Origin of the sequence: Streptacidiphilus alkalitolerans (genome assembly GCF_042511045.1) — a bacterium.
GTDB classification, from domain to species: domain Bacteria; phylum Actinomycetota; class Actinomycetes; order Streptomycetales; family Streptomycetaceae; genus Streptacidiphilus; species Streptacidiphilus alkalitolerans.
On record NZ_JBHEZX010000005.1, the window covers coordinates 449,825 to 557,619 of the forward strand.

The following is a 107,795-nucleotide window of genomic DNA, read 5'->3' on the forward strand; positions in this document are numbered from 1 at the left end:
GGTGGCGAACGAGGACGGCGTCCGGGTGGTCTACGTCCAGGGCGGTGCCAAGCACTCGGCCCCGATGTACAGCAGGACCCAGGCCCGCGAGTGGGTCTCACGGCACGTCGCCCGACCGACGGCGGTGGCAGCGTGAAGAGCTACCGGATCATCAGCGCCGAGCGCCTGCAGAGGGTCCTGGCGGGGAGCGGGCGGAACGTTGCCCTGAACCTGCAACTGGTCCGGGAGAAGCGGGACCTGGCGGCCAAGTTGCGCCTGGCGGAGCGGGAGAACGCGGCGCTGCTGCTGGAGAACCAGGCGCTGCACGACCAGCGGAAGGTGCCGCCGACACCGGGGGCGCCCGGGTCGGCGCGGATCCTCCAGCTGGAGCAGGCGCTGCACCAGGCGAAGGAGCACGCGCGGCTCTTGGACGAGCGGGTGCAGCAGCTGACGACGGCTAGTGAGGCGGCGCTGCGCGACCGGCGCTCGGTCCCGGCGGCGCCGGTGCCACGGTCGGCGCGGATCGCGCAGCTGGAGCAGGAGCTTCACCGAGCGAAGGAGCACGCCCGGCTCCTGGACGAGCGCGTGCAGCAGCTGACGGAGGCCAGTGTGGCGACGGACCGGCAGTTGCTGGCCGCGTCGCAGGCCGCGGCCGGTCTGGCGGTGGCCTCGTGATGCCGCTGCTGGCACGGCGCGAGTCCACCGCCCGGCACCGCCGGCCGAAGACGTCCGAGAACTGGGACCGGCTGGCCGAGGACCTCGACAGCGCCGACCACGAGAACCAGCTGCTGCAGCAGGCCGCGGCCGAGGCCTTGGCCGCGGTCCAGGCCGCGCGGGACGAGCTGGCGTACGAGCTGTGGATCCGGGACCTGCAGGACCACCTGATCGGCCGCCTGGTCCAGCAGCGCGACCACGCCCGCTCCCAAGCCCAGTCCCTCTACACCGAGTTGGGCAAGTCGATGGAGTCCAACGGGCGGTGCGTGGAGGTCATCGTCGGCCTGCGGCAGCAGCTGTCCGGCGTCCGCCCGCCCGCACCGCCGGCCCCGGCGCCGGTGGTCGGGGACGTCAGCGTCCTGCAGCCGGCCGAGGCCGGCGCCGACTGTGATCGGGAGGGCTGATGCGCATCGCGTACGTTCCGAAGAAGTTCAGCGGGCCCAGCCTGGACATGATCGCCATGGCGGAGGAGATCTGCCGCGACTACGCGGTGCAGGGCTTCGACCTGACCCTGAGGCAGCTGTACTACCAGTTCGTTGCCCGCGGCCACCTGGCCAACAAGCAGTCCGAGTACAAGCGCCTGGGCTCCGTGGTCAACGACGCCCGCCTGGCCGGACTGATCGACTGGGACCACATCGTCGACCGGACGCGGAACCTGCGCGGCCTGTCGCACTGGGACAACCCTGAGTCGATCATCCGGTCGGTGGCCTACGGCTACCGCACGGAGCTGTGGGCCAACCAGCCGCACCGGGTCGAGGTCTGGGTGGAGAAGGACGCGCTGGTCGGCGTCATCTCCCGCGTGGCCAGCCGCCATGACGTGGACTACTTCTCCTGCCGCGGGTACACCTCGCAGTCCGAACTGTGGAGTGCTGCAAGACGGTTGAGCCGGTACGAGCGCGAGGGGCAGAAGCCCGTCGTGATCCACCTCGGCGACCACGACCCGTCCGGCGTGGACATGACCCGGGACATCCAGGAGCGGCTGGAGCTGTTCGGCGCGCACGTCGACGTGCGGCGCATCGCGCTGAACATGGACCAGGTCGAGCAGTACAACCCGCCGCCGAACCCGGCCAAGCTCACCGACTCCCGCGCGACCGGCTACATCGACCTCTACGGCCGCAGCAGCTGGGAACTGGACGCGCTGGAACCGACGATGCTCGACCGGCTCATCGACGCCGATATCGCCCGCTGGCGCGACGACACGCAGTGGGAGGCGGACCGCACCGCCATGGAGGTCGAGCGCGAGTTGCTCGAAGCCGTCTCCTCCCGCTGGCACGAAGTCCGCGCCCTGGTCTCGACCCCGCCGTCCGCCTGACCCACTACCGGACCGCCGGGCGGCGCCTACTCCCGCCGCCCGGCCCACCGACAGGAACACGAGCATGGACACCAATCCCCGCACGGGGCCCGACCCTGATCCGCTGGCCTGGGTCCTGGAGGCCGCGCCGAGGGTGCAGCGCCTGGCCCAGATCCGCCGCGTCGCCTCCACCGTCAGCCCCGAGGCGATGCCGGACTGCATCCCCGCGATGCTCCGGGACCTGGTCGACGAGTACGACCAGCTCACCCACGCCCACCGCGTCCAGCGCGCCGAGGTGATCAGCGAGGTCTCCGAGATCCTGCGCCGCGTCGGCCTGCCCGCCGCCGCCGACCTCCTCGACGCCCAGGTCCTCCTCGAATGGGTCACCGGCCCCGACCAGCCACCGCTGCGCCCTTCGGTCCACGCCCAACTCCTGCGCGCCCTGGCCCGGTTCGCCAAGGGCGCCGGCCTGGTGTTGCGGACCGAGGACGGCGGCGCCGTCACGAGCCTGACCGCCACCGCGCCCGGCGCCGACTCGGCCGAGGCCACCGAGGCCCTGGAAGGCATGGTCACCGCGGCTCGCACCGCCCAGGCGTAGAACTCCCGCCTCACCCCAAGACCCGAAAGAGGAAGACATGACATCCCCCAGTCCCAGTCCCAGTGCCGCACCGCGCACGGCGGACCTCGACACCATCACCACCGCGCTCGAGGAACTGTGCCAGCCGCTCGATGCCGCCGGCACCATCGTGCACTTCGCCGCGGCCGTGGGCCGCGGGGACGACCGCTGCACCTGGCACGGCACCGTCGCCCAGCTCGCCGAGCACGTCACCGGCGTCCTGCACCGTGCTCCCGGCCACGACACCGTCATCGATGACACGACCGTGCCCCGCAACCCCCTCCTCGACGGTGGCCAACTCCTGGACGCCTACCTCGACCTGCAGGGCCAGCCCTGGTACCCGCCCCGCGCCGGTGACCAGATCACCGTCCACTACGAGGCCACCGACCACCTGGCCGCGTTCGGCGAGACCTACGCCCTGGACCGCCTGCAGCCCTCTCATCCGCAGGTGAGCCGCGAGACCTTCGCACTTCGCCTGGTCCACCACACCGCTGCCCAGCATTTCGAGGCTGGCCTGTTCGCACCCGGGCCCACGACGGAGACCCTGACCGAGATCTGGGCCGAGGCCGGCGCGGACCGGATCACGGTCCTGCGCGACGGCGTCGTGGTCCACAACGGCCCTGCCACGAAGGCGGTCTGACATGCCCAAGCCCCTCTGCCCGCGCGATGCGTGGATCGTCCGGCTCCGTACCGAGGCCTTGGCCGTCGGCACCCCGGCCGCCGCGAAGGTCGCCACGGTCGGCCTCTGGATCGCCACCTACGCCAGCGACGCTGGCCAGAAGGCTTTCCCTGGCACCCAGGCCCTGGCCGTGCTGACCGGCTACACCCCGCAGACCGTCCACCGCGCCACGAAGGTCCTGGAAGCCATCGGGCTGCTCGGCAGGCACCTTCGCATGAACGCGTCGCCCCTCTACAGCCTGCTGCTGCCCGAGGCGCCCTCGGACTGGGACCGGCACATGGAGCGGTTCACCGACGTCACCCAGCGACGGGTGGACCCCGCCAGGAAGAGCGCGTGACCCATGGGCGCCTTACCACGGGCGCCGCCCGCGCGGCCTGCCGAACCGCCCCTTCCGAACCAGGAGAAGAGACCGCGTGACCGACATCCCAGACCCAGAGCCGCGCGAGCACTCCGTGCGCAGCGTGTGGACTCTGCGGCTGCGCCACGAGGTGCTGCGCGTGGGAGGCCGGGACATGGCCCGGGTGGGCCACATCGGGATCTGGCTCGCCAGCTTCGCCGACACCGACGGCGGCCGGTGCTTCCCGGGCATCCAGACCCTGGCAGAGCTGGCCGGCTGCTCGCAGGACTCCGCCCGCGACCTCATCAAGGTCCTCGTCAGTGCCGGGATGCTCTCGAAGAGGCGCCGTCCCAACCAGAGCACGGTGTACCAGCTGCTACTGGCGGAGGAGCGGCCCGACTGGGCCGTGCACCTGACCCACTACACCGACACTCCCAAGCGCCAGCGCGCCCAGAAGCGGAAGGCCGCGCTGACTGAGGAACTCGCCCAGGAGACCCGGAACCCGCCACGTGGCGGGTTCCGGAACCCGCCACACGCGGTACATCCGGAACCCGCCACAGCGGGGGGTTCCGGAGGGTCCGGAACCCCCCCGGAACCCGCCACAAAACCCCTCCGGAACCCGCCACAGGACGGGTTCCGGAACCCGCCACAGGCGGGGGGTACAGATACATACCTACCTACGGTAGGTACACCCCCAGCCGACACAACCCGTCTTGGCCCTGGACCTCAGCCACCGGACGCGCGTGCGCGCGAATCGCCGCTGCACCTGGTCGACCAGCCGGCGGGCCACGCCCCGGCGCCGTCCGGGTCGGTGCAGCCGCCGCTGCTGATGTCCGCGCCGACCGAGCCGCCCGCCGCGCTGCCCGAGCCGGACATCCCGGACAAGTACGCGCCGCCGGCCTGCGGCGAGTGCGGGCAGCTCCTGGTCGTCTACGGCTCCGGGCGCACGGTCCACCCGCTGCCCTGCGAGCCCCGTCACCACGATACCGGCTGACCGAAGGGAGCCACCGATGCGCTACCAGCCACCGCCGCCGGCGTCGTTCAGCCCGTACGGGCTGGGTGTCTGCCGGGACTGCCGCCGCACGATCCGCTGGGCCACGACCGAGGCCGACCGGAGGATCCCCCTGGACCCCGAGCCGGACGAGACGGGGAACGTCGTCGCGGGCCTGGGCGGCGGCCCCGGCTGGTGGGCCCGCATCCCGACTCCCGAACGCCCCCAGAGCGCCGGGGAACGCCGGTTCATGCCCCACGCCGCCACCTGCCCCGCCCAAAGGCCCCCACGGGTCCCACAGGCCCCACCAGCGCCCGCGCAGGACCCACCACCGACGCACCAGGAGCAGCTCCTGCCGCTGGACCTCCCCGATCCCGTACCGGCCACCCCCGCTGCCCTGGCCCACATCCGGCGAACCAGACAGGAACACCGATGATCAACTCCCGCGAGTGACCGGCCTGCTGGCCCTCGGCGTGGCCGCCTCCGCCCTGGCCGCCTGGGCGATCGTCCGCCTGCTGGGCCCGCACGTGCCGCCTCACGACGATCCCGGCCTCACCGACGCCGAACGCCGACACCTCGACGCCCACTGGCCCGAAGTCTTCGACGCCTACCACGAGTTCCCGAAGGACGACTGATGCAGCTCACCCACTCCACCCCGACCCCGCCCAGGGGCGGCGACACGATCGCCTGCACCGCGGCGACCGCCTGCCCCCACTCCGTCAACAGCCACGACCCCCGCGCCGCACTGATCACGGCCAACCACCTGCACACCGAGCACGGCATCCCGCTGCCCAAGCGCCGCCGCGGCGGTACCCGGTGACGCCGCTGACCGCGCTGCTCGTCAGCCTCGCCACCGGGACCGCCCTGACCGTCCTCGACCGTTACCTGCGCCGGGCCCGCCGCGCCCACGCCCTGGCCGCGCTCTCCGGCTACGGGAAGCCCGCACCCGGCGGCGCCCCGGCGCCCCCGCAGGCCCTGTACGTCCTGGACCTCTCCGGCCACGAACTCGACCAGCTCCTCGACGCCGTGAACCGCGCCGACGACGACCCCGACCCGAACGCCTGGTGAGCACCCGCCAGCAACGCCGAACAGGAGGACCACGAGCATGACCACCCCACCGCCGCGCGGCGCGACCGCCGCCCGCGCCGCCCTGCGCGACCGCCTGGCCGCCCGCCTACGCCACGACCTGAAGACCCGCACCGAGCCGGTCCCAGGCCCCGCCGGGGGGATGGGCCTGACCGAGTACGACCTCGCCGACACCGTCCTGGACGACCTGAAGGCCGAACTGGCCGAACTCGACCAGCTGCGCGCCACCGTTAGCACCGAGCAGATGCCCCCGCGCCCGAACCGCTCCGGGGGCAACGCCCGCCGGCTCGTGTACCTGGCGCTCATGGCCGGCGGCGACCACAGCCCCGACCGCTCCGAGCGCGCCACCGACCTGATCGAGGAGCTCCTGGCCGACGAGGGCGCCGCCCTCCGCGCCCACTACGACCGCGCCGCGTCCGCGCTGTCCGAGCTCCTCCTGGTCGCCGAGTGCTGGGACGTCGAGTGCCCGAGGACCCTGGGAACGCCGTCGGTGGTCCACATCATCCGACGCATCGTCGGCACCGCCCTCGGCCTGCCGCCCGCCCTCCTCAAGTCCCGGGCCTCGCAGCCCGCACCGGTCCTGGACCGGGAGGACCTCGCCCGCCGCTGCCGCGCCGAAGAACTCGCCTTCCGGACCGCCGCACGGCCCCCGCTGACCGGCATCGTCAACCTCGGGAGCATCTCGTGACCCCCATGGGCTGGTCCGTCAGCAACCGTGACTGGCCGAGCACTCCGCCCCGCGTCAGCGCCGCCGAGACGAAGGCCGGCCTGGCTGCGTTGGACTCGCTGATCGATCCGCCTGCGACCGAACAGGGCACGAGCGTGCCGAAGAGCGCTGCGGCCCGGCTTCGGGGCATCCTCCTCGCCCGCGGCATGACCGCCGGCGCCGTCGACCAGCTGCTGCACGACGTCGCGGCCGAGCAGCTGCCTGCGGGCCTGCGCGAGCAGGTCGGTGCTGTCGACGCCGAGCGCCGCGCCATGCCGCCCGAGCAGCGCCAGCGCTACGAGGCCGCCGATGCGCCCCTGCTGCGGCTGGAGCTCGCATTCTGCAGCCGCTACCTGGAACAGGCACGTGCCACGATCACCTGGCTCAGGGAGTCCCACAACGACGCGCTCGACCTGATCATCCGGCTCTGCGACCAGCGCGACGGCACCGCCGAGCCGGAACGCTGCTGCATGTGCGGCTCGGCCGACGTCCGGTACCGCAACTACCGGGAGCAGCCGTTCTGCTGGCCGTGCGCCGACGGCACCTCGCCGCAAGGCCAAGCCGCCGTCGCAGCCTCGCTCGCCGAACCGAACCCCGTGGCCCACGCAGCCGACCAGCCCCAGCCGGCCGCCGCCGGCGGCCGAACCGGGGAGATCTACACCGGGCCCGGCTCCGTCGGCGACGTGCTGGCCCGCGCGTTCCGCGCCACCTGGAAGCGAGGCCGCTGATGCCCGACTCGCTGCCCTGGATCGAGGTGTTGCGCCGCCGCAACGGCCTACCACCCGCGCTCGCCACCATCGCCCGCGGCGTCACCGCCGCGCTGAGCACCACCCAGGACGACTACGCGCTCAGCCCGCAGTCGCCCGAGTCGCGCTGCGGCCTGTTCGACCTGCCCACCAGCATGTGCCACCACTGCAAGGAGATCGCGTTGAGCAACACGGTGCTCGCCCAGGCCGCCTACGACGCCTACAGCGCCAGCCGCGCCCACAAGAGCTTCGACGGCGACCAACTGCCCGCCTGGGCGCAGCTTTCCCCCGAGATCCAGGACGGATGGCTCGCCGCCGTGGCCGCCGTCGCCGCGCCGGCGGACCAGGCCGTGCGCGGTGTCCAGCAGTGGATGGCCCTGGATCTGCACACCGCCCTCGGCCACGCTGCCGACCAGGCCCCCGACGTCACCAACCCGGGCCACCCGACGTGGAACGACTGGTGGACCCGGCTCCTGGCCGACGTCCGCACCCAGGCCCCCCGGACCGACCGGCTCCTGGCCGACCCCGAGCGCCCGGGCAGGCGCCCGCTGAACATCCAGGCGCTGGAGGGCATCTACGCCGAACTCACCGCCGAACGCACCCACAGCACGCCCGGCACCTACGCGGCGCGGCTCGACACCCCGGTGGCCCGGTTCCACGAGGCCCGCATCAAGGCCATGGTCGACAGGCTCGAAGGCCTGCCCGAGAACGCCGGCTGGCTGGACGCCTTCATGCAGCACCAGTTCCTGACCCCGGACCAGACCGACCCCGCCCGGATCCGCACCGGACTCCTCCAGGCCGCGGTCGCCGCCGTTGCCTGGATCGAGGTCATCGACCTCCTCACGGCCCGCAACCGCGAGCAGGACGCCCGGTCAGCGTCGGAGGCCGACCGTGCCTGAGCCGACGGAGGAGCAACTCCTGCACCTGGTCGACCGCGCCGAGAACGGAACCCTCCTCGCGGCCGAGGCCCTGCTGCTGCGCAACAGCATCCGCCGCTACGCCGCCACCGAGCGCGCAGTCCTGTCGGTCTTCAACGCCTCCATGGCCGTCGTCACTTCGGCCGCCCGTGCGTTCCAGCAGCTTGGCCTGCTGCCCGAGCAGCCGGCCACCGACGGGGACCAACTGCTCGCCGCCTCCGAGGTGCTGGGCCAGGCGCAGCGTCCCTTGAACACCCCGGGCGCCCTGTTCGCGGAGGTCGCCGCCGGGTGCGAGCGCCAACTCAGCAAGTGGGGCGGGCAGCACCGGCAGGACGGCACGAACCCGCTGAACCGCGACTACGCGAACCACTGCCGGGCCACCACCGCCCGCGCCGCGGCCGAGCACCGGGCGACCTGGTCGCACGTCTTCGTCGAGCACGTCGCCGCCGCCCTGGCCGAGACCAGCTGGCCGCTGCTGCGGGCCAAACTCGTCAAGGCCATGGCCGTGGGCGCGGCCTGGATCACCGAAGGCGACCAGCGCCCCGACGCCACCGGCGTTCCCGCCGGCGGGTGGGAGTCGGTGCCCTACGCCGTCGCCGGGCAGCAGCCGACCGCGCTGCAGCTGGCCGCGGTGCGGGCGGCCGGCCTGCCCGCGCACAACGTGCCCGACACCGCGGTGACAACCGCGATGGTCAACGCGGCCATCGACCACCTGGTCATCGTCCGGTCTTGGGAGCAGGCGAACCAGCAGTCCGGGAGCCCCTCATGACGAAGCCCAGCCCCAAGGCGCTGCGCGAGCTGATCGAGAACACGCCCTCGGCCTGGACGCTCTGGCGCAAGCCCGCACCCGCCGCCCCGCCCATCCCGCCGCCGCCGCGGGCGGTGGCGCCCGTGTACGAGGCGTGCGGGTCGACGGAGGCGCTGGCGGACGGCACCCCGGTGTCGTGCCGCAAGCCTGGCGGGCACCTCAGCCCCTGGCACGCGCAGGGGGACGACCGCTGGCGCACGATCTACGCCAACCGGCGCGCGGCGGCCGACCGCCCCCGCACCCCGGCCGGCGACGAGCTCGGCCAGCGCAGGAACCAGGTCCAGATCCTGCGCGCGGCCCTGCAGCAGATCAACCGCAACGGATCCGGCCGGACCTGCGAGTGCGCCGACACCGCCCGTGACGCCCTCGCCCGCGCTGACGCCCACCCGCTGGCCTCCGGGGGCGGACATGGCTGAGTCCGCTGAGCGGCAGGTGCGGGGGATCCTCGCCGCGACCCGCACCCGGGTCCAGATCGACGCCCTGATGGACCAGCTGCGCGCCGAGTTCCACGCCGAAGCCGAGCCGATCCCTTACCAACTCGCCGACCCTGCTGATCTCGCAGGCCGCCCTGAGTTCTTCGAGCAGGTCCACACCCTGGAGAACCGTTCATGAGCCACCCCCAGTACGGCGTTCCGCGCCTGACCGGTGTCCTGGTCGAGGTCGCGACCGAGCGCAGCCGCCAGGACCTCAAGTGGGGCCGGCAGAACCACCCCGACGGCACCGGGTCCGTCAACCAGCAGGAGGCCGCGGTGCAGGCACGGACCTGGTGCAAGAGCGCGTTCGGTGCCGGGTACGGCACCTGGTCCGACGTCCTGGCCGAGGAGGTCGCCGAGGCCAACGCCGAGAGCGACCCCGAGCGCCTGCGGGCCGAGCTCGTCCAGGTCGCCGCCGTGGCGGTCGCGTGGATCGAGGCCATCGACCGCCGCGACCCGCCCGAGAACCCGGGCCGCGGCGAGCAGTTGGCCCGCGCCGCTGCGGCCGGGCCGGTCTCGCCGATGTTCCGCGAACTCGCCGCCGCCTCACCGCTGCCCGCACCAGCCGCCGTCCCAACTCCGTTGCCCGCGGCAACGGTTGCCACCGGGCCGGCGCCACGGGTGCTCTGCGGGGACACCGCCGACAAGGGCGGCTCGCAGGTGGTGTGCGCGAAGACTGCCGGCCACCCGAGCCCTTGGCACCGCTCCCTGCAGGGCGACAGCTGGCGGCGGCACCTGGTCTTCAGCACCCTGCGGCGACCCGGCCGCACCTGACCCGCCCCTCGCACACCGCACCGCTGGAGACCGTGATGATTCCCCTGCCCGCCGCGACCCGCCTGCGCTACCAGCTCATGGCCCTCCCGGGCCTGGCCGCCACGGCCTACGAGGACCTGGCCCCCTCCAGCCACCGCGGCACCGGGATGCCCACCGGCACCCGTACGCCGCCCCTGCCCGTCCGCGAAGACATCCTGTCCCTCCTCGGCCCCGGCGACTACCTCACCCAGCCGGACCCGAACGGCGACCAGACCGGCGACATCCCCATCCCGGCCATGCTGTCCAACTGGTGCCAGATCATCTGGGGCTACCCCTGCACCGGGATCTCCACAGCCGTCGAGATCCTGCTGCGCCACCACACCCGGGCCTGCGCCGCGGACTACGCCGCCGACTACGCCCGCGACATCAGCACCGCCCACCAGCGCCTGGAAGCCCTGGCCCGCACCTACGCCCCGCCGCTGTCGGTGCGCTGCCCCCGCTGCACCCAGCTCACCCTCGCCGTCGACCCCGGCCGCGGCTACCTGTGCTGCGACCCCGACTGCCACACCCGCCTTAACCCCGACCAGTACGACCACCTCGCCGAAGAGCAGATCAACAAGGAAACCGCCCACAGGGAGGCCGCCGCCGGCGGCAGTCCACCGCGGTGACGATCGCCGCCCTTCGGGCCCTGCTCGCCGAAGAGCAACCCCACGTCATCCGCTGGCCATCCCCGCGCTACACCGGCCCCCTTCCCGAAAGGACCCCCGTGCCCATCCCCGCACGTCCACCGGCCGCCGCGCCCGCGACCACCATCACCGCCAGAGACCCGGCCGTACCGCCCGGGCCCCCGCTCACCGTCAAGGCGCTCATCGCCTGGGGCGAGGCCCATAGCGAGGCCGCATTGCGCCGGCACGCCGAGCAGGCCCGCGCCCACCTGGACGCCCTGCGCGAGGGCCACCGCGCCTTCGCCGAGATCGAGCGCATCGCCGCCCAGGAGCGCGTTCTTGAGGACCAGCTCGCGCAGCTGCGCGAACGCAAAGCCGCCCTGCGGCCCGGGGCAACGCGCGCCCCGTCCTACGACACGGCCGTCATCCGGGCCTGGGCCCGCGAAAACAACGTCCCCTGCCCGCCCACCGGCCGGGTCCCCCAGGCCGTGGTCGACAGCTGGCGCGAACACACCGCCGGCCACCAACTTCTCGGCAACCAGAACACCCAGTAGCAGACGAAGGAGCAACACCCATGGAAATCACCTACGCCCGTGCCGTGGCCGTCGCCAGCACCAAGTGGGAGGCCAGCCGCGAACGAGGCGACGCCGAGTGGACCGCCCTGAGCGACGACCACCGCCAGACCATCACCGCCCAGGCCCTGGACTGGCTCAACGCGGCCCAGGAGAACGGCTTGATCGCTTCGTCCGAAGCCGTCGAGGACGCAGCCGAGCCCGCGCTTGCGGGTAACGCCCACCTGGTGGACCTGGACGACCCGAACATCCTGGTCTACCTCATCTCCAGCCGCGGCGACGGCACCGCCAGCCTGGTCCGGGCCGGCAACCCCGGGCTCGACCTCGAGGGCGCCGCCTACACCCTGCGCACCATCGCTGAGACCTGGCAGCCCGGCCAGGAGCAGCACATCGCGATGACCCGCCGCTGGGTCGCGGTGAACCGCCGCCTGGACGAGGTACGGGCGGTCCTGGCCGCCGTCGTGGACGGGCGGTTGGACGTCCCGGCCCTCGACCTGTGCGAGACGGTCACCGGGATCCTCACCCAGGTCGACCAGAGCCCGGCTGCGGACCTGGCGCTCTACCACGCCGAGTTCGAATCGCTGCCGCTGGGCCTTTACACCACCCGCGAGCAGGCCCGGGCCCACTGCCAGCGCGACGCGGAGTCGATGAACGACATGGCGGCGGCCGGCCTGTTCTGGTCCAGGGACGGCGACGACGACCAGAAGGAGGAGCTTCACCGCACCACCCCGGTGGGCCACTCCCTCGGCACCGGCTTCCGGGTCAGGACCGTCACTGCCCACGGCCGCTTCGACCCGAACGCGGAGGGCTGACCCGTGCTGAACCCCGACCTCGCCCAGCAGATCCTCGACCGCGTCACCGCCGACCCCGCCGCCTACGACCCCGCGATGAGCGGCTTCGTCAGCTCCCTGGGATACGCGGTCTGGCCCGAGGACACCGTCACGGGCGACGAGATCACCATGGGCACCGCCGCCTGGGCCTGCTACCTGGCCGGATGGCACCTCACGATCGACAGCATGGGCGACTTCTACGCCTTCCCGGAGCACGGCAGCGACGACCACCGGGACCTGGACGACCTGGCCGCCGACCTCCTCGGCCTCGACGGCCCGGAACTACTGGAGGAGACGGACCGCGATGCGGCCCTGGCCGGCCTGCGCGCCCTCACCGCCAGCCCGGGTAGCGAGCCCGCCAACAAGGACCTCAGCATGCTGGGCAGCGTGTCCTCAGGCGTCCTGGGCCTCGGCGCCCTCGCAGCCCTGGGCGGCAACTCCCAGGCCGTCATCCAGGCCCGGGCCGCAGCCCAACAGGCTGAAATCGAGGCTGCCGCCGCCCGAGGGCCGGCCGTGGCCGCCCACGATGACAGCCACGCCGTCATCGGCTTCGACGGCGCCTTCGACAACCCCCGCTTCCAGGTCGTGCAGATGACATTCACCGCGGACAATACCCGCTTCGTCCAGGCCATCCGTCAAATCACGGACGCGCTGCAGGCCGCCTCCATCGGGCTGCTGGGGATCCTGCGCCCCTTCCAGGAGTCCGCCGCGGCCTTCCTCGCCTACTACGCCCGCCAGGCCGCACCGAGGCCGAAGCGCACGTACCGGCGCATCGTCCGCACATCCCACCCGCCGCGCCGGCGCGAGCCCCGCGCGGCACCGTCGGCCCTGAACGCCGCCTACACCCGCCGCTACAACCACCGGAAGGGGCGCCGGACATGAGCCGTGACCCCAGCTACGTCCTCGGCCGGCTCTTCGGCCGCATCCCCAGGCCAACCTCGGCCAGGGAGCGCCTGATCGAGGAGATGACCGCAGCCGAGGGCGGCTTCATCTGGACCCGCGAGGAAGCCACCGAACTCGTTGACGCCGCCCTGGTCGACGCCATCCTCGCCGCGACCCTCAACGCTGGCCTGACGTGCGATGCCGGCGCGGCCATCGGGCTCCTCAACCCGATCGGCCCGTGCATCCTCCGCGCCGGCCACGACGGGCCGGTCCACGTCGCGGCCAACGGCGCGAAGTGGTGGCCGACCATCCCCGCACAGAACTGACCCAGGAGACACCGTGCCCAGTGCATCCGCAGCCGACCGACTCAGGGCATTCCGCGCCATGGAGAAGCGCGCCGACACCGCCGATAAGACCGCCGCGCGCCTGACCGCCGAACTGGCTGCGCTCACCGCGAGCAGCGAACGGCAGATCGCCAACCTCCGCGCCGAGGTTGACCGGCTCTCCGCGCTGCTGTTGGGCGAGGACCGCAGCAGCCGGGGCAAGCCGTCAACCCCCGAGATCGCCGCGGCGTTCGCCCGCGGCAAGGAGAACTGATCATGAAGGTCTGCGACAACACGTCCGTCGGTGTGATCATCACCAACGCGGCCGGGGACTACCTGATGTTCGACCGTGCGACGTTCCCGCCCGGGACCGCCCCTGCGGCCGGGCACGTCGACACCCACGGCACCTTCGAGGACGCCGCCCGGGCCGAGGTCGAGGAGGAACTGGGCCTGCACGTCGAGTCCCTGACGGTGGTGGCGGGCGGCTGGCGGAACAACCGCTGCCGGCGCCTGCCCGGCCCGCGCGGCACCGGCCACCGGTGGAAGGTCTACACCGCCACCACCAGCGGGGACCTGAACCCGAGCACCCGTGAGACGCGGAACGTCCGCTGGATCGCCGCCGCCGACCTGCAGGACCTGGCCGACCGGACCGCCGCCTACGCCCGCGGCGACCTGGCCGTCCAGGACTTCACCGCGAACCCCGGCCTCGAACCGGTCTGGGCCCTGTGGCTGCACTCCCTCCACGCCATCACCATCGACCACGCAGACCGCCCCTACCTGGCCCTCGCCACCAGCCAGATGCCTGGGCCCGAACACGACGGCGGCGCCAGGTGACCGACGCCCTGGCCCACCTGCTCGCCGCCCACTCCCGCGCGCACGCCCTGGCGCGGGCGGCGACGTCGGGCCCATGGCAGGCCCGGCATTCAGCGGACGGCAGGCACAGCGTCCTGGGAGGCAGCCATCCTCTACCGGGCACCGAGTCCGACAACCGGATCATCCACCGCGACGGCGGATACAAGCCGGACTGGCCCACGCAGGTCGTCAACGCCGGCGGACGCCGACCACATCGCCCTGCACGGCCCGGACACCGTCCTGCGCCGCGTGGCTGCAGAACGCGGGCTCCTGACCGCGCACCTCGACGACGGCTGGGGCAACTGCACCAGCTGCGCCACGGCCGAAGAGGCGGAGTTCGGCGAGCGCCTGGTCCAGGTCCACGTCCCCTCGCCGCACCCCTGCGCCGTCGTCACCGCGCTGGCCAGGGCCTGGGGCTGGGAGGGACCGCGGTGACGACTCCACGCTGGGGCCACAAGCCCCCACCGGTCCAGCGGGCTGACGAGTACTGGGGGAGGACGCCGCCGGCGCCGTCCGAGCGGATGGCGTACTGGGTGCGGCGGTGGCGGTCGGGCGAGTGGGAGCCCAACCGCTGGCTGCTGCGCGAGTGCTCCGACTGCCGCGCCGGGATGCTAGGCGTCTGGATCTGGGAGGCCCGCTTCGCCTTGGCGCCCCTGGTCCAGATCCGCGCTGGAGTTCCCGCCGATGAGGCCGCCGCGCTGGCAGCCCGGTACAGCGACACCGGCCCCGGCCCGTACTGGGCGCTCCTCGAGGAGCGCTCCCGCACCAGCCACGGCGAATCCGGCCAGGATCAGGGCCGGCAGCAGGACTTCGTCGGCAGCCTCGCCACCGCCATGGCCGAAGGCGCCCAGGCCGGTCCGACTGTCGAGGAGCTGCGGGCTGGACTGCTGCAGCTCGACAGGGACGCCCACCACACCTACACCCAGCTCATTCGGGGGGCTGATGCCCCCTGCGCCGACATCGGGGCCGACCGGTGGTGCCCGTGCGGCCATCCGCTCGACCACCTGGGCTTCCCCGACCTGTACGCCTGCATCAGCGGGGAGGTCTACGGGCCGTGCACCTCGGACGAATGCGGCGGCATGTGCGAGACCACCGCCGCCTGCACGGCCGCACCCGGCTGCTGCGCCGAGGAAGGACGACCATGAGCGACGTCGACGAGTCGGCATGGCTGCGGGCCGCGCTGCGGGAGGAACTGGCCTGCCTGTGGTCCGACCTGGACCAGGCGATCCGCTACGCCCGGAACGGGGTGTGGTCGATCGCCTGCGCAGGCGTCCAGGCCCGCATCACCGCGATCACACAGCTGGTCGGCCCCACCCCCTGGGACGAGATCCAGTTCAACCTGCTGGAAGACGGCACCTACCAACGCCTCCACACCGAGATGGGTGTGGACGCCCCGGTGGACATGGCGGAGGTGGCACGAGCGCGGGCCGAGAGCAATGCCTGGCGGACCGAGCAGCGGGCCAGGATCAGTGAGGCCCTGGCCGACCGCGACGCACGGCTGGGAGGCTGAGCACATGAAGATCTGGCTGCATTTCAACGACCAGCTCGGAGACATCGTCACGGAGCTGCCCGCTGTCCCGCGCGTCGGCGACGGTCTGGACTGGACCGAGAACCACAAGACGCTGGACTACCGGGTCGTCGCCGTGCAGTGGCACGCGAGCCTGCTGGGATCGGGCCGGACAGCCGGTGTGACCGTGAGGCTGGAGCGGCTGCCGGACCCGGATCCGGACGAGGCCTGAACGCGTCGGTGGGGCCGTCCCCGTGCGTCGGGACGACCCCACCACCTCGCACCCGAGGACCCTCAGCCTGCGGGCCGCCCCGGCAGGCTACGACGTGGGTACGACAACGGCCGACCACCAGCCCTGACCGGTTTCACAGCCAGCGGGGTTCGGTATCCAGGCGCGGATCCGGGCGGCTGGGACTGGGGTCGAACGGCGGCTCGTCCGAGAAGCCGCCCGTCAGCGCGGGCTGACACTCCGGGCCATCCCCGCACAGGGATGAGCTGTGGACCAGGCACGCAGGCTCACCCGGTTCGTCGGGCCCGATCTGCCGCTCGTCCCCCGTGTCATCGAATTCCATGATCACTCCTTCGGCTTGAGGTCAGTCCGTTCACCCTGCCGCGACTTCCGCTCCCGGAAATACGGCTTCGCCGCCTGCCAATCCACGGCGTTCGCCCGGCCCACCTTGACCACCGGCGGAAAATCCGGGTCGTCCCGCGCGAGCTGCGTCACCCGCTGATGGCTGATCTGCGCGACCACCTGCTCAGCGACCAGGCGACGCGCCAGCTCCCTCAGCGAGATCAACTCAGGCCCCCTCTCGGTCGGCTCGGCCATGGCTCACCATTCTGCCTCACCTCATAGGCACATGCCTAGGAAGTCGGCTACTCTCGATCTGCACCAGTAGAACGGCCCCGGCGGCGTGTCAGCGCTGCCGGGGCCAGCCAGTCCTCCACAGAAGGACCGACTCGTGACCGAGACTACCGACCAGCCCCCCACCAGCACAGACAGCCCACCGAACGCCCTTGCCCGCACTGTTCTCGCCATCGGAGCAGCTGCCGTCACCGTGCTCCTCACCGCAGCCGCCTTCTGGCTCAGCTACGAGCACCTGCACGACACCGCCGTCCAGCACGGCCTCCAGGACGCCGCCCGGGCCTGGGCGTGGCCGGCCACCGTCGACATGTTCATCGTCATCGGCGAGCTGCTGGTCCTCCGCGGCTCCCTGGCCCGGCGAGTAGACGGCTTCGCCATCGCGCTGACGGCCCTCGGCTCCGGCGGGAGCATCGCGCTCAACGTCGCCGGGACCGGGGCGCATCATCAGCTGCTCGACTACGTCGTCAGCGCCGTCCCGCCGGTCGCCGCGCTGCTCGCATTCGGCGCCCTGATGCGCCAGCTGCACGCCCACCTCGCCCCAGCCGCATCACCGGCGCCTGCCGTTGACGTTGTCCACAGCATGGAGCCCGTCCTCGACGCTGTCGAGGCGGACCCGGACGCCGATGATGCGCCTGCTGCGGACGACGATGCGCGGCAGGTCACACCCCTGATCCCCTACGAGCCCGGCACGCCGCTCCAGGACGCCATCGTGGCCGCCGCAGCCGTCTTCCCCGACGGCGCATCATCGGCTGCCCTCGCCGCCGCGCTCGCCGACCAGCACGGCCTGGAGACGAGCCCGGCCTACGTTCGCGCCGCACTCTCCCGGCACCGCAAGCAGCAGGCGCAGCGGCCCGCAGCAGAGCCGCAGCAAGGCACCGGAGGGTACCTGTGAACACCTTGATCTTTCACGTCTGGGCGACCGTTGCGATCGCTCTCTGCATCACCTACGGCGCCCTCTTGGCCAACTGCTGCACCCGGACCGCAGCATGGACGGAGAACACTCTCCTCTGGTGGTGCGCCCTCGGCTGCGGCTACCTCTGCGGGGTCATCCTGTGAGCGGCCACCAGGTCTCAGCCGGCGGTGCCCTGGTCGGACTGCTCGCCACCGGCAGCGTGCTCACCTACTGGTACTTCAAGCACGGCCGCAAGGGCGGTGGCCAGGGCATCAAGGGCGACGGCGGCGGCAAGGGGCGCCAGTGGATCCGCCTCGCGCCTTTCGCCTGGGCCGCCACCCTCGGCGTCATGTCCTCCCTCGCCACCGGCGGCGCCATGGGCAACACCGCAGTCCAGGTCGGCATCAGCAGCAACGACCTCGGCAACCAGCTGCTCTCCAGCCTCGCCGGGGCCGATGCCCCCGCCATCACCCGCGCCGGGACCGTAATGCTCAACGGCTGGGGCTCGATCTGCCTGGTCATCGTGCTGCTCGGCGTCCTCATCTGGCTGGCAGTCAGCAAGTGGGGCGTCCGGATTCAGCTGCTGCTCGGCTACGTCGCCGGATGCACCCTCGGCCCGACCGCCGGAATCGCCGGAATCGCCGGGGTCGTCATCGCACCCCTGTTCAACTGGATCGGACTCGCACTGGTGGGTGGACTGTGAACGGCTTCCAGCGCGTCGTGGTGCGCGCGCTCAACGGCACGGTGCAGATCGGCGGCCGGTGCTGGCGCTGGCCCTGGGAGAACACCAAGGGCCGGCAGCGGATCGGCCGCCTACTCGCACTTGCCTTCGGCTGCTGGGCGCTGTTCCGCCTCAGCACCTTCTGGCCGGCCTTCGGCGCGCTCGCTCTCGCCGGACTGCTGATCCTCGGCTACTGGCAGGCCCTCCCGATGCCGATCGGTGAGTCCGAGGCAGAGGACGAGACCGAGCCTGAGGCCGCTGACGAGCCGCCGATGCTGTCCCCGGCCGAGACCCGGCAGCTCATCATCGACTCGGCCCGCCACCTTGCCGGTGAGCGGCAGGGTGTCCACCTCGAACAGATGCATGCCTACTGGTCGACCGAGGGTGACCTCGGTATGGACCTGTCCGAGTTCCGCCGCTGGGTCGAGCAGCACGGGGTGCCGGTGCGGGACTCGCTGAAGGTCTCCGGCAAGACCAGGATCGGCATCCACCTCGGAGACCTCCCCAGCATCGCACCCCGCCCGGCCGCCGCACCCCCTCCCCCGACCGTCCCGGACGACCTCCTCCAGGACTGGTAGTCGTCGCAGGTCAGCCCCAGAACTACCCCCTTCAACTACCCGGTCAACTACCCCGAGGACTACCCATACTGAGACAGCTCCGCCTGCTCCTGCAGGGCGCCAACGACGTCCAGTGCACCGTGTGCTGGTTCTGGTACGACCCGCAGTACGGCCACCTCTGCACCGGCCCCTGCTGAGCGACCGCCACCCGATCCCCGGACCCCCTTGGGAAACTGATGCCATGACGAACCCACCGGCTGCGCCCCCGTCGGAGTACCACCTGCGGCTCGCGACCAAGGGGCCCGGCGCCCGCGCGCTCCTGCTGTGCGAGCGCTACCCCGAGCACGGGATGGACTGGCACGCCGCAGTCGAACTGGCCTACGCCCTGGCTCTCGCCCAGGACCCGACGCTGGCCCCCGACCCGGAAACGATCTGCGCGGTGCTCGCGCCGGGGACGGCCGCCGCGCTGACGGCCGCCGACGCCCTGTACAGGCCGCTGGACGAAGCCGCACACGCCATCACCGGCCTGCCGCCTGCAGAGACGCAAGCCCGGATGGACGCCTACCTCACCCAGGCCAGAACACCGCCCGGCGTACCGCTTCCCACCGCCGTACACACCATCCTCGAAGGGCGGCGACCGGACCCGCTCTCCGACTACCACGACGCCCGCGGCCACGGCCTGGCCGTGGCCCGGGACATCCTCGCCCACCAGATCCTCCCGGCCCTGGGCCCGGATGACCGATTCCGACCAATACACACCACGAGAGAACGGACGACCATGGACGAGTTGAAGACGACCGTGCAGGTACGGGTGCTGCTGCTGGTCGGCGGCGAGGCCGAGGTGACGGCGGACGCGGCGGACTGGGAGGCGCCCAGGCGCTACCCGGCGTCGGTAATCGCCGAGGCGGTCGGCGTGCCGATGGCGGAGCTGCCGGGAATGCGGCTGCTCGCCGATGTCGGCGCCGATGACAGGCTGCAGGGGTGGCGGCGTCCCTGACCTGCCGAACGGCCCGGATTCGCATGGGAATTCGGGCCGTTTTCCTGCCCGTAAGTGCTGTAAAACAACCTAGATTGGAGTAGAGTTGACCACGTCAGAAGGACCAAGGGGCCGGAATCCCCAAAGTCCGCCAGCACAACGAAAGGACACCCAATGTCCGACTCCGGCGACGACGAGGCCAAGCGCTCGCTGCAGTTCCTCGTCATCAACGTCTACGCCGACCTCCACCGGGTCTGCGCCGCGCTCCCCATCCCGATCGCCCTGCCCGTCGGCAAGGTCGACCTCCAGGACCTGGTGGACGCGGCCAGCCGCTCGGTCGACCTCATCGAGGACGAGCCGGTCAGCGACTTCCAGAAGGCGGCCCTGTCCGTCGCCTGCATCCGCTGGGTGGCCGCCGCCTACCTCACCGGCATCGAGGGCAACCCCCAGAACGACCAGGTGCGGATGATCGGTGCCACCGCGAACCTCGCGGACGCCGTCGAGGCGCTGCGCGACTACACCCACCCGGAGGACTAACCCCAACCGCCGCCCCGGCATCCAGCCGGGGCGGCACCCCCGCGCACCACAAGACGAAGACGGACCGGCGGGCCGGGCCGGAGCCCACACACCCAAGGGCATGTCGGAATGCCCGCCGGTCCACCAGCACCCCGAAGGGAGCACCACCAATGGTAGAGGCCCCGCGGCCCACCGAGACGCTCGCCGACATCGCCAGCAGGACCGACCGCTCCCTGGAAACGGTGCGCGGCTGGTCCAAGACCAGCACTTGGCCAGCACCCGCCGGCCGCGTCGGCCGCGCCCACGCCTACGCCACCGCCGACGTTGACGCCTGGCTCACCCGCCACATCCTGCGCACCGTCCCCGCTCTGCAGCCGCGCCGCCTCTACACCGCCGCCGAAATCGAGCGAGCCACCGGCATCAAGGTCAGCACGATCCGCTCCGACGTCTCGCGCGGCAACTGGCCGGCCCCGGACGACACCAGCCAGCGCGCACACCGCTGGTACGGCCACACCGTCAACTCCGCCGTAGCGAACCGGCACCCGTACCGCCAATCCGACTGAACGCCCATCAGGCCGCAGCTACCCTTCTCTGTCATGACCCATTGGCTCGAAACGGTCTTCCCCGTTGCGACGTTCTTCTTGGGCGGGCTCTCCACGCATCTCCGCGATTCCATGATGGAGAAGCGGCAGCGCGCACGCGAGGAAAGCACCCGCAAGGCGGATAGGGAGAGAACGATCCTCGACCGCCGCGAAGCCTTCGAGCTGGACAATCTCGGGCGCCTCGGTGAAGCGCTAAGCGACCTCGCGAGGGCGGCGGGCCGCGCCCACTACGAGGACGTGGCAAACGCTCGGACCGTCGGTGCCTACGGGGTCGCCCAGATGGGAGGGACCATCAGCGAGGACCGCCTCCTGGCCAATCGCGCCGTCCACAGACTGGCCGGCCTCGTGTTGAACGATGACCTTCGCGCTTCAGCCGAGCGCGCCCGAGATGCCCTGAACATCCCAAGCGGCATGAGGAACGTGCCGGTTGCACACGCTGAAACGGCCCTCACTCAAGCGGCACTTGCCGTCTCCACCGCGCAAACAGCGATCGCCGCCCGAATCCGCTACATCTACAGCTGCCAAGGCCAAGAGCCCCAACACCCTGGAACCACCCCCGCCACAACCGCGTGACAACACCCTGAGCAGCCCAGACACCCAATTCCTTGCGCTTGATCAACTGTTGTGCAACGCTACTGCCAGCACCACACGTGCGACCACGTCAAGGCCCGACCACACCGGTCGGGCCTTTTGCGTACCCGGAGGTCACCCCATGGCCACCCTGCTCACCGGACCGCAAGTCGCCAAACTCTGCGGCGTCAAACCACCCACCGTCCGCTCCTGGGTCCGCCGCGGCTACCTCACCAAGGCCGGCCTCGACGCCCGCGGCCGCCCCCTCTACACCCAACTCGCCGCCGCCAAGGCAGAACGCGCCACCGCCGAACGCGCCGGCCGCCTGTAACCACCGCCACGCACCGCCTGCTACCGAGAGGGACTCTCATGCGAGACATCCGCGCCAAGTTCGCCTGCGCGAGCGTCCAGGACTTCGGCTCCAACCGGCCCGCTGCCGTGGAATTCACGGCCGTCTACGACGCCACCACCGAGGAGAACGCCCGCTTCACCAAGGCCACCCCGTCCGGAAAGATCAGCATGACGGTCGACAACCCGGACGCCGTGTTCGAGCCCGGCGCCTACTACCACGTCACCTTCACCAAGGTCGAATAGCCGCACCTGCCCTGGTAGCTCAACTGGCGGAGCACCGTATTCGTAATACGGCGGCGTGCAGGTTCGAATCCTGCCCGGGGCCCTCCTGGCGCGGCATCACCCACAGGAACGAACCCCTGTAACGGATAGGGAAATCAGCACCACAGGCCACGACCCACCAGCGGGTCAGGGCCTTCGCCATGCCCATGGCCATGACCACCCCTGATCCAGCACGGCGGAAGGATCCACATGGCCACGATGGACCCGATCGAGTTCCGCTGCCCGAACTGCGCCCAGATCCTGGACCTGCCCGTGACGGCAACACCCGGTCCAACAGAGGGCATCACCGTCACAGTCCAGGTGAAGGTCGATCCTGAGACGCTGCTCCACCACATGACGTCGCACCTCAAACGACCATGACCGTACGGTTGCGCAGGCCCTGCCTGAACTGCGGCACACCCACCCGCAACGCCTCACGGTGCGACCGGTGCCAGGCAGTCTGGCAGCAGCAGCGCGACCAGGTGCGGGGCAGCGCGCACCAGCGCGGCTATGACGGCGCCTGGCAGCGCACCGCGGCGGCGGCCGTGGCCGCCCACCGTGCGGCGCACGGCGACTGGTGTCCCGGGTGGCAGGTGCCGGCCCATCCCGCCTCCGATCTAACCGGGGATCACATCGTGGCCAAGGCCAACGGCGGCACCGATTCCTCCGACAACGTCCAGGTCCTGTGCCGCGGGTGCAACGCCCGCAAGCGCGACCAGTGACGCCCCGCGTCCGCCGTCACACTGCGTCAGCGTGCTGACCTGCGGTGAAAAAGGATGGGGGGTGGGTGAATCTCGCGACCATGATCGCCTAGGGACCCGGCCCCCCGCCTTTCACACGCGCCCGCGAAATTCAGCGGTTTTTTCAGCGACCGGTTTCGGGGGTAAACGATCATGCCCGCAGGCCGGCCGCCCACCCCCACCGAACGTAAGCGCCGCACCGGCAACCCCGGGCACCGCCCGCTGCCCGAGCCCGCGATCGTCACCCTGGTGGCCTTCGCCGAGATACCCCCGGTGCCCGCCACGCTCGGCGACCTGGGCACCGCGATCTGGGAGCGGCTGTGGACCGCCGGGCAGGCGTGGCTCTCGCCGACCACCGACCTCGACGTCATGACCCGGCTGTGCGAGGCCCACGACGAACGCGAGGCCATCCGGGACGAGATCTTCCGCACCGGCTACCTGGTCCTGGGCTCCATGGGCCAGCAGCGCGCCAACCCGCTGCTCTCCCATCTGCGGGCGCTGGAGTCGCAGATGACGAAGTGGGAGAGCTTGTGCGGCTTCACCCCGACGGACCGGGCCCGGCTGGGAATGGCGGAGGTGAAGGTGAAGAGCAAGCTCGAGGAGATGCTCGACCGCCGGCAGCGGCGTACCGGTGCCACGTAGGCGCGCGGCCCCGCCCCGCTTCCCTCGCCGGCTGCCGCGCGGCCCCCAGCTGTGGGACCGCGAGAAGTCCAGGTGGTCCGAGGAGAACACCGACGGCGTCTTCGCCTGCGAGCTGATCGAGTCCTACCTGCGGCTGACCAAGGGGCCGGCCCGCGGCACGCTGGTGCAGCTGCGCGAGTGGCAGGCCGACCTGATCTGCGACATCCTGCGGCTCGACGCCAAGGGGCGCCGCCAGTACTGGACCTACCTGCTCCTGGTCCCGCGCAAGAACAGCAAGAGCTTGCTCGGGGCCGGCCTGGCGATCGACGGGCTGTTCGACGAGCAGGGCGCCGAGGTCTACTCCTGCGCCGCCGCCAAGGACCAAGCCAAGATCATCTTCGGTGAGGTCCGCGCGGCCGTCGAGATGGCACCCGAGCTGGACGCCAAGCAGGGCGGCCTGCTCAAGGTGTACAGGGACGCCATCGAGTACCCGGCGACCGGCAGCGTGTACCGCGCGCTGTCGAGCGAGGCCTTCACCAAGGAAGGGCTCAACCCGAGCCGGGTCCTGTTCGACGAACTGCACGCCCAGCCCAACTGGGAGCTCTGGAACGTCATGAACCAGGGCTCGGACACCCGCCAGCAGCCCCTGGTCATCGGCATCAGTACCTTCGGCGTCAAGTCCGACGCCTCCGGCCAGGACAGCGTCTGCTACGCCCAGTACCAGTACGCCAAGAAGATCATCAAGGGCGAACTCGAGGATCTCCGCTACGGCGCCCGGATCTACGAGACCAACGACCGGGTCCGCGGCTTCGACTACCGCGACCAGCAGGTCTGGGAGCGCGCGAACCCCTCCCTCGGCGACTTCCTGGACGCCGAGAAGATGGCCGCCGCGATGCGGAAGACCCCCGAGGGGGACTTCAAGACGAAGCGGCTGAACATCTGGGTGTCCAAGGCCACCGTCTGGCTGCCCGAGGGCGCCTGGGACCGCTGCGCGGCCCCGGACACCGCCATCCCGGACGGCGTCGACGTCGTCCTGGGCTTCGACGGGAGCTACAACAACGACTGCACCGGCCTGACGGTCGTCCGGATCCCCGAGACCCTGCGGTTCGACCCCGACGCGGCCGAGTACGCCTCCCTGGAGGACGACCAGAAGCAGCGCCTGTTCAAAGTGCGCAACGCCGGCCTGCGGCTGCCGCACCTGGACGTCGTGCAGCTGTGGGAGAGGCCGGCCGACGCCGGGCAGGACTGGACGGTGCCCATCCTGGAGGCCGAGGAGGCCATCCGGGAGGCCTGCCGCCGCTGGCAGGTCCGCGAGATCGTCGTCGACCCCGCCCGCTGGGCGCGCACCTTCCAGATCCTGGACTCCGAGGGCCTGCCGGTCATGGCCTTCCCCCAGTCCCCCGAACGGATGGTGCCGGCGACGGGCCGCTTCTACGAGGGCGTCATGAACCAGCGCTTCACCCACTCCGGAGACCCGCGGCTGGCCCGCCACATCGGCAACGCCGTCACCAAGCCCACCACCCGCGGCCCGATGGTCTTCAAGGACTCCAAGTCCAGCCCCCGCAAGATCGACCTGGCCGTGGCCTCGATCATCGCGCTCCACGTCGCCTGCAGCCCCCCGGAGGGGCCGCCCGAGCCCCAGTTCTTCAGCTGGGACGACCTGTAGGAGGTGCGCGTGAAGCTGCCCCGCCTGCCGCGTCCAGCCCGGGCCGCCCGCACCGCCTCCGACTTGGTCGACCTGCTCGGCCTCGGATGCCTGGACGCCGCCGCCTGGTGGCTCTACCCGGTCGCCGGCTTGGTCGTGCTCGGCCTGGTGCTGCTCCTGATCGGCTGGGTGATGGACCGGTGAGCCTGCTACGCCGCGCCATCCAGCCCCGCGAAACCCGCCTTCTGACCACCTCGTCCAGCGGCGCCGGCGACCCGTGGGCGATCCCCTCCAACGGCTCGCTCACCTACACCCCGGCCGGGGTCCCGGTCACCGACGAGACCGCTATGCAGCTGCTCGCGGTCGCCGCGTGCGTGCGGATCCTGTCCCAAGCCGTGGCCGGGCTGCCGTTCGACTCGATCCGGATGCGCGGCCAGCTCCGCGAGACCCTGTCCCCGCCGCCCACGATCATCGCCGACCCGTTCGGCGGCGCCACCAGCACCGCGCTACTGAGCCGCCGGGTCGGGTTCGGCCAGATGATGGTCAGCCTGCTGCTGCGCGGCAACGCCTACGCCGTCGTCGTGGCCCGCGACAAGCTGATGCGGCCGCTGCGGGTGCGAGTGCTGCACCCGGACCGGGTGCGGTGCCGGTTCGACAAGGACGGCAACCGCGCCTACTGGGTGGACCGCAGGAAGGAAGACGCCGAGGACATGATCCACCTGGTCGGCATCTCCTACCCGGAGTCGCCCACCGGGATGAGCGTCATCACCTACGCCCGCAACTCGATCGGCCTGGGCCTGGCCGCCGAGCAGTTCGGCTCCAGCTTCTTCGGCCGCGGCGCGCACATGACCGGCGTCATCAGCGTCGAGGCCGACCTGGACAAGCCCAAGGCCCGGATGATGAAAGAGGCCTTCGAGGCCTCGCACAGCGGGCTGCCGAACGCTCACAGCATCGGTGTGCTGTCCGGCGGCGCCAAGTGGACGCCGATCAGCGTCACCCCCGAGGACGCCCAGTTCCTTGGCACCAGGATGGCCCAGAACCTCGACATCGCCATGCTGTTCGGGGTGCCGCCGCACATGCTCGGCCAGGTCGACCGCACCACCTCCTGGGGCACCGGCATCGAACAGCAGGGCCTGGGGTTCCTGCGCTACAGCCTCGCCCCGTGGATCGGCTCCTTCGAGGACGCCTGGACGATGATGCTGCCCCGCCCCCAGCAGGCCTGGTTCGACGCCGACGCCCTGCTGCGCACGGACACCGCCGGCCGCTGGGCGGTCTACCAGATCGCCCGGAACATCGCCGGGATGACCCCGGACGAGATCCGCCAGCGCGAGAACATGCCGCCGCTGCCCGACGGCCTGGGCCAGGACCCGTTCGCGCCGCTGAACAGCGCGCACACCACCGACCCGGGCTGGGAGCCCGGCCAGCCCGAACCGGGCCCCGAACCCGCGCCGCCGACGAAGGGGAAGTGAGAGATGGACCTGTCCGCCCGGGCCGCCCGGCCCACCGAGATCCAGAAGCGCCAAATGCCCTTCCGCGACGTGCAGTTGCGCGCGGCCCCGAACGGCACGGGCAAGGACATGCTGACGTTCACCGGGTACGCCTGCGTGACCGAGGTCGGCTACGAGATGCAGGACTGGCTCGGCCCCTACACCGAGGTCGTCCGCGGCGGCGCGTTCGCCAAAACGCTGTCGGAGGGCGCCGACGTGCCGTTCCTGCTCAACCACTCGGGCATGACCTTGGCGAGGACCAAGTCCGGGACGATGGAGCTGTCCGAGGACACCACGGGGCTGCACGTCGAGGCCCAGCTGTCCGCGGCCAACTCCATCGTGCGGGACATCCAGGACGCGATGGCTCGCGAAGACCTCGACGAGATGTCGTTCGCGTTCTGGGTCACCCGCCAGCAGTGGTCCCCCGACTGGGACCAGCGGGACATCCTGGAGGTCAACCTCAACAAAGGCGACGTGTCGCTGGTCAACTTCGGGGCGAACCCCAACACGGCCGGCTCCCAGCTGAACTCGCGGGACCTGGCAGCCCACCTGGACCGGTTGCCTCCGGAGGAGCGCCGTGAGGTCTTCGACCGCCTGGCCGCCGAGTTCAACCGGCCGCCGGTGGACCTCACCTCCCCCGCGCAGGCCCGGGCCTGGGCCAAGGAACGCTTCGCCGAGCTCCGCGACGGCGCCCAGCTGTCCGACGCCACCATGGCCAGCCTGCAGGACGTCCTGGACCTGGTCGCCGCCGCGGACACCGCCGTCGACGAGGCACAGGTCGTGCTGTCGGACCTGATGGACGTCCCGAACCCGGACGACCCCCAGGAGAACGGCGCCGACCTCGGCCTGTACCGGGCCCGGGCCCAACTCCTGGCCCTGTAGTACCCGGCGGACCTGTTCCGCCCCCACATTCCAGCCCCGGACGGCCCATGCCGCCGGGGCTTTCGCCTGCCCGGCTCGCGCCGGAGCCCGCGCCGGACCCCCACGCGAGGGGCACCACCCGGGCCACCACCCGTCACCACGGCAGGCACACCGCAACCCACCCCGAAGAGCAAGGAGAACCCTGTGACCAAGCAGGAGATGATCCGGGCACTCCAGGAGCGGCGTGCCGAGATCCGCACCACCCTCGACACCCTCCTGGACACCGTCCAGACCAACAAGCGCAGCAAGCTCACCGAGGCCGAGCAGACCGCCTTCGACGCCGGCGCGACCGAGATCCGCGAGATCGACGAGCGTGTGGCTGAGCTCGACGGCCAGATCGTCGCCGACGAGGCCGCGGCGGCCGTGGCCCGCCGGTACGCCGGCGACCCGGAGCTGCGCCGCAGCCCGGCGGACCTGTCCGTGACCGAGCCCCAGGTCTACCGCTCGGGCCCCGGCGGCCTGTCGTACTTCCGGGACCTGTACCGGGCCAACCGCAAGGGCGACCCGGTCGCGCTGGAGCGCCTGCGGCGCAACGACAAGATGGTCGCCGAGGAGCGGGGGCGCCGCGCGGAGAAGGAGGGCCGGGCGCTGTCGACCACGGCCGGCGCGGGCGGCGAGCTGGTGCCGCCGCTGTGGCTGGAGGAGCAGTTCGTGATGCTGGCCCGCCCGGGCCGGGTGACCGCGGACCTGTGCGTGCCCGGGGAGGTGCCGGCGGGGACGAACAGCATCAGCATCCCGAAGGCGATCAGCGGTACCGCGGTTGCGGTGCAGGCCACGCAGAACACTGCGGTGCAGGTCACCGACATGGTCACGGGCAGCATCAACGCCCCGGTCATCACCATCGCCGGTGGCCAGGCGATCTCGATGCAGCTGGTCGAGCAGTCGCCGCTGAACGTGGACGACATGGTGCTGGCGGACCTGGCCCAGGACTACGCGGTAAAGCTGACCCGGCAGGTCCTGTCCGGGTCGGGCACCTCCGGGCAGGCCACCGGCTTGCTGACGCTGGCGGGCACCAACTCGATCGCGTGGACCCAGGCCAGCCCGACGCTGGGCGGGGCCGGGTCGCTGTACTCCAGCATCGGTGCGGGCATCGCCGCGGTCCACGGGACGCGGTTCCAGCCGCCGACGCACATCGTGATGCACCCGCGCCGCTGGGCCTGGGCCACCACGCAGACCGACACCGCCGGGCGGCCGATGGTCGTGCCGGCCGGTCAGGGTCCGAACAACGCCATGGCTGCCCCGGCCGACCTCAAGGCCCAGGGCTACGTCGGCGAGATGGCCGGCCTGCCCGTGTACACCGACCCGAACCTGCCGATCAACCTCGGTACGGGCACCAACCAGGACGTGGTCGTGGTGGCCCGTATGTCGGACCTCTACCTGTGGGAGGGCGAGGTCCGGGCGGAGGCGTTCGAGCAGACGTACGCCCAGAACCTGCAGCTGTTCGTCCGGCTCTACAACTACGTCGGGTTCCAGCCCGGCCGGTACCCGGCCTCGATCACCGCGATCACGGGCACCGGTTCGGTCACGCCCACCTACTGATCCGCCCCTGGGGGCGTCCGCCGACTGCGGGCGCCCCCGCACCCGTTGAGGAGCCTCACCCATGAACATCGTCAACATCGCCCGGGGCCTGCTGGACCGCCACGAGCAGATCAGGGACTCCGACCCGGAGACCGCCGCGCAGATCCGCGACGACCTGACGCTGATGGCCGACGAGGTCAAGCTCGCCATCAGTGAACTCCGCGGCCTGGTCGACCCGCCCACCATCGAACTCGAGGACAAGCGGGTGATCCCGACGGTCATCGCCGAGGAGATGCGCCTGACCGGGCGCCGCCTGGAGGAACTGGTCGGCAAGGCCAAGCGCCCCGCGCCGGTGCCCAAGGACGCCGACAAGGCCCCGGCGAGGTCCACCGCGGCGGCGGCCAAGGCCCCCGAGAAGGCCTGAGGCGCGACGGTGACGCTGATCTACGTTGCCGGGCAGGACGTCGGCCTGACCACCACCGTGATCAGCGACTCCGGCGTCCCCGCCTCCGGCACCCCCACCGTGGTCCTCACGGTGACCGACCCCACCGGGACGGTCACCACCCTGGCCACCCTGCAGGTCGGCCAGGGCGCCTACGCCGCCGTCGTCCCGGCTGTGGCCACGCCGGGGGTGTGGCAGTACCGCTGGACCGCCACCGGCACCGGTGTCGGGTTCGCCGACGAGGGCCAGTTCCAGGTCCGCCCGCTGGGAACCCAGCAGATCGTGGACCTGGCCAGCGTCAAGGCCCACCTCAACATGCCCCCGGGCGACAGCAGCCAGGACGCCGAGCTGCAGGGCTTCATCCTGGCCGCCGGCGACGTCGCCCGGAACATCGTGGGCCCGGTCGTCGCCGAGAGCCACACCCAGTACTTCAGCGGCGGCACCCCCACGGTGGTCGTCGACTGGACGCCGCTGGCCTCGGTCCAGTCCGTCACCGAGTACTACGGGCAGTCCGGCTACGTCCTGACCGAACAGCCCCTCGGTGCACAGACCACTGCCTTCGCCTTCACCGTCGACTACGACACCGGGCAGATCAGCCGCCGCACCTTCGGCGGCGAGGCCGCGCGCTTCGCCATCGGCGACAAGAACATCAAGGTGATGTACACCGCGGGGCGGGGCGGTGCGGTCGGGTGGGCGGTGCGGCTGGGCACGCTGGAGCTGATCCGGCACCTGTGGCAGCTCACCCAGCAGGGCGGCCGGCCCCGGCTGACCCGCGGCGGCCTGGACTCCGACAGCCCCGGCATCCCGACCGGGTTCGCCATCCCCACCCGGGTGCTGGAGCTGTGGCAGGGCGACAAACGGCCCCCGGGCATCGCATGACCACGCCGATCGCGGACATCCCCGCCTCCAGCACCCCCGACGCCCGCACCTGGATCTTCGAGGGCATCGGAGCCCAACTGGCCGGTGCCGAGAACGTGCTGGTCTGCCTGGACGAAGCCGGCACGTACCAGCCCGACGACATCGTCATCGTCGGCGACGTCCACCAGACCTACAGCCCCGAGCAGACCGTCGGCTCCGGCGGCCGGTTCTGGCTGCGCGAGGACTTCACGGTCACCGTCACCGTCTCGGTCTACCGCGGCGGCGACGACCCGGCCGGCGTCTTCGCCCGGGCCCGCCAGCTCGCCGACATGGTCGTCGCCGTCGTGCGCTCCGACCCGTCGCTGGGCGGCGCGGTGGACCGCGCCATGCCCACCTCGGCCGTCCAGACCGGCGGCTGGGCCGACGAAGACGGCAGCGGGCGCGAGTCGACCATCGAACTCGAAATCGGCTGCATGAACACCATCTGACCTGCATTGACCTGCGAGGAGTGCCGTGCCCGACTACACGTACACCGGCGACGAGGGCCGGTACTACCCCACCCTCGGCCTGACCCCCGAACCCGGCGACGTCCTCGAACTGGACCGCAACCCGGGCGACGGCCGCTGGACCCCGCCCGACCCCGAGCCCGAGCAGGAGCAGGACGAGGACCAGGTGGCTGCCCAGCCGCTGATGGAGCCCGTGGCCGATCCAGCTACGGGCGCCACGGAGATCACCGGCGACGGCAGCGGAACCGCGCTGCCGCCCGTCGACCCGGCTGACCCGGGCCCGCGCACCGCACCCGCCCGCATGCGAACCCGTACGAGGAAGGAGGCCTGACATGCCGAAGCCGTCACATCTCGCGGTACTCATGGCGGGCAAGGAAGCCGTGGAGGGCACCCCCGTACCGCCCACGATGTCCGTGCCGTGGAAGACCCTGACGCCGAAAGACGATCTTGCTTTGATCGCGGACGAGGGCGTGCGCGGGTCCGCGGTCGACAACTACGGCCAGTCCCCGGGCCCCCGGGGCTCGGGCCTGGACATCGGCGGCGACGTCATGGCCGACATCATCGGCTGGCCCCTCGCGTCCCTGTGCCCGGACCTGCTCGTCACCGGCTCCACCGCGCCCTACACCGGGGTCTTCAGCACCCTGAACACCGGCGACACCCAGCCGGCCACGCAGACCTGGACCATCTTCGACCCGCTGGGGACCTGGCAGTACCCGGGCATCCACTGGTCCGAATTGGGCTTCAAGTGGAACGCCGACGGGTTCTTCCAGTACAGCGCGAAGGGCATCGGCTGGGGCTACCAGACCACCACCTCGCCGACCCCGTCCTGGACCGCGTCGCCGAAGCCGGTCGCGAACTGGTCGGTCACCAACAAGATCGCCGGGACGCAGATGTTCGTCGCCGACGGCGAACTGACGATCAAGCGCCCCGTGACCGCGATCCGCGGCGCCAACGGCACCCAGGACCCCTACAAGCTCTTCTCCGGCGACATCTCCGTCGACGGGAAGATCACCACCGTCATGGAGACCACCGCCCAGCGGCTGATCTTCCAGGCCGGGACCATGCAGTCCTTCGAATGCGCCTACACCCAGGGCGCCGCGACCGCGCTGAACTCCCTGCTCCTGCACTGCTCGCAGGTCGCCTACACCGAGGGCACCCCCTCCTACGGCAAGGACTACATCGAGCTGCCGCTGACCTTCAAGGCCTCCGCGAACACCTCCGACATCGGCGCGAGCGGCGGCTTCTCGCCGATCAAGGCCACCCTCCTGAACGCACTACCGAGTGGGACGTACAAGTAATGGGGATCGAACGAAAGAAGCTGCCCAACGGTCAGTGGGCGGACATCCGCGACTCCGCCGAGGTCCCGGAGCGCCTGCAGCGCGCGGTGCGGGCGATCCAGATGCAGCTCATGAAGGACCCGGCGTTCGCCGGCGTCGTCGACAAGGCGAAGGCAGGCGGCGTCAAGAGCGTCGAGGACCTGGACGACGCGGTCGGCGAGGAGCTGGCCCAGGAGATGACTCCCGAGGCCATGGCGCTCCTGGACGACCTCAACGACCGGCTGATCGTCTCGCGGGTCGCCGGATGGTCCTTCGAGGCCGAGGTGAGCATGGACGCGCTGCTGGACCTGGCCAGCGGCACCTACGAGGCGCTGAAGGAGCTGTGCGCCAAGGGCGCGCTGTCGGGCAGTCCGGACCTGTCTCCGTCCACTGATGAGGAGAGCCCTACCGGCTCCTCTACCGCCTCCGTGTAGCGGTAGAGGAGAAGTTCGACTACCCCGCTCACATGCTGCCGATGGAGGCCTACCGGGACTGGCAGCTGTGCCAGGTCGTGGGGCCGCCGGACAGCTGGATGGACCTGCCGGCCGCGCGCCTGGACTGGATCCTCGCGGTCGACGGCGCGATCGAGCAGGCCAAGGCCAACAAGGCGAGGGAGACGGCCGATGGATGACATCGGGATGCGAGTGGAGGGGACCCGGGACCTGGGGGTCGCACTGACGGCCATGCAGCGGCGCATCGACCTGGCCACGGTCAAAGCGCTGAAGAAGTCGCAGTCGCTGACGCGCAACGCGATCCGCGGCCGGATGCGCGCACGCCCGCGGTGGGACCACCGCGGCGCCTCGCGCAGGACCGGTCCGGCGGTCTCGCTGGACCTGACGCCGCACCACGTGTCCAGGCGAGGCGGCCCGGGCAAGCTCAGCGGCGCGCTGGCGGCCTCGATCCGGTCCAGCAAGCGGCCCCGCGTCAAGGGCCAGGCACTGTCCGCGGTCGTGATGTCCGGCGGTGCCGGTGGTCCGCAGAACCTCTACAAGGCCCGTATCGAGGGCAGCTACCCGTACTTCCGGCCCGGCGCGCAGGCGGCCGAGAAGAAGATCGCGCCCGTCTGGGCGGAGGAGTGGTACGCGGCGGTCCTGGGGCGGCCCGTGTAGGTCCTGACAGCACGACAACTCAATAGCGGTGAGGGGGTGCCCCGTGGGTGCGCTCCCTCCCGTCTTCATCGAGTTCCTGGGGTCCTCCAGGGGCGTCAAAGCGGCGATCAAGGACGTGAAGGCCGAGCTGGCGGGCGCCGACGCCGAGAGCCAGGGCACGTTCGCGCGCGCCGGGATGATCGGCAAGGCGGCGATCGCGGGCATCGGCCTCGCTGCGGCCGACGCGGCCGTCCACACGGTCCACATGGCCGCCGACTTCGAGACCCAGATGACGAGGGTGCGCACCGGCGCCGGCGAGCTGGCCGGGAACATGCGGATGGTCGGCGACGGCGTCCTGACCATGTCCGGGCAGGTCGGGGAGTCCACCACCGACCTCACCTCCGGCCTCTACACCGTCGAATCCGCCTCGTTCCACGGTGCGGACGCGCTCACCGTCCTGAAGAACTCCGCGATGGGCGCGAAGGTCGGCGCCGCGGATCTGGCCACGGTCACGGACGCGGTCACGACCGGCCTGAACGCCTACCACATGGGCGCCTCCCAGGCCGCCACCGTCACGAACGAACTGATCGCGACGGAGTCCGAGGGCAAGACCAACATGGAGGCCTTGGCGGGCTCCATGGCCTCGATCCTGCCGACCGCCTCGGCCGCGCACGTCGGCATCCAGGAGGTCCTGGGCGCCATGGCCACGATGACGGCCCAGGGCACCCCGGCGGCCGTCGCCGCGACGTACCTGCGGCAGACCATCGGGATGCTGTCCAACCCGTCGGCGAAGGCCGCGTCCGAGATGAAGGACCTCGGGCTCAACAGCGTCCAGGTCGCCCAGAACCTCGGCAAAAGAGGGCTGGCCAGCACACTGACCGAGCTGACCGACGCCATCCAGAAGAAGATGGGCCCTGCCGGCACGGTGTTGATCAAGCACCTGCAGGACGCGGCGAAGAACACCACGGCCTACCAGAAAGTGCTGGCCAAGCTCCCGCCGGCCCAGCAGACGTACATCGGGGCGTTGGCCACGATGGTCGGCGGCACCAAGAGCATGCAGGCCGCACTGGAGCTGACCGGCCCGCACATGGCCACGTTCCAGGCCAACACGAAGGGGATCGCGAACCACGTCAAGGACGCCCACGGCCAGATCGAGGGCTGGGCGGACGTGCAGAAAACTTTCAACCAGCGCATGGCGGAGGCGAAGGCCTCCACGCAGGCCATGGGCATCCAGATCGGCAACCAGCTGCTGCCCGTGGTCACCAAGCTGGCCGGCTACCTGGCCACCGGGGTGACCTGGCTGACCCGGCACAAGTCGATCGCCGAGGCCCTGGCGATCGTCATCGGGGGCGCCCTGGTCGTGGCGCTGACCATGATGACGGCCGCGCTGTGGGCCGCCGCCGCCGCGAGCACCGCGGTGACGTGGCCGATCGTGCTGATCGGCCTGGCCGTGGCCGCGGTCATCGCCGTGATCGTCCTGCTGATCATGCACTGGCGCGAGGTCTGGTCAGTGATCAAGACCGTGGCCCTGGCGATCGGCAAGGCCGTGGCCGACGCCTGGGACTGGGTGGCGTCCAAGACGGCAGCGGTCTGGGGCGACATCACCTCGGCCGTGGCCAGGGCCTGGTCCTCCGTCGCGGACTTCTTCGTCGGCGCCTGGCACGACGTCGCCGACCCGATCGTCGGAGCCTGGCAGACGATCACCCGCGTCACCTCCGAGGTCTGGGATTCGATCATCGGATTCTTCAAGCGGTGGTGGCCCCTGCTGCTGGTGATCTTCGCTCCGCCGATCGCGCTGCTGCTGGCGATCTGGAACCACTTCCACACCCAGATCATCGGCACCGCCGTCCAGGTCTGGAACCGGATCAAGGGCTTCTTCCAGACGGTCTGGGCCGGGATCAAGCAGGACGCCGGTGCGGCCTGGGGGCTGATCCAGACCTACATCGTCGCGCCGGTCACCGCGACCTGGCACGAGCTCGTGCGGATCTGGGGCGTCGTCAGCGGCTGGCTGTCCTCCCAGTGGCACGCGATCTCGGCCTCGGCCGCCCTGGCCTGGGCGCACGTGAAATCCGCGATCATCGATCCGATCACCTCGGCGTGGGACGACCTGGTCGGCCTGATGCGCAAGATCGAGGACACGATCGGGAGTGCCGTCAGCGGTGCCTGGCACACCGTCGAGGGCTTCATGTCGCACTGGTACCAGGTCGGCATCGACATCATCAAGGGCATCATCAAGGGCGTAACCGGCTCCGCCGGCGGCCTGATGTCCAGCATGAAGGGCATCGCCGAAGGCGCCCTGAACAGCGCCAAGTCCTTCCTGGGGATCAGCTCCCCGTCGAAGAAGTTCGCCGAGATCGGGATGTACATCAACTCCGGCCTGGTCCAGGGCCTGGAGGGGTCGGCCTCGCAGGTCCAGGCCGCGACCCGCAAGATCTCGAACCTGCTCTACGAGCAGTTCGGCGCCGACAGCCACGTCGGGCTGCAGAACCTGGTCAAACTCGACGGCCAGGACCTGAACCGGCTCGCCGGCCAGCGCACCGCGGTCGCCGCCCGCCTCAAGACCGCCAACAGCCAGTTGGCGACGCTGCAGAAGGACTGGGCATCCACCCAGGCCCAGGTGGCCGGCAGCATCATGCAGTCCGTCTCGGTCGTCATGGCCGGCCCGGACAACGGCGGCGCACTGACGACCGACCAGGTCATCGCCAACATGCAGGCCCAGGTCACCAAGGCCCAGGCCTTCGCGGCCGAGCTGCAGACGCTGCACAAGAACGGCCTGTCGGCGGACATGATCCAGCAGATCGCCGCCGCCGGCGTCGACCAGGGCGGCGCCACCGCCCAGGCCCTCGCCTCCGCCACCAAGGGCCAGCTGCAGCAGATCAACGCCCTGCAGACCAGTGCGAAGACCGCCGCGGGAAGCGTCGGCACAGCGGTCGCGAACTCCATGTACAGCTCGGGGATCGCCTCCGCCCAGGGGCTGGTGAAGGGCCTGCAGTCGCAGGAAGCCGCGATCCAGCGCCAGATGAACAAGATCGCTACGCAGATGGCGGACACGATCAAGCACGCCCTGAAAATCCACAGCCCCTCGCAGATCTTCAGCGAGATCGGCGACTTCGTGGCCCAGGGCCTGGGAGCCGGGATCGAGTCCGGCACCCACCACGCGGTCACCGCCGCAACCGCGCTGGCCGGGGCGGTCACCGCGGCCGGAGTCCCCGCCCTCCCGCGCCTGGGCGCCCTGACCCCCGCCGGAGCCACCGGCGCCGGCGGCCAGGCCGCGCAGATGGCCCAGGTCACCACCAACGTCTACCTCGACGACGACCTGCTGTTCTCAGCGATGCAGGAGCGCGCCCTGCTGTTCGACCGGCGCAACTCCAAGCCGGGCATGGTCTACGTCCGCGGCTGACGGCTACGTCGACTCGCCAAGGAGGTCGTAAACAGTCTGGCGGGCGAGCCCGGTCGCGTTGATGATCGCCTGCTTGCTGCCGACCACCGGTTTGCCGTCCTGGCCGGGCGCGCGGGCGGCCTGGACGGCGGCGGCGATGTAGCGGGTTGTGTGGCGGACCTGCTCGCGGGCGACCCGGAGCTCGTCGGCCAGCTCCTCGAGCATCATCAGCGCCTCGGGCTCGGTGGCGAAGTCGAAGATCGGGTCGTGCAGCCAGTGGACCAGCGGATCGTCGTCCGGGGTCACACGGTGCGGAGTCCGGTCGCTCATCAGAAGCGCCTCCATATCGTCTAGTAGTAGACAAACTAGCCCCGCAGGCGGGGGGTGTCTACCACTAGACGCCGATCTGCCCTGCAAGGAGGTTCCCGATGGCTGTTCCCGGCCTCCTGGCGAACTGGCCGCGGATCGCGTTCCAGATCGCATGGAACACCGGCGGCCCGCAACCGGCCACGCCGTACTGGACGGACCTGACGGCCCGGCTGCAGGGCAGTTGGACGGCCACGCAGTCGGGCCGCCAGTACGAGCTGGACGACGTGGCCTCGGGCAGCATGTCCGTCACTCTGGACAACACGGACGGGATGTTCGACTCCACCAACCCGTCCGGCCCCTACTACGGCAGCATCCGGCCCTACCGGCTGGCGAGGATGACGGCGACCTGGCCGCCGTCGCAGAACCTGCTGCCGAAGGGGCTGGCGAACGGCAGCGACCTCCTGGACGCCCTGCCCATCTCCGGGACCCTGGCCCTGGCGACGGTCGCGGCGGCGCCCAGCGGCCACACCAGTGCCGTGGCCTGGACGTTCCCCGCCGCCGGCACCGCGCTGACGGTCGGGTTCGGCCTGGGCGCGCACAACGCCAGCTTCGGCACCGCGTGCGACTCGGACGCCATCCCGGTGGTGAGCCTCAAGGGGCCGGCCGTCGGCCGGCAGTTCACCATCACCTCGTACCTGTCGGCGCTGGCCGGGGGCACGTCGGGGCTGTCGCTGCTGCTGCGGATCTCCTGGTACCGGCAGGACGGCACCAGGATCACCACCACCGACGGGGCCGCGGTCACCGTGCCCGTGCAGCCGTCCTGGGTGCGGGCGACCGTGACCGGCACCGCTCCGGCCGGGGCTGTCTGGCTCCGGTACGCGGTCCTGAACGCGGCCACCACCGCGGTGTCGAACACGGTCTACGCCACCGGGGCCCAGGTGGAGCTCGCCGGCGCGGCGACCGCCTGGGCCGACCCGGGCACCACCTACGCGCTGTGGACCGGCTACCTCGAGCGGACCAAGCAGCGCTGGAAGGGCGCGCAAGGGTTCGCCGACGTGCCGTGTGTGGACTCGCTGGCCGGGCTGTCGCGGATGGTGCTGCAGCAGTCCCTGCAGGCCTCGCTGCTGGCGCTGGGCCCGGACCGGCTCTACCCGCTGGACGAACCCACCGGCAGCACGACGTTCCGCGACCAGACCAGCGCCCACCCGGCGCTGACGATCGGGAACAGCACCCTCGGCGCGGGATCCGTGACCGCGGGCAACGCCGTCACCGGCTCCGGATCCGTAGGCGCGCCCGGGCCGGTCGTCACGATCACCAACCCGGCCCCGACCGGCTTCAACCAGGCCGGGTCCTTCCTGCAGCTGCCGACCCCCAACGGGCCGCCGTCCAGCGGGGGCTGGGGCAGGATCATCTGCTTCCGGACCAGCACGACACCGCCGGCCGGGCAGGTCTCGGCCCTGTGGTGGTGGGGCGCCCCGACCGGCAACGCCTCCCAGGCCGGGATGTACATCGACTCCGGCGGCCACGTCAACGCCTCGGCGGCCAACGCGGCCGGGCAGAGCGTGACCACCAACGTCACCACGGTGCCGGTGTGCGACGGGAACTGGCACATGGCCGTGATCATCCTGCGGGCCGACGGGATGCTGCTGAGCCTGAACGTCGACGGCACCGGCGCCAACGGCCCCTCCTCCTTCGACCTGCACGGCACCGGGATCCGGGTCGACACGATCGGCATGAACGCCAACCCCATCAACAAGTCCTTCACCTGGGGGTTCACCGGCGATGTGGCCTACGCCTGCGAGCTGCCCACCAACCTGCTGCCCACGTTCCCGGACCTGGCCACCGGGTTCGCCACCGGATGGGCGGGGGAGTCCTCCGGCGCCCGGGCCCAGCGGATCCTGGCGATGGCCGGGTACACCGGCGCGTTCTCCGCCCTGGGGACCGCCACCGCGATGGGCGCGATCAACGTCGCCGGGAACGACGCCGTCGCCTCGCTGAAGGTGTGCGCGGACAGCGAGGCCGGACAGGCCTACGTCGACGGCGCCGGAACGGTCACCCTGGCCGGCCGCCGCTGGAGGTACCTGCACTTCACCCCGGACATCGTGTTCGGGGAGAACACGGGCGCCGGGGAGATCCCGTACCTGGGCGGGGTGGAGGTCGACCTGGACCCGGACCACATCTACAACACCTGGGCCGTGACCAACCAGTCCGCGCCCAACGGGGTCCAGCAGCCCGACGCCCTGGGCGCCAACGCCCTGTCCCAGTCGGAGTACTTCGCGTCCTCGCAGACCAGGACCATCAACGTCCTGGACCCCGCCGAGGCACTGGCCGCCGCCTCCTACCTGGCCTCGCAGTACGCCGAGCCGCAGCCGCGGATCTCCAAGGTCGTCATCGACCCGTCCGCGAACGCGGCCCTGTGGCCGGCGTGCCTGGGGCTCGGGTTCGGCTCCCGGGCCCGGCTCATGCGCCGGCCCAACGGCAGCCCCAACACCATCCAGGTCGAGACGTTCGTCGAGCAGATCTCCTGGAAGGGCGACGACACCGGGCGCCTGCAGCTGACCTCGCAGCTGTCCGCAGCCACCCCGTACCTGGGCTGGTGGATCATCGCGTCCCTGCACAGCACCCTGCAGGCCGTCGCCACCGCGGGCACCAACACCATCACCCTGGGCCCGCTGACCGGCGCCGCGCTCAACGCCGCCGCAGCCGTGCTGCCCGTCGGGACGGTCCTGACGGTCGGGTACGGCACCGCGGCGGCCGAGAACGTCACCGTCAAATCGGTGGGGGCCACTACGGCGGGCTACACCTCGGTCGTGGTCACCCTGACCGCGAACCTGACCAGCACCCACGCGAGCGGCCTGACGGTCTGCCAGCCCCTCCCGGGCGGCTACAGCATGCCCGCCAGCACCCTGGCCGGGTTCCCGGCCTCCCTGGACGCCGGGGCCACGCTCTCGGACACCAGCCCCCGCGTCTCCTACTAACCACTCCGGAGGGCACCGTGGGCGGCCTCGCTGTTCCCATCCCCTACAACTGGGCCGTCGGCGACATCGGCAACATGGCCCTGCTCGACGCCCAGATCCGCGACCCGATGACGTTCTTCCTCAACGTGCCGATCTTCTCCACCGCCCAGACGGCCGTGCAGTCCATCGCCACCGGGTCGCTGATCACCCTCACCTGGCCCGCCCCGCCGATCGACACCTACGGCGGCTGGGCCGCGGGCGCACCCACCAAGTACACCCCGCAGGTCCCGGGCTACTACGAGATCGACGCGGTGTACCAGGCGGCGGCGAACGCGACCGGCGACAGGCTCGCCCTGATCCAGAAGAACGGCACCACGATCGCCCAGGTCTCCGGACCGGCCGCGACCGCGTCCGACAGCACCGGTGTCCCCGTCCGCGCACCCCTGGTCGCGTGCAACGGCACCACCGACTTCATCGAGATCGTCGCCGTCCAGCGCTCCGGCGTCGCCCTGAACACCGTGGTGGCCCTCACCCAGTTCTCCGCCAAGTGGGTCCACGCCCTCTGACCAGCTCACCGCCCGCCCCGCGACCATCCGGTCCGGGGCTTCGTCATGCCCGAAGGAGACCCGCATGCTCACCGCGACCACCGCCGACGCCGACACCCAGGCGTTCCGCCTGCTGCCCGAACACCCGGACAACCTCTACCGGCTGGGGCGGCACCAGATGCTCGACACCCTGGTGGCCGAGTTCGCCGCCATCGTCGACGAGCTGGAGCCGATCCTCGACGTCGACCACACGGAGGTCCAGGACCCGTTCGACCAGGGCAAGGTCGGCGACTGCACCATGAACGCCGGGTACGGCTGCCTGGTCACCGCGCCCCTCGGCAAGGCCGGCCAGACCCCGGTCACCCAGGCCGTGATCCTGTCCGGGTACGAGCTCGAGACGCGCCTGGACGACTCCCAGATCCCCGGGCACTACCCGCCCAACGACACCGGCTCCACCGGGGCCTGGTCCATGACCACCCTGGTCAAGCTCGGCCTGATCAGCGGCTGGCACCACACCCGCTCCCTGCGCACCGCCCTGATCATGCTCAACAAGGGCGCCATCTCGATCGGTGTCCGCTGGTACCAGTCGATGTTCACCCCCGACGCGGACGGCACCATCCACGTCGTCGAGTCCTCCGGCGTCGCCGGCGGCCACCAGCTGTGCGTCGTCGCCAACGACACCAAGAACCGCCGCATCCGCCTGCGGAACTCCTGGGGCACCGGCTGGGGCGACAACGGCCACTGCTGGCTGAGCTGGGCGGACTTCGCGCTGCTCCTCAAGCAGGGCGGCGACGTCGTCCAGCCCCTCGCCCTCGCCGCCTGACCCGGAAGGACACACCATGCTCCAGGGCATCGACGTCTCGGACTTCCAGTCCGCCAGCCCCGCCATCAAAGGCCTCGGCTTCATGATCGCCAAGGCGACCGAGGGCCACACCAAGGTCAACGCCAAGGCCGCCGCCCAGGCCAACCGGGCACGCCAGCAGGGCCTCGTTGTCGGCTTCTACCACTTCCTGTGGCCCGGCAACATCGACCAGCAGGCCCAGTACTTCGTCACCCAGGCGCCGTCGGTGGCCGGCGACATCCTGGCCTGCGACTGGGAGACCACCGAGGTCGGCACCCACGCCAGCTGCACGGAGAAGGACCAGTTCCTCGCCGCGGTCAAGCGGCTGCGCCCGGACCACAAGGTGATCCTGTACTGCAACCGGGACTACTGGCTCAACCACGACACCACCTCGAACGCCGGCGACGGCCTGTGGATCGCCGACCCCAGCGCCGCACCCGGCCACCCGCGGGTCCAGGCCCCGTGGATCATCCACCAGTACGGCGAGACCGCAGGCACGGACCGCAACGTCGCCAACTGGTCCTCCGTGGCCGACATGGCGCACTGGGCCGGCGGCCCGACCCCGCCCGCACCCCCGGCCCTCCCGGTGGTGCACCTGGCGCACGTCATCGCCGCGGCCAAGGCCGACCCCAGCGCGCCGCAGGGCCACACGACCTACCGGACCGAGGTCCTGACAGTCGAGAACGCCCTGGTCGCCGAGGGCCTCCTGGCCGCCCACTGGGCCGACGGAAGCTTCGGCACCCAGACCGTCGCCGCCTACGCCGCCCTGCAGCGCCGCGACCACTACACCGGCGCCGACGCCAACGGCATCCCCGGCCGCGCCTCCCTGACCGCGCTCGGCAAGAAGCACCACTTCACCGTCGCCTGAGTCCCTCCAGTCCCTGACAGTTCCTGACACCAGAGAGGCACCCATGTCCCCCAAGCTGATCTTCGGCCGCGAGCCCGTGCTCTGGCTCGCCCTGGTCGCCGTGATCGTCAAGTTCATCTCCGCGTTCCTGTTCCACGTATCGGTGGACCAGCAGGCCGTCATCAACGCCGCCGCCGCGGCGGTCCTCGGTCTGCTGATCGCCCTGTCCACCCGCGACGGCGTGAACGCCGCGATCCTCGGCTTCATCCAGGCCTTCGTCGCCCTGGCCGTCGGCTTCGGCCTGCACCTCGACGCCGACCACCAGGCCCTGCTGATGTCCCTGGCCACCGCCGTCCTGGCGATGTTCACCCGCACCCAGGTCACCGCACCGGTGACCCAGGCCGACCTCACCAAGGCAGCCTGATGTCCCCCGCGGCGGCCACGCGGCAGCTGCTCGCCGGGCCGCGGCGACTGCTTCACCACCTCGGCCGCCGCGGGGGCTACCTGCTGACCCTCGGCTCCGGGTGGGTCGGCTACGGCGCCAGCATCACCGTCAACGCCCGCTACGGCACCAGCCGCGGCATCGCGATCCTGACCCGCGTCGCACCCATCCCCTTCTGGGGCTGGCTGTGGATCGCGGCCGGCCTCCTGGCCATCACTGCCGGACTACGACGGGGGGCCTTGATCGACACGATCGGCTACGTCTGCATCAGCATCCCGCCCGCCCTGTGGGGCGCCGCCTACGCGGTCGCCTGGTACACGGGCGCCTACCAACCCGTCTGGGGCTCGGCCATCGCCTGGCTCTCGGAGGTCGGGGGGTTCGTCATCGTCTCCGGCTGGGTCGAGCTGCCCCGCGCCACGATCCGCGCGATGCGAGGCAAGGGGCCACAGCATGGGGGCTGACACCGTCGCCCTGGTCGTCGTCGCCGTCTGCGGCGCGGTCACCGGCGTCTTCAGCTTCCTGCAGTCCCGAGGCGCCAGCACCACCGCAACCGAAGTCCAACGGCACGTCACGCCGCCCGCACCCGGCCCAGCGCCGGAGCTGACGATCTCGCCAGCGCTGCACACCGAGTACACCGAGCGCCTGGCCGAGGGCGAGCGCCGCGAGTCCCGCCTGGTCGAGCTCCTTCGACTGGCCATGCGCATCATCCGCCGGCAGAACCGTCGCCTGCTCCAGGCCGGCCTGGACCCCGAGCCCATCCCGGACGAACTGATCCCGCACTCCATCGGCTGACAGGAGCTGACATGGCGCTCGCCCTGGAGACCGTCACCGGCACCGTTCCCCTGCCGGACACCAAGACCCCGGCACAGGGGTACGTAGTCTTCGCGCCGAACTGCGGGGTCCTGGTCGACCCCGCCGACAAGAAGATCATCGTCGGGAAGATGAAGCTGAAGCTGGACAGCTTCGGCTCGTTCTCCATCGCGCTGCCGCCCACCGACAGCACCGGTATCCAGCCCGAGGCCAACTCCTGGAACTGGTCCGTTTCCTTCGAGCTGGTCGGCGCGACCGTGGACCCGTTCAACTTCGCGCTCCTGACCGGGTCCGGGCCGGTGGACCTGTCCGAGGTGATCCAGGTCGCCCCGCTGGACGGGGACTACCTGGTCGTCCCGGGGCCGCCCGGGCCGCAGGGCGACCCGGGGCCGAAGGGCGACAAGGGCGACCCCGGGTCGGGTTCCGCCGAGCCCTGGGTCTTCGACGCCGTCGTCCACGGCGGGGCGGTCGGCGACGGTCGGTGGGTCACGGACCTCAGCGTCACCTCGGGCTCCGCCGTGGCGACGTCGGCCACCGCCGCGTTCACCCCGAGCAACACCAACGGCAAGTCCTACCTCCTGCACGGGGCCTCGGCCAGCGGCGACGCGGTCACCGGCACCCTGACCTACGTGTCCGCGACCCAGGTCCTGCTGTCGGCCCCGGCCGGGACCACCGTCAGCGGCGCGACGTTCCTGTGGGGCACCGACGACACCCCCGCGTTCCGCCTGTGCCTGACCGACGGCACCGCCTACGCCCTTGCGCACTCCTACGAGTTCAAGGTCTACGTCCCCATCCCGCCGGCGGGGCATTTCTACGTCGTCGCCGGGCAGTTCGTCACCGGCGGCAGCACCCTGGGGTGCGCGCAGATCCCGCTGCCCGTCATCCCCGCCACCGGCCCCAAGGTCACCTGCCTGTGGGAGCACGCCGGCAACTCCGCCGGCCTGGAGCTGTGGTCCCAGACCGCCCCGAACATCACCGGCGCCACCATCGTCTCGTTCGGGGTCTTCGCCAACCAGAACGCCCAGGGCGACCTGATCGGCTCCGACGGCAACCCCTGCGTGATCGGCGGCCCCACCCAGCCCCACGGCTACGGCCGCGGCGACACCTTCTCCAACCTGTTCCTCGACTTCACCGGGTCGATCCTGACCACCCACAGCAAGACCGGCCTGACCTACGAGGCCCTCGGGCTGGACGGCATCGCCAACGCCCAGGTCCACGACTTCTACATAGGGACGACCGGCTCGGTGGCGCGGGGCGACTACGCGACGTTCGCGGCCTTCGGCGGCGGCTACAGCATCGGCCTGTCGATGCCCGCCGACGGCAACAACGACATGTCCGTGATCCGCAACGGCACCATCGGCGGCGGCTACACCTTCGGCGTCTACGCCACCGAGCACACCGACATCACCGCCCTGCGGATCCTGTACTGCTGGGCCGCGCTGTGCCCGGTCGGGAACTACTACGGGTCCGTCGGCGCGGTCCACTCCATCACCGGGTCCCTCGTGTCGATCGAGGCCTGCACTGTCCTGGTCCTGGTCATCGGCAAGGGCTCCGACGGCATCGGCCCCACCATGTACCTGCGCATCGACACGGAGACGTCGACCCCCAGGTTCGGGGACAGGAGCAACGGCAACGACATGGGCGCCGCCGCCGGCGAGATCGTCCTCGGCGGATCACCCGCACGCGCCGGCCTGATCCTGGACGGGCCACCCGGGTTCGACATCATCGACGCCCACGGCACCGCGACCACCGTTACGGGCAACTACACGCTCTCGTTCCTCGACGAAGTCGTCCTCGTCGACGCCTCCGCCGACTCCACCCAGACGCTGCCCACCGCCCTCTCGTTCCCGGCCCGGAAGCGGATCACGATCAAGAACCTGACCGCCCACACCGTCACCGTCGCTCCCGCCGCCGGCGGCCAGCTCATCGACGGGGCCGCGACCAAGACCGTGGCCCAGTGGGCCGCCATCACCCTGCAGGCCACCAGCAGCCTCTGGTACACCGTGTAATCCCGTCGGGCCGACCCGGTCGGACGGCTAGTGTGGCCTCGGGACGGAGCACAGCCCGGTCGATCACCGGGCAGTCCGAGGGGGCCCGCGCGAACCCCGTGCTCCCGGGTTGGGATTGAATCCCAGGGCCTCCACCAACACCTACACCCCCGCCCGGCCCCGCGCTGGGCGGGGGCTTGCGCTGTAAGGTCGCATCATGGCTGATCCAGGGCCCGAGGAGGCCGCGCCGTCCGAGGCCGTGCAGGCGCGGCCGTGGCGGCAGGGCGATCCGAAGGCGGACGTCTTCGTCTTCCCCAACATGGGTGCGCCGATGCTGTGGATCTACACCGAGGGCCGGTGGCGGAGCGCCGTCGTGCGGGCCCGGCATCGGTACCCCGACGGACGCACGGCCTACCAGGTCGCCATCGAACTCGACCGAACCCGGGACACCCACTACCGGACGTACTGGTGGGACCCGGCCTGCATGCGCATCATCCGCCGCCAGCAGCCTGCCCGGCCCAGCACCCACCCTTGACGACCCGCCCCCGCCCCCGCTCGGCCTCGCGCCGAGCGGGGGCGGTTCGTCGCGCCCTAGGCTCGGTGTCACCGGGTCGGACACACAATCGCTGCCCGGGCCAGCACGCGCCCGGGATGCTCCGCAGCAGCAACGAAGAATTCACCTCGACCCGCCAACAAACGGCTCACGACCGCCTTACGCTGCGAGTAGCGACCCTCGGCCCGCAGGAGTAGAGAATGACCACCACCGACAAAGCGATCGGTGCGCGCATCCGCACCGCGCGGAAGATGCGGCATCGCACTGTGGAGGGCCTCGCCAGCGAGGTCGCCATCAGCACCAGCCTGCTGGAGAAGATCGAGCGTGGCGACCGCAACCCGACGCCGGCGCTCATCGTCCAGCTCGCCAAGGCCCTCGACATCGGCGCCGAGCACCTGAACGGGCAGCCGTACCTCAACGGCACCGAGACCGAGGACCAGGTCCACGCCGTCATCCCGCAGCTGCGGCGCATCATGCTCGCCTACGACTCCCCTGAGGACCTCGTCATCGGCGTCCGGCCTCTCGCGGTCCTGGCCTCGGAGGTCCAGCAGGTCTCCAAAATGCGCCAGGACGGCCAGTACGCGCCGATCGGGCCGCTGCTGCCCGGGCTGCTGAACGAGCTCACCCACACCGCCCTGGAGACCGAGGGGGACGTCTCCGAGCGGGCGTTCTGGAACCTGGCCCTGGCGTACCGGGCGGCGAACAGCGTGGCCCACAAGCTCGGTTACCAGGACCTGTCGATCGCGACGATCGAGCGGATCCAGTGGGCATCCGAGCGCTCCGGCGACCCCTACATGCCGCTGATGGCCGGCTACCTGCGACTGGGGGCGATGCTGCGGCAGGGCACCTGGAAGGCGGCGAACCTCCTCGCCACGGAGCTGGAGGGGAAGCTGCGGAGTATCCAGGGGGCGCACTGGGACGACACGAGCCGCGGACTGCTGGGAGCGATCGTGCTGAAGCGCGCGGTCATGCGGGCCCGGCAGGGAAACGCGGACGGCGCGATGCGGGAGCTGGAGGAAGCGGCTGAGATCGCAGCGGCCTCCGGAGACCGCGACGGGGTGTTCTACGAGACGTCGTTCGGTCCGTCGAACCTGCGGATCCACGAGGTCCATATCGGCATGGACACGAACTCCGCAAGCTGGGCACTGAACCGGCTCACGGACTGGGGCGACCAGGGAGCGGCTTGGGAGCCGCCGGTGGATCTGCCTGCGGAGCGCAGGTCGCACCACTTCATCGACCTGTCAGCGGCACAGTTGGCGACGGGGGATCGCAGGCAGGCGCTGGTGTCGCTGCAGAAGGCGCGGCAGATCGCCCCCAACCACACGCGGTTCCACCCGTCGGTGCGGTCCACGGCCGAGGCGCTGCAGCGCGCGGACCGGCACGCGGATGATTCGGTGACGGGCTTCGCCCGCTGGGCTGGGGTCTGACGCACGTCCCTGTCAAGGGTTTTGACGGTTTTTCACCCCGCACAATGTGTGCGGTTGCAGGCTGCACGAAGCGGCACGATCTCCTCACAGGCAGTAACAGTGCAGTGAGGAGATCGTGCCGTGCCCGTCGAACAGCTCTCTCCCGTCGAATGGCTCTCCCAGGCCGACCCCACCCCGGAGCACGCCTACAACTGGTGGGTCCAGCACCCTGACGAGATCGCCATGATTCCGGCCGGGGTCCTCTTCGACGCCGTCAAGGTCAGACTCGCCCTCGGCGACCGGATGCGCGCCGCCCTCGGGGCCAGCAGCGGACCAGTGTTCTCGGATGCCGACAACGGCACTACGTACTTCCTCGTGCCGCCCGGCACCGCCGCCGTCTGGCCGGCCGACAAGGAGGCGGCCTGCCTCGGCGCGGAAGCGTGGCTCTGGGTACCGGTGCCATCCCGCATACAGCGCACCCACTCGTACTGGGACACTCCGCCCGACGGCTCCGGCGCACTGCACGACCCGCAGGCCCTACTGGACGCCCTGGCAACCATCAGAGGCGCGTCGTGAGCTCCGGGACGCGGGTCTGCGGCTACTGCCCCGAACCCACCAGCGGCCGGGTCGTCGCTGTCCGCCCCCAGGATCCAGCCAGTCCCCGTGCGGCCTTGGACCACCCCGACTGCTACGCCCGGCTCATAGCTGCCATGGAAATCACGCGGGACGCGATGGCCGGACTCGCCGGGAGCGCCGAATGATCGACATCGACACCCCGCCGCCGGACGCGACCCAGACCGGCTACTGCAGCGTCTGCCAGGAGTGGACCTCGGGGGCCCGGGTCGTCGCCGAGATCCATGGCGACACCGGATGCGGCGCGACAGTCCTGCGATGCGCGGGGTGCGACGCCAGGGCCAAGGTGCGGGTCGGACAATGGCGCGCACAGGCCCGGGCGGCGATCCTGCGGGGCCAGCGCGGCGGTCGCTGAGCGTCCGTCCCGTCGTGGTCATGACCTCGCGCCGAGCCGCGCACCAGGAGCGCGCGGCTCGGCACGCACGCCGTGGGTACGCGCCCTCTTGCGCCGGATCACAGAAGATTCACATGGTGGTCAGGGGTAGCGTTTTGGTGGCGCTTCGTCGGGCCATTCGCCACCCCCCGCGCCACCCCGGGTGGGCCAGGTCCAGTCATCGGACAGTAGCCAGGTCACGGGCACTCTGAGTCCGTCGGCCAGCTTCCAGACCTGGGTGAGGCGCATGCTCGTTTCGCCTGCCTCGGTGCGTTGGATGGTGTTGCGGCCGACGCCGCTCTCGCGGATCAGGTCGTCTTGCGAGAAGTTGCGGTATGCACGCAGAATTTTGATTCGCTCACCAAGGGCCTGACGGCGATCCGCCAGCCGCTTGCGATCGTCACGGTGCATCTCAAAAACTCTTGATCACCGGGAGCTGTCATGTCAGCCCCGGAAATCGTGCTTTTTGTGATCATGGAACGAAGGTACGGCCTGGGAGCGTTACCATCGCACGCATGTTCGACTGAAGGGGGCGAATGGCCCCGCCAGGTGGCTCTCGGCGAGAAAGGCGCGATCATGCCCAGCGGCCCCGAGAGATCGGCGGCTCGGCGTCCCGCATGGTTGCCGGACACCCCGCACTCGCGTGCGGTCGCTGATCCCGGTGACCTTCTGGGGCCGCCGCCGCACGAGATCCTGGCCAGCTACGTGTGGGTGCAGGCCGGTGTGTGCACGTCCTGTCAGAATTTCCGGTGGGCGGCTGAGATCGCGTCTATGCCCGCACCGGACGGAACGCTTCGTCCCGTCTTGCTGTGTGCTGTCTGCGTGTTGACGTTCGAGGAGCGCCGTTATGCCCGGGCCCGGGAGCGCGGCATTCCGTACCGGCCTGGGCGTCTCGGCAAGCCCGCCTGATCCGACGTCGGGGAGAAATCTGGGAGACGATCATGCTTGGGAGACTCTCCCAAGCCCATTTATGCCAACGAATACCAACGAGGGGCCCGCATGGTCAACTCATGCGGGCCCCTCGTTGTGCTTTGTCCAAGCCTGCTATTTTCGCAGGTCAACTCAGTGGTCGACCTCGCCGCGGATGAACTTCTCCACGTTGTCGCGGGCCTCGTCGTCGAAGTACTGCACCGGCGGGGACTTCATCAGGTAGCTCGAGGCGCTGAGGATGGGGCCGCCGATGCCGCGGTCCTTGGCGATCTTCGCCGCGCGGACCGCGTCGATGATGACGCCGGCCGAGTTCGGGGAGTCCCACACCTCGAGCTTGTACTCCAGGTTCAGCGGCACGTCGCCGAAGGCACGGCCCTCGAGGCGGACGTAGGCCCACTTGCGGTCGTCCAGCCACGGCACGTAGTCCGACGGGCCGATGTGGACGTTGCGGGCGCCCAGGTCGCGGTCCACGATCTGCGAGGTGACCGACTGGGTCTTGGAGATCTTCTTGGACTCCAGGCGGTCGCGCTCCAGCATGTTCTTGAAGTCCATGTTGCCGCCGACGTTCAGCTGCAGGGTGCGCTCCAGCAGGACACCGCGGTCCTCGAACAGCTTCGCCATCACGCGGTGCGTGATGGTCGCGCCGACCTGGGACTTGATGTCGTCGCCGACGATCGGGACACCGGCCTCGGTGAACTTGTCGGCCCACTCCTTGGTGCCGGCGATGAAGACCGGGAGGGCGTTGACGAAGGCGACCTTGGCGTCGATGGCGCACTGGGCGTAGAACTTCGCCGCGGCCTCGGAGCCGACCGGCAGGTAGCAGACCAGGACGTCGATCTTGCGGTCCTTCAGGACCTGGACCACGTCGACGGCCTCCTCGGAGGACTCCTCGATGGTCTCGCGGTAGTACTTGCCGAGGCCGTCCAGGGTGTGGCCGCGCTGGACGGTGACACCGGAGGCGGGCACGTCGCAGATCTTGATGGTGTTGTTCTCGCTGGCGCCGATGGCGTCGGCCAGGTCGAGGCCGACCTTCTTGGCGTCGACGTCGAAGGCGGCGTGGAACTCCACGTCGCGGACGTGGTAGTCACCGAACTGCACGTGCATGAGGCCGGGCACGCGGCTGTTCGGGTCTGCGTCCTTGTAGTACTCGACGCCCTGGACAAGCGAGGCGGCGCAGTTGCCCACACCTACGATGGCTACGCGAACCGAACTCATTCCGGTTGCTCCCTCTTGTGATCGTGATGGAAACGCCAGTGCGTTACGTCAATGTGGTGCCGGCAGTCCCCCGACCGCCCGCGTGCGCGGTCCGCGCTGTGGTCAGCGCTCCTGGGTGGAGCGCCCCGGGCGGTCGGGCGGCGTTGCGGCATTGTCCGCGGGCCGGTCCCTGTCGTCCGAAATCTGTGGGGCCCGCTCGGGGCCGGGTGGCGCGGCGTCGCGGCCGGTGCGGTTGGCCCGCTCGGTCTCGATCAGCTCGTTGAGCCAGCGGACCTCGCGCTCGACCGACTCCAGGCCGTGCCGCTGCAGTTCCAGGGTGTAGCCGTCGAGGCGCTCCCTGGTCCGCGCCAGCGAGGTGCGCATCCGCTCCATCCGCTCCTCGAGCCGGCTGCGGCGGCCTTCCAGCACCCGCATCCGCACGGCCCGGTCGGTCTGGCCGAAGAAGGCGAAGTGCACACCGAAGTGCTCGTCCTCCCAGGCGTCCGGGCCGGAGTCGGCGAGCAGTTCCTCGAAGCGCTGCTTGCCTTCCGGGGTGAGCCGGTAGACGATCTTCGAGCGCTTGCCGTTGAGCGCGGTGGCCGGGATGTACTCCGTGTCGGGGTTGTCCTCGATCAGGGAGCCCTGGGCGACCAGGCCCTTGAGGCAGGGGTAGAGCGTGCCGTAGGAGAAGGCGCGAAAGGAACCAAGCAGCACGTTGAGACGTTTGCGCAGTTCGTAGCCGTGCATCGGGGCGTCGTGGAGCAGGCCGAGGACGGCGAACTCCAGGATCCCGGAACGTCTGCTCATGCCCTGCCGCCTCCCTCCGCCGCTGCTGCCGTCCGCTGTTATGCCGACTCGATGTATCGAGTCGATACATCGAGACGATATGCCGCAGGTGCGTCACAAGCAAGGGGCGATTGCGTGAAGGCGATCACAGATGGGTCGGGAGCCAACGGTTTCTTAAGTATCTGCGGTGGTTATGTCCGTAATTGATAGCTGACGCCCCATAAGCGGTCTTGGATTGCTGCGTACTCTGTCGCCTATGCAAAGAGCCGGGAACCGATGGGGCGGCTGGGGCGTCGTGGTCCCTGGTGCAGTGCGGCCTCGTCGGCCGGTACCCCGGGGGACTCGCGTACAGGGCCAGCAGGGCCCTGGGGCGAATCGGAAGTGGACCACCGCCTTCAGGCCCTGCGGCCTGTCCGAGGAGCAGCTGGAAGCATGAGCGAACATCGGCGCAAACAGCAGTCGAGCCCCGGGAGCACTCCCGCCGGAGGCCGCGGCCCCCAGGCGCCGTCCGGCCCGCAGGGCGGCCCTCCCCCGCGCCGGACCGCCCGCCCCCAGGGCGGTGCGCCTGGCCAGCAGCAGGGCCTGCCCGCCGAGCCCCGGCTGACCCGCGCCGAGATGCGCAAGGGAGTCCAGGCCAAGGGCGGCCCGGCAGGCGGCGGTCCGGCCGGATCCCGGCCGAAGCGTTTCCTCGACTACCCGCGCTGGGGCAAGACCGGCGTACGGCGCTGGGTGCCCTCGATCAAGCAGATCCTCAGTGGCGCGCTGATCGCCTTCGTGGGCATCGTGGGCCTGGTCGGCTACGCCTACGCCACCACCAAGGTGCCGCAGCCCAACCCGACCTCGGAACTGCAGAACAACATCTTCTACTGGGACGACTGCAAGACGGTGATGGCCACGACCGGCACCGTCAACCGGCAGAACGTCAAGCTCCAGGACGTGCCGATGGCGGTCCAGCACGACTTCATGGCCGCCGAGGACGAGACCTTCGAGACCAACTCGGGCATCGACCCCAAGAGCATCCTGCGCGCCATCAAGAACATGGCCACCGGCGGCCAGATCCAGTCCGGCTCGACCATCACCCAGCAGTGGGTGAAGGAGAGCGTGCTGGGCAACAGCGAGCAGACCCTGAGCCGGAAGTTCCAGGAGATCATCATCTCCACGAAGATCGGCGAGGGCTACTACACCAAGGACCAGGTCCTCGAGGGGTACCTGAACGGCAACTACTACGGGCGCGGCGCCAACGGCATCGAGGCCGCCGCCGAGGCGTACTACCACGAGCACGCCTCGCAGCTGACGGTCTCCCAGGGCGCCTTCATCGCCGCGACGGTGAACCAGCCCAGCTACTACCAGGACGTCGCCACCGACAAGGGCGTCCAGGCGGCGGCCCTGGCCCGGTGGAACTACGTACTGAATCGGATGGTGGCCAACAACTGGATGACCGCCGCCGACCGGGCCCAGTACACCCCGGACAAGTTCCCGATGCCGGCCCCCTGGGTCAGGAACGCCACGCTGAACGGGCAGGTCGGCTACATGGTCGACACCGCCACCAACTACGTCGAGGCGCACAGCACCCCCAAGGTGACCGACGCCGACTTCGCCGCCGGCGGCTTCAAGGTCTGCACCACCTTCAACAAGAAGAAGGTCCAGGCCCTGACCTCCGCGGTGAACCAGGTGGACGCGGAGCACATCGACCCGAAGAAGCGCCCGAAGACCGACACCTACTTCCAGACCGGCGCGGCCTCGGTCGACCCCAGGACCGGCGCCATCGTCGCCATCTACGGCGGACCCGGCGCGGACAAGGGCCACTCGGTCAACAACGCCAACAGCTCCGGCGTGCCGGTCGGCTCGACCTTCAAACCGATCGTGATGGCCGCCGCCCTGGAGGACGGAGCCGTGCTCACCCCGGGGGCGGATCCCTCACCGATCACCCCGGACAGCAAGTTCAACGGCAACGACCTGATCACCATCAAGAACCAGCAGGGGCAGCTGCTCACCAACAAGGACGGCTCGCTGTTCAAGCAGAAGAACGACGACACCGCCCACCCCGGGTTCATCACCCTGCGCAAGGCCATGGCGAACTCGGTCAACACCTCGTACGTGCAGCTGGGTGAGGACGTCGGCTACGCCAACGTCCGGAACATGGCCATCAAGCTGGGGCTCGACCCCAGCATCCTCACCGGTGACACGGCCGGCTTCTTCATCGGCACCTCCACCCCGAGCGCGATCCGGATGGCGAACGTCTACGCGGCCTTCGCCAACGGCGGGATCTCGCACGACCCCTACTCGGTGCAGTCGGTCCAGCGGACCGGCATCGGTGTGACGACCCCGGTCCTGGCCAAGATCAAGTCGGTGCAGGCGATGAGCGCGTCGACCGCCAACACCGTCAACAGCATGCTCCAGGACGTGGTCACCTATGGCACCGGTACCGCGGCCCGGGCGCTGGACCGGCCCGCGGCCGGCAAGACCGGTACCACCGACGACTACAAGTCGGCCTGGTTCAACGGCTACACCCCGCAGCTGGCGACCGCGATCGGGATGTTCCGCGAGGACCCGAACAAGGCGGGCCTGCTGAGCATGATCGGCACCGGCACCGGCCAGCAGACCACCTTCTACGGTGGAAAGCTGCCGACCGAGGTGTGGACCCTGTACATGACCGACGCCCTGAAGGGCCTGCCCGTGGTCAGCTTCCCGCCCGCGCCCAGCCTGCCCAAGGGCGCCAACGAGTCCGGGGCGCCGACCCCGACGCCCACCCCGACGGCGACCGCCACGGCCACCGCCACCGCGCCGCCCACGGCGACGCAGACGCCCACGGCCACCCAGACGCCCACGGCCGGCAACACGCCCACCGGCATGCCGACCCAGCCGTGCATCCCGGTGGTGCAGAACTGCGACACGGCGTCGGCCACCAGTACCGCGACCTCCACCAGGACCAGAGGCGGGGTGACGTCCGGCGGCACCGGCGGCCACGGCTGACCCGCTGCCGCCGCACCCGGCGCGGCCCCGGCACGCGACCCGCCCCCAGGGGCGGGCCCGCGCCGGGGCCGCGGCCATTTCCGGCGAACCCGCCGGGTGCCCGGTGCTCGCACCGGGACGTGCGGCAGGATGTCCGGCATGACGTCGAGCGAGCGTGACGAGGCAGCGGAGCAGCCCCCTGCCCACCCGGGTGCCGACCCGGGCGTACCGGAGGTCCGGCCGGCCGTGCTGACCCTTCCCCCGCCCCCCGCCGAGGACACCGTCGTGGTCCCCGCCGACGAGGACCCGGTCGCCGCCGAGGGCAGCGAGGTCCTCGGCGGCGCCCCCGGCCGCCACGCCCTGCTCGGCGTCAACTGGTGGACCGCCGCGCGGGTCCTCGCGGTGTGCACGATCATCCTCTTCGCGCTGGGCATGGTGCAGAAGGTCCCCTGCTACAACAGCGGCTGGTTCTTCGGCACCACCGCCCAGTACGACCACGCCTGCTACAGCGACATCCCGCACATGTTCTCGCTGCGCGGCTTCTCCATCGGCTCGGTGCCGTACCTGGACCGGATCCCCGGCGCGAGCGACCCGGCCAACGCCAACATGCAGTACCTGGAGTACCCGGTGCTCACCGGGCTGCTGATGTGGTTCGCCGCCTGGCTGACCCCCTCCGGCAGCGATGTGCACCGGGAGCAGGTCTACTGGCTGCTCAACTCGGGCCTGCTGATGATCTGCGCGGTCGTCGCGGTGATCGCGGTGATGCGCACCCACCGGCGGCGCCCCTGGGACGCGCTGCTGTTCGCGCTGGCGCCGGTGCTGCTGCTGGACTCCACCGTCAACTGGGACCTGCTGGCGGTCGCGCTCACCGCGCTCGCCCTGGCCTGCTGGGCCAACCGCAGGACGGCCTGGGCCGGAGCGCTGCTCGGCCTGGCCGCCTCGGCGAAGTTCTACCCGCTGCTCCTGCTGCTGCCGCTGCTGCTGCTGTGCTGGCGGGCCGGGCGGATGCGGGCCTTCGGGGAGGCGCTCGGGGCCGGGATCGCGGCCTGGCTGGTGGTCAACCTCCCGTTCATGCTGCTCAACTTCCACGGCTGGGCCACCTTCTGGACCTACAACGCGACCCGGAAGATCGACTACGGCTCGTTCTGGCTGATCCTCTCCCAGAACGGGGTGATCACCTGGTCGACCACCACCGTCGACACCGTGGTCCTGCTGCTGATGGCCCTCTGCGGCCTGGGGATCGCCTGGCTGGCGCTGGGGGCGCAGCGCCGGCCGCGGCTGGCCCAGCTGGCCTTCCTGATGATCGCCGCGTTCACCCTCACCAACAAGGTCTACTCCCCGCAGTACGTGCTGTGGCTGGTCCCGCTGGCCGCGCTGGCGCGTCCGCGCTGGCGGGACTTCCTGGTCTGGCAGGCCTGCGAGGTCCTCTACTTCTTCGGTATCTGGTACTACTTCGCCTACTCCACCAGCCCGCACCAGAAGGGCCTGCCGGCGGACTGGTACCACGGGGCGATCGTTGTCCACATCCTGGGGCTGCTCTACCTGTGTGTAATGGTCATCCGTGACGTCCTGACGCCGGAGTGTGACGTGGTCCGCTGGGACGGGAGTGACGACCCGTCAGGAGGGGTCCTGGACAGGGCGGATGATGTTTTTGCGATCCTCGACGAGGAGCCTGCTGGCCTCAAGTACGCGGATTCTGAGCCTGGTTGAGCCTGTGGATAAGTGAGCACCGGCCTGTGGATAAGAAGTTATCCACAGGCCGGTGCCATGCCGGGCCAAGAAGGCTCTGCCGTGGGCGAGTTGACGGGCATATGTACGAGGGTGAAGGGGGCGATTTGTCGGGACTTCACCCTCGCGGGTGAAGTCCGACCGCTCCGCTTGCCCAGCGTGTCCGTCGGGCTACTATGTGTGCATCCGGCGCGGTGAGGACCGACCCGCCGCCGTATTCCTGCGCTTCCGGCCCGACGGCCCGCGCGTCCAGTTCCGCCGTTCCCTCTGCCGTTGCCTGCTTCCGGTCGCTTCACGCTGCCCGCCGCCTGACGTCCGTCGCCCGCTCTCCGCTGCCTGCTGCCCGCCGCCCCGACGTCGCGGGCCGCGGGCTGCCCCGGCGACCCCGCACACCCAGGGGGATCCACCCATGCACCAGGACAGTTCCGCTCCGCCCGAGTCCGCGCCCCGCCGCGACATCGAGTTGGAGAGCTTCGCCCACAAGTCCTCCGGCGGCTTCGTCCGCCGGCTCACCCTGCCCGACGGCCGCTGGTGGTTCCCGGCCGCCGACATCTGCAAGGGCCTCGGCCTGGCCGACGTCCAGGAGGCCCTGGCCGACCACGTCCCGGAGTCGATGCGGACCACGCTCGGCAGCCTCTGCGCACTGCACCGGATGCCCGTCCCCAACCAGCCGACCTGGGACGGGACGCTCCCGCTGCTGAGCCGGCGCGGGGTGGAGGCGCTGCTCGGCGCCCCGGCGGGGGCGGGCGCGGCGGCGTTCGCGCCCTGGCTCCGGGCGACGGTCATGCGGCAGCCGGACCGGGCCGCGCTCCCGGCCGCCCCGGAGGACGCGATCGAGATCAGCGACTTCGTGCACGCGGCGACCGGGGCCCGGATCCGGCGGCTGACCATGCCGGACGGGACGCACTGGTTCCCCGCGGCGGACGTCTGCAGAAATCTGGGCTACCTGAACTCTAGAAAAACAGTCGCAGATCATGTACAAGCAGCCGACCGAGACGTCCTCGAGGGTGTAACTGGGCGTTACACCCTCAGCGTTCCCGCAGGTAGGACGTGGCAGCGGAACAGCGTCGTGGTGAATCTCCGGGGTCTGATCGCACTGGTGAACGCTTCCACCAAGCCCGAAGCGGCCCCGTTCAAGCGGTGGGTCTCCGATGTCGTCGCCACCATCCAGCGCGAGGGGTGCTACGAGCTTCCGGGGGTGCGGACGGTCATCGTCGACTCCCCGCCCCCCGCCGTTCCGGTCGAGCCGTTCCCGCTCGCCGAGTTCCTCTCCTTCGTGCAGCGGTCGGAGGAGCGGCAGGAGCGGATGCTCGACCGGATGAGCGAGACCCAGAGCAGGTTCACCGAGGCCCTGGCGGCGCTGCTGGCGAAGCCGGGGCCGCTGTCGGGGCGGCAGCAGGGGCCGGGAGCCGTGGCCGCGCCGCCGGCGGCCCAGCCGCCGCCCTCCGCGCCGGAGATCCTGGCCGACTGGCAGGCGCGGTTCGAGGCCTCGGAGGAGGTGTGGGCGGTGGCCGCGTACATCATCCCGGAGATGCTGATCCACGGGGAGCTCGTCGCCTCGGGGGAGCGCATCGGCGCGCGGCTGGGGATCGCGCCGAACCGGGTGCACCGCTGCCTGGGCCATCTGCGCCGGCACGGCTGCATCCACCAGGTCGGGCTCACCCCGGGGGCGGGGTGTCCGGTCTATGTGTTCGCCTGAGAACGCCGCGGGGACCGTGGTCCGCGCCCACGGTCCCCGCAGCGGTACGGCTCGGCCCGGGTCAGTCCCGGTCGGCGATCCGGTCGAACAGCGTGGTGGTGTGCCGCAGCGTCGCCTTCAGCTCCTCGCCGGGCTGCGGGGGCTGCACCTCGCCGGGCAGCCACAGCAGCGAGGCCTGCATGTGCGGCGGCTCGGCGAAGGCCAGCTTGCTGCCGCTCCAGCTGAACGGGGAGGGCGTGCGGTTCAGGGTGGCGAGCCCGGCCCGGGCCAGGTTCTTGGCGCGGGGGGTGAGGCCGGTGAGGTTCTTGGGGGCCTCCAGGCCCACTCCGTGGGCCGTTCCGCCGGCGACGACCAGCAGGTGGCCGTCGGCGCTGGCCCGGTGCTGCCGGTAGCCGTAGCGGTCGCCCTTGGCCATCGGGTGCACGTCCATCACCGTGCCCCTGCTCTCGATCGCGCCGTGGTCGCCCAGCCACAGCTGGGTGCCGATCCGGGCCCGGAAGTGCACGTCCGGGTAGCGCCGGGTCAGCTCGGCCACCTCCTGCGAGGTCAGATGGCTGACGAACATCCGCCGCAGCGGCAGCCCGGCCGCGCGCAGCCGGTCCACCCAGGCGGCGGTCTCGGCCAGCGGGTCGACCCCCTCCGGCCGGTCCATCGGCAGGTGCACGGCGAAGCCCTCGACCCGGACGTCGTCGATCGCGGCCCGCAGCTTGCCGAGGTCCTCGGGGGAGACCCCGTGCCGCCGCATGCTGGTCATGCACTCGATGATCACGCGCCCGCCGACCAGGCCGCGCACGCCCTCGATCGAGCCGACGGTGCGGATCACCCGCTGCGGCAGCGGCACGGTGTCCTCGCGGATCCGGTACGGGGTGAGGACGATCAGGTCCTTGCCGAAGTAGTCCTTGAGCTCGGCGGCCTCGTAGGAGGTGCCCACGGCCAGCACGTCCGCGCCGAGCCGGACCGCCTCCTCGGCGAGCCGCAGGTTGCGGAAGCCGTAGCCGTTGCCCTTCGCCACCGGCACCAGGCCGGGGAAGGCGTCCACGACGGAGCGCTGGTGGGCACGCCAGCGAGGGGTGTCCACGTACAGGGTGAGCGCCATGAGAGGTGGGATGCCTTCCGTGCTGCGAGGTGGGATACGGGCCGGGGAGGGGGTCTAGCGGCGATTCATGTACATGTCGAGTGCCTTGTGCAGCAGCTTGTTGAGCGGGAAGTCCCACTCGCCGAGGTACTCGGCCGCCTGCCCGCCGGTGCCGACCTTGAAGCGGATCAGCCCGAACAGGTGGTCGTCCTCGTCCAGGGTGTCGCTGATGCCGCGCAGGTCGTAGACGGTCGCGCCGAGCGCGTAGGCGTCGCGCAGCATCCGCCACTGGATGGCGTTGTTGGGCTGCACCTCGCGCTTGTGCACGGTGGACGCGCCGTAGGAGTACCAGACGTGCTCACCGACCGTGATCATGGTGGTGCCGGCCAGCGCGTCGCCCTCGTGGTACGCCAGGTACAGGCGCATCCGGTTGGGGTCCTCGCTGGTCAGGGCCTTCCACTGGCGCTGGAAGTAGGAGAGCGGCCGGGGGATGAAGTGGTCCCGCTCGGCGGTCTCCAGATAGAGCTGGTGGAACACCGGCAGGTCGTCGTAGCCGCCCTGGACGATCTCGACCCCGGCCTTCTCGGCCTTCTTGATGTTGCGGCGCCACAGCTGGTTGAAGCCCTTGAGCACGTCGTCCAGCGAGCGGTTGGCCAGCGGCACCTGGTAGACGTAGCGCGGCTGGACGTCGCCGAAGCCGGCCCCGCCGTCCTCGCCCTGCTGCCAGCCCATCCGGCGCAGCCGGTCGGCGGTGTCGATGGCGCGCGGCTCGTACCAGTCGGCCTCGACGTCGCGGAGCCGCTTGGCCTCCTTGCCGGCGATGGCGCTCTTGATCGTCTCGGCCTGCCAGCGGCGGATTATCACCGGCGGGCCCATCTTCACGGTGAACGCGCCCTGCGATTTGAGGTGGTCCAGCATCGGCTGCAGCCAGCGGTCCAGGTTCGGGTCGAACCAGTCGATGACCGGGCCCTCGGGCAGATAGGCGAGATAGCGCTTGAGCTTGGGGATCTGCCGGTACAGCACCAGGCCGGCGCCGACCACGGCGCCGCGGTCGTCGAACCAGCCGATGCTCTCCGAGCGCCACTCGGCCTTGACGTCACCCCAGGAGGGGACCTGCATATGGCTCGCGGAGGGCAGGGTCCGGACGAAGGCCAGGTGCTCCTCCCGGCTGATGGTCCTCAGGCGCAGGCTCATGGTGGGGGTGCTCCTCGGGCTTCAGTTCGCGTCAGACGCGAACTCTACTGCCCAGGTGGAGCACCCCCATAGGGATGTCGCCGCCGACCGTCGGTGCGTCGCCGCCGCCGGAGGTCAGCGGCGGCCCGGGGAGGTCAGTAGAGGCCGCCGTGGGCGAGGCCGATGCCGAGCCCGGCCGCCGCCGCGACCCCGGCGCAGACGAAGAGGAAGCGCTCGGCGGTGGTCACCGAGATGTACTGGCCGACCGCCGCGGTGAGGATCCCGGCCAGGCCGGTCCAGGAGGCGACCAGGTGCAGCCCGCGGAACATGCAGGTGGCGACCGCGATGGCACCGAGGATCACGGTGACCGCCGCGAGCGAGTCCTGCAGCGGGTGCGACTTCACGCCGTCGCTGTGGCGCTGCAGGCCCGGACCGTAGGGGGACATCGGGGCAAGGGACGGCAGCGGGGAGGGGACCTGTCCCTGGGACTGTGAGGAACCGAACGAGTGAGCCATCTGACCCGCCTCCTTAAGGAGGATCGTCGGGACCGGCGGCCGGGGTCGGCCGTACGGCCTCGGGATGGTGGCGGACTGTAGCGGACGCCGCTACCCGATGTATACACATTGCGTCGATCGGGGGGTGGATTTCAAGACCCCATTCGGGTACCTGTAGGCTGGACCGTCTGCACCGGTGTGGCGCGGCTCTTCTGCCGCGACCCGTGCACTGCCCGAGGCTCGCCCAGCTCGATTGTCAGTGCCGACCGCTACCGTTGCGACGCGTTCAAAAAACCCTCCTGCCACGGAAATACCGTGGCCGCTGAGTCCAGAGGAGGTGGGTTCCACATGCGTCATTACGAGGTCATGGTGATCCTCGACCCTGAGGTCGAGGAGCGCGCTGTCTCCCCCCTGATCGAGAACTTCCTCAATGTCGTCCGCACCGGCGGCGGCAATGTGGAGAAGGTCGACACCTGGGGCCGTCGTCGCCTGTCGTACGAGATCAACAAGAAGTCCGAGGGCATCTACTCGGTGATCGACCTCAAGGCTGAGCCTGCGGTCGTCAAGGAGCTCGACCGGCAGCTCAACCTGAGCGAGCAGGTCCTCCGCACCAAGGTGCTCCGCCCGGACACCCACTGAGGCTCTCCCAAGTGCCGCACGTCCTGTGAGGCACTGCACCGCCCGGCCGTCCGTACGGTCGTCGCGGTGAGCACTGCAGATACGGAACCGCTCCCACCGAGAGGTCGAACACCACCATGGCAGGCGACACCGTCATCACCCTTGTCGGCAACCTTGTCGACGACCCCGAGCTGCGTTTCACGCCTTCGGGTGCGGCCGTCGCGAAGTTCCGCATCGCGTCCACTCCTCGTACGTTCGACCGCCAGACCAACGAGTGGAAGGACGGCGAGAGCCTCTTCCTCACGTGCAACGTCTGGCGTCAGCCGGCGGAGAACTGCGCTGAGACGCTGCAGCGCGGTATGCGCGTCATCGTCCAGGGCCGTCTGCGTCAGCGCACGTACGACACCAAGGAGGGCGAGAAGCGGACCGTCTACGAGGTCGAGGTCGACGAGGTCGGCCCGTCCCTGCTCCGCGCCACCGCGAAGGTCACCAAGGCCCAGCGGTCCGGCGGTCAGGGAGCTCCGGGCGGTGGCTTCGGCGGCAACGCCGGTGGCGGCGGCGGTGGAGGCTTCGGCGGTGGCGGCCAGCAGGGCGGGAACGGCGGTGGCTGGGGTTCGCAGAACTCCGGCGGCGGCCAGTCCGGCCCGTCCGACGACCCCTGGGCGTCCAGCGCCCCGGCGTCCGGCGGACAGCAGGGCGGCTCCGGCGGCGGCTGGGGTGCCCCGGCCGGCGGCGGCGGCTTCTCCGACGAGCCCCCGTTCTAGTCCTTCCCGGACGACAGCAGTGTGCCGGGCCGATCCCTCCGGGGTGACGCCCACTCAGACTTGATCCCGTGCGACCCGGCTGTTGTGCGAACAACGGCCGGATCGTGAACACCAGTTGGAGTACATGATGGCGAAGCCGCCTGTACGCAAGCCTAAGAAGAAGGTTTGCGTCTTCTGCAAGGACAAGATCTCCTACGTCGACTACAAGGACACGAACTTGCTCCGCAAGTTCATCTCCGACCGTGGGAAGATCCGCGCCCGCCGGGTCACCGGCAACTGCACCCAGCACCAGCGCGACGTGGCCACGGCTGTGAAGAACAGCCGCGAGGTCGCTCTGCTGCCCTACACCTCGACCGCTCGCTGAATAGGAGGGTGACCGAACAATGAAGATCATCCTCACGAACGAGGTCTCGGGCCTCGGGACCGCCGGCGAAATCGTCGAGGTCAAGGACGGTTACGCCCGCAACTACCTGGTTCCGCGTGGCTTCGCCATCCGCTGGACCAAGGGCGGCCAGAAGGATGTGGACGCGATCCGTCGCGCCCGCAAGATCCACGAGATCCAGACCCTCGAGCAGGCCAACGAGGTCAAGGGCAAGCTCGAGAGCCTGACCGTCAAGCTCGCCGTGCGTGCGGGCGACGCGGGCCGGCTCTTCGGCTCCGTCACCCCGAGCGACGTCGTCGCGGCCATCAAGGCCGTCGACGGTCCGCTCGTGGACAAGCGCCGGGTCGAGATCGGTTCGCCGATCAAGACCACCGGTGCGCACACCGTCACCGTCAAGCTGCTGTCCGACGTGGTCGCCAAGATCAACGTCGACGTCGTCGCTGCCTGACGCAGGTCGCAGGAAAGGCCGGTCCCTTCGGGGGCCGGCCTTTTCGGCGTACTCAGGCGTAGTTGAGTACGCGTGCGCATTCGCGGGGCGCGGCGGGCGCGCACGATGAGTCTTCTACCGGTCGGTAACTTATCTGGGGGAGTACAACGATGGTCATCCGGGTCAGCAAGGTGACCAACCCGGCCGAGCTGCGGGAGTTCTGCGACCTCCCGCTGCGACTGCACCCGCCCGAGCTGTACGTCCCCGTCCCCGAGCAGCGGATCCAGGCCTGGTACCGGGGCACCGGGCCGCAGCGCCGCTACGGCCCGGTCGACCTCTACCTCGCCCGGGACGGCGGCGGCCGGGTGGTCGGCCGCACCTGCCTGCACCGCAACACCGACCTGGACCGCAGGCTCGGCCGCCCGGTCCAGCTGTTCGGCCTCACCGAGTTCGCCGACCGCGCCGCGATGGACGTCGACGGCGACGACCCGGCCAAGGAACTGCTCGACCTGGCCGAGCAGGCCGCCACCGTCAGCGGCTGCGACCTGCTGCTCGGCCCGGCGGCGCTGCTGCCGGACCGGTCCCCCGGGGTGCTCACCTCCGGCTTCGACCTGCGCGGCTGCAGCGACGGCGGCTGGAACCCGGCCCACTACGCCGCCGCGTACGCACGCCACGGCTTCAGCCCGCGCTGGCCCGGACAGACCTGGCTCTGCGAGGGCCTGGATGACCCCGGGCGGCTGCCGCCGGAGAAGGCCTTCGCCTTCGACGAGCGGCGGATCCAGGACGAGCGGCTGGTGGTGCACCGGGGCCGGCGGCGGGCGCTGCGCCGGGTGCTGCCGCGGCTGCTCGGCATCCTGAACCCCGCGCCGGAGCGGAACCCCGCGCCGGGGCAGCCGGCACGGGTCGAGCGGGTCGAGCGGGCCGAGCGGGGTGGCGAGGTGTCCGCCGCGGACTTCGCCGACTTCGTCGACTACGCGGACCTCGCGGGCCGGGCGGCGCTGGATCCGGACCTGCTGCTGTACCTGACCAGGGCGGGCGAGCCGGTGTCCTTCCTGCTGGCGGTCCCCGACCCGTCCGTGCACCCCGGCGGTGCGGGTGCTCCGCAGGGCCGGCCGACCTTGCAGGCATGGCAGGCCCTGCAGGGACTGCAGGCCCGAACCGCGCCGCTGCTGCGGCGCGGCCTGCGGCCCGCCGCGCAGCAGGGGCCGGCCCGGCCCTGGGGGCAGGCGCAGCAGCAGACGCAGGGGCGCCGGCGTGGCGCCGAGGCGGTGCTGGTGGCCTCGGGGACGGCCCCGCAGTGGCAGCGGCGGGGTTACTCCACGCTGCTGGCGCGGGAGTTGTACCGGAACCTGGGGGCGGGCGGCTACGCGACGCTGCGTGGCCGCAGGGTGCCGCCGGGTGACCGGGCGGCCGAGGCCCCGTACCGGGGGATGGGCGGACGACCGTTGCAGCAGTCCGTCTTCTACGAGCGCAGCCTCCGCTGACCCCCCGTCACAGCCCGCGCCGCGCTGCAGGGCCGCCGCTCAAGGCCCCCTCCGCTCAGGCTCGTACCGCGCCGGTTACCAGCCAGGCGCCGGTGCGGGCGCGCAGGGTGAGGAAGAGCAGCCGGACCACCATGCACAGGGTGATCGCGCCCCACAGCGCGTTCAGGCTGCCGCTGCCGACGGTCAGCGCGACCGGCGCGTACGCGGCCAGCGTGGCGACCATGGCCCAGGCCAGGTAGGGGCCGTCGCCGGCGCCCATCAGCACCCCGTCCAGGACGAAGACCACGCCGCAGACCGGCTGGCCCAGCGCGGCGATCAGCAGCACCGAGCCCAACTGCCGCTGCACCGCCGGGTCGGAGGTGAACAGCGGCAGGTAGAGCGGGCGGGCGAGCAGCAGCAGCCCGCCCAGGACGACGCCGGCGCCGATCCCCCACTGCACCATCCGCCGGGTCGCGTCGCGGGCGCCGGCCCGGTCCTCCGCGCCCAGGTAGCGGCCGATGATGGCCTGTCCCGCGATGGCGATGGCGTCCAGGGCGAAGGCCAGGAAGCTCCACAGGGACATCGCGATCTGCTCCGCCGCCATCGCCGTGTTGCCGAGCCTGGCGGCGACCGCGGTGGCGATCAGCAGCACGGCGCGCAGGCTGAGGGTGCGGATCAGCAGCGGGGTGCCGGCGGTGGCGCACGCCTTTATCCCGTCCGGGTCCGGCCGCAGCCTGGCCCCGGTCCTGCGGGCTCCCCGGACCACGACGCCCAGGTAGGCGGCGGCCATGCCCCACTGCGCCAGCACCGTGCCCAGGGCCGATCCGGCGATGCCCAGGTGCACGCCGTAGACCAGGACCAGGTTGAGGGCCAGGTTGGCGCTGAACCCGGCCACCGCCACCACCAGCGGGGTGCGGGTGTCCTGCAGTCCGCGGAGCACCCCGGTGGCGGCCAGGACGATCAGCATCGCGGGGATGCCCAGGGCGCTGATCCGCAGGTAGGTGACGGCGTAGGGGGTGGCGGTCGGGGACGCGCCGAACACCCCGATCAGCTCCGGGGCAAGCAGCAGGGCGGCCAGCACCACCGGGACGGACAGGACCAGCGCCAGCCAGATGCCGTCGATGCCCTGCTGCACGGCGGCCCGGCGGTCGCCGGAGCCGACCCTGCGGGCCACCGCGGCGGTGGTGGCGTAGGCGAGGAAGACGAAGACGTTGACCAGCGTGGTGAGCAGCGCGGCGGCGACGCCGAGCCCGGCCAGCTGGGCGGTGCCGAGGTGGCCGACGATGGCCGAGTCGGCCATCAGGAACAGCGGCTCGGCGATCAGGGCGCCGAAGGCGGGGAGGGCGAGGACGAGGATCTCCCGGTCGTGCCGGGCGGTGCGGGAGGTCGATCGCATGGGTCTACCGTAGTCATCCACAGGTAATGACTGCCAACCGGGTTGGAGTATTACTCGCATGTGCTCCGGGTAGCCGAACGTACACCTCGGGTCGTGATCTTCACGCTGGGCGTTAAATTTTTCTCACACACAGGCAGTGGATGAGATCACTGCAGGTCAGCGTGTTGACGCCGTAAAGATCTTCGGGTTATCCACAGACTGTCCCCCGACCCGTGCACAGCTTGGGGTCAGTTCTCCACAGCAACCGGCCCGTCATCCACATGGCCTGTGGATAACCATCTTGGCCGATGGGCTGCTCCGCCCTTAGCGTGGTCGCTCTGCCGACGCGCCGCACCTGCGCGCTGGCGCCCCGTGTCAGTGGGGTGCCGTATAGAAGAGGGTGACGCGCATGTCCGTTCCGGATCCCGCGCAAGGAACGACGAGGGGGTCCCGATGAGCGACGTGCAGTACGACGACCATGGCGACCACGACATCCCGCCGCCCGACGACGAGTGGCCCCCTCCGCCGTCGCCGAACGACGGGCCCGGTGACCGGCTGCCCTTCGGCAAGGGCAAGGGCGGCGGTCAGGGCGGCGGCCGGCGGGACGGCCAGGGCGGCGGCTTCGGCGGGAACCAGGCGGACCGTTCCTCCTACGCCAACGCGGGCAAGGACAGCAAGCAGGGCGGCGGCGACTCCTCGTACGAGCGGGTCCCCCCGCAGGACCTCGCCGCCGAGCAGTCGGTGCTGGGCGGCATGCTGCTGTCCAAGGACGCCATCGCCGACGTGGTCGAGGTGATCAAGCCCGCCGACTACTACCGGCCCGCGCACGAGCTGATCCACAGCGCCATCCTCGACCTCTACGCGCGCGGTGAACCCGCCGACCCGATCACGGTGGCCAGCGAGCTGGTCAAACGCGGTGAGATCACCCGCGTCGGCGGCCCCTCCTACCTGCACACCCTGGTCAACTCCGTCCCCACCGCGGCCAACGCCGAGTACTACGCGGAGATCGTCCACGAGCGCGCGGTGCTGCGCCGCCTGGTCGAGGCCGGCACCCGGATCGCCCAGATGGGATACGCCGCCGAGGGCGACGTCGACGAGATCGTCAACGCGGCCCAGGCCGAGATCTACGCCGTCACCGAGCAGCGCACCAACGAGGACTACGCCCCGCTCGGCGACATCATGGAGGGCGCCCTCGACGAGATCGAGTCCATCGGCTCCCGCAGCGGCCAGATGTCCGGCGTCCCCACCGGCTTCGCCGACCTCGACTCGCTGACCAACGGCCTGCACCCGGGCCAGATGATCGTCGTCGCCGCACGACCCGCGATGGGCAAGTCGACGCTGGCCCTCGACTTCGCCCGTTCCTGCTCGGTGAAGCACAAGATTCCGAGTGTCTTCTTCTCGCTGGAGATGGGGCGCAACGAGATCGCGATGCGCCTGCTCTCGGCGGAGGCACGGGTCGCGCTGCACCATATGCGGTCGGGCAATATGACCGACGAGGACTGGACCCGGCTCGCCCGGCGGATGCCCGAGCTGAACGACGCCCCGCTCTACATCGACGACTCCCCCAACCTGTCGATGATGGAGATCCGCGCCAAGTGCCGCCGCCTCAAGCAGCGCAACGATCTGCGGCTGGTGGTCATCGACTACCTCCAGCTGATGACCGGCGGCGGCGCGAGGCGGCCGGAGAGCCGGCAGCAGGAGGTCTCCGAGATGTCCCGAAACCTCAAGCTGCTGGCCAAGGAACTGGAACTCCCGGTCATCGCCCTGTCCCAGCTGAACCGTGGCCCCGAACAGCGAACCGACAAAAGGCCGATGGTCTCGGACCTCCGCGAATCAGGTTCGATCGAACAGGATGCCGACATGGTCATTCTGCTGCACCGCGAGGACGCCTACGAAAAGGAGTCCCCCCGCGCCGGCGAGGCCGACCTCATCGTCGCCAAGCACCGCAACGGCCCCACCGCCACCATCACCGTCGCCTTCCAGGGCCACTACTCCCGCTTCGTGGACATGGCCCAGAGCTGACTGGTCAGAACTCCCCGGCGTGGTCGCTGACCCAGTCGGCGTAGCTGCGGGGGGTGCGGCCGGTGATCTTCGCGACGGCGTCGGTGACCGGCCGGGGGTTGCCCACGGACTCGGCCCAGAGCGTGAGGATGCTGTCCAGGATCGGGGCCGGGACGTACGGCGCCAGCTGCTCGCGCGCCGTCGCGGGGGGCAGTTCGAGGTAGCGGACGGGGCGGCCCAGGACCTCGCCGATGATGCGGGCCTGGTCGGCGTGGGTCAGCGACTGCGGTCCGGTGAGGTGGTGGACGGCACCGCTGTGGCCGGGCCCGGTCAGTGCGGCGACGGCGCACGCGGCGATGTCGGCCTCGTGGATCGGCGTCGCGGCGGCGTCGGCGTAGGCGCCGCGGATCTCGTCACCGGCCCTGGTCTGGGCGGCCCACTGCAGCGAGTTGGCGGCGAAGACCTCCGGGCGCAGGATGGTCCAGGCGAGGTCCGAGGAGCGCAGCGCCTGCTCGATCTCCCAGTGGTAGAGGGCGATCGGATCGGTCGGGGGGTCGGTGCGGTCCTCGACCGCGCCGGAGGAGAGCAGCACCACCCGGCGCACCCCGGCGGCCTCGGCCGCGGCGACGAATCCGGGGCCCGTGCCGGGGGCCGGGAAGAGGTAGGCGGCCTCGACGCCGTCCAGCGCCGTGCGCAGAGACGCGGGATCGGCCAGGTCGCCCGGGGCGACCTCGGCCAGGTCCGGCCATTGGGCCTGCTCCGGGTTCCGGGACAGTGCGCGCACGGTGCGCCCGTCGGCGATCAGCTGACGCAGTACCAGGCGGCCGACGTTCCCGTTGGCTCCGGTGACCAGGATCATGACTGCTCCTCCATGGCTGTGACCAGGCGGCCCGCGGCTGCGGGCCCGGTGCGGTAGACGCTAGGCAGGATCGAGGACAGTTTCCGTCCTCAACGGGAGACGAATTCTGGGAGGCTTCCCTCATGGTCCGGACCTCGGCCCGGCTGCTGGGCCTGCTGTCGCTGCTCCAGTCCCAGCTCGACTGGCAGGGACGGGAGTTGGCGCAGCGGCTGGGCGTCACCACGCGCACCGTCCGCCGCGACGTGGACCGGCTGCGCGATCTCGGCTACCCCATCGACTCCACTTCCGGTACCGCGGGCGGCTATCGCCTCGGCGTCGGCGGGGCCCTGCCCCCGCTGCTGCTGGGGGACGAGGAGGCCGTCGCGGTCGCGGTCGGGTTGCGGGCCGCGGCTGCGGGCTGGGTGTCAGGGGTCGAGGAGCCGTCGCTGCGGGCGCTGGGGAAGATCGAGCAGTTGCTGCCCTCGCGGCTCCGGCACCGCGTCGCCGGCCTCGGCTCCGCGCTCCTGCTGCTGCCCGGCCAGTGCCCCACCGTCGACGCGGGCCTGCTCGCCGCGCTGACCGCCGCCTGCCGCGCCCACGAAGGCGTGCGCCTGCGCTACGGCGGCGAACCTTGCCGGGTCGAGCCGTACCGCCTGGTCCGCGGCGGCCGCGACTGGTACCTGCTGGCCTTCGACCTGGACCGCGACGAGTGGCGCGCGTTCCGTGTCGACCGCATCGACGGCGGCGTCCAGCCGGGCGCGCGGTTCAGCCCGCGCCCCGAACCGGGCGGCGACGCCGCCGCCTTCGTCTCCGACGCCATCGCCCCGAGCTCCCGCCTGTACCGGGCCACGATCCTGTTCCACGCCCCGCTCGAGACCGTCACCGTCGCAAGGACGGCATCACCCGCCGCGGGAAGGCTCGAGCCACGTGATGCGACCTCATGCCTCCACCACACCGGCGCCGAGACCCTGGAGGCCCTCGCGGTCCAAGCCGCGCTGACCGGAATCGACTTCGAGGTACTCGACCCGCCCGAGCTGCGGGAGCACGTCCGTGCCCTGGGCGAGCGCCTGGTGCGGGCTGCCGGGCCGCCCTCGGTATCCGCTGGTCCGGGTGGCGCGGCGGATGCTTCAATGCGCGGGTGAGCTTGAGCGTGGATGTCTACATCACGACCCCGGGAGGCGGCATGGAGGTGCTCGAGGTCCCGGAGGGTTCGAGCGACCTCGCGGGGTTCGAGTCGTGGCGGCACAGCGTGTGGGGCTCGGACCGGGTCCAGGCGCTCGGGGCCGAGTTCTTTCCGGCCCTCGCCACTGGCGACCTGTATGTCGAGCCCGGCGAGGTCGAGCGCTTCCAGCGCGAATGCGCCCTCCTGCGCGCGAACCTGGAGACCGTCGCGGGCGGCGTCGACCCGCACCGGGCCACCGTCGGGACGGTCTCTGCGCGCCTGGCCCACATCGAAGACGCTGCGCGCCGCGCACGCGAGGTCGGTGCCGGCGTCGTGGTCTGGTAGCTGCCACTGGCCCCACGGAACCTGCGGATCGGTAGGAACATCACGGTGGCGCTGGTTCGTAGAGGATCCCGCCGGATCATCGTGGAGGGAGTCGCCTACAGGTGGCGGGTGCGGAGGAAGCCCACCTACTGCCAGGGCAACGGATGGGGCCCGCAGAGCTACGCGGTGGAGGCGGAGATCCGTCCCGGGACGACGCTGGTCGTGGAGACGGGCCGCGCGCACCCGGGCAATTGGCTCGGCCTGCCGTCGGGCCCGGTTCGGCCCGCGGACGTCGCCGCGAGCATCCGCGCGGCGCGTTGCCGGGGGTGGGACCCTGCGGCCCAGGGCTCACCGTTCGTCCTCGGCCCGGCCGCTGCCGGCGAGGAGGGGCGGGACGGCGAAGCGCCGCCCACCGGCGGTTGACGTGCTGTGATGCGGTGACGGCCAGTACAGTACCTGGATGGCAAACCTACGGGAGCGGATCCTCGCTGAGCTCGGCGTCAAGACGACCACTGTGCCCAAGGACGAGATCCGGCAACGGGTCGACTTCCTCAAGGACTATCTGCGGTCGACCCCGGCCAAGGGCTTTGTGCTGGGGATCAGCGGCGGCCAGGACAGCACGCTGGCCGGCAGGTTGTGCCAGCTCGCCGCCGAGGAGCTGCGGGCCGAGGGACACGAGGCCGTCTTCGTCGCGGTGCGGCTGCCCTACGGCGTGCAGGCGGACGAGGACGACGCGCAGATCGCGCTGGGGTTCATCCGGCCGGACCGGTCGATCGAGGTGAACGTCAAGCCGAGCGCGGACGCCGTCGCCGCCGAGTCGGCGCTCGGCCTGCGGGAGCTGCTGGGCGAGGCCCCCGCGCTGCGGGACTTCGTGCGCGGCAACATCAAGGCCCGCGAACGCATGGTGATCCAGTACTCGATCGCCGGGCAGCTGAACCTGCTCGTCGTGGGCACCGACCACGCGGCCGAGGCGGTGACCGGGTTCTTCACCAAGTACGGCGACGGCGGCGCCGACCTCACCCCGCTGACCGGCCTGACCAAGCGTCAAGGAGCAGCCCTACTACAGGAATTGGGCGCACCGCCGAGCGTCTGGCAGAAGGTGCCGACCGCCGACCTGGAGGACGACCGGCCCGCGCTGCCGGACGAGGTGGCACTCGGCCTGACGTACACCCAGCTCGACGACTACCTGGAAGGCGCCGACGTCACCCCGGAGTTGGCGGCGAAGGTGGAGTCGGTCTACCTGGCGACCCGCCACAAGCGGACCGTTCCGGTCACCCCGCTCGACGACTGGTGGCGGCACGATCCTTCCCAGTGACGGGACAGACGGACAGACCCTGGTCTTCGCCCGTCAGTCTTCGCCCGCCGTCCAGCCGAACGGGGTGAATGCCATACGCGCGCCGAAGGGGCCCTCTCCCGCGCGGAAGGCCAGCAGACGCGCGGAGGGCGTGTCCGCTGCCTGGGCGAAGTGGAAGACCGCCAGCGGGATGTCGTGGTCGGCGGAGGCATAACCGAGGGTCTTGGGAAGGCACGGGTCCGGGTCACCGAAGGTCACCGAGGGCCGGCCGTAGGTCTGGAGAACCTGGTCGAGCGTGCGGTCGTCCTCCTCCACCCAGGTTTCGGCGGTCTCGACCACATGGGTGTGCTGCTGGACCGGCAGCGTCCGGTCGAGCCGGAGCCAGCCCCGGCGGTAGGCCGCGGCTCCGTACTCCGAGGCCACCTCGTGGATCTCCGGGTCCGGAAAGCAGCGGCGCATCATCGCTGCCGCGTTCAGACGGGCGTTGCTGTCCACGATCCAGCGCGCCCCGTCGGGTTCGGCCCCTCCCTCGGCGAGAGCGAGAGCGTCCAGGAGCGGCGGGAGGCACGCCACACCGCCGTGCGCGGCGGGCACCCGCACAGCGGCGTTGAACCGGTCGAGCAGACGGCCCCGTTCGTCCGCCGGGGCGGGGCGGGCCGGGCGGTGGACGGGGGCGGGAACGAGAACGGGAGCGGGAGCGGTCCGCAGTGACGGCATGGCGACCACCATGGACCGGCCCCCGCACCGTGTCCACCCCGTTTCCGCGGGCCGGAAGGTCCGGGGCGTCCGAAGGGCCGGGGCGTCCGGGGCGTCCGGGGCGTCCGCGGGCGGTCCGGTTCCGTCCGCCGGTTCAGTAGCGGCTGTTCATGGCGGAGCGGACCTCGTCAAGGGTGGTCTCGGCGACGGCCTGGGCGCGTTCGTTGCCCTCGCGCAGGATTCGGCGGATGTGGCCGCGGTCCTGGGCGAGCTGTTCGCGGCGGGCGCGGATCGGGGCCAGGTACTCGTTGACGGCCTCGATGACGGTGCTCTTCAGGCCCGCTGCCCCCGCGCCGCCGATCTCGTCGGCGAGTTGGCGGGGGTCGCGGTCCAGGCAGAGCGCGGCCAGCAGGACCAGGCTGGAAACCTCGGGCCGGCCCACCGGGTCGTAGCTGATCTGCCGCTCGGCGTCGGTCTTGGCACCGCGGATGAGCCGGGCGGTCTCGTCGGCGCCGGCGGAGAGGGCGATGGCGTTGCCCCGGCTCTTGCTCATCTTGGTGCCGTCGGTGCCCAGCAGCAGCGGCGCCGCCGACAGCAGGGCGTCGGGCTCGGGGAACACGCTCGTCCCGTTGCCGTAGCGGTCGTTGAAGCGGCGGGCGATGGTGCGGGTGAGTTCGAGGTGGGGCAGTTGGTCCTGGCCGACCGGGACCAGGTCGGCCTTGCAGAAGAGGATGTCCGCGGCCTGGTGGGCCGGGTAGGTGAACATCAGGCCGCTGACCGAGGACTGCCGGGAGTGCGCGATCTCGTCCTTGACGGTGGGGTTGCGGCCCAGCTCGGCGACCGAGACCAGGCTGAGGAAGGGCAGCAGCAGCTGGTTGAGGGCCGGGACCGCGCTGTGGGTGAAGATCGTGCTCCGGGCGGGGTCGATGCCGATGGCCAGGTAGTCCAGCACCAGGTTCTCGACGTGCTCGGCCAGGTGGTCGGCGACATCGCGGTCGGTCAGCACCTGGTAGTCGGCGATCAGGACGAACACCTCCGTCCCCAGCTCCTGCAGCCGGACCCGGTTGTGCAGGGTGCCGAAGTAGTGGCCCAGGTGGAGTCGGCCGGTCGGCCGGTCCCCGGTCAGTACCCGGAACCGCCCCGGGTCCCGGGCGAGTTGTTCTTCCAACGCCGCACTGCGGGTCTGCGCGGCGGACGTTCCCAGCGGGTCGCCCGGCGGGTTGGCGGATTCCAGGTCGGTGGCGGCGGCGAGGGACGTGGCGGCGATGGCGGTGGTGGTGGTCATGACTGCTCCTGGTGGTGGTCCGGTGGGATGCCGTCCGCACGGAGCAGGGCCTGCGCAGGGGTACGCAAAAGGGCCGTCCGTCCGAACGGCCCTTGGTCGTGCGTGAGAGAGGTGGCCGCTCCTAGGAGGAGCGCCACCAGCTCAGGCAGGACGAGAGATGCATGCCACCAGTCTAGAGGGAAGTCGGCCGAGGACGCCGGTGGTGAAGACGGCGCGGACCGGGAGGGACAGGGTGCCGGCCCGGTGCAGGGCGACGGCGGCGGCGTGGGCTTCCGCGTGGCGGTCCTCGCCGGGGCCGCCGCCGCTGAAGCGCACGCCGAGCGGGATCGTACCCAGCGGCGCAGGTCGCTGACCTGCGCGCGGCGGTGGTTGGGCGCGGCGCGGACACGGCGGCGCGGAGCTGGTGGAGCGGCCGCTGAAGCGCAGCGAGGTGCACGAGGTGGAGGTGCGGCGCAGCGGCGTGCTGCGGGTGCGGCATCCGGAGCGCGGGGTGATGGAGCTCCTGGCGGAAACCCTGCTGACGCCCGCGGAGGACCAGCGGCTGATGATGTTCACCGCGCTGCCGGGGTCGGGGACGAGCCGGCGCTGGCGCGGTTGCGGACCATCGGCGAGGAGCACCTCGCGCTGCGCGGCGCCTGACTCGGCGTCACACCCGGGTGCGGGCCGGGGTGGTGCTGGGGACGGCGGACTGCGGGGTTCTGGCCTCGGTGAGCATCGCCAGGCCGAGCGGGCCGAAGGCGGCGGCGAAGACCAGCCCGCCGAGCGGCAGCAGGTCCAGGCTCACCGCCATCACCACGGTGCCGAGCAGCACCAGCACCGGGATCCGCAGGGCGGTCAGCCGCGGCCGGCCGAGGGCGAGCACGGCGGTGAGGACGACCAGGCCGAGGTAGAAGAACAGCGGAAGCACCGTGTACAGCAGCGGTTCCACTCCCGGGTGGCTCTGGAACCGGTGGAAGCGGACGTTCATCGCGGCGTGGTCGACGGAGACCGAGGCCACGTAGATGTCCACCACGGCCTGGCCGAGCACCGAGCAGACGCCCAGCAGCGTCGCGGCGGCAGCCGCGTTCGCGGTCAGCCGGCGGGCGGTTCCCTGCTCGGCGGCCAGCCGGCGCAGGTACAGCACGATCGGGACGAAGCAGAGCAGGCCGAGGATCAGCAGCAGGTGCCCCGCGGTCCAAGCCGCTCCCGGGGCACGGTGCCCGCTGAGCAGCCGGACGGCGCCGTAGCCGGTCATGAACAGCGGCGCGGCCAGCAGCGATGCACCGGTGACGGTCAACTGCCGTGCGCTGGTCGGGATCTGATAAGTCATGGGAAGAGCATCGCGGCGGCGCCCGGTGCGCCGGTATCGGTGATGACCCTGAGCTGCCCCTGAGCCGCCCCCGAGGGACAATCGAGTGGTGTACCGGGAGCGGGCTGCGCGCGCTGTGCCGGGAGCGGTGCTGTGGTCCTGGCGCACGGAGGGCGACGCCGGGACGGGCAGGGTGCTCCCGGACGGCTGCATGGACCTGATCTGGACCGGCGGCGGCCTGCTGGTCGCGGGCCCGGACACAGTGGCGCAGCCGGCCGAGCGGCTGCCGGGCGACCACACGGTCGGGCTGCGGTTCGCCCCGGGGACGGCGCCGGCGGTGCTGGGGGTGGCGGCCTGGGAGCTGCGGGACCGCCGGGTGCCGCTGGGCGCGCTGTGGCCGGGCGCGGAGGCGCGGGTGGCGCTGGAACGCGTCGCCGAGGCGGACGACCGGGCGGCGGCGCTGGAGGCGCTGGTCCGGCAGCGGACGGACGGTCCGGCCCGGGATCCGCTGCGGGAGGCGGTCGGCGACCCGGTGCGCCGAGGGGTGCTGGACGGGCTGCGACGCGGGGTCGGCGTGGCCGGGCTCGCGGCCGAACTGTCACTGAGTGAGCGTCAGTTGCTGCGCCGCTGCCAGGAGTTGTTCGGCTACGGGCCGAAGACGCTGCACCGGGTGCTGCGGCTGGAGCGGGCGCTGGCGGCGGCCCGCGCCGGGGAGCCGTTCGCCCGGGTGGCGGCCGGGGCCGGCTACGCCGACCAGGCGCATCTGGCCCGCGAGGTGCGGGCGCTGGCCGGTGTGCCGCTGACCGAACTGCTGGCCGGGCCCTGAACCGGTCCGGGCCCGGCGCCGAGCGGTCCCGTCCCGGCCCCGGTCAGTCCTGGCCGAGGGGCGCGAAGAGGTCGACGGTATTGCCGTCGGGGTCGTGGACCACGGCGTAGCGCTGGCCCCAGAAGGCGTCCCAGGGCTCCTTGTGCCCGGGGTGCCCGGCGCCGGTCAGCTCCGCGTACACCTTGTCGACCTCGGCCGGGCCGTCGCAGCGGAAGGCCAGCGAGGCACGGGTGCCGCCCTGCGGGGGAGTCCAGCCGGGGTCGATACCGAGGATCACCTCGACGGTGTCCCAGGCCAGCCGCAGGCCGCCGGGGAGCACCGTCTCGACATGGGGCTCGCCGTCCGCCTCGGCCGGGAGGTCGAGGCCGAGACGGCGGTAGAAGGCGAGCGAGGCGGGCATGTCGGCGACGACCAGGCCGAGCAGATCGAATCGTGGAGTCATGCCCGCCACGCTAGGCGACCGCTGACCGTGCGGTCTTGAACGGAACGGACGTCCTCAGGCGCGGGCGTACTGCGGGGTGCGCGGGAGGTCGTGGCCGAGCGCGCGGGCGGCCCGCTGCGGCCAGTAGGGGTCGCGGAGCAGTTCCCGGCCGAGCAGCACCGCGTCGGCCTGCTGCTCGGCGAGGATCGCCTCGGCCTGGTGCGGGTCGGTGATCAGGCCGACCGCCGCGGTGGGCAGGGCGGTCTGCTCGCGGACGGCGGCGGCGTAGGGCACCTGGTAGCCGGGGGCCCACGGGATGGTCGCGTCGGGGACGTTGCCGCCGCTGGAGACGTCGAGCAGGTCGACACCGTGGGCCTGCAGCTCCTTGGCCAGGCGGACGGTGTCGGCGCCGGTCCAGCCCTCCTCCGAGTCCGGCAGCCAGTCCGTGGCGGAGGTGCGGAAGAACACCGGCAGGTGGTCCGGCCAGACCGAGCGGACGGCGTCCACCACCTCCAGGGCGAAGCGCATCCGGTTCGCCGGCGACCCGCCGTAGCTGTCGGTGCGGGTGTTGGAGTAGGGCGAGAGGAACTCGTGCAGCAGGTAGCCGTGCGCTCCGTGGATCTCGACGACCTTGAAGCCGGCCGCCAGCGCCCGCCGGGCCGCGTCGGCGAACTGCCGGACGACACCGGCGATCCCCTCGGCCGTCAGCTCGGCCGGGGCCGGGTTGCCGCCGAAGGCCAGCGGGCTGGGGGCCACCGTGGGCCAGCCGCCCCGTTCGGCCGGGACGGCGCTGCCGCCGTCCTGCCACGGGATGTTGACGGATGCCTTGCGACCGGCATGGGCGAGCTGTATGCCGGGGACGGCGCCTGCGGACTCCAGGAAGGCGGTGATCCGGGTGAACGCCTGCTGCTGCCGCTCGTTCCAGAGGCCCAGGTCCCTGGCGCTGATCCGGCCCTCGGGGCTGACCGCGGTGGCCTCGGTGAGCAGCAGTCCGGCGCCACCGACCGCGCGGGAGGCGAGGTGCTGGAAGTGCCAGTCGTGCGGTGCGCCGGTGTCGGGCCCCTCGGAGGCCGCCGAGTACTGGCACATGGGGGCCATCCACACCCGGTTGGGGATCGTCAGCTCGCGCAGGGTCAGTGGCTCGAACAGCTGGCTCATCGCAGTCCTCAGCAGATAGGGAGCGTTGGCAATAATTGTAAGCGCATGGTGTTTGTGGTGGCGGGCCCGGCCCGGGCAACGGATGCTGGAGTGAGTGACTACCGGCGGTAGCGGAGGAGCGGCGCGATGGCGGGAAGCGAGGGCAGACGCTGGGGGCGGCGTGACTCCAAGGGGCGTGCGCCGGAGCAGGAGTCGCAGCCGCAGCCTGGTGAGGCCCTGGAGGGTGTGGTGCTCGGGGCCGGGGAGCAGGGGCCGGGCGGGCAGAGGCCCGGCGACCAGGGCCCCGGCGGGCAGCGGGCCGGGGAGCAGCGGGCCGGGGAGCAGGCGAGCGCGGACCAGTGGACCCCCGATGCGGAGCCCGTGCCGGAGCCGGTGCGGGTCGATGTCTTCACCGGGCCCGAGTCCGCGTTCTTCGCCACCTCCTCGCTGGTGTTCGGACCGACCGAGGCCGTGCTGGTCGACACCCAGCTGACCCGTGCCGCCGGGAGCGAGCTGGCCGAGTGGGTGGCCGGACGGACCCGGCGGCTCACCGCCGTGGTGATCACCCACCCCCATCCGGACCACTACTTCGGCACCGAGGAGATCCTCCGGCTGTTCCCGGGGACGCCGGTCTACGCCGTGCCCGAGGTGATCGAGGGGATCATCGCCACCGGCCTGGCCAAGGTCGCCCGCTGGCAGCCGGTGTTCGGCGACGACCTGACCTCCACCCCGGTGGTGCCCGGGCCGCTGCCGGGGGGCCGGCTGTGGGTGGACGGCGCCGGGCTGGACGTACTGGCCCTGGGGCAGGGCGACTGCACCGCCTGCAGCGTGGTGCACGTGCCGGGGGCGGACACGGTCGTCGCCGGTGACTTGGTCTACAACGGCACCCATCTGTGGACCGCCGAGACCACGCCCGCGCAGCGCGCGGACTGGCTGGCGAACCTGGAGCTGGTCCGCGGGCTCGGCGCGTCCAGGGTGGTGGCCGGCCACCGCGCGCCCGGGCAGGGGGACGGGGCGGCGGAGGTGCTCGGCTTCACGGCTGGCTACCTGCGCGAGTTCGACCTGCGTCTTGCACAGCACCCGGACGACGCCGCGGCGCTGGTGCGGGCGATGAACGAGAGGTACGCGGAGCTGACCCTGCCGGGCCTGCTGGAACTGAGCGCGGAAGCCGCCACCGCGCGGGGCTGAGCCCTCGGCCGGGCAGGTCGCGGCCGGGCGGGTCGGGGCCGGTCTGTGCGCCGGGGCTGGCCTTGACGTCGGGGTCAAGGTCTAACGTCGTGGCTGTGGGCACGACGAAAGGGGCCGGGATGCGGATCGGGGAGCTGGCGGAGCGCGCCGGGACGACCACCCGCACGCTGCGGTACTACGAATCCCGCGGCCTGCTGCCGGCCCGCCGCGCGGTGAACGGCTACCGCGCGTACGACGAGGAGGACCTGCGGCTGCTGCGGCAGATCAGGCTGCTCCAGGACTTCGGCTTCGAGCTGGAGGAGACCCGTCCCTTCGTCGACTGCCTGCGGGCCGGGCATCCGTCGGGGGACTCCTGCCCGGCCTCGCTGGAGGTCTACCGGCGCAAGCTCGCCGAGATCGACGAGTGCGTCGAGCGGCTGCAGGCCGTGCGGGAGCAGGTGCGCGGGCAGTTGCTGCGGGCGCAGGTGGAGGCGAGCGCGGAAAAGCCGAGTGAACCTCTGTGCGAATGGAAATCCGAGAGCAGCCAAGGGTAAGGGGAGCGCGGGATGGTCCACATCGAAGGTGTTCTGCAGGTGACCGACGAGACGTTCGCAGCCGAAGTCCTCGGCTCCGACATTCCGGTCCTGGTCGACTTCACGGCCGACTGGTGCCCGCCGTGCCGGATGATCGCGCCGGTGCTCTCGCAGGTCTCCGGGGAGCAGCAGGGGCGGTTGAAGGTGGTGTCCCTGGACGTGGACACCAACCCGGAGACGCAGGCCGCGTTCGGGGTGCTGTCGATGCCGACGCTGATCGTCTTCCAGCGCGGCGAGCCGGTGAAGTCGCTGGTGGGAGCACGTCCCAAGCACCGGCTGATGCAGGAGCTCGACGGCCTGTTCTGAGCCGCCGCAGGGTGCGGGCTATGCGGTGGGGGCGCGGGGAGTGCGGTGGCGCAGCGGACGGTAGCGCGTTTGCGTCCCGCGCGCCCCATTCTTCTCACTATTTATGAGATGAGCTGTTTGCCCATGCCACGCTGCGGTTGGCAGGAGGTCTGCCCGCCGCCGCGCGAATCGTCGTTGTCGGGCTGCGCTGATACGACGGGAGAAGAAACCGAAAGGTGTCGATCGGAAGCGCTCTCAATCGAAACGGCCTGCCGCGTATTCGGCAGTCGAAGCAAGCGAAGCAGCCCAAGCAGTCGAAGCAGCCGGGAAAGGCGCCGGCCCCGGTCGCCCCGCCGACCGAACCGCCCCCGCCCCCCGCGGAACCGCCCCCGGTCGGGCCCGCCACCACTGAAGCCGCCACCTCCGAAGCCGCTACTACCGACTCCGCCACCACCGAAGCCGCCGCCACAGACTCCGCCACCGATCCCTCCCCGGCCGGATCCCTCTCGGCCCCGCCGGCCGTCCGCCCCGCCTACGCGCCGATGATCACCGACGCGCCCGGGCTCAACTGGGCCGGCCCCGGCGACGCCTGGAGCCGTGCCTGGGGCGCGCATCCGCCGCAGGCCGCAGCGCTGCCCGCGGCGGCGCTGTCCGGCGCGGACAGCTTCCGGACCACGATCGGGCCGCGGCCCACCCTCTTCCCGCCGATGCCGGACGGGCCGCCGATACCGGTGGCACCGCCTGCGCTGATCGCCAACACGGCCGTCGCGGTACTGCCACTGGGCTCCGCCAGGACCGCCGCGACCGGCCCGACCGCCGAGGACATCGCCCTGGTCCGGCGCAGCCTGGGCGTCCTCGAACCCGTCGCGGACCGGGCCACCGCGCACTTCTACGCCGTGCTCTTCCTGCGCCACCCGGAGCTGCGGGCGCTGTTCCCGGCGTCTATGGACCTGCAGCGGGACCGGCTGTTCCGGGCCCTCCTCGCGGCCGGGCAGGCCGCCGACGACCCGCCCGCGCTGAGCGCCTACCTGGACCGGCTGGCCCGGGGCCACCGCAAGTACGGGGTGCTGAACGAGCACTACGGCCCGGTCGGCGAAGCCCTGCTGGCCGCGCTGGAACGTTACTGCGGACGCTACTGGGACCAGCCGACCGAAATCGCCTGGCGCCGGATCTACCGGGCCATCACCGAGGTGATGATCGCCTCGGCGACCGACGACGCCGCCAAGGCTCCCGCCTGGTGGCAGGCCGAGGTGCTGACGGTCGACCAGGTGTCGAGCGACATCGCGCTGGTCGCCCTGCGCACCGACCAGCCGTACCCGTACCGGGCCGGGCAGTACACCACCCTGGAGGTGCCGATGTGGCCGCGGGTCTGGCGGCAGTACTCGATGGCCTCCGCCCCGCGCCCGGACAGCCCGCTGGCCCTGCAGGTCAAGGCGGTGCCCGCGGGCTGGGTCAGCAACGCGCTGGCGCACCGCACCCGGCCCGGCGACCTGCTGCGGCTGGGGCCGCCCGCCGGGACCATGGTGGTCGACCACGCCAGCGACACCCCGCTGCTGCTGCTCGGCGGCGGCACCGGGATCGCCCCGCTGCTCGCCATCGTCGAGGAGGTGGCCGCCCACGGCCGCCGCCGCACGGTGGAGGTCTTCTACGGGGCCAGGCGGGCTGCGGACCTCTACGCCAGGGAGCAGCTGCTCGCGCTGGCGCGGCAGCACCCCTGGCTCGCGGTGCGCAGCGTGGTCTCCGAGGGCGCGCCGGTGGACTCGGGCCCGACCGGGACGCTGCCCGCGGTGGTCGGCCGGCGCGGGCCGTGGGAGGAGTACGAGGCCTACGTCAGCGGACCGCCCGCGATGATCCGGCGGACCTCGGCGGTGCTGGTCGAGGCGGGGGTGCCGGGTGAGCGGATCCACCACGACCTGCCGGAGGAACTCGGCTGACGGGCGGCGGTCAGACCGGGCCCAGGTCCTCGGCCAGCAGCGCGGTGATGCCCTCGATATTGGCCGCGAGATAGGCGCGCAGCGACGCCGGCACCACGTTCACCGAGGTCACGCCCTCGCGGGTGAAGGGCAGTCGGACGATGTCGTACTCGCCGTTGGGCTCGTCCACCTCGGGGCCGTGGCGGCGGGAGGGGTCCATGGACTCCAGCCGGCAGACGAAGAAGTGCTGGACCTTCACCCCGTCCGGGTGCGCCGGGGTGCCGTCGTCGTGGTGGGTGTAGCGGACGGTGTCGACGAAGGCGGGGACCACGTCCGAGGCCTTCCCGCCGAGCTCCTCGGAGAGCTCGCGGTGCAGGGCGTCGACCACGGTGGGGTCGCTCTGCTCCACGCAGCCGCCAGGGGTGATCCAGTACGGGGTCCGGCCGGGCTTGGTGCGCTTGATCACGACGAGTTCGGGGCCGTGCGGCCCGCTGTCCAGGAGGATCGCTCGGGCGGTGCGTTTGACCACCGGACGTGACATGAATTCCTCCGTGCCGTGTACCTGGTAGGGGTCCGTTCCCAGCAGTGTGCCGCGCGGGGCGGGTGGTGAAACCCGACCGGAACCGGCAGCACCCCCTCCGGTCGGCGGGGAACAGGATCGGTCGTCGGACCGAGGCAAAAACGGAACTTTGCGTGCATTATGTAAAGAAGATGTTCAAATACGGTATTCGGGGGCATCTGCGATGGTGGCAGTGAAAGGTGAGCCGACTCTGATCGGCTCGGTACAACGGGCGCTGCGGCTGCTGGAGGCCGTCGGCGGGTACAGCACCGGCGCCACGGCGAAGCAGCTGGCGCGGTCCGCGGACCTGCCCCTGCCCACCACCTACCACCTGCTGCGCACCCTCGCCCACGAGGGATACCTGCGGCGGGTCGAGGGCGTCTACATCCACGGCCCGGCGATCGGGAACCTGGGCCGCTCCCGGGAGCAGCAGGAGCAGCGGCACGCGATCCGGCGACGGCTGGCCGCGCTCAGGGACGAGCTGGGCGCGCCGGTGTACTTCGCCACCTTCCAGGACGGCGAACTGGCCGTGCTCGACGTGGCCGAGACCTCGGCGCTGCCGGCCGTGCACGAGTGGGCCGACTTCCGCCGCACCGCGCACGCCCATGCGCTCGGCCAGTGCCTGCTCGGCCAGCTGGACCAGGAGGGGCGCAAGGACTACCTCTCCCGCTACCGGCCCGAGTCGCTGACCCGGCGCACCCTCAGCGCCCCCGCGCTGTTCCGCCGGTTCGAGCAGCACCAGCCCGGGCGGCCGGTGCTGGAACTGCAGGAGTACCTGGCCGGGACGGTGTGCGCGGCGGTGCCGGTCGCCCTCGGCGGCTCGGTGGGCACGGTCGGCCTCTCGATCCCGGCGGTGCAGGCCGAACGGCTGCCCGGGCTGGCGGAGCAGCTGAACCGGCGGGTGGGCACGGGGCTCAGCAGCCCCTTTTTCACCATTTGAAAACATCGTCCTTGGCGCGGAACGGGCCGGGAACGGACGATGAGGACAGTAGAGAAGTGACGGCAGGAGTCGAGAGGGACGGGGTTGGACATGGACACAGATGACACCGGAAGCGCGAGGGGCACGGTTGCCGGACGCCTGGTGATGCTGCTCCAGATCTCCCGCGACCTCGCCTTCGAGGTCGACGTGCGGCTGGGCTACAACCCCGCCGACCCCTATGCCGTCCGGCTCACCTTCCACCTGCCCGGGGACGCCTCGGTGACCTGGATGCTCAGCCGGGAGCTGCTGCTCGACGGGCTCAGCTGCCGCAGCGGCGAGGGCGACGTGGTGGTCGAGCCGGTGCCCGGCGAGGACCTGGAGTTCCCCGACGTCCGGATCCGGCTGAACTCCCCGGCCGGGACGGCCGTGCTCTACTCCCCCGCGCTGCCGCTGATCGAGTTCCTGGCCAGGACCGACCAGGTGCTGCCGATGGGGGAGGAGCAGGCGATGGACGAGCTGGAACAGCAGCTGTCGCTGATCCTGGACAGTCTGGACGGGCGCTTCCGCAACGCGGGCTGACGCGGGGGGCGCGGGCCGCGCTGCGGAAGCGGGGACGGAGCGGCGGAGGGACTCAGTCCTCGTCGCGGAAGACCAGGTGCAGCGCCCAGGCCACCACGCTGATGATCAGCGAGCCGAGCAGCGCCGGGACGAACCCGTCCACGTGGAAGTCCAGGTTGAGCTCCCCCGAGGCCCAGGAGGTCAGCCACAGCATCAGGGCGTTGATCACAAAGGTGATCAGCCCCAGGGTGAGGATGAACAGCGGCAGTGAGAACAGCTTGACGATCGGCTTGATCACAAAGTTCACCACGCCGAAGATCAGCGCCACCAGGATCACTGTCAGCGTCTGGTGCTCCCAGTTCGCCGAGGTGAGGGTGATGCCGGAGACGATGGCTGTGGCGACCCAGATGGCCGCCGCGTTGATCAGGGTCTTGACCAGGAAGCGCAACATGCTGTGATCGTCGCAGGAGTACCGGCCGGGACGGAAGCCCTGGCGGTCGTGTGTTCTGCGCCGTGTCCTGCACTGCGTCCTGTGCTGGTTGAATGCCGGAGTCCGAACACGACAGCCGGCACCCCCGCCGGCCGCCGGCCGACCGACAGGGAGCGCGACACCGATGCAGGTATTCCGGATGGACGACCTGGACGCCCAACGCGCCGCCAACGACGGCGCCTACCTGCGCTTCCTGAACGAGCGCAATATGTCCGCGGGCCTGTACGCGCTGGACAAGGGCGGGCTCGACCCGCAGCAGCCGCACAAGCAGGACGAGGTCTACGTGGTCGTCAGCGGCCGGGCGTACCTCACCGTCGGTGAGGAGACCACCACCGTCGGCCGCGGCAGCGTGGCGTACGTGCCGGCCGGCGTCCCGCACCGCTTCCACCACATCAGCGAGGACCTCAGGGTGCTCGTCGTCTTCTCGCCCCCGGAGAGCTGAGCCCATCACCGTGACCACCCTTTCCTTCTCACAGCAGCTCTGGGACTCGGCCGAGGACACCTACCGGGCGATCCTGGACCACCCCTTCCTGCGCGGGCTCGGCGACGGGACCCTCCCCCGCGAGGCCTTCCGGCACTTCGTGGTCCAGGACTCGCACTACCTCCGCGACTACGCGCGGGCGCTGGCGGTCTGCGCCGCCAAGGCGCCGACCGAGCAGGACGTGCGCGCGTTCGCGGACGACGCGGTCGGCGCGCTGGCGGCGGAGCAGGGGATGCACGCCGAGTTCATGGCGGACCTGGACGGCGCCGGGGCGGGTGGCGCCTGGGTGGGCGACGGCGGGGCGGGGGAGGCCGCGGTGGGGGACGGCGAGGTGCTGCCGACCACCCGCGCGTACACCAGCTATCTGCTCGCCACGGTCTACGGCGGGTCCTTCGCCGAGGGCCTCGCGGCGGTGCTCCCCTGCTACTGGATCTACGCCAGGGTCGGTGCGGAACTGCTCCGGACCTCCTCCCCCGACCCGCTCTACGCACGCTGGATCGCCAGTTACGGCGACGAGGCGTTCCAGGGCGTGGTCCGCCGGGTGCTGGAGCTCACCGACCGGATCGGCGCGGAGCTCGCCCCCGCCGAACGGGCCCGCGCCGTCCGGCACTTCGCGCTGACCTCGCGTTATGAGTGGATGTTCTGGGACGCCGCCTGGCGCGGCGAGACCTGGCCGGTCTGACCTCCTCCCGGAGGAGGCCCCTGTGGGGGACTTATCCGGGTCATCTCAGGGGTCCGGAGGCTCCAGCGGCACCCCTCGCGGCCGTACGATCGAGGCACAGCAACTGAACGGACGGGCCCGAGGCCCCGAGGCCCCGGGACACCCCGCGGGGGAGGACGGACATCATGAACGACATCTGGAAGACGCTTCCGGGCTGGGTGCGCAACATCGTGGTCCCGGTGGTCGTGGTGATCATCGCCCTGTGGCTGATCTTCGCGGTGCTGGGCGCGGTGTTCGCGGTCGTGGGCGTGCTCTTCGGCTGGGCCTTCCGACTGCTGCTGCTGCTCGCCCTCGGCGCGGCGGTCGTGATACTCGTGAAGAAGGCCTCCCGCTGACGAGACGTCATTCATGTTTCACGTGAATCACTGAATCAGGGACTCTGCCGGAATCCGTCCGGCAGGGCCCCCGCGCTGTTCCGGCGGGTCCGTGCTGACCCGGGGTCAGCGGCGGTGCCGGTGCCGGGAGCCCGCCGCGACCGGCTCGGCCGCCGGGGCGCCGCTGCTGCTCCCGCTGCGCTGCCGGGGCAGCGGCTTGCGGCCGTCGCGGGAGGCGACCAGCGCGGCCAGGGCCGTGGTCAGCGGGACCGAGGCGATCAGGCCGATGCTGCCGACCAGGGTGCGGACGATCTCCTCGGCGACCAGTTCGCTGGTGGCGACCGTCCAGATCCCCCGGTTGGCGATGGAGAACAGCAGCATCAGCGGCAGCGCCGCCCCCGCGTAGGCCATCACCAGGGTGTTCACGGTGGAGGCGATGTGGTCCCGGCCGATCCTGATGCCGGCCCGGTAGAGCGCGCGGGCGCCCATGGTCGGGTCGGCGGCGCGGAGCTCCCAGACCGAGGACGCCTGGGTGACCGTCACATCGTTGAGCACCCCGAGCGAGCCGATGATCACACCGGCCAGCAGCAGCCCGGGCAGCTTGATCCCGGTGTAGAGCGAGTGGACCAGCGAGGTCTCGTCCGAGGTATTGCCGGTCAGATGGGTCAGCCCGATGAACACCTCGCCGAGCACGCCGATCAGCGACAGTGAGGCCAGGGTGCCGATCACCGCCACCGAGGTGCGGGCGGACAGGCCGTGGCAGAGGTACAGCGCCAGGAACATGATCGCGCCGCCGCCGATCACCGCCACCCGCAGCGGGTCCTCCCCCTTGAGGATGGCCGGCAGTACGAACAGCGACAGCACGCCGAAGCTGATCGCCAGCGCGACCAGCGCGGCCAGCCCGCGCAGCCGTCCGACCAGGACCACGGCCAGGGCGAAGACCCCGGCCAGGATCGCCAGCGGGAAGGAGCGGTCGGCGTCGCTGACGGTGTAGCGCAGCGCGACGGGCGCGGTCGGCTGGTAGTCCATCACCACCTTCTCGCCGGCGCTGTAGACCGCGGTCTGGTCCGGGGTCAGCGTCTGCTGGACCGAGGTGCCCGCGTCCTTGCCGCTGGTCAGCCGGACGGTGACCAGGGTGCAGGCGTTCTCGGCCGCGGTGGCGCCGGCCGTCGGCGGGGCGCCGGCGTCGCAGGGCGCGGACCTGGTCGCGGTGACCGTGCCGGTGACCGTCGCCTGGTCGAAGCCCAGGCCGGTGGAGGCGTGCGCGGGCAGCCGTCCCGGCCACATCAGCACCATCCCGGCGACCACCGCGACCGCGAACGGGATCAGCACCGCGGCGATGATCCGGCGCAGCCGCCGGGAGGCCGGGGTGGCCGGGCCGTGGTCGTGGCTGTGTCCGCTGTGGCCGCTGTCGTGGCCGTGCTCATGGGGGTGGTCAGCCACGGGAGAGGGTCCTTCCGGAGACGCGCGCAGTGCTGCACGGTACCCGACCAGGCTGAGCGACGGGTGGGAGCCCTGCCGGGACCGGGGCGCGGGTGCGGCGACGGGCGGGGACGGGCCTGGCCGGGCGTGGCCGGGCGGCGACGGGTGGGTCCGGGGGGCGACGGGTGTCGACGGGTGTCGACGGGTGGGGCTTCGGAGGCCCTCTGGCCAAGCCGGGGCCGGGGTCGCTACGGTGGGCGACATCTCGATTGCAGACGCGGGAGCTCGGAGCACCGGGCTGAGAGGGCGCTGACCGCCGTTGCGGATCCATCCGTACGGCAGCTGCTTGCGCCGACCGCACGAACCTGACCGGGTAATGCCGGCGTAGGGAGAAGTAGGTCTGATGACCACGTACGACGCACAGCAGCAGCAACAGCCTGCCGCCACGACTGTCGCCGACAGCACCGGCACCGGCTACCCCACCCCCGCCTGGCGCAAGGCGTACCGGACCGGGAGTGCCGCCGGCTCCCGTCCCGACCTGCGGGTTCCCTACCGGGAGGTGCGGTTGGGCAACGGCCGGACCGTCCCGCTGTACGACACTTCCGGCCCGTACACCGACCCGGAGTACACCGCGGACGTCCGGCGCGGCCTGCCGCCGCTGCGGGAGGGCTGGATCGGCCAGCGCGGCGACACCGAGGAGTACCACGGGCGGGAGGGCCGCCCCGAGGACGACGGCCTGAAGCACACCGCGCCGCGCGGTGGTTCCGCAGGACGCGGCGGTCCCGGCGGTGGCGCCGGCGCCGGCGGCGGCCTGGCCAACCTGGACGCGGTGTTCCCCGGCCGCCCGCGGCGCCCGCGCCGGGCCCGGGAAGGCGCGGCGGTGACCCAGCTCGGCTACGCCCGGCGGGGCGTCGTCACCGCCGAGATGGAGTTCGCCGCGCTCCGGGAGGGTTTGGACCCGGAGCTCGTCCGGACCGAGATCGCCGCGGGCCGGGCCGTGCTCCCGGTGAACGTGAACCACCCCGAGGTCGAGCCGATGCTGATCGGCAGCCGGTTCCTGGTGAAGATCAACGCCAACATCGGCAACTCGGCGGTCACCTCCTCGATCGAGGAGGAGGTCGAGAAGATGTCCTGGGCCACCCGCTGGGGCGCCGACACCGTGATGGACCTCTCCACCGGCCGCAACATCCACACCACCCGGGAGTGGATCCTGCGCAACTCCCCCGTCCCGATCGGCACCGTGCCGCTCTACCAGGCGCTGGAGAAGGTCGACGGCAAGGCCGAGGACCTGGGGTGGGACGTCTACCGCGACACCGTGATCGAGCAGTGCGAGCAGGGCGTCGACTACATGACCGTGCACGCCGGGGTGCTGCTGCGGCACGTCCCGCTGACGGCCCGTCGGAAGACCGGGATCGTCTCGCGCGGCGGCTCGATCATGGCGGCCTGGTGCCTGGCGCACCATCAGGAGAACTTCCTCTACAGCAACTTCGAGGAGCTCTGCGACATCCTGCGGGCCTACGACGTCACCTACTCGCTCGGCGACGGCCTGCGGCCCGGGTCGATCGCGGACGCCAACGACGAGGCGCAGTTCGCCGAGCTGACCACCCTCGGCGAGCTGGGGCGGATCGCCCGGGCCCGCGACGTGCAGGTGATGATCGAGGGCCCGGGCCACGTCCCGATGCACAAGATCAAGGAGAACATGGACCTGCAGAAGGAGATCTGCGACGAGGCCCCCTTCTACACACTCGGCCCGCTCACCACGGACGTCGCCCCCGGCTACGACCACATCACCTCGGGCATCGGCGCGGCGATGATCGCCTGGTGGGGGACGGCGATGCTCTGCTACGTCACCCCCAAGGAGCACCTCGGCCTGCCCGACCGCGACGACGTGAAGACCGGCGTGATCACCTACAAGATCGCCGCCCACGCGGCGGACCTCGCCAAGGGCCACCCCGGCGCCCAGGACTGGGACGACGCCCTCTCCGACGCCCGCTTCGAGTTCCGCTGGGAGGACCAGTTCAACCTGGCCCTCGACCCGGAGACGGCCCGCGCCTTCCACGACGAGACCCTCCCGGCCGAACCGGCCAAGACCGCCCACTTCTGCTCGATGTGCGGGCCGAAGTTCTGCTCCATGAAGATCTCGCACGGCATCCGCGAGGAGTACGGCGCCGCGTTGGACGCCGAGGCGGGGATGCGGGCCAAGTCGGCGGAGTTCGCCGCTGCCGGCAACCGGGTCTACCTGCCGCTGGCGGACTGACCCGCCCCGCACGCCGGTGCGGCACCTGGAGCACGAGGGGACTCCAGGTGCCGAACCGCGGGTCAGCCGCCCAGGTGGGGGCTGTAGAGGGCGGAGAGGAAGCGGGTGGCGATGAGTTCGCGGACGGCCGGGGGGAGGGCGTCGAGGAGGCGGTTGACCGGGGCCATCCTGGCGGGGCCGTCGGCGCTGCTCAGGTCGATGCCGGCGGCCGGCAGCAGCGCGGCGAAGGTGGCGTTGTCGAGCTCGGTCAGGTCCACCTGCTCCAGCAGGGCGACGATGTCGGCCGGGGGTCGCGGCGGCCCCAGTGGGCGGACCGCGTCGGCGGATTCGGCCAGGACCGCGAGCAGGTCCTCGACACCCTCGGCGCTGACGCCGGTCAGGGTGAGGTGGAGGTTGGCCGGCAGCCCGTCCACGCTCAACTGCGGCTGGAGGAAGAAGCCGCGGGCCCGGCTCTCGTCGGCGAGGGCGAAGAGGTCCAGGTCGGCATCGGTGCCGAGGGCGACCAGGGTCGCGTCCGGCGAGCCCAGGACGGTGAGTCCTTCGATGGCCTTGACGCCCTCGATCACCCGGGCCGTGGCCGCGAGCGCGGCGCGGCCCAACTCGCGGTAGCCGTCCTCGCCCAGGGCCTGCATCGTGGCCCAGGCTCCGGCCAGCGGCCCGGCTCCTTTGCTGCTCTGGACGGTGGGGTTGACCACGGTGTAGCCGGGCCAGACGGCGCAGGCGTAGTAGGCGCGCAGGCGCATGGCCTCGTCGCGGAACAGCAGCACCGACGCCCCCTTGGGCGCGTAGCCGAACTTGTGCAGGTCGCAGGAGAGCGAGGTGACGCCGGGGACGGACAGGTCGAAGGCCGGTACCGGCGCGCCCGCGTCGGCCAGCCAGGGCAGCAGCCAGCCGCCGACGCAGGCGTCGACATGGCAGGGGATCCCGCGCCGCGCCGCGTCGGCGGCGATCTCGGCGACCGGGTCGATCACACCGTGGGCGTAGGAGGGGGCGGAGGCGACGACCAGGACGGTGCGGTCGGTGCGGGCGGCGGCCATCGCGTCCGGGTCGGCGCGGAAGGTGGCCGGGTCGACCGGGGTGCTGACGACCCGGACCCCCAGGTAGGCGCCGGCCTTGTGGAAGGCCGCGTGGGCGGTGGCCGGTATGACCAGCTCGGGGTCGGTGAGGTCCGGGCGGGCGTCGCGGGCGGCCTTGACGGCCAGGATGATCGACTCGGTCCCGCCGCTGGTGAAGATGCCGGGGGTGGCGTCGTCCCCGCCGAGACGGGCGGCGGTGGCCCCGACGACCTGGCGCTCCAGCGCGACGACGCTGGGGAACGCGGTCGGGTCGAGGCCGTTGACCTCCAGCATCGCCAGGTAGGCCTGCTCCGCCGCCGCGCGGACCTCGGGGCGTCCGCTGTCGTAGACGTAGGCGGTGGTGCGGCGGCCCCTGGTCGGCAGGTCGGCGGCGCGGAGCGCGGCCAGGTCGGCGAGCAGCTCGGCGGTCGAACGGCCGGTCGCGGGGAGGCCGGGGTGTGCGGGGGCGGTGGAGGCGGAGTCGGTCATGGGGCGGACGGTATCCGACTCATGGTGACGGCCGGGAGCCCCCGGTGGAGTTGTCCACAGGCCACCCGCAGTGAGGGCAGCCTGTGGACAACCGGGTGTCAGCGGCGCCGACGGTTGAGCTGGGCCATCCCCTGGCGCAGCTCGGACATGTCCTGGCTCATCGCCGACACGTCACTGCGGATCTCACGGACGTCGTCACCGACGCGGCAGAGCTGCTCGCTCATCGCGCCGATCACCCGCCCGTGCGCGTCCAGACGCCGGTCCACGGACCGGGTCCAGTCCGCGAGTCGGGCCTGGTCAGGGCCGGTGTACTGCTCGGGCACGTACGCCTCCGGGTGGGCCTGGAGGTACTCGTGCTCGTCCCAGTGCGGCCCCGGGCCGAGCCGCCGACCGGGCGGCAGGCCCCAGTACGGCGGCGCGACCTCCGGCTCGGGCCGGCCCGCCGCCGCCTCGGTGTCGAGGAGGTAGGTGCGGACCCGGCGGGCGACCTCGCTGTCCCGCAGCAGCATCCCGACGTACAGGACGGCGCGGCGGGGGAACAGGGCCAGGGAGGGCGTCCTGGCATGTACGCCACTGATGTTCTTGAAGGACATCAGTTCCTGACCTGCGATAACGCGGTAGCCGGTGTCGGCCAGCTCGTCTCGGTGCTCCTTGATCAAGGACTGGATGGCCTCGATCCCGACCTCGTAGTAGTCGGCGACCATCCTCGTGGTGACGTGGATGTCGTCCGGGAGCAGGGACAGGGCCTTGACCCGGTCCAGGACCTCGGTGCGGGTGCTGACGCTCGCGCGCAGGGCGCGGGACTCCAGCAGGGCTACTTCGGGTGGCATGACTCTGCCTTCCCCTTCGTATGGGATGAATGGAATGGATGCCCCCATCCCGGGGCTCAGGGCCGTCCCACCTGGACGGTCAAGGGCACGAGTCGCATACGTCCACAGATTCCATGGGCCGGACCTAACCGGCCAACTCCCACTTGGGTACTCGCCGCGTCATCTCACTCGGATTGCTCGTGCGCACTCTGAGCAACGATCTGATCGTCCTACGGTTACGCCAAGTGGTGGATTTCCCGACAGCGCGTACGGCCGCCGGAGAACTTGTAGAACAAGCCTGCGGCGGGGCTGTCCGATCGGCGGATATTCGATCGGCCCTCTTGCCGGGGCCGCCTACCCTGGTGGCATGAAGATGGGAATTGTGGGTGCCACGGGCCAGGTCGGTGGCGTTGTACGCCGGATCCTCGAGGAGCGGGACTTCCCGGTGACGGAGCTGCGGCTGTTCGCCTCGGCCCGCTCGGCCGGCAAGGAACTGCCCTGGAAGGACGGCACGGTCACCGTCGAGGACGCGGACACCGCCGACTACGCCGGTCTGGACATCGTGATCTTCTCCGCCGGGAAGACGGCCTCGCTGGCGCTCGCGCCCAAGGTCGCCGCCGCCGGCGCCGTGGTGATCGACAACTCCTCCGGCTGGCGCTCGGACCCGCAGGTGCCGCTGGTGGTCTCCGAGGTCAACCCGCACGCCATCGCGGACCGGCCGCTCGGCATCATCGCCAACCCGAACTGCACCACCATGGCGGCCATGCCGGTGCTGCGCCCACTGCACCAGGAGGCGGAGCTGGCCGCGCTGGTGGTTGCCACCTACCAGGCGGTGTCCGGCAGCGGCCTGAACGGCGTCGCCGAACTGCAGGGCCAGATCGACGCGGTGGGGTCCAAGGCCAGCGCGCTGACCCATGACGGCGCGGCGCTGGAATTCCCCGAGCCCAAGCAGTACGTCCGTCCGATCGCGTTCAATGTGCTGCCGCTGGCCGGGTCCATCGTGGACGACGGCCTGAACGAGACCGACGAGGAGCAGAAGCTCCGCAACGAGAGCCGGAAGATCCTGGAGATCCCGGACCTCAAGGTGTCCGGCACCTGCGTCCGGGTCCCGGTGTTCAGCGGCCACTCACTGCAGATCAACGCCCGCTTCGCACGGCCGATCAGCCCGGACCGCGCCCGCGAGCTGCTCGCGGACGCGCCCGGCGTGGAGCTCTCCGAGATCCCGACCCCGCTGCAGGCGGCCGGCCAGGACCCCTCCTACGTGGGCCGGATCCGGGCGGACGAGACCGTGGAGCACGGGCTCTCGCTGTTCGTCTCCAACGACAACCTGCGCAAGGGCGCGGCGCTGAACGCGGTGCAGATCGCCGAGCTGGTCGCGGCCGAGCTGACCGCGAAGCAGTGACCGCTAAGCGGTAGCCGTACCAGGTCGGCCGGGGCCGGCGGTGACTACCGCCGGCCCCCGTTGACGTCCGCGTCCTCGTCGTCGTCGTTCCTGAGGAAGCGGGAGGACGGGCGCGGTCCCGGCACCGGGGGCGCCACCACCGGCGGCGGGACGTGCGGGCTGAGCACGTCCGGGTCCTGCCGGGGGACCTGGAAGGTGGGGCTGGTGAAGCGCGGGCTGCTGAAGTGCGGCTCGTCGTCCTCGGACGGGGCGATCTCATGGCCGCGCTCGTCGGTGATCCGCTCCGGCCCGGGGCTGGTGAAGCCGGGGCTGCTGAAGTGGATCTCGCCCTCCTGCTGCTCGACCTCCTCCCCGTCGCGGTCGCTGATCCGCTCCGAGCCGGGGCTGGTGAAGCCCGGGCTGCTGAAGCCGAGCCGGGGCCGGGCGCGGACCAGGCTCACCCCGGCCGGGCGCGGACCGGGCGGCCTCGGCACCGTGCCCAACTGCGCCAGCAGGTACGGCAGCAGGCCGCGTTCGCGGAGCGCGCCGTGCCAGGTCTCCCTGGCCTTGGCCAGTTCCGCGTAGAGCTCGGGGTTGCGGCCGTCCGGCGGGGTGTGCCCGTCGCGGTTGGCGGTGAGCAGCAGTCCGATGATGTCGCCGCAGATCGACGCGGTGCAGATGACCAGGGCGACCAGCCCGGCCGAGATCATCGGATGGCCGGAACTGCTGTGGTCGGCCAGCAGGGCCCAGCCGAACAGCAGCAGCACCAGCCCGCTGAGTCCGGACAGGATCGGCAGCAGCACGGCGATCAGCGGCACCCAGCCGGCCCGTTCGGCCGCGGTGAAGGCGCTCTCGGGCGCCTGCCACTGGGTCGGCTCGTCACCGCCGATCCGGTCCCAGGCCGGGACGATCGCGGTCTGCCGGGCCTGGTCCCGCAGTTGGACGAAGTAGCTGTACTCGGCCGCAGCGGTGGCCGAGACCTCGGCGTAGGCGGTCATGGCGCGGGTGTGCAGCTGTTCGACGTTGGGGCCGGTTGGCGCGCGCCGCAGGGCGGCGCGGACCTGTTCGTTGTGCAGCAGTTCCTCGAGGATCCGCGCGTAGTCGAGCTTGTCCTCGGCCTGCAGGAACGGAGCGTTGTCCATCTTCCACCTATCCCCCGAACGGCCCGTCGGCTACCCGTGGAGTGGTTCGGGTCGCGGGCCTCAGGACGGATACCTCGATGGTAGAGGCCAGTTCGGACAGGGTGACAGTCAGTTTCCGGATTTTCCGGGGTGGATGGGGCGTGGGTTGCCTCCGGCACATGCCTGTGGCGCTGTCCGGCACGGACTGTGACGCTCTGTCAGCACCGGGGTCAGTGGGACGGGACCGTCTGTTCGAGCGGCAGTCTGGCGATCAGCAGCCGGCCCTCGCCCTCCATGGTGACGCCGCCGTCCATGGCCACGGCGAGGTCGTCGGCGTAGACGTGCGGACCGGTGACCCGCTGCGCCGGGTGCCCGTCCTCGGCGGGCGTGTCGCCGAGCAGGTAGGGGATCGGGCTGTGGCCGTGCACCACCCGTTCCCCGCCGAAGGCGTCCAGCAGCTCGCGGGCGGACGCCGGCCCGGCGTCGCCGCGGAAGGCGAAGCGCTTGGTCAGCCGCCGGAAGCAGTCCCACCACTCGTCGCCGTCACCGCGGTTGAGTACCTCGTGGATGGCGTCGTTGACGGCGTCGACCGAGTCGCCGTACTCCAGGTAGGCGGTGGTGTCGGAGTGCAGCAGCAGGTGGTCGTCCTCGACCACCATGGCCGGGAGCCGGGTGAGCCAGGCGACGTGGTGGTCCTCCAGCCGCTCCATGTCGGTCGGCTGGCCGCCGTTGAGCCGCCAGGCGGCCAGGAAGGAGGCGGTGCCCGCGCTGGACTGGACCGCCTGGTCGCCGTAGCGGTCCGCGCCGAGCAGCAGCAGTTCGTGGTTGCCCATCAGCGCGCGGCAGTAGCCGCCGGCGGCGGCGGCCTCGGCGGCGAGCTGCATCACCAGGTCGATCACCCCGATCCCGTCCGGGCCGCGGTCGGTGAAGTCGCCGAGGAACCAGATCCGGGAGCGGCCGGCCGACCAGTGGCCCTCGGCGTCGATCAGGCCCTCGGCGTGCAGGCCGTCCAGGAGTTCCTGCAGGTAGCCGTGGATGTCGCCGACCACGTAGAGCGGCCCGCCGGGGTCGTCCCCGTCCTGGCCGAGCGGCTCGACCAGGGTGGCCGGGTGCCGCGGGTGGGCCTCGGCGGCGGCCGGCACCACCGGCACCAGTTCGATGGTCGGCGGGTCGTGCGGCACGGCGGCGTACCCGGGGGCGGGGGTGCGCTCGGGTGGCGTGAAGAAGTCGTACACCGTGGACCCGTCGCCCGGCTCGGCCGCCCGGTGCGGCTGCTCGGGCGCGCGGGGGCTTGGGTCCGGCAGGTCAGGCCGGGCGTACAAGGGTCCACCTGTCATTTGGCCATCATAGGAAGCTGGTCTTCGCGGCGTACGCACCTGGGGCGGATCAATCCGCACGATACGCGTGAGCCGGCGCGGCGGCGGTGCCTTTTCGGTAGGTTTTCCAGCTGTATCAACCGGTTTCCGGAAGCGGCCTCAGCCCTCGCCGGGAACCCGGGGAGCGCTCACCGTCGTGCGCGGCGAGCGCCGCTGGGAGGAGCGGCGGATGATCAGCTCGGTGGGCATCAGCTGCCCCTCCGGGATCTCGCCGTAGGCGGGCGGCGGGACATAGGCGGCCCGCCCCCCGGACAGGCCGGAGCCGCCGAGCCGGTGGCCGCCGCGCCCGGCGAAGGCGCCGACGCCCTCGATGGCGTCGATCAGCAGGTTGACCACGGTGGTGCCGATCCGCTGCGGCTTCAGCGACAGGGTGGTGATCGGCGGCTCGGTGCTGGCGTAGACGTCGCTCTCGCTGCAGCAGACCAGCAGCAGGTCCTCGGGGACCCGCAGGCCGTAGCGGCGGGCGGCGGCGAGCAGGTCGGTGCCGTTGGGGTCGAACAGCCCGTACACCGCGTCCGGGCGGTCGGGGCGGGCCAGCAGCCGGTCGGCGGCGACCGCGCCGGCGCAGGGGTCGTGCGCCGGGTAGGCCTCGTACAGCGGCTCCTGGCCGACCCGGCGGCACCAGCCGAGGTAGGCCTCGGTGCTGAGCCGGGTGTAGGTGTCGGTGCTGGTGCCGGTGAGCAGCCCGATCCGCCGGGCGCCCGCCTCGGCCAGGTGGTCCAGGATCTCCAGCACCGCGCTGGCGTGGTCGTTGTCGACCCAGGCGGTGACCGGGCAGTTGCCCGGCTTGCCGTCGCTGACCACGGGCAGGCCCTGCCGGTAGAGCTCGGCGACCATGGGGTCGTGGTCGGCCGGGTCGATCACCACGGTGCCGTCCAGGGCGACATTGCCCCAGACGTCGTGGCGCGAGGTGGCGGGCAGCACCACCAGGGCGTAGCCGCGGGTCAGCGCGGCCGAGGTGGCCGCCCTCGCCATCTCCGCGAAGTAGGCGAACTCGGTGAAGGTGAAGGGTTCCTGGCCGTAGGTGGTGACGGTCAGGCCGATCAGCCCGGACCGCCCGGTGCGCAGGGTGCGGGCGGCGGCGGACGGGCGGTAGCCCAGCCGTTCGGCGACCTCGCGGACCTTGCTGCGGGTCTCGTCCGGGAGTCGGCCCTTGCCGTTCAGGGCGTCCGAGACGGTGGTGATGGAGACGCCGGCCGCGGCTGCCACATCGCGGATCCCGGCTCGCTCCATCCGCCGGGTGTGGGTGGGTCCCCGGCCGCTCTGGTTGGCTGCTGCTGCTGTCATGTCGGAACGATCGTATGGCCCACTAGGGACAGTTGTGGGGGGTGTGCGATTGTTTGCCGCAGATACGATTCTCCATGAGCATTTGTGCTCTTTGCCCCTGCGCCCATGACCAATCGCTTGGCATTCCCTGCGTTTCCACTACCGGCCGGGGCTGCGGCAGACGAAGCGTCGTCCCGGTCGCAACCGGACATGTCACCCGCACGGGTGAGATATCACCGATCGGCTCGTATGGTGATCTCGACCCAGACGCAGGACCGGACGCGCGAAGGATGACCACGGTGAGCGAGACCCCAGTGCCGCAGCACGGCCCCCGACTGCGGGAGGCCCTCCGGGGCATCCCGACCTACAAGCCGGGCAAGCCGGCCGGGGGCGCCGACGGCGCGCCGGCGTTCAAGCTCTCGTCGAACGAGAACCCGTACCCGCCGCTGCCCGGCGTGCTGGAGACCGCCCTGGCCGCCGCCGGGACGCTGAACCGCTACCCGGACATGGGCTGCGCGGGCCTGGTCGCCGAGCTGGCCCAGCGCTACGGCGTCCCCGAGTCGCACCTCGCCACCGGCACCGGCTCGGTCGGCGTGGCCCAGTCGCTGGTCCACGCCACCGCGGGCCCCGGCGACGAGGTCGTCTACGGCTGGCGCTCGTTCGAGGCGTACCCGATCATCGTCCAGATCAGCGGCGCGACCGCGGTCCCGGTCCCGCTCACCGAGGGCGATGTGCACGACCTGGACGCGATGCTGGCGGCGGTGACCGAGCGGACCCGGCTCATCTTCGTCTGCAACCCCAACAACCCGACCGGCACCGTGGTCCGCCGCGCCGAGCTGGAGCGCTTCCTGGACGCGGTCCCCTCCGACGTGCTGGTGGTCCTGGACGAGGCCTACACCGAGTTCGTCCGCGACCCCGAGGTGCCGGACGGGGTGGAGCTCTACCGGGACCGCCCCAATGTCTGCGTGCTGCGCACCTTCTCCAAGGCCTACGGCCTGGCCGGGCTGCGGGTGGGCTTCGCCATCGCGCACGAGCCGGTCGCCAACGCGCTGCGGCAGACCGCGGTGCCGTTCGGCGTCAGCCAGCTCGCCCAGGACGCCGCCGTCGCCTCGCTCCGCTCCGAGCCGGCCCTGCTGGAGCGGGTGGCCGCGCTGGTCGCCGAGCGGGACCGGGTCGAGGCCGCGCTGGCCGCCCAGGGCTGGACCCTGCCGGCCTCCCAGGCCAACTTCGTCTGGCTGCGGCTGGGCGAGCGGACCACGGACTTCGCCGCGGCCTGCGCGGCGGCCGGGGTGATCGTCCGCCCGTTCGCGGGCGAGGGCGTCCGGGTGACCATCGGCGAGGTGGAGGCCAACGACCTCTTCCTGGGCGCGGCCGAGCTGTTCCGCAAGGGCCTCTGACCGGTCCGGCCGGTTAGCAAGGCACTGTCCAGGGCTTAGGGGGTTTCTGGGAGCGGCGGCCCGCTCCGGGGGCCGCCCCGGGAGCGTCGTCCCAGGAAGAGGGGCGTTCTGCCGGAAATCCCCGCTTCCTGGCGGCGTTCCGTTCCCGGTGAGTTCCCAGGAACCGGTCAGCTGATCGAAGGAATGCCCGGCCAGGCTCCCGGCCATGAAGGTGCTTCCACGACGGCGCAGAGCCGTTCTGCTCAACTCCCTGCTCGCCCTGGGGCTGCTCGCCGGCGCCGGGGCCGCCTACGCCTCGGTCGGCACCGGCAGCAGCACGGCGAAGGCCAGTACGACCACCACCACCGCGACCGTCGCCAGGGGCACCGTCCTGGCGACGGTCAGCGGCTCGGGGTCGCTGGTCTCCCCCTCCGACGCGGGCGACAGCTTCGTCACCGGCGGGACGGTGACCAAGGTCTACGTCAAGGCCGGCGACACCGTCACCAAGGGCGAGGTGCTGGCCAAGGTCGACCCGACCAGCGCCGAGGCCACCCTGGCCGAGGCGCAGGCCGCGCTGGCCACCGCCGACGCCCAGCTGACCGCGGCCGAGGACGGCACCAGCACCGGTTCGAGCAGCACGGCCACCGTCAGCGCCACCGCCGTGGCCTCGGCGCAGGCCCAGGTGAAGCAGGCGACCAGCACGGTCGCCAGCGCGCAGGCGGCCGTGGACGGCACGGTGCTGAAGGCCAGCGTCGCCGGGACCGTGGCCTCGGTCAGCAACAAGGTGGGCGACACCGTCTCCGGCACCACGTCCGGCGGCTCCGGCGGCTCGGGCGGGACGAGCAGCGGCAGTTCGACCACCACCAGCAGCTCCACCACCCCGACCGGCTTCGTGGTGATCACCAACCCGACCGGGATGCAGGTGACCGCGGACTTCTCCGAGACCGACGCGCTGAAGCTGAAGAAGGGCATGGGCGCCACGGTCACCCTGAGCGCGACCAGTGCCACCCTCAACGCCAAGGTGGTGTCCGTCAGTTCGCTTCCGGTGAGCAGCAGTTCCTCCGGCAGCTCGTCCACCGCGGTGCAGTACCAGGCGACGCTGGTGGTCACCAGCCCCACCAGCGCCCTGCGGACCGGCCTCTCGGCCACCGTCGCGGTGGCCACCGGCGAGGCGTCCGACGCGCTGTACCTGCCGACCGCGGCGGTGAACGGCACCGGGACCACCCGTACCGTCACCGTGCTCAACGCCGACGGCAGTACCAAGACCACATCGGTGACGGTCGGGGTCGAGGGCACCAGCGGCATCCAGATCCTGTCCGGACTGACGCTGGGCCAGAAGGTGCAGATCACCGTCGTCTCCCAGTCCGGCAGCGGCGGGTTCCCCGGCGGTGGCGGCGGCTTCAACCGCGGCGGCGGCGCTGGCGCCGGCGCGATCCCCGGCGGCGGCGCCGGTGGCGGAGGTGCCCGATGACGGCCCCGCGTCCGCCGATCATCGCGGTGCGCCGCCTGGTGAAGTCCTACGGCACGGGTGAGGCCGCGGTGCACGCGCTGCGCGGCCCGGTGGACCAGGAGGACCGCCCGCAGGGCGTGGACCTGACCATCCATGAGGGTGACTTCGTTGCCATCATGGGCAGTTCGGGTTCGGGCAAGTCGACGCTGATGAACATCCTCGGCTGCCTGGACGCGCCCACCTCCGGCCGCTACCTGCTGGACGGCCTGGACGTCGGACACCTCGACGAAGGCCAGCTCTCCCTGGTCCGGAACCGCAAGATCGGCTTCATCTTCCAGTCCTTCAACCTGGTCCCGCGCACCACCGCGCTGGCCCAGGTCGAACTGCCGCTCGCCTACGCCGGAGTGCGCAAGGCCGAGCGCCGTCGCCGGGCCATGGCGGCGCTGACCCTGGTCGGCCTGGCCGACCGCGCCGACCACCGCCCCAACGAGTTGTCCGGCGGCCAGCAGCAGCGCGTCGCCGTGGCCCGCGCCCTGGTGACCGCCCCGGCCATGCTGCTCGCCGACGAGCCCACCGGCAACCTCGACAGCCGCAGCACCGACGACGTCCTGGCCATCGTCGACCGCCTCAACGCCGCCGGCCGCACCGTCGTGGTGATCACCCACGAGGACGAGGTGGCCCGGCACGCCAAACGCGTGGTCCGCCTGGTCGACGGCCAGGTCTACTCCGACGTCCGCCAGGCGCCGCTGACCGGACTGCCCCCTGCCCTGCTCGACCCGGACTGGTTCGCCACCCACTCCCTGCACACCCAGAACGCCCGGAACATCACCACGGGGAGCCTGCGATGAACCCGCTCCAGACCCTGCGGTTCGCCTTCGCCGGGCTCGCCGCCAACAAGGTCAGATCGATGCTGACGATGCTGGGCGTGCTGATCGGCGTGGCCGCGGTGATCCTCCTGCTTGCCGTCGGCAACGGCTCCTCGGCCGCGGTCAAGGCGTCGATCTCCGCGCTCGGCACCGACGCGCTGACCGTCACCTCGGGCACCGGCAACAGCAGCACCTCCACCGCGACCAGCACCAAGCCGCTGACCGTCGCGGACGCCAAGGCGCTCGCGGACACCGCCAAGGCCCCCGACATCAAGGGCGTCGCCCCGGAGGTCACCACCTCGGGAACAGCGCTCTACCAAGGCGTCTCACACACCGTCAGCTCGATCGTCGGCACCTACACCGCCTACTTCGAGGCGTCCAACAGCAAGGTCGCCAAGGGCGACTACTTCAGCAACGACGACGTGCTGAACGACCGCAAGGTCGTGGTGATCGGGTCCACCACCGCCACCGACCTGTTCGGCACGATCAGCCCGATCGGCAAGCAGATCACCATCGGCAGCACCCCCTTCACCGTGGTCGGCGAGCTGGCCACCAAGGGCGGCAGCGGCTTCCAGGACCCGGACGACGTGATCGTCGCCCCGCTGACCACGGTGCAGAACGCCTTCACCGGCTTCGGCTCGCTGAGCCAGATCGTGGTCCAGGCCGCGTCCTCGTCGACGATCACCGCGGCGCAGAACGAGATCAGCACCATCCTGATGGGCCAGCACGGCATCACCAGCGCCAGCGCCGCCGACTTCCAGATCAGCAGCGCGACCTCGCTGCTCAGCACCCAGGCGTCCACCACCCAGACCTTCACAGTCCTGCTCGGCGCGGTGGCGGGCATCTCGCTCCTGGTCGGGGGGATCGGGATCACCAACATCATGCTGGTCACCGTCACCGAGCGGACCCGGGAGATCGGCATCCGCAAGGCCATCGGGGCGCCCAAGGGCGTCATCCTGGGCCAGTTCCTGGCCGAGGCCATCCTGCTGTCGATCATCGGCGCCGGGCTCGGGGTGCTGGTCGCGCTGTTCGGCGCGCACTTCACCATCGTCAGCATCAAACCGGTGATCATGCCGTCCTCGGTGTACGGGTCCTTCGGCATCTCGGTCGCCATCGGCCTGTTCTTCGGCAGCTACCCGGCCAACCGCGCGGCGAGCCTGCGCCCGATCGAGGCGCTGCGCCATGAGTGACTCCCGCCTCCCCGAACGACCGCAGACCCCCGAAAGGACGATCGACATGGCTGGACGCCACAGCGAAGCGGCGACAACAGAGCTGGTCAAGGCAGGCAATCCGCAGCTGCCCGACGTCTACGGACCCGGCCCCGAGGAGATCCTGGCCGAGGCCCCGGACGCCCGCGACATCGCCGCCGAACTGGCCGCCCCGCCCCGCCGCAAGCTGCCCTGGCTGCGGCTGCTGCTGGTGGCCGGCATGGTCGCCGGGGCGGCCTTCGCCGGCGGCGCGTACTACCAGAAGAACAACGGGACCAGCAGCGCGGGCGGCCTGCCGACCGGGACCCGCCCCAGCGGCTTCGCCGGCTTCGGCGGCGCGGGCGGTACCGGCGGGGCGGCGACCGGCGACTCGACCTCGGGCACGGTGAAGCTGGTCGACGGCGACACCCTCTACCTGACCACCAGTTCGGGCAGCGTGGTGAAGGTGACCACCAAGGGCACCACCAAGATCACCACGGCCAAGACCGGTACCACCGCCGACCTGCTGCCGGGCCAGACCGTCACGGTCGAGGGCAGCACCGACAGCTCCGGAAACGTCGCCGCCACCACGGTCACCCAGGGAGGCTGAGCGATGGCCGCGGTGGCGGGGACGGGCAGGGAGGCCGATTCAGGCAGTCGGCGTGGGCGCCGGAGTGGCGCCCGGGGTGGGCAGCAGCGCCTTGCAGACCTTGTAGGCGGCGGCGGTCTTCGGGTCGGCGGTGTTCAGCGACCGCAGGCCGCCGTTCGCTGGGAGGGTCACCCCGTGGTCCTTCATGCAGCTGGTGAAGGCCGCCAGCGCGGTGTTGCCGGCACCGCCACCGCCGCGTCCGCCGAAGCCGCCCTGCGGGGCCAGCGAGGCGCAGGCCTTCAGCGCGGCCTGCGCGCTGGGGTTGGCCGAGGCCCCGCCGAAGCCGCCGAACCCGCCGCCGCCGTAACCGCCGCTGGGACGGTTGCTCGGGTGGAAGCTGGGGTTGCGGCTGAACCCGCCACTGGGCCGACCGCTCCGATTGCCGCCGAAGCCGCCCGGGCGGCCGGTGGGCATGGTGACACCGTGCTTGGCCAGGCAGTCCCGGTACGCGCTGAACTGCGCGCTGCCGGAACCGGACGCGGACGGCTGGGCCGTCGCGGTCTTGGCGGACGAGGAGGAGCAGCCCGACAGCAGTAGCGCGCCGAGGCTGACTATCCCGGCGGCGGCGAGGGCACGAGGGTGGAGGCGGGTCATAAAGCCAGACCTCACCGCACCGGGGTGCGTATCGGCTGTACGAAGTCTGGCAATTCCCTGGGAGCCGAACCGGACAGCACCCCCCCCGATCACCCGCGGGCGACCCTTGTGCCCCACTATGTCAGGCAATCGTTGATCGCACCGGTGTGACCGTACCCAGCGAACTCCCAGATGGCTCCCAGAGCTTCGCATGAAGTCCAAGCCAGTCTGTGCGCCATGAAGGTGCTCCCACGACGGCGCAGGGCCGTCCTGTTGAACTCCGTACTCGGCCTGCTGCTGGTCACCGGCGCGGGAGCCGCGTACGCGTCCGTGAACAGCAGCAGTAGCAGCAGCTCCAAGTCCACCACCCGGACGGCGACTGTCGAGCGCGGCACGGTGCTGGCCACGGTCTCCGGCTCGGGGTCGCTGACCTCGCCGACCGACGCAGGCGTCAGTTTCACCACCGGCGGGACGCTCACCGAGGTGGATGTCACCGCAGGCCAGAAGGTGTCCGCGGGCCAGGTGCTGGCCAAGGTCGACCCGACCTCGGCGAACGAGACGCTGACCTCGGCCGAGGCCTCGCTCACCTCCGCGCAGGCGAACCTGACCGCCGTGGAGGAGGGCGACAGCTCCAACAGCAACAACAACAGCGGCGGCGGCGGCAGCAACGCCGGCGGGACCAGCGGCAGCAACCTCAGCGACAGCCGCAGCACCGCCCCCGCGGCCACCAGCACGCCCAAGCCCACCGGCAGGCCGACCGCGACCGCCACGACCACCCCGACCGCCACCGCGACGGCCTCCGCCAGCCACAAGGCCCAGGTCCAGGACGCCGGCTTCGTCCAGGCGGCGACCCCGTCCCCGACGGTGAACCCGGCCCAGCTGGCCTCGGCCGAGCAGCAGGTCACCTCGGCGCAGAACGCCGTCGACGCCGCGAAGCGCGCGGTGGCCGGCACCGTGCTCAAGGCCCCGGTGGCCGGCACGGTCGCCTCGGTGGCCGGCAAGGTCGGCCAGACCGTCTCCGGCAGCAGCAGCTCCGGCAGCGGCGGCGGCTCGTCCAGCAGCTCCAGCTCCAGCAGCAGCACCGCCCTCAGCGGCTTCGTGGTGATCACCAACCCGACCGGGATGGAGGTCTCCGCCGACTTCTCCGAGGCCGACGCGCTGAAGCTGAAGGCCGGCCAGGCGGCGACGGTCACCCTGAACGCGCAGAGCAGCACCGTGCTCAACGCCAAGCTGCTGTCCATCAGTTCACTGCCCGTCAGCAGCTCCAGCGGCAGCGGCGGCGGCGGTGGCTCGTCCAGCAGCGCGGTGCAGTACGCGGCGCTGCTGGCGATCACCAGCGACACCTCCGCCCTGCGCACCGGGCTCAGCGCCAGCGTGCAGGTGGTGACCGGGTCGGCGACCAACGCGCTGTTCGTACCGACCGCCGCGGTCACCGGGACCGGCGCCAACAGCTCGGTCACCCTGGTCCTCCCGGACGGGACGACCAAGCGGCAGACGGTAACCGTGGGCATCCAGGGAGACACCGACGTCCAGCTCACCGACGGGGTGACCCAGGGCCAGACGGTGCAGCTGACGGTCGTGGCCAGCTCCGGTTCCGGCGGTTTCCCGGCCGGCGGCTTCCCCGGCGGTGCGGGCCGTGCCCGCACCGGCGCGGGCGGCTTCGGCGGCGGCGGCTTCGGTGGCGGTCGCGGATGAGGCTGCGCCGGCGGGAGGTGCCGCCACTCGTCCAGCAGGCCCCGCCGGAACCGTCCCGGCCACGCGGCCCGGTCCCGATCCTGGCGGTACGCCGCCTGGTCAAGACCTACGGCCAGGGCGACGCGGCCGTGCACGCGCTCAGCGGCCCCCGTGACGCCGAGGGCCGCGAGCTGGGTATCGACCTGACCATCCACCAGGGTGACTTCGTTGCCATCATGGGCAGTTCGGGTTCCGGCAAGTCGACCCTGATGAACATCCTCGGCTGCCTGGACGCCCCCACCTCGGGCCGCTACCTGCTCGACGGCATCGACGTCGGACACCTGGACGAAGGCCAGCTCTCCCTGGTCCGGAACCGCAAGATCGGCTTCATCTTCCAGTCCTTCAACCTGGTCCCGCGCACCACCGCGCTGGCCCAGGTCGAACTCCCGCTCGCCTACGCCGGGGTGAAGGCGGCCGAACGCCGCCGCCGGGCCATGGCCGCGCTCACCCTGGTCGGCCTGGCCGACCGCGCCGACCACCGCCCCAACGAACTCTCCGGCGGCCAACAACAGCGCGTCGCCGTGGCCCGCGCCCTGGTCACCGCCCCGGCCATGCTGCTCGCCGACGAACCCACCGGCAACCTCGACAGCCGCAGCACCGACGACGTCCTCGCCATCGTCGACCGCCTCAACGCCGCCGGCCGCACCATTGTGGTGATCACCCACGAGGACGAAGTGGCCCGGCACGCCAAACGCGTCGTGCGCCTGGTGGACGGCCAGGTCTACTCCGACGTCCGCCAAGCACCCCTCACCGGACTGCCGCCCGCCATGCTCGACCCGGACGACTTCGCCGCGCACTCGCTGCACACCCAGAACGCGCAGAACATCACCACCGGGGGCCTGCGATGAACCCGTTCCAGACGCTGCGGTTCGCCTTCGGCGGCCTGGCCGCCAACAAGGTCCGCTCCGGCCTCACCATGCTGGGCATCCTGATCGGTGTGGCCGCGGTGATCCTGCTGCTCGCCGTCGGCAACGGCTCCTCGCAGGCGGTGAAGAACTCCATCGAGGCGCTGGGCACCAACTCGCTCACCATCACCTCCGGCGCGGGCTCGGCCAACTCCACCGCGACCAGCACCAAGCCGCTGACCGTCGCGGACGCCAAGGCGCTCGCCGACACCGGCCAGGCCCCCGACATCAAGGGCGTCGCCCCCGAGGTCACCACCTCCGGCACCGCGATCTACCAGGGCACCTCGCACACCGTGAACTCGGTGGTCGGCACCTACCCGGCCTACTTCGAGGCGTCCAACAGCAAGGTGGCCAAGGGCGACTACTTCAGCAACGACGACGTGCTCAACTCCCGCAAGGTCGCCGTGATCGGCTCCACCACCGCGACCGACCTGTTCGGCACCACGGACCCGATCGGCAAGCAGATCACCATCGGCGGGACCCCGTTCACCGTGGTCGGCGAGCTGGCCACCAAGGGCGGCACCGGCTTCCAGGACCCGGACGACGTGGTGGTCGCCCCGCTGCCGACGGTCCAGAACGCCTTCACCGGCTTCGGCTCGGTCAGCCAGATCCTGGTCGAGGCGGTCTCCGCCGACGCCACCACCAACGCCCAGAACGAGATCACCACGATCCTGATGGGCCAGCACGGCATCAGCAGCCCGACCGCCGTGGACTTCCGGGTCAGCAGCCAGACCTCGCTGCTGACCACCCAGAGCTCCACCACCCAGACCTTCACCGTCCTCCTGGGCGCCGTCGCCGCCATCTCCCTCCTGGTCGGCGGGATCGGCATCACCAACATCATGCTGGTCACCGTCACCGAGCGGACCCGGGAGATCGGCATCCGCAAGGCCATCGGGGCGCCCAAGGGCGTCATCCTGGGCCAGTTCCTGGCCGAGTCCACCCTGCTCTCCCTGGTCGGCGGCGGCCTCGGGGTCGCCGCCGCGCTGATCGGCGCGCACTTCACCATCGTCGGCATCAAACCCGTGGTGATCCCGGAGTCGGTGTACGGGGCCTTCGGCATCGCCGTCGCCATCGGCCTGTTCTTCGGCAGCTACCCGGCCAGCCGCGCCGCCAGCCTGCGCCCGATCGAGGCACTCCGCCATGAGTGACCGTCAACTCCCGGAAAGGACAACACCCATGGCCGGACGCCACACCGACCTGGTCAAGACCGACTCCTTCGTCCCCGGTCTGCGCGAGGAGCCGGCCCAGGAGCTGGACCTGCTCGACAGCGAGGAGCTCACCCCCGAGGAGATCCTCGCCGAGGCCCCGGACGCCCGCGACATCGCCGCCGAACTGGCCGCGCCGCCGCGCCGCAAGCTGCCCTGGCTCACCCTGGGGCTGGCCGGCGGCCTGATCGCCGCGCTGGCCTTCGCCGGCGGCGCCCTGGTCGAGAAGAACAACCAGAAGAGCGGCGGCGGCAACAACGCCGCCGCGGCCTTCGCCGGCTTCAACCGCGGCGGCGCCGCGGCAGGCCGCACCGGCGGCACCGGAGCAGCCGGTGGGACAGCCGGTGGGGGAGGAGCCGCAGGCGGCGGGGCCACCACCGGAACCGTCAAACTGGTCGACGGCAGCACCGTCTACCTCACCGACAGCTCCGGCAATGTGGTCAAGGTCACCACCGGCAAGTCCACCAAGGTGAGCGTCACCAAGGACGGCAAGCTGGCCGACCTGCAGCCGGGCCAGTCGGTCACCGTCCGCGGCACCACCGACAGCTCCGGCAACCTGGCCGCGACCACCGTCACCGAGGGCGCCAGCCCGTTCGGTGCGGGCGGCTTCGGGGGTTTCGGGGGCTGACGCTCCTCACGCCGCGGCTCCTCACAAGCTCCTCATAGAAGCACCGTATGGTGCCTTTCACCCTCCGCCTCCCTCCCATCAGGGGCCCTCATGGACAGCACCGAAGCCAGCCTCCTGGTCGTCGACGACGAGCCGAACATCCGTGAGCTGCTCTCGGCCTCGCTCCGCTTCGCGGGCTTCGCCGTCTCCTCCGCCGCCTCCGGCGCCGAGGCGGTCGCCTCCGTGGCCAGGCACCGTCCCGACCTGGTGCTGCTCGACGTGATGCTGCCCGACATGGACGGCTTCGCCGTGGTCCGCCGCCTCCGGGACGAGCAGCCCGGCAGCCCGGCCGGGCGCGGCGGGGAACGGGACCGGATCCCGGTGATCTTCCTCACCGCCAAGGACGGGGTGGACGACAAGATCAGCGGGCTGACCGCGGGCGGCGACGACTACGTCACCAAGCCGTTCAGCCTCGAGGAGCTGATCGCCAGGATCCGGGCGATCCTCCGCCGCACCGGCGGCCCCGCCGACGCGGGACGCCTGGTCGTGGCCGACCTCGAACTCGACCCGGTCGGCCACCAGGTGGTCCGCGCGGGCTGCCAGGTCTCGCTCTCGCCGACCGAGTTCAAGCTGCTCGAGTACCTGATGAGCAACACCGGCCGGGTAGTGTCCAAGATGCAGATCCTGGACCACGTCTGGGCCTACGACTTCGGCGGCGACCTCAGTATCGTCGAGTCCTACATCTCCTACCTGCGGCGCAAGGTCGACTCGGGGGCCGAAGGCAGCCCCAAGCTGATCCACACCGTCCGAGGAATCGGCTATGTCCTTCGTCGCCCGCCTGCGTAGCGGCCTGTCGCTCCGCGGCCGGCTGCTGGTCCTCGCCGTCGCCCTGGTCGCCCTGGGGCTCGCGGTCAGCGACGTGCTGGTCCTCGGCACGGTCAAGGTCCAACTCGTCCAGCGGGTGGACGACCAGCTGACCCGCTTCGCCAAGCCGATGAACGACCAGCGCTTGCCCTACGGCGCGCTGCACGCCCCCCGCCCCGGCGACCAGGCGCTGCCCAGCCGCTACGTGGTCACCTTCCGGCTGGCCGACGGCAGCTACGGCAACCTGGTGCGCCAGCCGGTGACCAACAACGACCCCCGCCCGGCCCTGCCCACCCTGGACGACGCCCAGCTCGCCGCGCACCTCGGCAAGCCCTTCACCGTCCCCAGCGACCACGGCGGCAGCGACTGGCGGGTGCTGATCCTGGCCACCGACGACCCGACGGTGACCGATGTGGTGGTCGCCTCCTCGCTGGAGGACACCGACGCCACCGTCGCCAAGCTCAACCACGGCTTCCTCGCCATCGGCGGCATCGTCCTGCTGCTGCTCGCGCTCGCGGGCTGGTTCGCGGTCCGCACCGGGCTCAAGCCGCTGCGCCGGATCGAGACCACCGCCACCGAGATCGCCGCGGGCCACCCGCTCTCGCACCGGA

General features: G+C 71.4%; 127 protein-coding genes, 1 tRNA gene and 3 pseudogenes (2 of these 131 running past the window's edge). 106 read left to right on the top strand and 25 right to left on the bottom strand.

The window, feature by feature from the left end; genetic code table 11:
- The 30 genes and pseudogenes from ACEZDG_RS14395 to ACEZDG_RS14540 all read left to right on the top strand — a co-directional run.
- Window positions 1-136, top strand: partial view of a hypothetical protein gene (locus ACEZDG_RS14395; RefSeq protein WP_380508133.1) — the final stretch only. 359 nt of this gene lie to the left of the window's left edge; only the last 136 of its 495 coding nucleotides appear in the window; its start codon lies off the left edge, out of view; the stop codon is at window positions 134-136.
- Entirely contained in the window at window positions 133-654 is a 522-nt protein-coding gene (locus ACEZDG_RS14400; RefSeq protein ID WP_380508136.1) for a hypothetical protein, read from the top strand. The genes ACEZDG_RS14395 and ACEZDG_RS14400 overlap by 4 nt, the downstream gene beginning before the upstream one ends.
- Window positions 654-1,097 (top strand): hypothetical protein, encoded by a 444-nt coding sequence (locus ACEZDG_RS14405; protein ID WP_380508139.1) that lies wholly within the window; start codon window positions 654-656, stop codon window positions 1,095-1,097. The genes ACEZDG_RS14400 and ACEZDG_RS14405 overlap by 1 nt, the downstream gene beginning before the upstream one ends.
- Complete coding sequence (locus tag ACEZDG_RS14410) at window positions 1,097-2,005, top strand: hypothetical protein (RefSeq protein WP_380508142.1); 909 nt, start codon at window positions 1,097-1,099, stop codon at window positions 2,003-2,005. Before ACEZDG_RS14405 ends, ACEZDG_RS14410 begins: the two co-directional genes overlap by 1 nt.
- Window positions 2,006-2,069: 64 nt before the next feature.
- Window positions 2,070-2,582 (top strand): hypothetical protein, encoded by a 513-nt coding sequence (locus ACEZDG_RS14415; protein ID WP_380508144.1) that lies wholly within the window; start codon window positions 2,070-2,072, stop codon window positions 2,580-2,582.
- A gap of 37 nt (window positions 2,583-2,619) precedes the next feature.
- On the top strand, window positions 2,620-3,240 hold the full coding sequence (locus ACEZDG_RS14420; RefSeq protein WP_380508147.1) for a hypothetical protein: 621 nt from the start codon (window positions 2,620-2,622) through the stop codon (window positions 3,238-3,240).
- 1 nt (window position 3,241) lies between these two features.
- Window positions 3,242-3,616: a helix-turn-helix domain-containing protein gene (locus ACEZDG_RS14425; RefSeq protein ID WP_380508149.1), complete on the top strand. Its 375-nt coding sequence runs from the start codon at window positions 3,242-3,244 to the stop codon at window positions 3,614-3,616.
- Window positions 3,617-3,791: 175 nt separating this feature from the next.
- Window positions 3,792-3,932, top strand: a pseudogene (locus tag ACEZDG_RS14430) (helix-turn-helix domain-containing protein); the annotation flags it as partial.
- A gap of 495 nt (window positions 3,933-4,427) precedes the next feature.
- Window positions 4,428-4,610 (top strand): hypothetical protein, encoded by a 183-nt coding sequence (locus tag ACEZDG_RS14435; protein WP_380508569.1) that lies wholly within the window; start codon window positions 4,428-4,430, stop codon window positions 4,608-4,610.
- 446 nt (window positions 4,611-5,056) lie between these two features.
- The gene (locus ACEZDG_RS14440; RefSeq protein WP_380508152.1) at window positions 5,057-5,242 is read left to right on the top strand and encodes a hypothetical protein; all 186 of its coding nucleotides are present in this window, start codon (window positions 5,057-5,059) and stop codon (window positions 5,240-5,242) included.
- Window positions 5,242-5,427, top strand: coding sequence for a hypothetical protein (locus tag ACEZDG_RS14445; protein WP_380508155.1), 186 nt, complete (start codon window positions 5,242-5,244; stop codon window positions 5,425-5,427). Before ACEZDG_RS14440 ends, ACEZDG_RS14445 begins: the two co-directional genes overlap by 1 nt.
- Window positions 5,424-5,675: a hypothetical protein gene (locus ACEZDG_RS14450; RefSeq protein WP_380508158.1), complete on the top strand. Its 252-nt coding sequence runs from the start codon at window positions 5,424-5,426 to the stop codon at window positions 5,673-5,675. Before ACEZDG_RS14445 ends, ACEZDG_RS14450 begins: the two co-directional genes overlap by 4 nt.
- 37 nt (window positions 5,676-5,712) lie before the next feature.
- The gene (locus tag ACEZDG_RS14455) at window positions 5,713-6,381 is read left to right on the top strand and encodes a hypothetical protein (protein ID WP_380508161.1); all 669 of its coding nucleotides are present in this window, start codon (window positions 5,713-5,715) and stop codon (window positions 6,379-6,381) included.
- Complete coding sequence (locus tag ACEZDG_RS14460) at window positions 6,378-7,127, top strand: hypothetical protein (RefSeq protein WP_380508164.1); 750 nt, start codon at window positions 6,378-6,380, stop codon at window positions 7,125-7,127. The genes ACEZDG_RS14455 and ACEZDG_RS14460 overlap by 4 nt, the downstream gene beginning before the upstream one ends.
- Entirely contained in the window at window positions 7,127-8,044 is a 918-nt protein-coding gene (locus ACEZDG_RS14465) for a hypothetical protein (protein WP_380508167.1), read from the top strand. Before ACEZDG_RS14460 ends, ACEZDG_RS14465 begins: the two co-directional genes overlap by 1 nt.
- The gene (locus ACEZDG_RS14470; protein ID WP_380508170.1) at window positions 8,037-8,831 is read left to right on the top strand and encodes a hypothetical protein; all 795 of its coding nucleotides are present in this window, start codon (window positions 8,037-8,039) and stop codon (window positions 8,829-8,831) included. Before ACEZDG_RS14465 ends, ACEZDG_RS14470 begins: the two co-directional genes overlap by 8 nt.
- Window positions 8,828-9,286 carry a hypothetical protein gene (locus ACEZDG_RS14475; protein WP_380508173.1) on the top strand — a complete coding sequence of 153 codons (459 nt, stop codon included), beginning with the start codon at window positions 8,828-8,830 and terminating at the stop codon, window positions 9,284-9,286. Before ACEZDG_RS14470 ends, ACEZDG_RS14475 begins: the two co-directional genes overlap by 4 nt.
- On the top strand, window positions 9,279-9,482 hold the full coding sequence (locus tag ACEZDG_RS14480; RefSeq protein ID WP_380508176.1) for a hypothetical protein: 204 nt from the start codon (window positions 9,279-9,281) through the stop codon (window positions 9,480-9,482). Before ACEZDG_RS14475 ends, ACEZDG_RS14480 begins: the two co-directional genes overlap by 8 nt.
- The gene (locus ACEZDG_RS14485; protein ID WP_380508179.1) at window positions 9,479-10,117 is read left to right on the top strand and encodes a hypothetical protein; all 639 of its coding nucleotides are present in this window, start codon (window positions 9,479-9,481) and stop codon (window positions 10,115-10,117) included. The genes ACEZDG_RS14480 and ACEZDG_RS14485 overlap by 4 nt, the downstream gene beginning before the upstream one ends.
- A gap of 35 nt (window positions 10,118-10,152) precedes the next feature.
- Window positions 10,153-10,764, top strand: coding sequence for a hypothetical protein (locus ACEZDG_RS14490; protein ID WP_380508182.1), 612 nt, complete (start codon window positions 10,153-10,155; stop codon window positions 10,762-10,764).
- Window positions 10,765-10,862: 98 nt separating this feature from the next.
- Window positions 10,863-11,315, top strand: a complete 453-nt coding sequence (locus tag ACEZDG_RS14495) for an Lsr2 family DNA-binding protein (protein WP_380508185.1) — start codon at window positions 10,863-10,865, stop codon at window positions 11,313-11,315.
- Between the two features lie 20 nt (window positions 11,316-11,335).
- Window positions 11,336-12,145 carry a hypothetical protein gene (locus ACEZDG_RS14500; protein ID WP_380508188.1) on the top strand — a complete coding sequence of 270 codons (810 nt, stop codon included), beginning with the start codon at window positions 11,336-11,338 and terminating at the stop codon, window positions 12,143-12,145.
- Between the two features lie 3 nt (window positions 12,146-12,148).
- A complete protein-coding gene (locus ACEZDG_RS14505; RefSeq protein ID WP_380508191.1) occupies window positions 12,149-13,045 on the top strand; it encodes a hypothetical protein in 897 nt (298 codons plus the stop codon).
- Window positions 13,042-13,371, top strand: coding sequence for a hypothetical protein (locus ACEZDG_RS14510; RefSeq protein ID WP_380508194.1), 330 nt, complete (start codon window positions 13,042-13,044; stop codon window positions 13,369-13,371). Before ACEZDG_RS14505 ends, ACEZDG_RS14510 begins: the two co-directional genes overlap by 4 nt.
- A 13-nt stretch (window positions 13,372-13,384) precedes the next feature.
- A complete protein-coding gene (locus ACEZDG_RS14515) occupies window positions 13,385-13,642 on the top strand; it encodes a hypothetical protein (RefSeq protein WP_380508196.1) in 258 nt (85 codons plus the stop codon).
- 2 nt (window positions 13,643-13,644) lie between these two features.
- On the top strand, window positions 13,645-14,202 hold the full coding sequence (locus ACEZDG_RS14520) for an NUDIX hydrolase (protein WP_380508199.1): 558 nt from the start codon (window positions 13,645-13,647) through the stop codon (window positions 14,200-14,202).
- Window positions 14,203-14,289: 87 nt separating this feature from the next.
- Window positions 14,290-14,655, top strand: coding sequence for a DUF6221 family protein (locus tag ACEZDG_RS14525; protein ID WP_380508554.1), 366 nt, complete (start codon window positions 14,290-14,292; stop codon window positions 14,653-14,655).
- Complete coding sequence (locus tag ACEZDG_RS14530) at window positions 14,652-15,365, top strand: hypothetical protein (protein WP_380508202.1); 714 nt, start codon at window positions 14,652-14,654, stop codon at window positions 15,363-15,365. The genes ACEZDG_RS14525 and ACEZDG_RS14530 overlap by 4 nt, the downstream gene beginning before the upstream one ends.
- Complete coding sequence (locus ACEZDG_RS14535) at window positions 15,362-15,730, top strand: hypothetical protein (protein WP_380508205.1); 369 nt, start codon at window positions 15,362-15,364, stop codon at window positions 15,728-15,730. Before ACEZDG_RS14530 ends, ACEZDG_RS14535 begins: the two co-directional genes overlap by 4 nt.
- Window positions 15,731-15,734: 4 nt before the next feature.
- A complete protein-coding gene (locus ACEZDG_RS14540; protein ID WP_380508208.1) occupies window positions 15,735-15,959 on the top strand; it encodes a hypothetical protein in 225 nt (74 codons plus the stop codon).
- 133 nt (window positions 15,960-16,092) lie between these two features.
- Here ACEZDG_RS14540 and ACEZDG_RS14545 read toward each other — a convergent pair whose 3' ends face one another.
- Both ACEZDG_RS14545 and ACEZDG_RS14550 read right to left on the bottom strand, forming a co-directional pair.
- Window positions 16,093-16,299: a hypothetical protein gene (locus ACEZDG_RS14545; RefSeq protein ID WP_380508210.1), complete on the bottom strand. Its 207-nt coding sequence runs from the start codon at window positions 16,297-16,299 to the stop codon at window positions 16,093-16,095.
- Between the two features lie 2 nt (window positions 16,300-16,301).
- A complete protein-coding gene (locus tag ACEZDG_RS14550) occupies window positions 16,302-16,553 on the bottom strand; it encodes a hypothetical protein (protein ID WP_380508213.1) in 252 nt (83 codons plus the stop codon).
- 133 nt (window positions 16,554-16,686) lie between these two features.
- Here ACEZDG_RS14550 and ACEZDG_RS14555 point away from each other — a divergent pair, with 133 nt between their 5' ends.
- From ACEZDG_RS14555 to ACEZDG_RS14685, 27 genes are all read left to right on the top strand, one after another.
- The gene (locus tag ACEZDG_RS14555) at window positions 16,687-17,481 is read left to right on the top strand and encodes a DUF2637 domain-containing protein (RefSeq protein WP_380508216.1); all 795 of its coding nucleotides are present in this window, start codon (window positions 16,687-16,689) and stop codon (window positions 17,479-17,481) included.
- 160 nt (window positions 17,482-17,641) lie between these two features.
- Window positions 17,642-18,184 carry a hypothetical protein gene (locus ACEZDG_RS14560; protein WP_380508219.1) on the top strand — a complete coding sequence of 181 codons (543 nt, stop codon included), beginning with the start codon at window positions 17,642-17,644 and terminating at the stop codon, window positions 18,182-18,184.
- Entirely contained in the window at window positions 18,181-18,780 is a 600-nt protein-coding gene (locus tag ACEZDG_RS14565) for a hypothetical protein (RefSeq protein WP_380508222.1), read from the top strand. The genes ACEZDG_RS14560 and ACEZDG_RS14565 overlap by 4 nt, the downstream gene beginning before the upstream one ends.
- A 220-nt stretch (window positions 18,781-19,000) precedes the next feature.
- Entirely contained in the window at window positions 19,001-19,756 is a 756-nt protein-coding gene (locus tag ACEZDG_RS14570; protein WP_380508225.1) for a hypothetical protein, read from the top strand.
- 153 nt (window positions 19,757-19,909) lie between these two features.
- A complete protein-coding gene (locus ACEZDG_RS14575; protein WP_380508228.1) occupies window positions 19,910-20,272 on the top strand; it encodes a hypothetical protein in 363 nt (120 codons plus the stop codon).
- Between the two features lie 149 nt (window positions 20,273-20,421).
- Window positions 20,422-20,814: a helix-turn-helix transcriptional regulator gene (locus ACEZDG_RS14580; RefSeq protein ID WP_380508231.1), complete on the top strand. Its 393-nt coding sequence runs from the start codon at window positions 20,422-20,424 to the stop codon at window positions 20,812-20,814.
- Window positions 20,815-20,847: 33 nt separating this feature from the next.
- Complete coding sequence (locus ACEZDG_RS14585) at window positions 20,848-21,426, top strand: hypothetical protein (RefSeq protein ID WP_380508234.1); 579 nt, start codon at window positions 20,848-20,850, stop codon at window positions 21,424-21,426.
- 139 nt (window positions 21,427-21,565) lie between these two features.
- Entirely contained in the window at window positions 21,566-21,754 is a 189-nt protein-coding gene (locus tag ACEZDG_RS14590) for a helix-turn-helix domain-containing protein (protein WP_380508237.1), read from the top strand.
- Between the two features lie 38 nt (window positions 21,755-21,792).
- Window positions 21,793-22,017, top strand: coding sequence for a hypothetical protein (locus ACEZDG_RS14595; protein WP_380508240.1), 225 nt, complete (start codon window positions 21,793-21,795; stop codon window positions 22,015-22,017).
- 8 nt (window positions 22,018-22,025) lie between these two features.
- A tRNA-Thr gene (locus tag ACEZDG_RS14600) sits at window positions 22,026-22,099 on the top strand.
- Between the two features lie 146 nt (window positions 22,100-22,245).
- On the top strand, window positions 22,246-22,416 hold the full coding sequence (locus ACEZDG_RS14605) for a hypothetical protein (RefSeq protein WP_380508243.1): 171 nt from the start codon (window positions 22,246-22,248) through the stop codon (window positions 22,414-22,416).
- On the top strand, window positions 22,413-22,757 hold the full coding sequence (locus ACEZDG_RS14610; protein ID WP_380508246.1) for an HNH endonuclease: 345 nt from the start codon (window positions 22,413-22,415) through the stop codon (window positions 22,755-22,757). The genes ACEZDG_RS14605 and ACEZDG_RS14610 overlap by 4 nt, the downstream gene beginning before the upstream one ends.
- 171 nt (window positions 22,758-22,928) lie before the next feature.
- Window positions 22,929-23,417, top strand: a complete 489-nt coding sequence (locus ACEZDG_RS14615) for a phage terminase small subunit P27 family (protein WP_380508249.1) — start codon at window positions 22,929-22,931, stop codon at window positions 23,415-23,417.
- On the top strand, window positions 23,407-25,062 hold the full coding sequence (locus tag ACEZDG_RS14620; RefSeq protein WP_380508252.1) for a terminase large subunit domain-containing protein: 1,656 nt from the start codon (window positions 23,407-23,409) through the stop codon (window positions 25,060-25,062). Before ACEZDG_RS14615 ends, ACEZDG_RS14620 begins: the two co-directional genes overlap by 11 nt.
- Before the next feature lie 9 nt (window positions 25,063-25,071).
- Window positions 25,072-25,245, top strand: coding sequence for a hypothetical protein (locus ACEZDG_RS14625; protein ID WP_380508255.1), 174 nt, complete (start codon window positions 25,072-25,074; stop codon window positions 25,243-25,245).
- Window positions 25,242-26,510 carry a phage portal protein gene (locus ACEZDG_RS14630; protein ID WP_380508258.1) on the top strand — a complete coding sequence of 423 codons (1,269 nt, stop codon included), beginning with the start codon at window positions 25,242-25,244 and terminating at the stop codon, window positions 26,508-26,510. Before ACEZDG_RS14625 ends, ACEZDG_RS14630 begins: the two co-directional genes overlap by 4 nt.
- Window positions 26,511-26,513: 3 nt before the next feature.
- The gene (locus ACEZDG_RS14635; protein ID WP_380508261.1) at window positions 26,514-27,410 is read left to right on the top strand and encodes an HK97 family phage prohead protease; all 897 of its coding nucleotides are present in this window, start codon (window positions 26,514-26,516) and stop codon (window positions 27,408-27,410) included.
- Between the two features lie 183 nt (window positions 27,411-27,593).
- On the top strand, window positions 27,594-28,988 hold the full coding sequence (locus ACEZDG_RS14640) for a phage major capsid protein (protein WP_380508264.1): 1,395 nt from the start codon (window positions 27,594-27,596) through the stop codon (window positions 28,986-28,988).
- Between the two features lie 61 nt (window positions 28,989-29,049).
- Window positions 29,050-29,391: a hypothetical protein gene (locus ACEZDG_RS14645; protein WP_380508267.1), complete on the top strand. Its 342-nt coding sequence runs from the start codon at window positions 29,050-29,052 to the stop codon at window positions 29,389-29,391.
- Between the two features lie 9 nt (window positions 29,392-29,400).
- Window positions 29,401-30,288, top strand: coding sequence for a hypothetical protein (locus ACEZDG_RS14650; protein ID WP_380508270.1), 888 nt, complete (start codon window positions 29,401-29,403; stop codon window positions 30,286-30,288).
- On the top strand, window positions 30,285-30,755 hold the full coding sequence (locus tag ACEZDG_RS14655; protein ID WP_380508273.1) for a hypothetical protein: 471 nt from the start codon (window positions 30,285-30,287) through the stop codon (window positions 30,753-30,755). Before ACEZDG_RS14650 ends, ACEZDG_RS14655 begins: the two co-directional genes overlap by 4 nt.
- Window positions 30,756-30,780: 25 nt before the next feature.
- Window positions 30,781-31,104 carry a hypothetical protein gene (locus ACEZDG_RS14660; RefSeq protein ID WP_380508276.1) on the top strand — a complete coding sequence of 108 codons (324 nt, stop codon included), beginning with the start codon at window positions 30,781-30,783 and terminating at the stop codon, window positions 31,102-31,104.
- Window position 31,105: 1 nt separating this feature from the next.
- Window positions 31,106-32,071, top strand: a complete 966-nt coding sequence (locus tag ACEZDG_RS14665) for a phage tail tube protein (RefSeq protein ID WP_380508278.1) — start codon at window positions 31,106-31,108, stop codon at window positions 32,069-32,071.
- Window positions 32,071-32,523, top strand: coding sequence for a hypothetical protein (locus ACEZDG_RS14670; protein ID WP_380508281.1), 453 nt, complete (start codon window positions 32,071-32,073; stop codon window positions 32,521-32,523). The genes ACEZDG_RS14665 and ACEZDG_RS14670 overlap by 1 nt, the downstream gene beginning before the upstream one ends.
- 32 nt (window positions 32,524-32,555) lie before the next feature.
- Window positions 32,556-32,720 (top strand): hypothetical protein, encoded by a 165-nt coding sequence (locus tag ACEZDG_RS14675; RefSeq protein WP_380508283.1) that lies wholly within the window; start codon window positions 32,556-32,558, stop codon window positions 32,718-32,720.
- Window positions 32,713-33,198 carry a hypothetical protein gene (locus ACEZDG_RS14680; protein WP_380508286.1) on the top strand — a complete coding sequence of 162 codons (486 nt, stop codon included), beginning with the start codon at window positions 32,713-32,715 and terminating at the stop codon, window positions 33,196-33,198. The genes ACEZDG_RS14675 and ACEZDG_RS14680 overlap by 8 nt, the downstream gene beginning before the upstream one ends.
- A gap of 43 nt (window positions 33,199-33,241) precedes the next feature.
- Window positions 33,242-36,577 carry a phage tail tape measure protein gene (locus tag ACEZDG_RS14685; RefSeq protein WP_380508289.1) on the top strand — a complete coding sequence of 1,112 codons (3,336 nt, stop codon included), beginning with the start codon at window positions 33,242-33,244 and terminating at the stop codon, window positions 36,575-36,577.
- Between the two features lie 3 nt (window positions 36,578-36,580).
- Here ACEZDG_RS14685 and ACEZDG_RS14690 read toward each other — a convergent pair whose 3' ends face one another.
- The gene (locus ACEZDG_RS14690; RefSeq protein WP_380508292.1) at window positions 36,581-36,886 is read right to left on the bottom strand and encodes a hypothetical protein; all 306 of its coding nucleotides are present in this window, start codon (window positions 36,884-36,886) and stop codon (window positions 36,581-36,583) included.
- Window positions 36,887-36,984: 98 nt separating this feature from the next.
- Between ACEZDG_RS14690 and ACEZDG_RS14695 the strand changes: the two genes are divergently transcribed.
- From ACEZDG_RS14695 to ACEZDG_RS14750, 12 genes and pseudogenes are all read left to right on the top strand, one after another.
- Window positions 36,985-39,843 (top strand): hypothetical protein, encoded by a 2,859-nt coding sequence (locus ACEZDG_RS14695; RefSeq protein ID WP_380508295.1) that lies wholly within the window; start codon window positions 36,985-36,987, stop codon window positions 39,841-39,843.
- 17 nt (window positions 39,844-39,860) lie between these two features.
- Complete coding sequence (locus ACEZDG_RS14700; RefSeq protein WP_380508297.1) at window positions 39,861-40,388, top strand: hypothetical protein; 528 nt, start codon at window positions 39,861-39,863, stop codon at window positions 40,386-40,388.
- 64 nt (window positions 40,389-40,452) lie between these two features.
- Window positions 40,453-41,190, top strand: a complete 738-nt coding sequence (locus ACEZDG_RS14705; protein WP_380508300.1) for a C1 family peptidase — start codon at window positions 40,453-40,455, stop codon at window positions 41,188-41,190.
- A gap of 16 nt (window positions 41,191-41,206) precedes the next feature.
- A pseudogene (locus ACEZDG_RS14710) lies at window positions 41,207-41,758 on the top strand (GH25 family lysozyme); the annotation flags it as partial.
- Between the two features lie 361 nt (window positions 41,759-42,119).
- A complete protein-coding gene (locus ACEZDG_RS14715; RefSeq protein WP_380508303.1) occupies window positions 42,120-42,479 on the top strand; it encodes a hypothetical protein in 360 nt (119 codons plus the stop codon).
- On the top strand, window positions 42,479-42,958 hold the full coding sequence (locus tag ACEZDG_RS14720) for a hypothetical protein (protein WP_380508306.1): 480 nt from the start codon (window positions 42,479-42,481) through the stop codon (window positions 42,956-42,958). The genes ACEZDG_RS14715 and ACEZDG_RS14720 overlap by 1 nt, the downstream gene beginning before the upstream one ends.
- The gene (locus ACEZDG_RS14725) at window positions 42,948-43,289 is read left to right on the top strand and encodes a hypothetical protein (protein WP_380508308.1); all 342 of its coding nucleotides are present in this window, start codon (window positions 42,948-42,950) and stop codon (window positions 43,287-43,289) included. The genes ACEZDG_RS14720 and ACEZDG_RS14725 overlap by 11 nt, the downstream gene beginning before the upstream one ends.
- Window positions 43,290-43,300: 11 nt before the next feature.
- On the top strand, window positions 43,301-45,316 hold the full coding sequence (locus ACEZDG_RS14730) for a hypothetical protein (protein WP_380508311.1): 2,016 nt from the start codon (window positions 43,301-43,303) through the stop codon (window positions 45,314-45,316).
- A 196-nt stretch (window positions 45,317-45,512) separates the two neighbouring features.
- Window positions 45,513-45,830 (top strand): hypothetical protein, encoded by a 318-nt coding sequence (locus ACEZDG_RS14735; protein ID WP_380508314.1) that lies wholly within the window; start codon window positions 45,513-45,515, stop codon window positions 45,828-45,830.
- 218 nt (window positions 45,831-46,048) lie between these two features.
- Window positions 46,049-47,275: a helix-turn-helix domain-containing protein gene (locus ACEZDG_RS14740; protein ID WP_380508316.1), complete on the top strand. Its 1,227-nt coding sequence runs from the start codon at window positions 46,049-46,051 to the stop codon at window positions 47,273-47,275.
- Window positions 47,276-47,395: 120 nt separating this feature from the next.
- Window positions 47,396-47,830, top strand: a complete 435-nt coding sequence (locus ACEZDG_RS14745) for a hypothetical protein (RefSeq protein WP_380508319.1) — start codon at window positions 47,396-47,398, stop codon at window positions 47,828-47,830.
- A gap of 181 nt (window positions 47,831-48,011) precedes the next feature.
- On the top strand, window positions 48,012-48,242 hold the full coding sequence (locus tag ACEZDG_RS14750) for a hypothetical protein (protein WP_380508322.1): 231 nt from the start codon (window positions 48,012-48,014) through the stop codon (window positions 48,240-48,242).
- A 120-nt stretch (window positions 48,243-48,362) separates the two neighbouring features.
- On the opposite strand, the gene ACEZDG_RS14755 is transcribed toward ACEZDG_RS14750, so the two are convergent.
- The 3 genes from ACEZDG_RS14755 to ACEZDG_RS14765 form a co-directional block, all read right to left on the bottom strand.
- A complete protein-coding gene (locus ACEZDG_RS14755; RefSeq protein WP_380508324.1) occupies window positions 48,363-48,671 on the bottom strand; it encodes a helix-turn-helix domain-containing protein in 309 nt (102 codons plus the stop codon).
- A 651-nt stretch (window positions 48,672-49,322) separates the two neighbouring features.
- Window positions 49,323-50,405, bottom strand: a complete 1,083-nt coding sequence (locus ACEZDG_RS14760) for an inositol-3-phosphate synthase (protein ID WP_380508327.1) — start codon at window positions 50,403-50,405, stop codon at window positions 49,323-49,325.
- 102 nt (window positions 50,406-50,507) lie between these two features.
- The gene (locus ACEZDG_RS14765; protein ID WP_380508330.1) at window positions 50,508-51,191 is read right to left on the bottom strand and encodes a PadR family transcriptional regulator; all 684 of its coding nucleotides are present in this window, start codon (window positions 51,189-51,191) and stop codon (window positions 50,508-50,510) included.
- A 411-nt stretch (window positions 51,192-51,602) separates the two neighbouring features.
- Here ACEZDG_RS14765 and ACEZDG_RS14770 point away from each other — a divergent pair, with 411 nt between their 5' ends.
- From ACEZDG_RS14770 to ACEZDG_RS14780, 3 genes are all read left to right on the top strand, one after another.
- The gene (locus ACEZDG_RS14770; RefSeq protein WP_380508333.1) at window positions 51,603-54,143 is read left to right on the top strand and encodes a transglycosylase domain-containing protein; all 2,541 of its coding nucleotides are present in this window, start codon (window positions 51,603-51,605) and stop codon (window positions 54,141-54,143) included.
- 138 nt (window positions 54,144-54,281) lie between these two features.
- Complete coding sequence (locus ACEZDG_RS14775; protein WP_380508336.1) at window positions 54,282-55,832, top strand: glycosyltransferase family 87 protein; 1,551 nt, start codon at window positions 54,282-54,284, stop codon at window positions 55,830-55,832.
- 427 nt (window positions 55,833-56,259) lie between these two features.
- Window positions 56,260-57,549 carry a BRO-N domain-containing protein gene (locus ACEZDG_RS14780; RefSeq protein ID WP_380508339.1) on the top strand — a complete coding sequence of 430 codons (1,290 nt, stop codon included), beginning with the start codon at window positions 56,260-56,262 and terminating at the stop codon, window positions 57,547-57,549.
- Window positions 57,550-57,610: 61 nt separating this feature from the next.
- On the opposite strand, the gene ACEZDG_RS14785 is transcribed toward ACEZDG_RS14780, so the two are convergent.
- The 3 genes from ACEZDG_RS14785 to ACEZDG_RS14795 all read right to left on the bottom strand — a co-directional run bounded on the left by ACEZDG_RS14785 (window position 57,611) and on the right by ACEZDG_RS14795 (window position 60,312).
- Window positions 57,611-58,645 (bottom strand): alanine racemase, encoded by a 1,035-nt coding sequence (locus ACEZDG_RS14785; RefSeq protein WP_380508342.1) that lies wholly within the window; start codon window positions 58,643-58,645, stop codon window positions 57,611-57,613.
- A gap of 54 nt (window positions 58,646-58,699) precedes the next feature.
- Entirely contained in the window at window positions 58,700-59,818 is a 1,119-nt protein-coding gene (locus ACEZDG_RS14790; RefSeq protein WP_380508345.1) for a lipid II:glycine glycyltransferase FemX, read from the bottom strand.
- A gap of 134 nt (window positions 59,819-59,952) precedes the next feature.
- Window positions 59,953-60,312, bottom strand: coding sequence for a hypothetical protein (locus tag ACEZDG_RS14795; RefSeq protein WP_380508348.1), 360 nt, complete (start codon window positions 60,310-60,312; stop codon window positions 59,953-59,955).
- Between the two features lie 327 nt (window positions 60,313-60,639).
- Here ACEZDG_RS14795 and rpsF point away from each other — a divergent pair, with 327 nt between their 5' ends.
- The 5 genes from rpsF (at window position 60,640) to ACEZDG_RS14820 (ending at window position 63,966) form a co-directional block, all read left to right on the top strand.
- Entirely contained in the window at window positions 60,640-60,930 is a 291-nt protein-coding gene (rpsF, locus tag ACEZDG_RS14800; RefSeq protein WP_123498332.1) for a 30S ribosomal protein S6, read from the top strand.
- Window positions 60,931-61,046: 116 nt separating this feature from the next.
- Window positions 61,047-61,673 carry a single-stranded DNA-binding protein gene (locus ACEZDG_RS14805; protein ID WP_380508353.1) on the top strand — a complete coding sequence of 209 codons (627 nt, stop codon included), beginning with the start codon at window positions 61,047-61,049 and terminating at the stop codon, window positions 61,671-61,673.
- A gap of 127 nt (window positions 61,674-61,800) precedes the next feature.
- Window positions 61,801-62,037, top strand: coding sequence for a 30S ribosomal protein S18 (rpsR, locus tag ACEZDG_RS14810; RefSeq protein ID WP_034089348.1), 237 nt, complete (start codon window positions 61,801-61,803; stop codon window positions 62,035-62,037).
- A gap of 19 nt (window positions 62,038-62,056) precedes the next feature.
- Entirely contained in the window at window positions 62,057-62,503 is a 447-nt protein-coding gene (gene rplI / locus ACEZDG_RS14815; RefSeq protein WP_380508357.1) for a 50S ribosomal protein L9, read from the top strand.
- Window positions 62,504-62,652: 149 nt separating this feature from the next.
- Entirely contained in the window at window positions 62,653-63,966 is a 1,314-nt protein-coding gene (locus ACEZDG_RS14820; RefSeq protein ID WP_380508360.1) for a hypothetical protein, read from the top strand.
- A gap of 55 nt (window positions 63,967-64,021) precedes the next feature.
- On the opposite strand, the gene ACEZDG_RS14825 is transcribed toward ACEZDG_RS14820, so the two are convergent.
- On the bottom strand, window positions 64,022-65,341 hold the full coding sequence (locus tag ACEZDG_RS14825; RefSeq protein ID WP_380508363.1) for an MATE family efflux transporter: 1,320 nt from the start codon (window positions 65,339-65,341) through the stop codon (window positions 64,022-64,024).
- Window positions 65,342-65,773: 432 nt separating this feature from the next.
- Here ACEZDG_RS14825 and dnaB point away from each other — a divergent pair, with 432 nt between their 5' ends.
- Window positions 65,774-67,342 carry a replicative DNA helicase gene (dnaB, locus tag ACEZDG_RS14830; RefSeq protein ID WP_380508366.1) on the top strand — a complete coding sequence of 523 codons (1,569 nt, stop codon included), beginning with the start codon at window positions 65,774-65,776 and terminating at the stop codon, window positions 67,340-67,342.
- A gap of 4 nt (window positions 67,343-67,346) precedes the next feature.
- Here the strand turns inward: dnaB and ACEZDG_RS14835 are convergent, their stop codons facing one another.
- Complete coding sequence (locus ACEZDG_RS14835; RefSeq protein ID WP_380508369.1) at window positions 67,347-68,180, bottom strand: NAD(P)H-binding protein; 834 nt, start codon at window positions 68,178-68,180, stop codon at window positions 67,347-67,349.
- Between the two features lie 122 nt (window positions 68,181-68,302).
- On the opposite strand from ACEZDG_RS14835, the gene ACEZDG_RS14840 reads away from it, so the two are divergent.
- The 4 genes from ACEZDG_RS14840 (at window position 68,303) to nadE (ending at window position 70,960) form a co-directional block, all read left to right on the top strand.
- Complete coding sequence (locus ACEZDG_RS14840) at window positions 68,303-69,301, top strand: helix-turn-helix transcriptional regulator (protein WP_380508372.1); 999 nt, start codon at window positions 68,303-68,305, stop codon at window positions 69,299-69,301.
- Window positions 69,302-69,342: 41 nt separating this feature from the next.
- Window positions 69,343-69,666 (top strand): hypothetical protein, encoded by a 324-nt coding sequence (locus ACEZDG_RS14845; protein WP_380508375.1) that lies wholly within the window; start codon window positions 69,343-69,345, stop codon window positions 69,664-69,666.
- A gap of 108 nt (window positions 69,667-69,774) precedes the next feature.
- A complete protein-coding gene (locus tag ACEZDG_RS14850; RefSeq protein ID WP_380508378.1) occupies window positions 69,775-70,068 on the top strand; it encodes a hypothetical protein in 294 nt (97 codons plus the stop codon).
- Between the two features lie 37 nt (window positions 70,069-70,105).
- A complete protein-coding gene (gene nadE / locus ACEZDG_RS14855) occupies window positions 70,106-70,960 on the top strand; it encodes an ammonia-dependent NAD(+) synthetase (RefSeq protein WP_380508380.1) in 855 nt (284 codons plus the stop codon).
- Window positions 70,961-70,993: 33 nt separating this feature from the next.
- On the opposite strand, the gene ACEZDG_RS14860 is transcribed toward nadE, so the two are convergent.
- Window positions 70,994-71,656 (bottom strand): hypothetical protein, encoded by a 663-nt coding sequence (locus tag ACEZDG_RS14860; protein WP_380508383.1) that lies wholly within the window; start codon window positions 71,654-71,656, stop codon window positions 70,994-70,996.
- Window positions 71,657-71,789: 133 nt separating this feature from the next.
- Complete coding sequence (gene trpS / locus ACEZDG_RS14865) at window positions 71,790-72,920, bottom strand: tryptophan--tRNA ligase (protein ID WP_380508386.1); 1,131 nt, start codon at window positions 72,918-72,920, stop codon at window positions 71,790-71,792.
- A gap of 469 nt (window positions 72,921-73,389) precedes the next feature.
- Between trpS and ACEZDG_RS14870 the strand changes: the two are divergent.
- Window positions 73,390-73,446: pseudogene (locus ACEZDG_RS14870) on the top strand (hypothetical protein); the annotation flags it as partial.
- Window positions 73,447-73,566: 120 nt separating this feature from the next.
- On the opposite strand, the gene ACEZDG_RS14875 reads toward ACEZDG_RS14870, so the two are convergent.
- Window positions 73,567-74,229, bottom strand: coding sequence for a hypothetical protein (locus ACEZDG_RS14875; RefSeq protein ID WP_380508389.1), 663 nt, complete (start codon window positions 74,227-74,229; stop codon window positions 73,567-73,569).
- Between the two features lie 88 nt (window positions 74,230-74,317).
- Between ACEZDG_RS14875 and ACEZDG_RS14880 the strand changes: the two genes are divergently transcribed.
- Window positions 74,318-75,034: a helix-turn-helix domain-containing protein gene (locus ACEZDG_RS14880; protein WP_380508392.1), complete on the top strand. Its 717-nt coding sequence runs from the start codon at window positions 74,318-74,320 to the stop codon at window positions 75,032-75,034.
- A 43-nt stretch (window positions 75,035-75,077) separates the two neighbouring features.
- On the opposite strand, the gene ACEZDG_RS14885 is transcribed toward ACEZDG_RS14880, so the two are convergent.
- Window positions 75,078-75,476 (bottom strand): VOC family protein, encoded by a 399-nt coding sequence (locus ACEZDG_RS14885; RefSeq protein WP_380508394.1) that lies wholly within the window; start codon window positions 75,474-75,476, stop codon window positions 75,078-75,080.
- Window positions 75,477-75,530: 54 nt separating this feature from the next.
- Window positions 75,531-76,613 (bottom strand): NADH:flavin oxidoreductase/NADH oxidase, encoded by a 1,083-nt coding sequence (locus ACEZDG_RS14890; protein ID WP_380508396.1) that lies wholly within the window; start codon window positions 76,611-76,613, stop codon window positions 75,531-75,533.
- Window positions 76,614-76,739: 126 nt separating this feature from the next.
- Here ACEZDG_RS14890 and ACEZDG_RS14895 point away from each other — a divergent pair, with 126 nt between their 5' ends.
- From ACEZDG_RS14895 to ACEZDG_RS14910, 4 genes are all read left to right on the top strand, one after another.
- Complete coding sequence (locus ACEZDG_RS14895) at window positions 76,740-77,780, top strand: MBL fold metallo-hydrolase (RefSeq protein WP_380508399.1); 1,041 nt, start codon at window positions 76,740-76,742, stop codon at window positions 77,778-77,780.
- A gap of 119 nt (window positions 77,781-77,899) precedes the next feature.
- Window positions 77,900-78,313: a MerR family transcriptional regulator gene (locus ACEZDG_RS14900; protein ID WP_380508557.1), complete on the top strand. Its 414-nt coding sequence runs from the start codon at window positions 77,900-77,902 to the stop codon at window positions 78,311-78,313.
- Between the two features lie 12 nt (window positions 78,314-78,325).
- Window positions 78,326-78,658: a thioredoxin gene (gene trxA, locus ACEZDG_RS14905; RefSeq protein ID WP_380508402.1), complete on the top strand. Its 333-nt coding sequence runs from the start codon at window positions 78,326-78,328 to the stop codon at window positions 78,656-78,658.
- Between the two features lie 215 nt (window positions 78,659-78,873).
- On the top strand, window positions 78,874-80,571 hold the full coding sequence (locus tag ACEZDG_RS14910; RefSeq protein WP_380508405.1) for a globin domain-containing protein: 1,698 nt from the start codon (window positions 78,874-78,876) through the stop codon (window positions 80,569-80,571).
- 10 nt (window positions 80,572-80,581) lie between these two features.
- On the opposite strand, the gene ACEZDG_RS14915 is transcribed toward ACEZDG_RS14910, so the two are convergent.
- Window positions 80,582-81,091, bottom strand: a complete 510-nt coding sequence (locus ACEZDG_RS14915) for an NUDIX domain-containing protein (protein ID WP_380508408.1) — start codon at window positions 81,089-81,091, stop codon at window positions 80,582-80,584.
- A gap of 202 nt (window positions 81,092-81,293) precedes the next feature.
- On the opposite strand from ACEZDG_RS14915, the gene ACEZDG_RS14920 reads away from it, so the two are divergent.
- Together ACEZDG_RS14920 and ACEZDG_RS14925 are read left to right on the top strand one after the other, a co-directional pair.
- The gene (locus ACEZDG_RS14920; protein WP_380508411.1) at window positions 81,294-82,049 is read left to right on the top strand and encodes an IclR family transcriptional regulator; all 756 of its coding nucleotides are present in this window, start codon (window positions 81,294-81,296) and stop codon (window positions 82,047-82,049) included.
- Between the two features lie 90 nt (window positions 82,050-82,139).
- Window positions 82,140-82,607: an SsgA family sporulation/cell division regulator gene (locus ACEZDG_RS14925; RefSeq protein ID WP_380508414.1), complete on the top strand. Its 468-nt coding sequence runs from the start codon at window positions 82,140-82,142 to the stop codon at window positions 82,605-82,607.
- A 52-nt stretch (window positions 82,608-82,659) separates the two neighbouring features.
- On the opposite strand, the gene ACEZDG_RS14930 is transcribed toward ACEZDG_RS14925, so the two are convergent.
- Window positions 82,660-83,037, bottom strand: coding sequence for a phage holin family protein (locus tag ACEZDG_RS14930; protein WP_380508417.1), 378 nt, complete (start codon window positions 83,035-83,037; stop codon window positions 82,660-82,662).
- Between the two features lie 163 nt (window positions 83,038-83,200).
- Here ACEZDG_RS14930 and ACEZDG_RS14935 point away from each other — a divergent pair, with 163 nt between their 5' ends.
- From ACEZDG_RS14935 to ACEZDG_RS14945, 3 genes are all read left to right on the top strand, one after another.
- The gene (locus ACEZDG_RS14935) at window positions 83,201-83,518 is read left to right on the top strand and encodes a cupin domain-containing protein (protein WP_380508420.1); all 318 of its coding nucleotides are present in this window, start codon (window positions 83,201-83,203) and stop codon (window positions 83,516-83,518) included.
- A 10-nt stretch (window positions 83,519-83,528) separates the two neighbouring features.
- The gene (locus ACEZDG_RS14940) at window positions 83,529-84,239 is read left to right on the top strand and encodes a TenA family protein (protein ID WP_380508423.1); all 711 of its coding nucleotides are present in this window, start codon (window positions 83,529-83,531) and stop codon (window positions 84,237-84,239) included.
- 164 nt (window positions 84,240-84,403) lie between these two features.
- On the top strand, window positions 84,404-84,613 hold the full coding sequence (locus tag ACEZDG_RS14945) for a hypothetical protein (RefSeq protein WP_380508426.1): 210 nt from the start codon (window positions 84,404-84,406) through the stop codon (window positions 84,611-84,613).
- Between the two features lie 105 nt (window positions 84,614-84,718).
- On the opposite strand, the gene ACEZDG_RS14950 is transcribed toward ACEZDG_RS14945, so the two are convergent.
- Window positions 84,719-86,065, bottom strand: coding sequence for a YibE/F family protein (locus ACEZDG_RS14950; RefSeq protein WP_380508560.1), 1,347 nt, complete (start codon window positions 86,063-86,065; stop codon window positions 84,719-84,721).
- 352 nt (window positions 86,066-86,417) lie between these two features.
- On the opposite strand from ACEZDG_RS14950, the gene thiC reads away from it, so the two are divergent.
- Window positions 86,418-88,271, top strand: coding sequence for a phosphomethylpyrimidine synthase ThiC (gene thiC / locus ACEZDG_RS14955; RefSeq protein ID WP_380508429.1), 1,854 nt, complete (start codon window positions 86,418-86,420; stop codon window positions 88,269-88,271).
- 62 nt (window positions 88,272-88,333) lie between these two features.
- Here thiC and ACEZDG_RS14960 read toward each other — a convergent pair whose 3' ends face one another.
- Complete coding sequence (locus ACEZDG_RS14960) at window positions 88,334-89,815, bottom strand: pyridoxal phosphate-dependent decarboxylase family protein (RefSeq protein WP_380508432.1); 1,482 nt, start codon at window positions 89,813-89,815, stop codon at window positions 88,334-88,336.
- Between the two features lie 98 nt (window positions 89,816-89,913).
- Window positions 89,914-90,645: a hypothetical protein gene (locus ACEZDG_RS14965; RefSeq protein WP_380508435.1), complete on the bottom strand. Its 732-nt coding sequence runs from the start codon at window positions 90,643-90,645 to the stop codon at window positions 89,914-89,916.
- A 346-nt stretch (window positions 90,646-90,991) separates the two neighbouring features.
- Between ACEZDG_RS14965 and ACEZDG_RS14970 the strand changes: the two genes are divergently transcribed.
- Window positions 90,992-92,026 carry an aspartate-semialdehyde dehydrogenase gene (locus ACEZDG_RS14970; RefSeq protein WP_380508438.1) on the top strand — a complete coding sequence of 345 codons (1,035 nt, stop codon included), beginning with the start codon at window positions 90,992-90,994 and terminating at the stop codon, window positions 92,024-92,026.
- A gap of 44 nt (window positions 92,027-92,070) precedes the next feature.
- Here the strand turns inward: ACEZDG_RS14970 and ACEZDG_RS14975 are convergent, their stop codons facing one another.
- The 3 genes from ACEZDG_RS14975 to ACEZDG_RS14985 all read right to left on the bottom strand — a co-directional run bounded on the left by ACEZDG_RS14975 (window position 92,071) and on the right by ACEZDG_RS14985 (window position 95,789).
- A complete protein-coding gene (locus ACEZDG_RS14975) occupies window positions 92,071-93,147 on the bottom strand; it encodes a hypothetical protein (protein ID WP_380508441.1) in 1,077 nt (358 codons plus the stop codon).
- A gap of 209 nt (window positions 93,148-93,356) precedes the next feature.
- Entirely contained in the window at window positions 93,357-94,463 is a 1,107-nt protein-coding gene (locus ACEZDG_RS14980) for a metallophosphoesterase (protein ID WP_380508444.1), read from the bottom strand.
- A gap of 138 nt (window positions 94,464-94,601) precedes the next feature.
- Complete coding sequence (locus ACEZDG_RS14985; protein ID WP_380508447.1) at window positions 94,602-95,789, bottom strand: LacI family DNA-binding transcriptional regulator; 1,188 nt, start codon at window positions 95,787-95,789, stop codon at window positions 94,602-94,604.
- A 269-nt stretch (window positions 95,790-96,058) separates the two neighbouring features.
- On the opposite strand from ACEZDG_RS14985, the gene hisC reads away from it, so the two are divergent.
- The 5 genes from hisC (at window position 96,059) to ACEZDG_RS15010 (ending at window position 101,257) form a co-directional block, all read left to right on the top strand.
- Complete coding sequence (gene hisC / locus ACEZDG_RS14990; protein ID WP_380508450.1) at window positions 96,059-97,165, top strand: histidinol-phosphate transaminase; 1,107 nt, start codon at window positions 96,059-96,061, stop codon at window positions 97,163-97,165.
- 205 nt (window positions 97,166-97,370) lie between these two features.
- Window positions 97,371-98,615, top strand: a complete 1,245-nt coding sequence (locus ACEZDG_RS14995) for an efflux RND transporter periplasmic adaptor subunit (protein WP_380508453.1) — start codon at window positions 97,371-97,373, stop codon at window positions 98,613-98,615.
- Window positions 98,612-99,442 (top strand): ABC transporter ATP-binding protein, encoded by an 831-nt coding sequence (locus ACEZDG_RS15000; RefSeq protein WP_380508456.1) that lies wholly within the window; start codon window positions 98,612-98,614, stop codon window positions 99,440-99,442. Before ACEZDG_RS14995 ends, ACEZDG_RS15000 begins: the two co-directional genes overlap by 4 nt.
- The gene (locus ACEZDG_RS15005) at window positions 99,439-100,650 is read left to right on the top strand and encodes an ABC transporter permease (protein WP_380508459.1); all 1,212 of its coding nucleotides are present in this window, start codon (window positions 99,439-99,441) and stop codon (window positions 100,648-100,650) included. Before ACEZDG_RS15000 ends, ACEZDG_RS15005 begins: the two co-directional genes overlap by 4 nt.
- A gap of 46 nt (window positions 100,651-100,696) precedes the next feature.
- Window positions 100,697-101,257 carry a hypothetical protein gene (locus ACEZDG_RS15010; protein WP_380508462.1) on the top strand — a complete coding sequence of 187 codons (561 nt, stop codon included), beginning with the start codon at window positions 100,697-100,699 and terminating at the stop codon, window positions 101,255-101,257.
- 39 nt (window positions 101,258-101,296) lie between these two features.
- Here the strand turns inward: ACEZDG_RS15010 and ACEZDG_RS15015 are convergent, their stop codons facing one another.
- Window positions 101,297-101,890 carry a hypothetical protein gene (locus ACEZDG_RS15015; protein ID WP_380508465.1) on the bottom strand — a complete coding sequence of 198 codons (594 nt, stop codon included), beginning with the start codon at window positions 101,888-101,890 and terminating at the stop codon, window positions 101,297-101,299.
- Window positions 101,891-102,106: 216 nt separating this feature from the next.
- Between ACEZDG_RS15015 and ACEZDG_RS15020 the strand changes: the two genes are divergently transcribed.
- From ACEZDG_RS15020 to ACEZDG_RS15045, 6 genes are all read left to right on the top strand, one after another.
- Complete coding sequence (locus ACEZDG_RS15020; RefSeq protein WP_380508468.1) at window positions 102,107-103,564, top strand: efflux RND transporter periplasmic adaptor subunit; 1,458 nt, start codon at window positions 102,107-102,109, stop codon at window positions 103,562-103,564.
- On the top strand, window positions 103,561-104,451 hold the full coding sequence (locus ACEZDG_RS15025) for an ABC transporter ATP-binding protein (protein WP_380508471.1): 891 nt from the start codon (window positions 103,561-103,563) through the stop codon (window positions 104,449-104,451). The genes ACEZDG_RS15020 and ACEZDG_RS15025 overlap by 4 nt, the downstream gene beginning before the upstream one ends.
- The gene (locus ACEZDG_RS15030; RefSeq protein WP_380508474.1) at window positions 104,448-105,656 is read left to right on the top strand and encodes an ABC transporter permease; all 1,209 of its coding nucleotides are present in this window, start codon (window positions 104,448-104,450) and stop codon (window positions 105,654-105,656) included. Before ACEZDG_RS15025 ends, ACEZDG_RS15030 begins: the two co-directional genes overlap by 4 nt.
- A 28-nt stretch (window positions 105,657-105,684) precedes the next feature.
- A complete protein-coding gene (locus ACEZDG_RS15035; RefSeq protein ID WP_380508477.1) occupies window positions 105,685-106,341 on the top strand; it encodes a hypothetical protein in 657 nt (218 codons plus the stop codon).
- A 90-nt stretch (window positions 106,342-106,431) separates the two neighbouring features.
- Window positions 106,432-107,166, top strand: coding sequence for a response regulator transcription factor (locus ACEZDG_RS15040; RefSeq protein ID WP_380508480.1), 735 nt, complete (start codon window positions 106,432-106,434; stop codon window positions 107,164-107,166).
- Window positions 107,141-107,795: the 5' end (the start) of a sensor histidine kinase gene (locus tag ACEZDG_RS15045; protein ID WP_380508483.1), read on the top strand. Its footprint extends 797 nt past the window's final position; the window shows 655 of its 1,452 coding nt (coding positions 1-655); its start codon is at window positions 107,141-107,143; its stop codon lies off the right edge, out of view. Before ACEZDG_RS15040 ends, ACEZDG_RS15045 begins: the two co-directional genes overlap by 26 nt.

Bases quoted from the DNA above. Each gene is read 5' to 3' on its own strand.
- ACEZDG_RS14405 (WP_380508139.1), top strand. From the start codon at position 654: ATGCCGCTGCTGGCACGGCGCGAGTCCACCGCCCGGCACCGCCGGCCG.
- ACEZDG_RS14410 (WP_380508142.1), top strand. From the start codon at position 1,097: ATGCGCATCGCGTACGTTCCGAAGAAGTTCAGCGGGCCCAGCCTGGAC.
- ACEZDG_RS14415 (WP_380508144.1), top strand. From the start codon at position 2,070: ATGGACACCAATCCCCGCACGGGGCCCGACCCTGATCCGCTGGCCTGG.
- ACEZDG_RS14420 (WP_380508147.1), top strand. From the start codon at position 2,620: ATGACATCCCCCAGTCCCAGTCCCAGTGCCGCACCGCGCACGGCGGAC.
- ACEZDG_RS14425 (WP_380508149.1), top strand. From the start codon at position 3,242: ATGCCCAAGCCCCTCTGCCCGCGCGATGCGTGGATCGTCCGGCTCCGT.
- ACEZDG_RS14445 (WP_380508155.1), top strand. From the start codon at position 5,242: ATGCAGCTCACCCACTCCACCCCGACCCCGCCCAGGGGCGGCGACACG.
- ACEZDG_RS14455 (WP_380508161.1), top strand. From the start codon at position 5,713: ATGACCACCCCACCGCCGCGCGGCGCGACCGCCGCCCGCGCCGCCCTG.
- ACEZDG_RS14465 (WP_380508167.1), top strand. From the start codon at position 7,127: ATGCCCGACTCGCTGCCCTGGATCGAGGTGTTGCGCCGCCGCAACGGC.
- ACEZDG_RS14475 (WP_380508173.1), top strand. From the start codon at position 8,828: ATGACGAAGCCCAGCCCCAAGGCGCTGCGCGAGCTGATCGAGAACACG.
- ACEZDG_RS14480 (WP_380508176.1), top strand. From the start codon at position 9,279: ATGGCTGAGTCCGCTGAGCGGCAGGTGCGGGGGATCCTCGCCGCGACC.
- ACEZDG_RS14485 (WP_380508179.1), top strand. From the start codon at position 9,479: ATGAGCCACCCCCAGTACGGCGTTCCGCGCCTGACCGGTGTCCTGGTC.
- ACEZDG_RS14490 (WP_380508182.1), top strand. From the start codon at position 10,153: ATGATTCCCCTGCCCGCCGCGACCCGCCTGCGCTACCAGCTCATGGCC.
- ACEZDG_RS14500 (WP_380508188.1), top strand. From the start codon at position 11,336: ATGGAAATCACCTACGCCCGTGCCGTGGCCGTCGCCAGCACCAAGTGG.
- ACEZDG_RS14510 (WP_380508194.1), top strand. From the start codon at position 13,042: ATGAGCCGTGACCCCAGCTACGTCCTCGGCCGGCTCTTCGGCCGCATC.
- ACEZDG_RS14520 (WP_380508199.1), top strand. From the start codon at position 13,645: ATGAAGGTCTGCGACAACACGTCCGTCGGTGTGATCATCACCAACGCG.
- ACEZDG_RS14535 (WP_380508205.1), top strand. From the start codon at position 15,362: ATGAGCGACGTCGACGAGTCGGCATGGCTGCGGGCCGCGCTGCGGGAG.
- ACEZDG_RS14540 (WP_380508208.1), top strand. From the start codon at position 15,735: ATGAAGATCTGGCTGCATTTCAACGACCAGCTCGGAGACATCGTCACG.
- ACEZDG_RS14545 (WP_380508210.1), bottom strand. From the start codon at position 16,299: ATGGAATTCGATGACACGGGGGACGAGCGGCAGATCGGGCCCGACGAA.
- ACEZDG_RS14550 (WP_380508213.1), bottom strand. From the start codon at position 16,553: ATGGCCGAGCCGACCGAGAGGGGGCCTGAGTTGATCTCGCTGAGGGAG.
- ACEZDG_RS14570 (WP_380508225.1), top strand. From the start codon at position 19,001: ATGACGAACCCACCGGCTGCGCCCCCGTCGGAGTACCACCTGCGGCTC.
- ACEZDG_RS14575 (WP_380508228.1), top strand. From the start codon at position 19,910: ATGTCCGACTCCGGCGACGACGAGGCCAAGCGCTCGCTGCAGTTCCTC.
- ACEZDG_RS14580 (WP_380508231.1), top strand. From the start codon at position 20,422: ATGGTAGAGGCCCCGCGGCCCACCGAGACGCTCGCCGACATCGCCAGC.
- ACEZDG_RS14585 (WP_380508234.1), top strand. From the start codon at position 20,848: ATGACCCATTGGCTCGAAACGGTCTTCCCCGTTGCGACGTTCTTCTTG.
- ACEZDG_RS14590 (WP_380508237.1), top strand. From the start codon at position 21,566: ATGGCCACCCTGCTCACCGGACCGCAAGTCGCCAAACTCTGCGGCGTC.
- ACEZDG_RS14595 (WP_380508240.1), top strand. From the start codon at position 21,793: ATGCGAGACATCCGCGCCAAGTTCGCCTGCGCGAGCGTCCAGGACTTC.
- ACEZDG_RS14605 (WP_380508243.1), top strand. From the start codon at position 22,246: ATGGCCACGATGGACCCGATCGAGTTCCGCTGCCCGAACTGCGCCCAG.
- ACEZDG_RS14610 (WP_380508246.1), top strand. From the start codon at position 22,413: ATGACCGTACGGTTGCGCAGGCCCTGCCTGAACTGCGGCACACCCACC.
- ACEZDG_RS14615 (WP_380508249.1), top strand. From the start codon at position 22,929: ATGCCCGCAGGCCGGCCGCCCACCCCCACCGAACGTAAGCGCCGCACC.
- ACEZDG_RS14635 (WP_380508261.1), top strand. From the start codon at position 26,514: ATGGACCTGTCCGCCCGGGCCGCCCGGCCCACCGAGATCCAGAAGCGC.
- ACEZDG_RS14645 (WP_380508267.1), top strand. From the start codon at position 29,050: ATGAACATCGTCAACATCGCCCGGGGCCTGCTGGACCGCCACGAGCAG.
- ACEZDG_RS14655 (WP_380508273.1), top strand. From the start codon at position 30,285: ATGACCACGCCGATCGCGGACATCCCCGCCTCCAGCACCCCCGACGCC.
- ACEZDG_RS14665 (WP_380508278.1), top strand. From the start codon at position 31,106: ATGCCGAAGCCGTCACATCTCGCGGTACTCATGGCGGGCAAGGAAGCC.
- ACEZDG_RS14670 (WP_380508281.1), top strand. From the start codon at position 32,071: ATGGGGATCGAACGAAAGAAGCTGCCCAACGGTCAGTGGGCGGACATC.
- ACEZDG_RS14675 (WP_380508283.1), top strand. From the start codon at position 32,556: ATGCTGCCGATGGAGGCCTACCGGGACTGGCAGCTGTGCCAGGTCGTG.
- ACEZDG_RS14680 (WP_380508286.1), top strand. From the start codon at position 32,713: ATGGATGACATCGGGATGCGAGTGGAGGGGACCCGGGACCTGGGGGTC.
- ACEZDG_RS14690 (WP_380508292.1), bottom strand. From the start codon at position 36,886: ATGAGCGACCGGACTCCGCACCGTGTGACCCCGGACGACGATCCGCTG.
- ACEZDG_RS14695 (WP_380508295.1), top strand. From the start codon at position 36,985: ATGGCTGTTCCCGGCCTCCTGGCGAACTGGCCGCGGATCGCGTTCCAG.
- ACEZDG_RS14705 (WP_380508300.1), top strand. From the start codon at position 40,453: ATGCTCACCGCGACCACCGCCGACGCCGACACCCAGGCGTTCCGCCTG.
- ACEZDG_RS14715 (WP_380508303.1), top strand. From the start codon at position 42,120: ATGTCCCCCAAGCTGATCTTCGGCCGCGAGCCCGTGCTCTGGCTCGCC.
- ACEZDG_RS14720 (WP_380508306.1), top strand. From the start codon at position 42,479: ATGTCCCCCGCGGCGGCCACGCGGCAGCTGCTCGCCGGGCCGCGGCGA.
- ACEZDG_RS14725 (WP_380508308.1), top strand. From the start codon at position 42,948: ATGGGGGCTGACACCGTCGCCCTGGTCGTCGTCGCCGTCTGCGGCGCG.
- ACEZDG_RS14730 (WP_380508311.1), top strand. From the start codon at position 43,301: ATGGCGCTCGCCCTGGAGACCGTCACCGGCACCGTTCCCCTGCCGGAC.
- ACEZDG_RS14735 (WP_380508314.1), top strand. From the start codon at position 45,513: ATGGCTGATCCAGGGCCCGAGGAGGCCGCGCCGTCCGAGGCCGTGCAG.
- ACEZDG_RS14740 (WP_380508316.1), top strand. From the start codon at position 46,049: ATGACCACCACCGACAAAGCGATCGGTGCGCGCATCCGCACCGCGCGG.
- ACEZDG_RS14750 (WP_380508322.1), top strand. From the start codon at position 48,012: ATGATCGACATCGACACCCCGCCGCCGGACGCGACCCAGACCGGCTAC.
- ACEZDG_RS14755 (WP_380508324.1), bottom strand. From the start codon at position 48,671: ATGCACCGTGACGATCGCAAGCGGCTGGCGGATCGCCGTCAGGCCCTT.
- ACEZDG_RS14760 (WP_380508327.1), bottom strand. From the start codon at position 50,405: ATGAGTTCGGTTCGCGTAGCCATCGTAGGTGTGGGCAACTGCGCCGCC.
- ACEZDG_RS14765 (WP_380508330.1), bottom strand. From the start codon at position 51,191: ATGAGCAGACGTTCCGGGATCCTGGAGTTCGCCGTCCTCGGCCTGCTC.
- ACEZDG_RS14770 (WP_380508333.1), top strand. From the start codon at position 51,603: ATGAGCGAACATCGGCGCAAACAGCAGTCGAGCCCCGGGAGCACTCCC.
- ACEZDG_RS14775 (WP_380508336.1), top strand. From the start codon at position 54,282: ATGACGTCGAGCGAGCGTGACGAGGCAGCGGAGCAGCCCCCTGCCCAC.
- ACEZDG_RS14780 (WP_380508339.1), top strand. From the start codon at position 56,260: ATGCACCAGGACAGTTCCGCTCCGCCCGAGTCCGCGCCCCGCCGCGAC.
- ACEZDG_RS14785 (WP_380508342.1), bottom strand. From the start codon at position 58,645: ATGGCGCTCACCCTGTACGTGGACACCCCTCGCTGGCGTGCCCACCAG.
- ACEZDG_RS14790 (WP_380508345.1), bottom strand. From the start codon at position 59,818: ATGAGCCTGCGCCTGAGGACCATCAGCCGGGAGGAGCACCTGGCCTTC.
- ACEZDG_RS14795 (WP_380508348.1), bottom strand. From the start codon at position 60,312: ATGGCTCACTCGTTCGGTTCCTCACAGTCCCAGGGACAGGTCCCCTCC.
- rpsF (WP_123498332.1), top strand. From the start codon at position 60,640: ATGCGTCATTACGAGGTCATGGTGATCCTCGACCCTGAGGTCGAGGAG.
- ACEZDG_RS14805 (WP_380508353.1), top strand. From the start codon at position 61,047: ATGGCAGGCGACACCGTCATCACCCTTGTCGGCAACCTTGTCGACGAC.
- rpsR (WP_034089348.1), top strand. From the start codon at position 61,801: ATGGCGAAGCCGCCTGTACGCAAGCCTAAGAAGAAGGTTTGCGTCTTC.
- rplI (WP_380508357.1), top strand. From the start codon at position 62,057: ATGAAGATCATCCTCACGAACGAGGTCTCGGGCCTCGGGACCGCCGGC.
- ACEZDG_RS14820 (WP_380508360.1), top strand. From the start codon at position 62,653: ATGGTCATCCGGGTCAGCAAGGTGACCAACCCGGCCGAGCTGCGGGAG.
- ACEZDG_RS14825 (WP_380508363.1), bottom strand. From the start codon at position 65,341: ATGCGATCGACCTCCCGCACCGCCCGGCACGACCGGGAGATCCTCGTC.
- dnaB (WP_380508366.1), top strand. From the start codon at position 65,774: ATGAGCGACGTGCAGTACGACGACCATGGCGACCACGACATCCCGCCG.
- ACEZDG_RS14835 (WP_380508369.1), bottom strand. From the start codon at position 68,180: ATGATCCTGGTCACCGGAGCCAACGGGAACGTCGGCCGCCTGGTACTG.
- ACEZDG_RS14840 (WP_380508372.1), top strand. From the start codon at position 68,303: ATGGTCCGGACCTCGGCCCGGCTGCTGGGCCTGCTGTCGCTGCTCCAG.
- ACEZDG_RS14845 (WP_380508375.1), top strand. From the start codon at position 69,343: ATGGAGGTGCTCGAGGTCCCGGAGGGTTCGAGCGACCTCGCGGGGTTC.
- nadE (WP_380508380.1), top strand. From the start codon at position 70,106: ATGGCAAACCTACGGGAGCGGATCCTCGCTGAGCTCGGCGTCAAGACG.
- ACEZDG_RS14860 (WP_380508383.1), bottom strand. From the start codon at position 71,656: ATGCCGTCACTGCGGACCGCTCCCGCTCCCGTTCTCGTTCCCGCCCCC.
- trpS (WP_380508386.1), bottom strand. From the start codon at position 72,920: ATGACCACCACCACCGCCATCGCCGCCACGTCCCTCGCCGCCGCCACC.
- ACEZDG_RS14875 (WP_380508389.1), bottom strand. From the start codon at position 74,229: ATGACTTATCAGATCCCGACCAGCGCACGGCAGTTGACCGTCACCGGT.
- ACEZDG_RS14885 (WP_380508394.1), bottom strand. From the start codon at position 75,476: ATGACTCCACGATTCGATCTGCTCGGCCTGGTCGTCGCCGACATGCCC.
- ACEZDG_RS14890 (WP_380508396.1), bottom strand. From the start codon at position 76,613: ATGAGCCAGCTGTTCGAGCCACTGACCCTGCGCGAGCTGACGATCCCC.
- ACEZDG_RS14895 (WP_380508399.1), top strand. From the start codon at position 76,740: ATGGCGGGAAGCGAGGGCAGACGCTGGGGGCGGCGTGACTCCAAGGGG.
- ACEZDG_RS14900 (WP_380508557.1), top strand. From the start codon at position 77,900: ATGCGGATCGGGGAGCTGGCGGAGCGCGCCGGGACGACCACCCGCACG.
- trxA (WP_380508402.1), top strand. From the start codon at position 78,326: ATGGTCCACATCGAAGGTGTTCTGCAGGTGACCGACGAGACGTTCGCA.
- ACEZDG_RS14915 (WP_380508408.1), bottom strand. From the start codon at position 81,091: ATGTCACGTCCGGTGGTCAAACGCACCGCCCGAGCGATCCTCCTGGAC.
- ACEZDG_RS14920 (WP_380508411.1), top strand. From the start codon at position 81,294: ATGGTGGCAGTGAAAGGTGAGCCGACTCTGATCGGCTCGGTACAACGG.
- ACEZDG_RS14925 (WP_380508414.1), top strand. From the start codon at position 82,140: ATGGACACAGATGACACCGGAAGCGCGAGGGGCACGGTTGCCGGACGC.
- ACEZDG_RS14930 (WP_380508417.1), bottom strand. From the start codon at position 83,037: ATGTTGCGCTTCCTGGTCAAGACCCTGATCAACGCGGCGGCCATCTGG.
- ACEZDG_RS14935 (WP_380508420.1), top strand. From the start codon at position 83,201: ATGCAGGTATTCCGGATGGACGACCTGGACGCCCAACGCGCCGCCAAC.
- ACEZDG_RS14945 (WP_380508426.1), top strand. From the start codon at position 84,404: ATGAACGACATCTGGAAGACGCTTCCGGGCTGGGTGCGCAACATCGTG.
- thiC (WP_380508429.1), top strand. From the start codon at position 86,418: ATGACCACGTACGACGCACAGCAGCAGCAACAGCCTGCCGCCACGACT.
- ACEZDG_RS14960 (WP_380508432.1), bottom strand. From the start codon at position 89,815: ATGACCGACTCCGCCTCCACCGCCCCCGCACACCCCGGCCTCCCCGCG.
- ACEZDG_RS14965 (WP_380508435.1), bottom strand. From the start codon at position 90,645: ATGCCACCCGAAGTAGCCCTGCTGGAGTCCCGCGCCCTGCGCGCGAGC.
- ACEZDG_RS14970 (WP_380508438.1), top strand. From the start codon at position 90,992: ATGAAGATGGGAATTGTGGGTGCCACGGGCCAGGTCGGTGGCGTTGTA.
- ACEZDG_RS14975 (WP_380508441.1), bottom strand. From the start codon at position 93,147: ATGGACAACGCTCCGTTCCTGCAGGCCGAGGACAAGCTCGACTACGCG.
- ACEZDG_RS14980 (WP_380508444.1), bottom strand. From the start codon at position 94,463: ATGACAGGTGGACCCTTGTACGCCCGGCCTGACCTGCCGGACCCAAGC.
- ACEZDG_RS14985 (WP_380508447.1), bottom strand. From the start codon at position 95,789: ATGACAGCAGCAGCAGCCAACCAGAGCGGCCGGGGACCCACCCACACC.
- hisC (WP_380508450.1), top strand. From the start codon at position 96,059: ATGACCACGGTGAGCGAGACCCCAGTGCCGCAGCACGGCCCCCGACTG.
- ACEZDG_RS14995 (WP_380508453.1), top strand. From the start codon at position 97,371: ATGAAGGTGCTTCCACGACGGCGCAGAGCCGTTCTGCTCAACTCCCTG.
- ACEZDG_RS15000 (WP_380508456.1), top strand. From the start codon at position 98,612: ATGACGGCCCCGCGTCCGCCGATCATCGCGGTGCGCCGCCTGGTGAAG.
- ACEZDG_RS15005 (WP_380508459.1), top strand. From the start codon at position 99,439: ATGAACCCGCTCCAGACCCTGCGGTTCGCCTTCGCCGGGCTCGCCGCC.
- ACEZDG_RS15010 (WP_380508462.1), top strand. From the start codon at position 100,697: ATGGCTGGACGCCACAGCGAAGCGGCGACAACAGAGCTGGTCAAGGCA.
- ACEZDG_RS15015 (WP_380508465.1), bottom strand. From the start codon at position 101,890: ATGACCCGCCTCCACCCTCGTGCCCTCGCCGCCGCCGGGATAGTCAGC.
- ACEZDG_RS15020 (WP_380508468.1), top strand. From the start codon at position 102,107: ATGAAGGTGCTCCCACGACGGCGCAGGGCCGTCCTGTTGAACTCCGTA.
- ACEZDG_RS15025 (WP_380508471.1), top strand. From the start codon at position 103,561: ATGAGGCTGCGCCGGCGGGAGGTGCCGCCACTCGTCCAGCAGGCCCCG.
- ACEZDG_RS15030 (WP_380508474.1), top strand. From the start codon at position 104,448: ATGAACCCGTTCCAGACGCTGCGGTTCGCCTTCGGCGGCCTGGCCGCC.
- ACEZDG_RS15035 (WP_380508477.1), top strand. From the start codon at position 105,685: ATGGCCGGACGCCACACCGACCTGGTCAAGACCGACTCCTTCGTCCCC.
- ACEZDG_RS15040 (WP_380508480.1), top strand. From the start codon at position 106,432: ATGGACAGCACCGAAGCCAGCCTCCTGGTCGTCGACGACGAGCCGAAC.